93 protein-coding genes and 3 pseudogenes (2 of these 96 cut by a window edge) are annotated in these 114,080 nt (G+C 73.2%); 45 read left to right on the forward strand and 51 right to left on the reverse strand.

The genetic code is table 11. The features are described 5' to 3' along the window. From QSK45_RS15835 to QSK45_RS15850, 4 genes are all read right to left on the reverse strand, one after another. Positions 1-1,653: the 5' portion of a non-ribosomal peptide synthetase gene (locus QSK45_RS15835; protein WP_285557281.1), read on the reverse strand. 4,602 nt of this gene lie to the left of the window's left edge; only the first 1,653 of its 6,255 coding nucleotides appear in the window; the start codon lies at positions 1,651-1,653; its stop codon lies off the left edge, out of view. A 359-nt stretch (positions 1,654-2,012) separates the two neighbouring features. Further along, positions 2,013-2,759, reverse strand: a complete 747-nt coding sequence (locus QSK45_RS15840; RefSeq protein ID WP_285557283.1) for a hypothetical protein — start codon at positions 2,757-2,759, stop codon at positions 2,013-2,015. A gap of 392 nt (positions 2,760-3,151) precedes the next feature. Then, positions 3,152-3,286: a hypothetical protein gene (locus QSK45_RS15845; RefSeq protein ID WP_285557285.1), complete on the reverse strand. Its 135-nt coding sequence runs from the start codon at positions 3,284-3,286 to the stop codon at positions 3,152-3,154. Between the two features lie 145 nt (positions 3,287-3,431). Next, positions 3,432-3,818, reverse strand: coding sequence for a nuclear transport factor 2 family protein (locus QSK45_RS15850; protein WP_285557287.1), 387 nt, complete (start codon positions 3,816-3,818; stop codon positions 3,432-3,434). A gap of 153 nt (positions 3,819-3,971) precedes the next feature. Between QSK45_RS15850 and QSK45_RS15855 the strand changes: the two genes are divergently transcribed. Further along, positions 3,972-4,463, forward strand: a complete 492-nt coding sequence (locus tag QSK45_RS15855; protein ID WP_285557289.1) for an NUDIX hydrolase — start codon at positions 3,972-3,974, stop codon at positions 4,461-4,463. A gap of 615 nt (positions 4,464-5,078) precedes the next feature. On the opposite strand, the gene QSK45_RS15860 is transcribed toward QSK45_RS15855, so the two are convergent. Continuing rightward, positions 5,079-5,594 (reverse strand): hypothetical protein, encoded by a 516-nt coding sequence (locus QSK45_RS15860; RefSeq protein ID WP_285557316.1) that lies wholly within the window; start codon positions 5,592-5,594, stop codon positions 5,079-5,081. Positions 5,595-5,694: 100 nt separating this feature from the next. Beyond that, positions 5,695-6,648 carry a TetR/AcrR family transcriptional regulator C-terminal domain-containing protein gene (locus QSK45_RS15865; protein WP_285557318.1) on the reverse strand — a complete coding sequence of 318 codons (954 nt, stop codon included), beginning with the start codon at positions 6,646-6,648 and terminating at the stop codon, positions 5,695-5,697. Positions 6,649-6,827: 179 nt separating this feature from the next. Between QSK45_RS15865 and QSK45_RS15870 the strand changes: the two genes are divergently transcribed. After that, on the forward strand, positions 6,828-8,063 hold the full coding sequence (locus tag QSK45_RS15870) for an FAD-dependent monooxygenase (RefSeq protein WP_285557320.1): 1,236 nt from the start codon (positions 6,828-6,830) through the stop codon (positions 8,061-8,063). Here QSK45_RS15870 and QSK45_RS15875 read toward each other — a convergent pair. Further along, on the reverse strand, positions 8,043-8,888 hold the full coding sequence (locus QSK45_RS15875) for an SDR family oxidoreductase (protein WP_285557322.1): 846 nt from the start codon (positions 8,886-8,888) through the stop codon (positions 8,043-8,045). The genes QSK45_RS15870 and QSK45_RS15875 overlap by 21 nt on opposite strands. Before the next feature lie 310 nt (positions 8,889-9,198). Here QSK45_RS15875 and QSK45_RS15880 point away from each other — a divergent pair, with 310 nt between their 5' ends. Continuing rightward, positions 9,199-9,654: a DUF6027 family protein gene (locus QSK45_RS15880; RefSeq protein ID WP_285557693.1), complete on the forward strand. Its 456-nt coding sequence runs from the start codon at positions 9,199-9,201 to the stop codon at positions 9,652-9,654. A 149-nt stretch (positions 9,655-9,803) separates the two neighbouring features. Further along, positions 9,804-10,256, forward strand: a pseudogene (locus tag QSK45_RS15885) (nucleotide triphosphate diphosphatase NUDT15); the annotation flags it as partial. Between the two features lie 57 nt (positions 10,257-10,313). On the opposite strand, the gene htpG reads toward QSK45_RS15885, so the two are convergent. From htpG to QSK45_RS15905, 4 genes are all read right to left on the reverse strand, one after another. Next, positions 10,314-12,215, reverse strand: a complete 1,902-nt coding sequence (gene htpG, locus QSK45_RS15890) for a molecular chaperone HtpG (RefSeq protein WP_285557324.1) — start codon at positions 12,213-12,215, stop codon at positions 10,314-10,316. An 80-nt stretch (positions 12,216-12,295) separates the two neighbouring features. Then, positions 12,296-12,670: a fluoride efflux transporter CrcB gene (crcB, locus tag QSK45_RS15895; RefSeq protein ID WP_285557326.1), complete on the reverse strand. Its 375-nt coding sequence runs from the start codon at positions 12,668-12,670 to the stop codon at positions 12,296-12,298. After that, the gene (locus QSK45_RS15900; RefSeq protein ID WP_285557328.1) at positions 12,667-12,894 is read right to left on the reverse strand and encodes a hypothetical protein; all 228 of its coding nucleotides are present in this window, start codon (positions 12,892-12,894) and stop codon (positions 12,667-12,669) included. Before QSK45_RS15900 ends, crcB begins: the two co-directional genes overlap by 4 nt. Then, positions 12,891-13,316: a FluC/FEX family fluoride channel gene (locus tag QSK45_RS15905; RefSeq protein WP_285557695.1), complete on the reverse strand. Its 426-nt coding sequence runs from the start codon at positions 13,314-13,316 to the stop codon at positions 12,891-12,893. The genes QSK45_RS15900 and QSK45_RS15905 overlap by 4 nt, the downstream gene beginning before the upstream one ends. 694 nt (positions 13,317-14,010) lie before the next feature. On the opposite strand from QSK45_RS15905, the gene QSK45_RS15910 reads away from it, so the two are divergent. The 7 genes from QSK45_RS15910 to QSK45_RS15940 all read left to right on the forward strand — a co-directional run bounded on the left by QSK45_RS15910 (position 14,011) and on the right by QSK45_RS15940 (position 18,866). Beyond that, a complete protein-coding gene (locus QSK45_RS15910) occupies positions 14,011-14,874 on the forward strand; it encodes an LLM class flavin-dependent oxidoreductase (protein ID WP_285557330.1) in 864 nt (287 codons plus the stop codon). 133 nt (positions 14,875-15,007) lie between these two features. After that, positions 15,008-15,349: an ArsR/SmtB family transcription factor gene (locus tag QSK45_RS15915; protein ID WP_285557331.1), complete on the forward strand. Its 342-nt coding sequence runs from the start codon at positions 15,008-15,010 to the stop codon at positions 15,347-15,349. Further along, positions 15,346-17,088, forward strand: coding sequence for a SulP family inorganic anion transporter (locus tag QSK45_RS15920; protein WP_285557332.1), 1,743 nt, complete (start codon positions 15,346-15,348; stop codon positions 17,086-17,088). Before QSK45_RS15915 ends, QSK45_RS15920 begins: the two co-directional genes overlap by 4 nt. Positions 17,089-17,134: 46 nt before the next feature. Then, entirely contained in the window at positions 17,135-17,554 is a 420-nt protein-coding gene (locus QSK45_RS15925) for an ATP-binding protein (protein WP_285557333.1), read from the forward strand. Between the two features lie 75 nt (positions 17,555-17,629). Further along, complete coding sequence (locus QSK45_RS15930; RefSeq protein WP_285557334.1) at positions 17,630-18,034, forward strand: STAS domain-containing protein; 405 nt, start codon at positions 17,630-17,632, stop codon at positions 18,032-18,034. A gap of 66 nt (positions 18,035-18,100) precedes the next feature. Continuing rightward, complete coding sequence (locus tag QSK45_RS15935; protein ID WP_285557335.1) at positions 18,101-18,448, forward strand: zinc ribbon domain-containing protein YjdM; 348 nt, start codon at positions 18,101-18,103, stop codon at positions 18,446-18,448. 67 nt (positions 18,449-18,515) lie between these two features. After that, the gene (locus tag QSK45_RS15940) at positions 18,516-18,866 is read left to right on the forward strand and encodes an ArsR/SmtB family transcription factor (RefSeq protein ID WP_285557336.1); all 351 of its coding nucleotides are present in this window, start codon (positions 18,516-18,518) and stop codon (positions 18,864-18,866) included. Positions 18,867-19,449: 583 nt separating this feature from the next. On the opposite strand, the gene QSK45_RS15945 is transcribed toward QSK45_RS15940, so the two are convergent. Further along, a complete protein-coding gene (locus QSK45_RS15945; RefSeq protein WP_285557337.1) occupies positions 19,450-19,992 on the reverse strand; it encodes a hypothetical protein in 543 nt (180 codons plus the stop codon). Positions 19,993-20,298: 306 nt separating this feature from the next. On the opposite strand from QSK45_RS15945, the gene QSK45_RS15950 reads away from it, so the two are divergent. Then, positions 20,299-21,423 carry an XdhC family protein gene (locus QSK45_RS15950; protein ID WP_285557338.1) on the forward strand — a complete coding sequence of 375 codons (1,125 nt, stop codon included), beginning with the start codon at positions 20,299-20,301 and terminating at the stop codon, positions 21,421-21,423. 58 nt (positions 21,424-21,481) lie between these two features. Here the strand turns inward: QSK45_RS15950 and dxs are convergent, their stop codons facing one another. Next, complete coding sequence (dxs, locus tag QSK45_RS15955) at positions 21,482-23,389, reverse strand: 1-deoxy-D-xylulose-5-phosphate synthase (protein ID WP_285557339.1); 1,908 nt, start codon at positions 23,387-23,389, stop codon at positions 21,482-21,484. A 225-nt stretch (positions 23,390-23,614) separates the two neighbouring features. Between dxs and QSK45_RS15960 the strand changes: the two genes are divergently transcribed. Together QSK45_RS15960 and QSK45_RS15965 are read left to right on the forward strand one after the other, a co-directional pair. Then, the gene (locus QSK45_RS15960; RefSeq protein ID WP_285557340.1) at positions 23,615-23,962 is read left to right on the forward strand and encodes a tetratricopeptide repeat protein; all 348 of its coding nucleotides are present in this window, start codon (positions 23,615-23,617) and stop codon (positions 23,960-23,962) included. A 45-nt stretch (positions 23,963-24,007) separates the two neighbouring features. Beyond that, complete coding sequence (locus tag QSK45_RS15965) at positions 24,008-24,652, forward strand: peptide deformylase (protein ID WP_285557341.1); 645 nt, start codon at positions 24,008-24,010, stop codon at positions 24,650-24,652. 31 nt (positions 24,653-24,683) lie between these two features. Here the strand turns inward: QSK45_RS15965 and QSK45_RS15970 are convergent, their stop codons facing one another. Together QSK45_RS15970 and QSK45_RS15975 are read right to left on the reverse strand one after the other, a co-directional pair. Further along, on the reverse strand, positions 24,684-25,043 hold the full coding sequence (locus QSK45_RS15970; RefSeq protein WP_285557342.1) for a hypothetical protein: 360 nt from the start codon (positions 25,041-25,043) through the stop codon (positions 24,684-24,686). Between the two features lie 129 nt (positions 25,044-25,172). Further along, positions 25,173-26,612, reverse strand: coding sequence for a dihydrolipoyl dehydrogenase family protein (locus tag QSK45_RS15975; RefSeq protein ID WP_285557343.1), 1,440 nt, complete (start codon positions 26,610-26,612; stop codon positions 25,173-25,175). A gap of 173 nt (positions 26,613-26,785) precedes the next feature. On the opposite strand from QSK45_RS15975, the gene trxA reads away from it, so the two are divergent. Beyond that, positions 26,786-27,160: a thioredoxin gene (gene trxA, locus QSK45_RS15980; protein WP_285557344.1), complete on the forward strand. Its 375-nt coding sequence runs from the start codon at positions 26,786-26,788 to the stop codon at positions 27,158-27,160. A 24-nt stretch (positions 27,161-27,184) separates the two neighbouring features. Here trxA and QSK45_RS15985 read toward each other — a convergent pair whose 3' ends face one another. Both QSK45_RS15985 and QSK45_RS15990 read right to left on the reverse strand, forming a co-directional pair. After that, positions 27,185-28,180, reverse strand: a complete 996-nt coding sequence (locus QSK45_RS15985; RefSeq protein ID WP_285557345.1) for a LacI family DNA-binding transcriptional regulator — start codon at positions 28,178-28,180, stop codon at positions 27,185-27,187. Between the two features lie 125 nt (positions 28,181-28,305). Beyond that, positions 28,306-28,986, reverse strand: a complete 681-nt coding sequence (locus QSK45_RS15990; RefSeq protein ID WP_285557346.1) for a TetR/AcrR family transcriptional regulator — start codon at positions 28,984-28,986, stop codon at positions 28,306-28,308. A gap of 100 nt (positions 28,987-29,086) precedes the next feature. Here QSK45_RS15990 and QSK45_RS15995 point away from each other — a divergent pair, with 100 nt between their 5' ends. From QSK45_RS15995 to QSK45_RS16005, 3 genes and pseudogenes are all read left to right on the forward strand, one after another. Further along, entirely contained in the window at positions 29,087-29,650 is a 564-nt protein-coding gene (locus QSK45_RS15995) for an NAD(P)H-dependent oxidoreductase (RefSeq protein WP_285557347.1), read from the forward strand. Between the two features lie 110 nt (positions 29,651-29,760). Continuing rightward, positions 29,761-30,765 carry an alpha/beta hydrolase gene (locus QSK45_RS16000; RefSeq protein ID WP_490993576.1) on the forward strand — a complete coding sequence of 335 codons (1,005 nt, stop codon included), beginning with the start codon at positions 29,761-29,763 and terminating at the stop codon, positions 30,763-30,765. A gap of 200 nt (positions 30,766-30,965) precedes the next feature. Further along, positions 30,966-31,424, forward strand: a pseudogene (locus QSK45_RS16005) (amidase family protein); the annotation flags it as partial. Here QSK45_RS16005 and QSK45_RS16010 read toward each other — a convergent pair. Together QSK45_RS16010 and QSK45_RS16015 are read right to left on the reverse strand one after the other, a co-directional pair. Further along, on the reverse strand, positions 31,414-31,842 hold the full coding sequence (locus QSK45_RS16010) for a hypothetical protein (RefSeq protein WP_285557349.1): 429 nt from the start codon (positions 31,840-31,842) through the stop codon (positions 31,414-31,416). The pseudogene QSK45_RS16005 and the gene QSK45_RS16010 overlap by 11 nt on opposite strands. Continuing rightward, positions 31,839-32,576: a helix-turn-helix transcriptional regulator gene (locus QSK45_RS16015; protein ID WP_285557350.1), complete on the reverse strand. Its 738-nt coding sequence runs from the start codon at positions 32,574-32,576 to the stop codon at positions 31,839-31,841. The genes QSK45_RS16010 and QSK45_RS16015 overlap by 4 nt, the downstream gene beginning before the upstream one ends. Before the next feature lie 94 nt (positions 32,577-32,670). Between QSK45_RS16015 and QSK45_RS16020 the strand changes: the two genes are divergently transcribed. From QSK45_RS16020 to QSK45_RS16035, 4 genes are all read left to right on the forward strand, one after another. Continuing rightward, on the forward strand, positions 32,671-33,099 hold the full coding sequence (locus QSK45_RS16020) for a cupin domain-containing protein (RefSeq protein WP_285557351.1): 429 nt from the start codon (positions 32,671-32,673) through the stop codon (positions 33,097-33,099). Between the two features lie 137 nt (positions 33,100-33,236). Beyond that, complete coding sequence (locus QSK45_RS16025; protein ID WP_285557352.1) at positions 33,237-33,689, forward strand: type II toxin-antitoxin system PemK/MazF family toxin; 453 nt, start codon at positions 33,237-33,239, stop codon at positions 33,687-33,689. A 254-nt stretch (positions 33,690-33,943) separates the two neighbouring features. After that, positions 33,944-35,194, forward strand: a complete 1,251-nt coding sequence (locus QSK45_RS16030) for a PP2C family protein-serine/threonine phosphatase (RefSeq protein WP_285557353.1) — start codon at positions 33,944-33,946, stop codon at positions 35,192-35,194. A gap of 115 nt (positions 35,195-35,309) precedes the next feature. Beyond that, positions 35,310-36,632, forward strand: coding sequence for a PP2C family protein-serine/threonine phosphatase (locus QSK45_RS16035; RefSeq protein ID WP_285557354.1), 1,323 nt, complete (start codon positions 35,310-35,312; stop codon positions 36,630-36,632). A gap of 101 nt (positions 36,633-36,733) precedes the next feature. On the opposite strand, the gene QSK45_RS16040 is transcribed toward QSK45_RS16035, so the two are convergent. Continuing rightward, positions 36,734-37,555 (reverse strand): TIGR02452 family protein, encoded by an 822-nt coding sequence (locus QSK45_RS16040; protein WP_285557355.1) that lies wholly within the window; start codon positions 37,553-37,555, stop codon positions 36,734-36,736. Between the two features lie 276 nt (positions 37,556-37,831). Between QSK45_RS16040 and egtA the strand changes: the two genes are divergently transcribed. From egtA to egtD, 4 genes are read left to right on the forward strand one after another with little or no spacing between them, the layout of a single operon-like run. Further along, complete coding sequence (gene egtA, locus QSK45_RS16045) at positions 37,832-39,166, forward strand: ergothioneine biosynthesis glutamate--cysteine ligase EgtA (protein ID WP_285557356.1); 1,335 nt, start codon at positions 37,832-37,834, stop codon at positions 39,164-39,166. Beyond that, positions 39,163-40,500 carry an ergothioneine biosynthesis protein EgtB gene (gene egtB / locus QSK45_RS16050; RefSeq protein WP_285557357.1) on the forward strand — a complete coding sequence of 446 codons (1,338 nt, stop codon included), beginning with the start codon at positions 39,163-39,165 and terminating at the stop codon, positions 40,498-40,500. The genes egtA and egtB overlap by 4 nt, the downstream gene beginning before the upstream one ends. After that, positions 40,500-41,279, forward strand: coding sequence for an ergothioneine biosynthesis protein EgtC (gene egtC / locus QSK45_RS16055; protein WP_285557358.1), 780 nt, complete (start codon positions 40,500-40,502; stop codon positions 41,277-41,279). Before egtB ends, egtC begins: the two co-directional genes overlap by 1 nt. After that, the gene (gene egtD, locus QSK45_RS16060; protein WP_285557359.1) at positions 41,276-42,238 is read left to right on the forward strand and encodes an L-histidine N(alpha)-methyltransferase; all 963 of its coding nucleotides are present in this window, start codon (positions 41,276-41,278) and stop codon (positions 42,236-42,238) included. Before egtC ends, egtD begins: the two co-directional genes overlap by 4 nt. A gap of 29 nt (positions 42,239-42,267) precedes the next feature. Here the strand turns inward: egtD and QSK45_RS16065 are convergent, their stop codons facing one another. Next, the gene (locus QSK45_RS16065; RefSeq protein ID WP_285557360.1) at positions 42,268-43,524 is read right to left on the reverse strand and encodes an extracellular solute-binding protein; all 1,257 of its coding nucleotides are present in this window, start codon (positions 43,522-43,524) and stop codon (positions 42,268-42,270) included. 217 nt (positions 43,525-43,741) lie between these two features. On the opposite strand from QSK45_RS16065, the gene QSK45_RS16070 reads away from it, so the two are divergent. Then, positions 43,742-43,957 (forward strand): dodecin, encoded by a 216-nt coding sequence (locus QSK45_RS16070; protein ID WP_285557361.1) that lies wholly within the window; start codon positions 43,742-43,744, stop codon positions 43,955-43,957. 82 nt (positions 43,958-44,039) lie between these two features. Here QSK45_RS16070 and QSK45_RS16075 read toward each other — a convergent pair whose 3' ends face one another. Then, positions 44,040-44,531 (reverse strand): phosphatase domain-containing protein, encoded by a 492-nt coding sequence (locus QSK45_RS16075; RefSeq protein WP_285557362.1) that lies wholly within the window; start codon positions 44,529-44,531, stop codon positions 44,040-44,042. Between the two features lie 56 nt (positions 44,532-44,587). Between QSK45_RS16075 and QSK45_RS16080 the strand changes: the two genes are divergently transcribed. The 3 genes from QSK45_RS16080 to QSK45_RS16090 all read left to right on the forward strand — a co-directional run bounded on the left by QSK45_RS16080 (position 44,588) and on the right by QSK45_RS16090 (position 48,238). Next, a complete protein-coding gene (locus QSK45_RS16080) occupies positions 44,588-45,595 on the forward strand; it encodes an LLM class flavin-dependent oxidoreductase (RefSeq protein ID WP_285557363.1) in 1,008 nt (335 codons plus the stop codon). 85 nt (positions 45,596-45,680) lie between these two features. Further along, a complete protein-coding gene (locus tag QSK45_RS16085) occupies positions 45,681-45,875 on the forward strand; it encodes an antitoxin (protein WP_285557364.1) in 195 nt (64 codons plus the stop codon). A gap of 29 nt (positions 45,876-45,904) precedes the next feature. Next, positions 45,905-48,238 (forward strand): ATP-binding cassette domain-containing protein, encoded by a 2,334-nt coding sequence (locus QSK45_RS16090; RefSeq protein ID WP_285557365.1) that lies wholly within the window; start codon positions 45,905-45,907, stop codon positions 48,236-48,238. Here the strand turns inward: QSK45_RS16090 and QSK45_RS16095 are convergent. The 6 genes from QSK45_RS16095 to QSK45_RS16120 form a co-directional block, all read right to left on the reverse strand. Beyond that, positions 48,235-49,179, reverse strand: coding sequence for a lysophospholipid acyltransferase family protein (locus tag QSK45_RS16095; protein WP_285557366.1), 945 nt, complete (start codon positions 49,177-49,179; stop codon positions 48,235-48,237). The genes QSK45_RS16090 and QSK45_RS16095 overlap by 4 nt on opposite strands. Then, the gene (locus tag QSK45_RS16100; protein ID WP_285557368.1) at positions 49,179-49,949 is read right to left on the reverse strand and encodes a GNAT family N-acetyltransferase; all 771 of its coding nucleotides are present in this window, start codon (positions 49,947-49,949) and stop codon (positions 49,179-49,181) included. The genes QSK45_RS16095 and QSK45_RS16100 overlap by 1 nt, the downstream gene beginning before the upstream one ends. 155 nt (positions 49,950-50,104) lie before the next feature. Further along, a complete protein-coding gene (locus QSK45_RS16105; protein WP_285557369.1) occupies positions 50,105-51,139 on the reverse strand; it encodes a hypothetical protein in 1,035 nt (344 codons plus the stop codon). A 108-nt stretch (positions 51,140-51,247) separates the two neighbouring features. Continuing rightward, positions 51,248-51,997 (reverse strand): succinate dehydrogenase/fumarate reductase iron-sulfur subunit, encoded by a 750-nt coding sequence (locus QSK45_RS16110; protein WP_285557370.1) that lies wholly within the window; start codon positions 51,995-51,997, stop codon positions 51,248-51,250. Further along, positions 51,994-53,943, reverse strand: a complete 1,950-nt coding sequence (locus QSK45_RS16115) for a fumarate reductase/succinate dehydrogenase flavoprotein subunit (protein WP_285557372.1) — start codon at positions 53,941-53,943, stop codon at positions 51,994-51,996. The genes QSK45_RS16110 and QSK45_RS16115 overlap by 4 nt, the downstream gene beginning before the upstream one ends. A gap of 1 nt (position 53,944) precedes the next feature. Next, positions 53,945-54,616, reverse strand: a complete 672-nt coding sequence (locus QSK45_RS16120; RefSeq protein ID WP_285557697.1) for a succinate dehydrogenase — start codon at positions 54,614-54,616, stop codon at positions 53,945-53,947. A gap of 120 nt (positions 54,617-54,736) precedes the next feature. On the opposite strand from QSK45_RS16120, the gene QSK45_RS16125 reads away from it, so the two are divergent. Further along, positions 54,737-55,621, forward strand: a complete 885-nt coding sequence (locus QSK45_RS16125) for a LysR family transcriptional regulator (RefSeq protein WP_285557374.1) — start codon at positions 54,737-54,739, stop codon at positions 55,619-55,621. Between the two features lie 423 nt (positions 55,622-56,044). Here the strand turns inward: QSK45_RS16125 and QSK45_RS16130 are convergent, their stop codons facing one another. Further along, positions 56,045-58,186, reverse strand: a complete 2,142-nt coding sequence (locus tag QSK45_RS16130) for a putative bifunctional diguanylate cyclase/phosphodiesterase (RefSeq protein WP_285557376.1) — start codon at positions 58,184-58,186, stop codon at positions 56,045-56,047. Continuing rightward, the gene (locus tag QSK45_RS16135) at positions 58,183-58,995 is read right to left on the reverse strand and encodes an SAM-dependent methyltransferase (RefSeq protein WP_285557378.1); all 813 of its coding nucleotides are present in this window, start codon (positions 58,993-58,995) and stop codon (positions 58,183-58,185) included. The genes QSK45_RS16130 and QSK45_RS16135 overlap by 4 nt, the downstream gene beginning before the upstream one ends. 412 nt (positions 58,996-59,407) lie before the next feature. Between QSK45_RS16135 and QSK45_RS16140 the strand changes: the two genes are divergently transcribed. Together QSK45_RS16140 and QSK45_RS16145 are read left to right on the forward strand one after the other, a co-directional pair. Beyond that, positions 59,408-60,169 (forward strand): hypothetical protein, encoded by a 762-nt coding sequence (locus QSK45_RS16140; protein WP_285557380.1) that lies wholly within the window; start codon positions 59,408-59,410, stop codon positions 60,167-60,169. Positions 60,170-60,200: 31 nt separating this feature from the next. Further along, positions 60,201-60,965, forward strand: a complete 765-nt coding sequence (locus QSK45_RS16145) for a bestrophin-like domain (RefSeq protein WP_285557381.1) — start codon at positions 60,201-60,203, stop codon at positions 60,963-60,965. A gap of 128 nt (positions 60,966-61,093) precedes the next feature. Here QSK45_RS16145 and QSK45_RS16150 read toward each other — a convergent pair whose 3' ends face one another. Beyond that, entirely contained in the window at positions 61,094-62,101 is a 1,008-nt protein-coding gene (locus tag QSK45_RS16150) for a hypothetical protein (protein ID WP_285557382.1), read from the reverse strand. Between the two features lie 427 nt (positions 62,102-62,528). Here QSK45_RS16150 and QSK45_RS16155 point away from each other — a divergent pair, with 427 nt between their 5' ends. Then, entirely contained in the window at positions 62,529-63,128 is a 600-nt protein-coding gene (locus tag QSK45_RS16155; protein ID WP_285557698.1) for a class F sortase, read from the forward strand. Between the two features lie 64 nt (positions 63,129-63,192). Here QSK45_RS16155 and QSK45_RS16160 read toward each other — a convergent pair whose 3' ends face one another. Continuing rightward, the gene (locus QSK45_RS16160) at positions 63,193-64,035 is read right to left on the reverse strand and encodes a polysaccharide deacetylase family protein (protein ID WP_285557384.1); all 843 of its coding nucleotides are present in this window, start codon (positions 64,033-64,035) and stop codon (positions 63,193-63,195) included. 199 nt (positions 64,036-64,234) lie between these two features. On the opposite strand from QSK45_RS16160, the gene QSK45_RS16165 reads away from it, so the two are divergent. After that, complete coding sequence (locus QSK45_RS16165) at positions 64,235-65,680, forward strand: MFS transporter (protein WP_285557387.1); 1,446 nt, start codon at positions 64,235-64,237, stop codon at positions 65,678-65,680. Here QSK45_RS16165 and lysX read toward each other — a convergent pair. Then, the gene (lysX, locus tag QSK45_RS16170; protein WP_285557389.1) at positions 65,634-68,891 is read right to left on the reverse strand and encodes a bifunctional lysylphosphatidylglycerol synthetase/lysine--tRNA ligase LysX; all 3,258 of its coding nucleotides are present in this window, start codon (positions 68,889-68,891) and stop codon (positions 65,634-65,636) included. The two genes, QSK45_RS16165 and lysX, sit on opposite strands and share 47 nt — an antisense overlap. A gap of 103 nt (positions 68,892-68,994) precedes the next feature. Between lysX and QSK45_RS16175 the strand changes: the two genes are divergently transcribed. Continuing rightward, the gene (locus QSK45_RS16175) at positions 68,995-69,465 is read left to right on the forward strand and encodes a universal stress protein (protein ID WP_285557391.1); all 471 of its coding nucleotides are present in this window, start codon (positions 68,995-68,997) and stop codon (positions 69,463-69,465) included. On the opposite strand, the gene QSK45_RS16180 is transcribed toward QSK45_RS16175, so the two are convergent. Beyond that, the gene (locus QSK45_RS16180; protein ID WP_285557393.1) at positions 69,401-70,660 is read right to left on the reverse strand and encodes an MFS transporter; all 1,260 of its coding nucleotides are present in this window, start codon (positions 70,658-70,660) and stop codon (positions 69,401-69,403) included. The genes QSK45_RS16175 and QSK45_RS16180 overlap by 65 nt on opposite strands. A 121-nt stretch (positions 70,661-70,781) precedes the next feature. Between QSK45_RS16180 and QSK45_RS16185 the strand changes: the two genes are divergently transcribed. Then, the gene (locus QSK45_RS16185) at positions 70,782-71,729 is read left to right on the forward strand and encodes a LysR family transcriptional regulator (RefSeq protein ID WP_285557396.1); all 948 of its coding nucleotides are present in this window, start codon (positions 70,782-70,784) and stop codon (positions 71,727-71,729) included. Between the two features lie 51 nt (positions 71,730-71,780). Further along, positions 71,781-73,202, forward strand: coding sequence for an amino acid permease (locus tag QSK45_RS16190; protein WP_285557398.1), 1,422 nt, complete (start codon positions 71,781-71,783; stop codon positions 73,200-73,202). Here the strand turns inward: QSK45_RS16190 and QSK45_RS16195 are convergent, their stop codons facing one another. Further along, the gene (locus QSK45_RS16195) at positions 73,203-74,330 is read right to left on the reverse strand and encodes a CapA family protein (RefSeq protein ID WP_285557400.1); all 1,128 of its coding nucleotides are present in this window, start codon (positions 74,328-74,330) and stop codon (positions 73,203-73,205) included. It lies immediately after the preceding gene. A gap of 242 nt (positions 74,331-74,572) precedes the next feature. Between QSK45_RS16195 and QSK45_RS16200 the strand changes: the two genes are divergently transcribed. After that, a complete protein-coding gene (locus QSK45_RS16200) occupies positions 74,573-75,148 on the forward strand; it encodes a sigma-70 family RNA polymerase sigma factor (protein WP_285557402.1) in 576 nt (191 codons plus the stop codon). Between the two features lie 144 nt (positions 75,149-75,292). After that, a complete protein-coding gene (locus QSK45_RS16205) occupies positions 75,293-75,811 on the forward strand; it encodes a hypothetical protein (protein ID WP_285557404.1) in 519 nt (172 codons plus the stop codon). 525 nt (positions 75,812-76,336) lie between these two features. Here QSK45_RS16205 and QSK45_RS16210 read toward each other — a convergent pair. From QSK45_RS16210 to QSK45_RS16220, 3 genes are all read right to left on the reverse strand, one after another. Further along, complete coding sequence (locus QSK45_RS16210) at positions 76,337-77,200, reverse strand: Fpg/Nei family DNA glycosylase (RefSeq protein ID WP_285557406.1); 864 nt, start codon at positions 77,198-77,200, stop codon at positions 76,337-76,339. 60 nt (positions 77,201-77,260) lie between these two features. Continuing rightward, a complete protein-coding gene (locus QSK45_RS16215; protein ID WP_285557407.1) occupies positions 77,261-79,330 on the reverse strand; it encodes a SpoIIE family protein phosphatase in 2,070 nt (689 codons plus the stop codon). A gap of 65 nt (positions 79,331-79,395) precedes the next feature. Then, a complete protein-coding gene (locus tag QSK45_RS16220) occupies positions 79,396-81,303 on the reverse strand; it encodes a DUF6777 domain-containing protein (RefSeq protein ID WP_285557408.1) in 1,908 nt (635 codons plus the stop codon). Positions 81,304-81,404: 101 nt separating this feature from the next. Here QSK45_RS16220 and QSK45_RS16225 point away from each other — a divergent pair, with 101 nt between their 5' ends. Then, complete coding sequence (locus QSK45_RS16225) at positions 81,405-82,826, forward strand: lipase maturation factor family protein (protein WP_285557410.1); 1,422 nt, start codon at positions 81,405-81,407, stop codon at positions 82,824-82,826. On the opposite strand, the gene QSK45_RS16230 is transcribed toward QSK45_RS16225, so the two are convergent. Then, positions 82,718-83,452, reverse strand: coding sequence for a hypothetical protein (locus QSK45_RS16230; RefSeq protein WP_285557412.1), 735 nt, complete (start codon positions 83,450-83,452; stop codon positions 82,718-82,720). The genes QSK45_RS16225 and QSK45_RS16230 overlap by 109 nt on opposite strands. A gap of 445 nt (positions 83,453-83,897) precedes the next feature. Between QSK45_RS16230 and QSK45_RS16235 the strand changes: the two genes are divergently transcribed. Then, positions 83,898-85,244 carry an amidase gene (locus QSK45_RS16235; protein ID WP_285557415.1) on the forward strand — a complete coding sequence of 449 codons (1,347 nt, stop codon included), beginning with the start codon at positions 83,898-83,900 and terminating at the stop codon, positions 85,242-85,244. A 124-nt stretch (positions 85,245-85,368) separates the two neighbouring features. Here the strand turns inward: QSK45_RS16235 and QSK45_RS16240 are convergent, their stop codons facing one another. The 3 genes and pseudogenes from QSK45_RS16240 to QSK45_RS16250 all read right to left on the reverse strand — a co-directional run bounded on the left by QSK45_RS16240 (position 85,369) and on the right by QSK45_RS16250 (position 86,815). Next, entirely contained in the window at positions 85,369-86,025 is a 657-nt protein-coding gene (locus tag QSK45_RS16240) for a tetratricopeptide repeat protein (RefSeq protein ID WP_285557417.1), read from the reverse strand. Positions 86,026-86,103: 78 nt separating this feature from the next. Continuing rightward, positions 86,104-86,589 (reverse strand): annotated as a pseudogene (locus QSK45_RS16245) (GNAT family N-acetyltransferase). A 52-nt stretch (positions 86,590-86,641) separates the two neighbouring features. After that, positions 86,642-86,815 carry a hypothetical protein gene (locus QSK45_RS16250; RefSeq protein WP_285557420.1) on the reverse strand — a complete coding sequence of 58 codons (174 nt, stop codon included), beginning with the start codon at positions 86,813-86,815 and terminating at the stop codon, positions 86,642-86,644. Between the two features lie 450 nt (positions 86,816-87,265). On the opposite strand from QSK45_RS16250, the gene QSK45_RS16255 reads away from it, so the two are divergent. Continuing rightward, a complete protein-coding gene (locus QSK45_RS16255) occupies positions 87,266-87,661 on the forward strand; it encodes a hypothetical protein (protein ID WP_285557422.1) in 396 nt (131 codons plus the stop codon). A 39-nt stretch (positions 87,662-87,700) separates the two neighbouring features. Here QSK45_RS16255 and QSK45_RS16260 read toward each other — a convergent pair whose 3' ends face one another. The 4 genes from QSK45_RS16260 to QSK45_RS16275 all read right to left on the reverse strand — a co-directional run bounded on the left by QSK45_RS16260 (position 87,701) and on the right by QSK45_RS16275 (position 94,119). Beyond that, positions 87,701-89,230: an SDR family NAD(P)-dependent oxidoreductase gene (locus tag QSK45_RS16260; protein ID WP_285557424.1), complete on the reverse strand. Its 1,530-nt coding sequence runs from the start codon at positions 89,228-89,230 to the stop codon at positions 87,701-87,703. A 181-nt stretch (positions 89,231-89,411) separates the two neighbouring features. Further along, positions 89,412-90,743 (reverse strand): wax ester/triacylglycerol synthase family O-acyltransferase, encoded by a 1,332-nt coding sequence (locus QSK45_RS16265; RefSeq protein WP_285557426.1) that lies wholly within the window; start codon positions 90,741-90,743, stop codon positions 89,412-89,414. A 143-nt stretch (positions 90,744-90,886) separates the two neighbouring features. Further along, complete coding sequence (locus QSK45_RS16270; RefSeq protein ID WP_285557427.1) at positions 90,887-93,208, reverse strand: GH92 family glycosyl hydrolase; 2,322 nt, start codon at positions 93,206-93,208, stop codon at positions 90,887-90,889. 155 nt (positions 93,209-93,363) lie between these two features. Then, entirely contained in the window at positions 93,364-94,119 is a 756-nt protein-coding gene (locus QSK45_RS16275; RefSeq protein WP_285557429.1) for an IucA/IucC family C-terminal-domain containing protein, read from the reverse strand. Between the two features lie 257 nt (positions 94,120-94,376). On the opposite strand from QSK45_RS16275, the gene QSK45_RS16280 reads away from it, so the two are divergent. After that, entirely contained in the window at positions 94,377-95,489 is a 1,113-nt protein-coding gene (locus tag QSK45_RS16280; RefSeq protein ID WP_285557430.1) for a DMT family transporter, read from the forward strand. Here QSK45_RS16280 and QSK45_RS16285 read toward each other — a convergent pair. Next, positions 95,479-96,501, reverse strand: coding sequence for a M23 family metallopeptidase (locus QSK45_RS16285; RefSeq protein ID WP_285557432.1), 1,023 nt, complete (start codon positions 96,499-96,501; stop codon positions 95,479-95,481). The genes QSK45_RS16280 and QSK45_RS16285 overlap by 11 nt on opposite strands. 267 nt (positions 96,502-96,768) lie before the next feature. Between QSK45_RS16285 and gnd the strand changes: the two genes are divergently transcribed. Next, positions 96,769-98,208: an NADP-dependent phosphogluconate dehydrogenase gene (gene gnd, locus QSK45_RS16290; protein ID WP_285557434.1), complete on the forward strand. Its 1,440-nt coding sequence runs from the start codon at positions 96,769-96,771 to the stop codon at positions 98,206-98,208. Between the two features lie 515 nt (positions 98,209-98,723). On the opposite strand, the gene panD is transcribed toward gnd, so the two are convergent. The 4 genes from panD to QSK45_RS16310 all read right to left on the reverse strand — a co-directional run. After that, positions 98,724-99,143, reverse strand: coding sequence for an aspartate 1-decarboxylase (panD, locus tag QSK45_RS16295; protein WP_285557436.1), 420 nt, complete (start codon positions 99,141-99,143; stop codon positions 98,724-98,726). Positions 99,144-99,798: 655 nt separating this feature from the next. Then, positions 99,799-105,786, reverse strand: coding sequence for a coiled-coil domain-containing protein (locus tag QSK45_RS16300; protein WP_285557438.1), 5,988 nt, complete (start codon positions 105,784-105,786; stop codon positions 99,799-99,801). An 89-nt stretch (positions 105,787-105,875) separates the two neighbouring features. Continuing rightward, positions 105,876-108,206, reverse strand: a complete 2,331-nt coding sequence (locus QSK45_RS16305) for a hypothetical protein (protein WP_285557699.1) — start codon at positions 108,204-108,206, stop codon at positions 105,876-105,878. 5 nt (positions 108,207-108,211) lie between these two features. Further along, on the reverse strand, positions 108,212-114,080 hold the 3' portion of the coding sequence (locus QSK45_RS16310; protein WP_285557440.1) for a DEAD/DEAH box helicase. Its footprint extends 113 nt past the window's final position; the window shows 5,869 of its 5,982 coding nt (coding positions 114-5,982); its start codon lies off the right edge, out of view; it ends in the stop codon at positions 108,212-108,214.

Below are 114,080 nucleotides of genomic sequence, written 5' to 3' on the forward strand. Positions count from 1 at the left end.
CGCCGGTTCGGCCACGACGCAGGCGAGCCCGGCCTCCCGGGCCATGAACGCGAGCCGCTGCTCGGGAAGTTCGGGGTCGAGCGGCACGTACACCCCGCCGGCCCGCCAGATCCCCTCGATGGCGGCGACCGACCACAGACCGCGGCGCAGTACGACACCCACCGGGCTGCCCTCGGTCACTCCGGCGGCGCGCAGCGCGGCCGCGAGCCCGCCGGACATGGCGTCGAGTTCCGCGTACGTGGCGCTGTCGTCGCCGCAGCGCAGCGCGGTCGCCCCGGGTCGTCCGGAGAACGCGACCGGGTCCGCGGGTGCCGCGGGCCGGTCCGGGGCGTGGTGCCACTCGGGCCGGGGCCGGGCGGGGGCCCCCGGCCGGGTGGCCAGGGCACCGGCCAACTCGTGCACGGGGGTGCCGGGTTCGGCGATGACAGCGCGCAGCAGCGCGACGTACGCCTGTGCGAACGCGCGCATCGTCGCGGCGTCGAACAGCGCCGTGGCGTACTGCAGTACGGCGGCGATGCTGCCGTCGGTGCGCAGGGTCAGGTCGAGGAAGACGTCCAACGGCGTCTCGGTCAGCGGCGGGTCCACCAGCGCCACCTCCAGGCCCGCCATCCGCACCGGCCGGATCGGGGAGTTGAGCAGAGTGAACGACGCCTGCGCGAGCGGATGCCGGGACAGGTCGCGGGAGCCGCCGAGCGCGCCGACCACCAGGTCGAAGGGTGCCTCGGCGTGCGAGAGGTCGGCCGGCACGCGGTCGCGCACCCGGGCGAGCAGCGCGTCGAAGCCGGGCCGCCCGGACAGGTCCGTGCGCAGCACGACGGTGTTCACCAGCGGACCGATCAGCGCGGCGGCACCGCGCTGGGCGCGGTCCGCGAGGGTGCTGCACACGGCGACGTCGGTGCGTCCCGCCCAGTGCCCGAGCAGCGCCTGGTAGGCGGCGAGCAGCACCATGTACCGGGTGGCGCGCCGGGACCTGGCCAGCGCGTCCACGGCGGTGACCAGTTCGGCGGGCACGTCGAAGCGGACGGCGTCCCCGGAACCGTCCCAGACCCGGGGCCGCGGCCGGTCGGTGGGCAGGTCCAGCGGGGTCAGCCCGGTCAGCCGGTTGCGCCAGTGCCCGAGCAGCCGATCGAGGCGCTCGCCGGAGAGTCGTGCGGCCTGCGCGCGGGCGAGTTCGGCGTACTGCACGGCGAGCGGTTCGACGTCCTCGCCCCGGTACCCCGCGGCCAGTTCCTCCAGCAGCACGCCCCACGACCACCCGTCGACGGCGATGTGGTGGACCTCGACCAGCAGCAGGTGCTCGTCCTCGGCGACCCGGGCGAGCGTGGCGCGGACCGGGTGCTCGGCGGCGAGATCCACGGGACGGCCCAGGCAGCGGTCGTACAGGTCGGCCGGCCCGTCCGCCGTGATCCGCCGGAGCGTGAACCCGGTCGGGGCGTCCACGACCGGCACCGGCTCCCCGTCGACGGCGGTGAACCTCGTCCGCAGCACCTCGTGCCGCGCCACGATCCCGCCCAGCGACCGCTCCAGCCGGTCGGCGTCCAGGCGCCCCCGCAGCCGCAGCACCAACGGCAGCATCGAACCGCTGGACGTCCCCGCCAACTGGTCCATGAACCACAGCCGACGCTGCGCGAAGGATGCCGTGCGGGTGTCCACGTCGTTCGGCGCCCCCTCAGGGGCCGGACCTGTTGTCACTGTCGCCTCCCAGCCGTCTTTTCCCAGCAGCCTGCCGCCGCGCGCCCCCGCTCCCCAGGGAAGAAGAAGCAGCGCTGCGAGCAGACTCGGCTGCGGTTCCGGTGGCTGGGGCGGGCCTCCGGTTCCCGCTCCGGGGCGTCGCGGCATCGCCGTGCGCCCGCTCGGCGGAGCCGGCCGCCCGGGGGCTCCGGCTGTGGCCTGCCGGTCCAGCGGGAACGGACCGCCGCATGCCCGGGTCCCGGCCGCCCTCGCACCGGCGTCGACCGCCGTCCTCGGCGACGCGGGGACCGGGCTCACCGCCCGCGGTCCCCCGGCGGTTCTCAGCAGGCCCTGGCGATGACCTGCCCGACGACGGAGAAGCGCTGCCCGCACTCCGGGCAGGTCGCCTCACCGAAGACATGGGTGAGGGCACGCGCCACGTCCAGCTGCCCGTCGGCCAGGGCAAGCTCGTGAAGGCGCCGGCCGAGACCTTCCAGGTCGCGGGGATCGGCCGGATGGAGGGGGAAGGTCTCGACGTCGTCGGAGAGGGCGTAGTCCTCCGCCGCGCTGAAGAAGCCCCGCGCTCCGAGCACCACCCACAGCGACGCGCACCCGTCGGGATCGGGGCACTCGAGCTCGTACTCCTCGGCGGCGAGGCCCCCCGTCAAGTCCTCCGCCCAGTGGATGTCGCCTTCCAGGTCGAGGACCGCCTCCAGCAGGCAGCAGTAGTCGCTCCGCTCGGCGGTGACCTGCCTCCACCGGTTCGCGGCGTCCAGGAGGCATGCGACCTCCGGCGCGTACCGGTGGCGCAGATCGCGCGTCTCGTGCCGCTGGTCGGCCTGGACGAGCAGGGCGCCGGCCAGGTGGAGGGCCGGAGCCGCCACGTCGGCCTCGTCGGACCGCGCCATGCCGGCCAGCGTGCGCAGCACCAGCGGATGGGCGACGTCCAGAGTGCCGTTGTGGTAGAGCTCCGTCCACAGCTCGCTCCAGGCCCGGCCGTCCGCGCCCGTGGCGGCACGTTCCAGCAGGGCCCTCAGGCGTTCGGATGCGGCGTCGTGCGCTCGGGGAGCAGGAGAACCGGTCGTCATCCCCGGTATCCAAGCAGACCGCCGCAACCGCGCCTTCGCCGGTCAGCCGGCACCGTCCGCGACCACTACGTGCCGAGCATAAGAACCGGAAGAACGGTCTTCGTCGATCCCTGCCGGGCACGGGAACTCCTCGGCCCATCAGCCGCGCAGGGGTGGGCACGCTCGATCCCAGTGGTAGCGACCGGAGGTCGTCGACAGTCGCCTCGCCGGCGCCGAACCAGTCCTGGACACGTGACCGTCCGACCGGCGTCGCGAGTCCGGATCCGGTGACGGTGCGGCCGGGGCGGAAAGGGGGACCGACCCGGTCAGGAAGATAGCGATGGCTTCGATACGACGACGCTGAAGCGCAAAGGGGGGGATGCGCCAGCGGCGTTTCTCGGGGCGCACGGGTGTCACCCCTCGAAGTGGTGGCCGAACAGCTTCTCGATCAATGCCCACAGAGCACGAGCCCCGAGCGCGATCGTCAGCCGGCCGGCAACCTCGCGGATCTTCCCCTTGGTCTCCTGGGAAGGACGCGTTGTTTCCATCACTCCACCTCATCTCCGGGGCCGCGTCCCGTCGCCGTGCGCAACGGGGCGCCCCCCTCTCGGAGATGAGGCGATGCAAGGCTAGACCCTGATCATGAGTGATCACCACTTCGAGCAGGCCGCCGCCTGACCCGGCAGCGCGGACTCACCCGGCGGCGGGCGGGACGGGCGTGGCCTGGTGGTAGTACATCTTCCACGTCGAGGCCGGACCTTGCTTGCGCCAGAGCGAACTTCGCCGTGCCCGGTTGCCGGCCGACGTGGTCTCGTAGGTGAGGTGCACCAGCCCGGGAGACAGCAGGACGCCGGTGAAGTTCGAGGGCTCGTAGCGCGGGCCGCTCTCGGTGGCACCGTCCATCTCGGGCAGCGCGGCGATCATCTCCTCGTAGGTCCACCGCCGCCCCGAAGCACCGACCTCCACGAAGTCCGGGTCCAGGAGCTGCCGGACGAGCGAACGTGTCGCACGCACGCCGGGGTCCATCAGACGCAGTTCGCCCGCGATCGCTTCACGTACCTCGTCCGTCTCTCGGCTCATGCGGACATCTTCGTCCAGGCGGCCGAGCACCGCGCGACCGAGTCGCCATCCGCCGGACGCGACCCCCGGGCCGGCCGAGGCCGTCTGCCGTGACGGCCCCTGAAGCGGCTGGCGCCCACGCTTCGCGCGAGCCGGGGCGGGGCAGGCTTCCGTATGCCCGGTCCCCCGTCCCGGCCCCTCGCCGCCGACCAACGCGGCAACGTGCTGGCCTCGTTCACGTTCGGCACCGAGGACGTCCTTCCCGGCGGCGCGCCCACGCCGATGGCTCTGACCGCGCTGTGGCACCGCGGCGCCGTCGTGATGGTCCACGACCGGTTCCGAAGCCAGTGGGAACTGCCCGGCGGCCTGCTGGAGCCGGGGGAGAGTCCTCGCCAGGCGGCGGTCCGTGAACTCGCGGAGGAGAGCGGGCAGATCCCTGACGATCCCCTGCTGTTCGTCGGCTACGCCGAGTTCCTCCTCGGTCCGGCGCGGCGAGCCGAGTACGGCGCCCTGTTCACCGGCCGCGCCCTGCGTCGCCGGCGTGTCGAGACCGATGACGAGATCGGAGCCGTGCGGTGGTGGGAACCGGCCACGCCCCTGCCGGGCCGGGTTTCCGCCATCGACGCCTACCTCGCCCGGCTCACCCTGCCCGACGGTCCGCACTGACCTCGGAGCACTCCGTTCGGGGAGCCGTCGGCTCAGGCGGTCGCCGTCGTGGCCCTCTTCGGCGTGACGCGTCGGCGCGTCGCGGCCGGGCTCGGAGCACGGTCCCGCCCCGGGTCGCCGGACCGGACCGCCGGGTCACCGGCCCGCCGGGTGCCGGGTCACCGGGTCACCGGACCGCCGGGTCGCCGGACCGCCGGACCGCCGGGTCGCCGACCATCCGCCGGCACCGGACGGCGAGCCGGTCGGCGTTGCGGCCGTCCGTGCCGCGGTACCGGGTCCGCGTGGCGGCGTCCGCGTTCCCTCGTACGGTTGGGGCGCCTTCGCCTCGTCCGTCGTCCGTGGCTGGAGGAAACCGTGACGTCCCGTCGCCACCGTCGCCGCTCCGCCGGACGCGGCGTCGGCGGACGCTCCTCGGGTGCTTCACCGGCCCGGCCACAGGATCCTCGTGCAGCCGTTCCCGTCTCGGGGCCCGCCCGCGCGGCGGGGGGCGGGGCGGCGCGTGGTACACGATCTCCGAGGACGGGGCCTCCGTGCACCTGTGGGAGCCGGCCGACGGGAACTGACGGGCCGGGCAGCCGGCCGACGGAACTGACGGGCCGGGCGAGGCCCCGCCCGTCAAGCGTCCAGGGAGTCTTCGGGGCTGTCCTTGCTCTCGGCCATCACCTTGCCACCGATGAAAGCCACGCCCAGGACGAGGGCGCCCACACCACCGGCCGCGAGCGTCTTGAGTGCCACGCTCAAGAACCTCTTGTTCTCGCTGTCCTTCAGGGACTCCAGCCTTCCGGTCTCCATGATCAGATCAAGGATGTACTTCCTCTCCTCCCAACTCTGGTACTCCTCCCTTTCGAGTTGCCCTTGGAGGATCTCCCTGATGTGCTGAAGGGCCTGATGGAAGTGCTCCTGGCTCTGCTTGTTGGCCGAGACCGCGGAGTCGAACGACTTCTCCAGCGCGTTCACCACATCCGTGGCGAATTCCTTGAACGAGGGGAACTGCTCGATGATCTTCAGGGCCGCCTCGGTGCCCATGTCGGGCATCATGGCCGCGAACCTGATCATCTTGTCCTTGGAGAGGTTCCTCCAGGAATCGATCCCGAGCGCCTGCTTGATCTCGGCTTCGCTCTTGTAGCCCATGTCGCCGCTCCGTCCCCCGCCCTGTTTCGACCGTACAAACCCCCGGGGCGCGCCCCGCTCCACGGTGCCGTGGAGGATACAGTGCGCGCCCCGGCGGTGTTCAGCCGTGGTCGAGGAAGACGGCGAGTCCGTCCAGGAGGCGCCGGAGGCCGAACTCGAAGAGCGCGTCGAGATCGAGGTCGTACCCGGCCGTGGCGAGCCGGGAGAGCGCGGGGAAGCGACCGGTGGCCAGGATCTCCAGGAACTCGGGCTCCTGGGCGTCCATCCACTGCTCGCTGTCGAGGCCGCTGTACGCCTCGGCCTCCCGTTCCGACTCCAGGTTCACGGCGATGCCGCGGGCGTAGTTGAGCAGCATCAGGTGCGCGGTGAAGGCGGTGTGCAGGTCGACTCCGCGGGAGTGCAGGACGGAGAGCATCCACTCGCTGTACGGCAGTGCCGAGATCACCATCTGGGGACGGGTCACGGACAGGGCCGGCGCGAGCCACGGGTGGCGGCGGAACTGGTCCCACAGCCGCCGGCACGCCAGCTCGATCGCTGCGCGCCAGTCCTCCGGCGGCTCGGCGGGCAGCGGGTCCTCGGCGACGACCGTGTCCATCATCCGCGTCAGCAGGTCGTCCTTGTCGGTCACGTGCCGGTACAACGACATGGTCGCCACGCCGAGTTCGGCGGCCACCCGGCGCATCGAGACCGCGGCCAGCCCCTCCGCGTCGGCGACCGCGACCGCGGCGGTGACGATCCGGCCGAGCGTGAGGGCCGACGGGGCGGACGGAGCGTCGGCCCGTCCGCCCTGGCGTCCGGCGACGGCGGGACGCGGGGCCCGTGCCGGGCCGACCGGGGCCGCCACGACCGTTCCGACGCCGGGTACGGCGCGGACCATGCCCTCGCGGCGCAGTTCGGTGAGCACCTTGGTCGCCGTCGCCATCGCGACGCCCCACTGCCGGGTGATCTCGCGGGTGGAGGGCACCCGGTCGCCCGGCGCCAGTTCACCCGTCTCGATCCGTCGCCGCAGTTCGCCGACGATCCGGCTGTAGCGCGGCACCGCCTCTCCGCCCACCGACACCCTCCGCACTAGTGCACCTGAACGGGCGCCATCGTAGCCCCGATGCCGGGGAATCCGCGCGCACGGGGCACCCACTTCCATCACATGCACTAGTGCGCTAGGCAGCAACTTCCCTATGAGCACGGGGATCTCACGCTTGCGTGTCAGTACGCGTACGCCGTACATTCGCGTGCATGCCCAACAACGAGATACTCATCTGCGGCGCCGGGATCGCCGGGCCCGCGCTGGCGTACTGGCTACGCGAGGGAGGCTTCGCCGTCACGATCGTGGAGCGTGCGCCGGCGCCCCGGCCGGGCGGGCAGACGGTGGATCTGCGCGGCGCCGGCCGGACCGTGATCGAACGGATGGGCCTGATGGACCGGGCCAGGACGGAGAGCGTGGAGCAGCGCGGCCTCGCGCTCGTCGACGGCTCCGGCCGGATCACCGCCCGGCTGCCCGCCGACAGCTTCGGCGGCGAGGGGATCGTCTCCGAGATCGAGATCCTCCGCGGCGACCTCGCCCGACTGCTGTACGAGGCGAGCCTGCCGGACACGGAGTACCTGTTCGACGACACCATCACCGCCATCGAGCAGGGCGCGGACGGGGTCACCGTCACCTTCGAGAAGGCCGCGCCGCGCCGGTTCGGGCTGGTCGTCGGCGCGGACGGACCGCACTCCGTGGTGCGCGCGCTGGCGTTCGGCCCGGAGCGGGAGTTCGTCCGTCCGCTCGGCCTCTACACGGCCTGGTTCACCGCCACCGACGACCTGGACCTCGACGGCTGGTACCTGATGCACAACGCGCCCGGCGGCCTGGTCGCCTCCGCCCGGCCCGGCCGCCTGCCCGGCGAGATCAAGGCGGGCCTCAGCTTCCGGTCGCCTCCCCTCGCCTACGACCGCCGTGACGTCACCGCACAACAGGAGCTGCTGGCCCGGCGTTTCGCCCACGTCGGCTGGGAGACCCCGCGTCTGCTGCGGGCGATGCGCACCGCCCCGGACTTCTTCCTCGACTCCATGGGCCAGGTCCGCCTCGACCGCTGGTCGCGCGGCCGGGTCGCGCTGCTGGGCGACGCCGGATACTGCGCGACCCCGCTGACCGGCCTGGGGACCAGTCTCGCCCTGGTCGGCGCCTACGTACTGGCCGGCGAACTCGGCACCGCCGAGGGCGACCACCGCGTCGCCCTCCGCCGCTACGACGAGGTCATGCGCCCGTACGTGGAACAGGCCCAGCAACTCCCGCCGGGCGGCGCCTCGGGCTACGCCCCCTCGGGCCGCCTGGGCATCCGTCTGCGGGACCTCTCCATGCGGCAGATGACCCGCTGGCCGATGCGCAACCTGCTCGCGGCCCAGTTCGCCAAGGCCGGGGACATCGCTCTGCCCGAGTACGGAACGGTCACCCGTCCCCCCGGCCGGCTACAGGAGTTCGGTTCCTGAGCCCGCCGACGCGAGGAACTCGCGGGCCCCGCGCAACGTGGTGCGAAGGCGCCGCCGGGTACGGCCACTGTCCAGCCGGACGTCCAGCGCCCCGGGGACACCCAGGTCCGCCCGCCTCGCCGCGGGCAGCGCGGCGGGGTCCAGCCCGTCCCGGCGGGCGACGAGGACGCCGAGTTCGTACCGGCTGACGGCGTCGGCCCCTGCCACGTGACAGACCCCGGCGCGGTCCGAGAAGGCGAGCTCCAGAAGGGCGGACGCGAGATCCGCGACATGGACGGGGCAGCGGATGTCGTCGGTGAACAGCGCCCCGTCACGGCGGCCTGCGGCCAACTCGTGCACGAGCGCCTCGTGCGCCGACCCGCCGTCGCCGATGACCAGCGACGTACGCGCGACGACGGCCCGGGGCACCAGCACGCCGATCGCGGTCTCGGCGGCGGCCTTCGCGGCGCCGTAGGGGGTGACCGGGTCCGGGCGCGCGGACTCGTCGTAGTGGACCCGGGCGCCGGAGAACACCGCATCGCTCGACACATGGACCAGCCGCGCCCCTCTGCGTTCGGCGGCCACGGCCACCCGGACGGCCCCCTCGGCCGTCGTCGCCCAGTCCGACGCCCGCGAGGCCGTGTTGATCACCACGGTCGGACGCAACCGGTCGACGGTCGAGGCGACTTCCTCGGGACGCCGGACGTCCATCGGCAGCCACTCGGCGTCCGTGGATACTCCGGGGCGGGTCCCGAAGGTCGCCACGACGGCATGCCGGGCCGCTGTCGCCCGTCGGACCAGCTCCCCGCCGAGGAAGCCGCTGCCGCCGATGATGAGAAGGGTCATGGGGTGACACGATAGGCGTGGACGTGCCCTGGCAGACCGTGGATCGACCGGCCCGGACCCCTTGTCTGCCGCCTGCCACGGCGGGGAGGGGTCGACGGGGGTGGGCCCGTGACAGGCCGGCGCCGGCTGCCACGGCGCGCCGGGCGCCGCGGAGTTGCTCGGACCAGGCCGGGCCACAGCGGTCGCGGCGCTCCCGCCGGTCCCCTCCGGCGGCCCGTCAGGTCCGGCCGCCGCGCCGAGGCCGCCCGTGGGCGCAGGGCATGATGGCAGGCACGTGTCCGGAGGCCGAGGGGAGAGACCGGTGACCGCCATGCCGCACGAGGAGTCCCGAGCGGGACAGGACGAGCCGACCATAAGGCTCGACCGCCTGGACGCCACCTGGCCGGACGACGATCCGCACGCCAACTTCAAGTCGGACGTCGCCCTTTACGGCAAGCTCGACCCGCTCGTCACCCTGCGGGGCATGTCGGAGAACCTGGACATCCCCGTGGGCGCCCTCGCCCGCTATGTGCTGGCCCGGTGGGCGACCGGTGGCAGTGGCGGGCTCCTGGAGGTGGGCCCCGTGATGGTGCACCGGCTCTGGGAACCGATCGCCGAGGCCGAGCGGCTGGACAGCGACAGCGAGCGGCTGCGGGCGTACCACCAGCTGCGGGAGATGATCGCCTGGCTCAAGCTGCCGCTCGACGATCCGTCGGTCTATCCGGCGCAGTACGACGGCCCCGAGCACGACGACGCCCCGGACGACCCGGAGGGCACACCGGGGTGAGCCCGGCCCCGACCAGCCCGCCGGGACGGGCGACGACCGGCCGTCGAACCGAAGAAGCCCCCGCGCGGCCCCGCCGCCCAGCGAACGGAGCCACGCCCTCCCCACTCACAGGAGCCACCATGTCCGCGCCGAACGCCCCCACCCTCACCAGCCGCGACCGCTCCCCCGAGCCCCCCGTCCCGCACGCCGCCCTCGGCGTCGGCGCGATCGTCCTCGGCGAGCAGGGTGTCCTCCTCGGCCGCCACCGGCGCGGCACCCTCGAACTGCCGGGCGGGACCGTGGAGCCCGGGGAGTGCCTGGAGGAGACCGTCGTACGGGAACTCGCCGAGGAGACCGGGCTGATCGTACGGACCGAGGACGTCAGGCTGCTGGGCACGCTGGTCGACCACGTCGAGGACGTCGTACGGGTCACCGTCGGCGCCCTCGTCACCAGCTGGCGGGGCAGCCCCGCCACCCAGCCGGACGAGCGCGTCGGCGACTGGTCCTGGTACCCCCTGGACCGGCTGCCGGACGGTCTGTTCGTGTGCAGCGCGCAGATCCTCACCGCGTGGCGGCCCGGACTGCCCATCGCCCACGCACCGGCGCACTTCACCCCGTACGCCTAGGGTCCGGGAGGGGGCGACGCCGGCGGTCGCGCGGCGTCGCCCTCGTGCGTCCCGTTACAGCGCCCGCTCCAACCGCTCCGCCATCAGCTTCACGAAGCGCGCCGGCTCCTTCGGCTGGCCGCCCTCCGCGAGGACCGCGAGGCCGTACAACAGCTCGGCGGTCTCGGCGAGTCCGGTGCCTTCGCCGTGCTCGGTGTAGGCCGCGTTGAGGCCCTTGACCAGGGCGTGGCCGGGGTTGAGTTCGAGGATGCGCTTGGCCCGGGGGACCTCCTGGCCCATGGCGCGGTACATGTTCTCCAACGCCGGGGTGAGGTCGTGCGCGTCGGAGACGACGCAGGCCGGCGAGACGGTGAGCCGGGAGGACAGCCGTACCTCCTTGACGTCCTCCCCCAGGTGCTTGCCCATCCACTCCAGCAGGCCGGCGTACGCCTCGTTCCGCTTCTCCCGCTCCTCGTCGGCGGCTCCGTCCTCGCCCTTCGCGTCGAGGTCGAACTCGCCCTTGGCGACGGACTTCAGCTTCTTGCCGTCGAACTCGCCCACCGCGTCGACCCACACCTCGTCCACGGCGTCGGTGAGCAGCAGCACCTCGATGCCCCGCTCGCGGAACGCCTCCATGTGCGGGGAGTTCTCGATGGCCTGGCGGGAGTCGCCGGTCAGGTAGTAGATGTCCTCCTGGCCGTCCTTCATCCGCTCCACGTAACCCTGGAGCGTGGTCGGCTCGGTGTCGTCGTGCGTGCTCGCGAACGAGGCGACGGCGAGGAGGGTTTCGCGGTTCTCCGCGTCGGTGACCAGGCCCTCCTTGAGCACGGTGCCGAACTCCCGCCAGAACGTGGCGTACCGGTCCGACTCCTCTGCCCTCAGGTCCTTGACCGTGGAGAGGACCTTCTTCGTCAGCCGGCGGCGCATCATCTCGATGTGGCGGTCCTGCTGGAGGATCTCGCGGGACACGTTGAGCGAGAGGTCCGCCGCGTCGACGACGCCCTTGACGAAGCGCAGGTACGGCGGCAGCAGCGCCTCGCAGTCGTCCATGATGAACACCCGCTTGACGTACAGCTGTACGCCCCGCCGGAAGTCACGGGTGAACAGGTCGTGCGGGGCGTGCGCGGGCAGGAAGAGCAGCGCCTGGTACTCGAAGGTGCCCTCCGCCTGGAGCCGGATGGTCTCCAGCGGGTCGCGCCAGTCGTGGCCGATGTGCTTGTACAGCTCGTGGTACTCGTCCTCGGACACCTGGTCGCGCGGCCGGGCCCACAGCGCCTTCATGGAGTTGAGGGTCTCCGGCGCCGCGTCGCCCTCGTCGCCGGCGCCCCCGGACGTCATCCGGATCGGCCAGGTGATGAAGTCCGAGTACCGCTTGATGATCTCCCTGATCTTCCAGGGGGAGGTGTAGTCGTGGAGCTGGTTCTCCGGGTCGGCGGGCTTGAGGTGGAGGGTGACCGAGGTGCCCTGCGGCGCGTCCTCGACCGCCGCCAGGGTGTACGTCCCCTCGCCGCGCGAGGTCCAGCGGGTGCCCTGGCCCTCCCCGGCCCGCCGGGTCACCAGGGTGACCTCGTCGGCCACCATGAAGCCGGAGTAGAAGCCGACACCGAACTGGCCGATGAGCCCCTCCTCGCCGGCCGCGTCCTTGGACTCCCGCAGCTCGCGCAGGAATTCGGCGGTGCCGGAGTTGGCGATGGTGCCGATGAGCTGCCCGACCTCGTCGTACGACATACCGATGCCGTTGTCCCGCACGGTGAGGGTGCGGGCGTCCTTGTCGATGTCCAGCTCGATGTGCAGGTCGGACACATCGGCGTCGAGCGCGTCGTCCCGCAGCTTCTCCAGGCGCAGCTTGTCCAGCGCGTCGGACGCGTTGGAGACGAGCTCGCGCAGAAAGACATCCTTGTTCGAGTACACGGAGTGGATCATCAGCTGGAGCAGCTGACGGGCCTCCACCTGAAACTCAAACGTCTGCGTCGACATGTTCGCGGATACCTCACAGGTCCTGTCGTGGGAACTGGCGGCAGCCACTGTAAAACACCATGTCAGGACGGAGGGCCACATCAGGCCCAGAAGGACTGGGCGAGGGCCGTGCCCAGGAACGCGGCGCCGAGGCCCGCGACGACGCTCGCGACGACGTTGGCGGCGGCGAGGAGGCGCGCGCCGTCCTCGGCGAGGCGCAGGGTCTCGTAGGAGAACGTGGAGTAGGTGCTCAGCGCCCCGCACAGCCCGGTGCCGATCAGCAGCTGGAGGTCCGAGGACATCCCGCCGGCGAGGACCGCCCCGGTGACCAGGCCGAGGACGAGGCTGCCGACGACGTTGACGGTGAAGGTGCCCCAGGGGAAGACGGTGTCGTGCCGCGACTGCACGGTGCGGTCGGTCAGATAGCGCAGCGGTGCGCCGACGACGGCTCCGGCGATGACCAGCAGCCAGTTCACGGACTCTCCTTCACGTCATGGCCGTGGCGGCGCACGATCTCGCGGGGGTCGACGGTCCCCAGGGCCTCGCCGCGGGACAGGCCGGTGCCGGCCGGCCCGGCCCGGTGGGCCCGGTGCGCGATCCCGGCGAGGAGGGGCTCGTGGTGCCGCATGCCGTTCTCGCCGGCCGGGACCGCGAGGCGCGGGGCGGCGAGTTGTGCGGCGGGGACGGCCGGTGTCGTCACGACGCCCTCCACCCGATGACGCGCCGGGTGAGGTGCGCGGTGGTCCACACGGCCGCGAGGGCGCCGAGCGCGGTCGCGGCGAGGTCCAGCAGGCCGGTGGCTGCCCGGCCGTTGTCGGTCAGGCGCTCGATGTCCACGGTGTAGGCGGAGAAGGTGGTGAACCCGCCGAGGAACCCGGTGCCGAGGAAGGGTCTGACCAGGCGGTGGCCGGCCCGGACGTCGGTGGTGACGACCATGAGGACGCCGATGACGGCGCAGCCGGTGACGTTCACCCAGAACGTGGTCCACGGGAAGGCACCGGACGCGGTCGGCCACAGCAGCGCGGCGCCGTAGCGGGCGCAGGACCCGAGGGCGCCGCCCGCGGCCACGGCCGTGAAGACCGGCCACCGCGCGGGGCCTGCACCGGGCAGGGGCCGTTCCATGCCGGTTCCGGTGGATTCGTTCAGCGTGGTCCGCTCCGCCACATGGCCTCCTCGGGCAGGGCGCCCAGGGCATGCCGGGGCGCGCTTCGTCGCAAGGAGGGACCATTGGCGGCGACATTGCCGCGGTTGGGTACGGCGGGACCCACCGCCGTGCGGGGACCGGGGTCACGCCGCGTGCCCAGGATAGCGGGAAACCGGTACGGCCCGACGAGGCGCCCGCACTCCGAGACGAGCCCGGTGGCGCGGGCCCCGGCCCTTCCGCCGCGCAGTACTCCCCCATCACGGCATCCGCGGGAAAGAGGCCCCCGCGCGTCCGGGCCGCGGTCACCGGCACCCGGGAGGGCCGTCCGCCGTACGGGAGGTGGAGCCCGAGGGGCCGCGCCCGCGGGAGGTGCTGGTGCGGAGCGCCGCCGGTGTCCGCCACACCGGCCTCGGCAGCCAGGCGGACGGCCCGCGGAGCCGGCCCCGATGGTGTTCGGCACGAGGGCGCGGGTGTGGTCAAGGCGGTGGGCGCGGAGGTGACCGGAGTCGCGCCGGACAACCGCGTCCGGTGAACCCCGTCATGGACGCCGACGAGGCGGCGGGCGGTGTGCGCGACGGCGGCGCGGGCAAGCCGGTGCCCGCCTGCGGCTGGGCAACTCCCAGGCACGCGAAGGGGTTTGCCCGTCGATGGCGGGCTGACCATCATGTCGGGATGCGCTTCTCCGTGAACGTACCCAACTTCGGCGACTTCGCGGACCCCCGCGCCGTCGCGACCGTGGCGGTCGCCGCCGAGCAGGCGGGCTGGGACGGCCTGTTCGTCTGGGATCACGTGCTGCACCGGCGCCACCAGGGGCGTCCCTTCGCCGATCCCTGGATGCTGCTGACGGCGGCCGCGCTGGCGACCTCCCGCATCCGCCTGGGCACCCTGCTGACACCGGTGCCGCGGTACCGTCCGCAGCAACTGGCCCGCCAGGTGGCCACGCTGGACCGGCTCAGCGGCGGCCGGGCGGTCTTCGCGGCGGGCCTGGGCGGCCCGGTCGAGGACGAGTACCGCAGCTTCGGCGACACCGCCGGGCCGCGGGAGCTGGCCGAGCGGCTGGACGAGGGGCTGGAGCTGCTGGCCCGCTTCTGGTCCGGCGAGCCGGTGGACCACCACGGCCCCCACTACACGGCCCGGGACGTCACCCTGCTGCCCGCCACCGCGCAGCGGCCCCGCCCGCCGGTGTGGATCGGCGGGTTCTGGCCGCGCCGCGCGCCCATGCGCCGCGCGGCGCGCTGGGACGGCGCCGTGCCGCTCTTCGAGACCGCCCGTCACGGGCAGGTGCCGGAGGTGGCGCAGGTGCGCGAACTGATCGCCCATGTCCGGGCGCACCGTACGACCGACGTTGGACGCCCCTTCGAGTTCGTCCTCGGCGGCGCCACCCCGGCGGACCCCGCGAGGGCCGGGGACGTGATCGGCCCGCTGCGCGACGCCGGTGCCACCTGGTGGGACGAGCGGCAGCTCCAGGGCGGCCCCGACCTGGACCGGCTGGGGCCGGTGCTGCGGCGCGTGGAAGCGGGCCCGCCGGTGCTCTGACGGGGTCGGCCACCTCTCGACACACCAGACATGAGCGGGCAAAGTGTGACAAATCAGATATAGGAATTGCTAAAGTTTGCAATTGGTTAGATGCTTTGTTCGTCGTATTCGCAGAGAGAGAAGTCGAGGGATCGTGTCGGTTCCGCTGTACCAGGCGAAGGCCGAGTTCTTCCGGATGCTCGGTCACCCCGTACGGATACGGGTGCTCGAGCTGTTGCAGGACGGGCCCACGCCGGTCCGGGACCTGCTCGCCGCCATCGAGGTGGAGCCGTCCAGCCTCTCCCAGCAGCTGGCGGTGCTGCGCCGCTCGGGGATCGTCACCTCCACCCGCGAGGGCTCGACGGTGGTCTACCAGCTGGCCGGCGGTGACGTGGCCGACCTGATGCGGGCCGCGCGCCGGATCCTCACGGAGATGCTCACCGGGCAGCACGAACTGCTCACCGAACTGCGGGAAGCCGAGGTCTCCGCCCGATGAGCACCGCTCTCGCCCGGGGCGTACGGACCGTACGCACCCGGATCACCTCCCTGCTGCCCGGCCGCTCCGACCTCGTCGCGGTACGGCGCGACCCGCGCCGGGACCTGCTCGCGGGCCTCACCGTCGCCATCGTCGCGCTCCCCCTCGCCCTCGGCTTCGGCGTCTCCTCGGGGCTCGGCGCCGAGGCGGGCCTGGCCACCGCGGTGATCGCCGGTGCGGTCGCGGCGGTGTTCGGCGGCTCGAACCTCCAGGTGTCGGGGCCGACCGGCGCGATGACCGTCGTCCTCGTGCCGATCGTCGGCCGGTACGGGCCCACCGGTGTGCTCACCGTCGGCCTGATGGCCGGTGTCCTGCTGATCGTGCTGGCCGCGCTGCGCGCCGGGAAGTACATGCAGTACGTGCCCGCGCCGGTGGTGGAGGGCTTCACTCTCGGCATCGCCTGTGTGATCGGGCTCCAGCAGGTGCCGAACGCGCTCGGTGTGCCCGCGCCCAAGGGCGACAAGGTGCTGGTGGTGACCTGGCGGGCGTTCGAGGAGTTCGCGAAGGCGCCGAACTGGACCGCCGTCGGGCTCGCGCTCGCCGTGGCCGCGGTGATGCTGCTCGGCGCGCGGTGGCGGCCCACGGTCCCCTTCTCCATCCTCGCCGTGATCGCGGCGACCGTCGTCGCCCAGCTCGCCCGTCTCACCGCGGCCAAGCCGATCGGTGAGCTGCCGTCCGGTCTGCCCGCGCCCTCCCTCTCCTTCCTCCACGCCGGCTCGCTCGGCTCCCTGGTGGCGCCCGCCGTGGCCGTCGCCGCGCTGGCCGCCCTGGAATCCCTGCTGTCGGCGTCGGTCGCCGACGGCATGACCGTCGGACAGCGGCACGACCCGGACCGCGAGCTGTTCGGCCAGGGCCTGGCCAACATCGCCGCCCCGTTGTTCGGCGGCGTCCCGGCCACCGGCGCGATCGCGCGCACGGCGGTCAACGTACGCACCGGAGCCGGTTCCCGGACCGCCGCGTTCACCCACGCCGTGGTCCTCGCGGTGATCGTCTTCGCCGCCGCCCCCCTGGTCGCGAAGATCCCGCTGGCCGCGCTCGCGGGCGTCCTGCTGGCCACCGCGGTCCGCATGGTCGAGGTCGGCTCGCTGAAGGCCATGGCCCGAGCCACCCGGTCGGACGCCGCGATACTCGTCCTCACCGCGGTGTGCACCCTCGCCCTGGACCTCGTCTACGCCGTGATCATCGGCCTGGCCGTGGCCGGCGCCCTCGCGCTGCGTGCCGTGGCCCGGCAGGCGCGCCTGGACCGGGTGCCGCTGGACCGGGGCGACCACAGCGCGGAGGAGCACGCGCTGCTCGCCGAGCACATCGTGGCCTACCGGCTGGACGGTCCGCTGTTCTTCGCCGGTGCCCACCGCTTCCTGCTGGAGCTGACCGAGGTCGCCGACGTCCGCGTGGTGATCCTGCGCATGTCGCGGGTGTCGACCATCGACGCCACCGGCGCCCTGGTGCTCAAGGACGCGGTGGAGAAGCTGCGCCGGCGCGGCATCGTCGTCCTCGCCTCCGGTATTCGGCCCGGACAGCGGCGCGTCCTCGACTCGGTCGGCGCGCTGGAACTGCTGCGGCCGGACGGCCAGGACTACGCCACCACCCCCGAGGCGATCCAGGCGGCCCGCGGCCATCTCGAGGGCGTCGTGCCGGCGCACCCGGCCCAGCGGACCACCTCGACGCCCTCGACACCCACCGAGGAAGTCGTCCGATGAGCGAGACGACCACGACGGGGCACCGCCCCGGCCCGACGGAGCGATGATGTCCCAGGCCCTGCAGACCCTCCCCCACCGCCATGTGCTCACCCTGCCCACCGTCCCGAAGGCGGTGCGCGTCGCCCGGGAGACCGCCGAACAGACCTTCGTGGAATGGGGCATCGGGCTGCGCCACCACGTCGTGGACCCGGCGCTGCTGATCCTCAGCGAGCTGGTCACCAACAGCGTCCGGCACGCGGCCGAGGTCTCCCCCGAGGTCACCGTGATCTACGCGGCCGCCCACGACTGCTTCGCCTTCGCCGTGCACGACCGCCACCCCTACCAGCCCCACCTGCGCACCGCGCCCACCGGACCGGGGGGCCTCGCCACCGTGATGGAGCTGGTCCTCGGCCTCGGCGGCACCGCGGTGGTCCGCGCGGACGCCGACGGCGAGGGCAAGAGCATCTGGATCACGCTGCCCCTGTAGGAACCGCGCGGAACCGCCGGTCCATCGCGCCTCCCCCTCCTCCCCCGCACCCCCGCACAAGGAAGTTGCCGCCGCATGACCATCGACTGGCGCTACACCATCGAGCAGGATCTCGGCATCCTCTCCGTCGCCGGCTACCTGGGCCCGGACGCCGTACGCCGCTTCAACGGCGCCATCGGCTGGGTCGTCGCGCGCGGCACCGGACCGGTCGTCCTCGACCTGACCGAGCTGCGCAACTGGTCCGCGGAGGGCCAGGTGGCCATCACCGAGGCCGCCCGCCTGCTCGCCGCCTCCGGGCGATGCCTGGAGCTGGCCGCCATACCCGCCGACGGCTCCCTGGTCCCGGCCGGCGACTGCCCGGACATCCCGGTCCACTGCGACCTGGCCGCCGCGCTCGCCGCCCACGGCCGGGGCCCGTCCACGCCGGACGACGAACGCCAGGAGTGGCGCACCGACGGCTGGCCCGACCCCGCCTCCTGACCCGCGTACCCGCGCCCGTCCCGGCCTGCGTACGATCCCTTTCGACCCACCTCCGGAAAGAGTTCCATGAGCGACAACCTCCCCGCCTGCCCCGCCTGCTCGGGCACGTTCACCTACGAGATGGGCGCGCTGCTCGTCTGCCCCGAGTGCGGCCACGAGTGGTCGGCGTCCTCGGACGCGGCCGCCGAGGAGGGCCGGGTCGTCCGGGACGCGGTCGGCAACGTGCTCGCCGACGGCGACACCGTGACCGTGGTCAAGGCGCTCAAGGTGAAGGGCAGCCCGTCCGGCATCAAGGCGGGCACCAAGGTCCGCAACATCCGCCTCGTGGACGGCGTGGACGGCCATGACATCGACTGCAGGATCGACGGCTTCGGCGCCATGCAGCTGAAGTCCGCTGTGGTCAAGAAGGCCTGAACCGGCCGCTTCGCGTGGGTGCGAGGACGGGGCGCGTGTTCCTGACCGGTACAAAGGGGTGTGTGCGGTGAGTACGCCGCTGTATCGGCTGAAGGCCGAGTTCTTCAAGACGCTCGGGCATCCGGCGCGCATCCGCGTGCTGGAGCTGCTCGGCGAACGTGAGTACGCGGTCGCGGAGATGCTGCCCGAGGTGGGTATCGAGCCCGCCCACCTCTCCCAGCAGTTGGCCGTGCTGCGCCGCGCCAACCTGGTCAGGACCCGCAAGGAGGGCTCGACCGTCCATTACTCCCTGACCAGCCCCCACGTGGCCGAACTGCTGCGGGTGGCGCGGACGATCCTGTCCGGTGTCCTCGCGGGCCAGGCGGAGCTGCTCGCCGATCTGCGCGCGGGCCGGCCGGAGGCCGGGCCGGAGGCGTAGGTCGGCCTGTTCCCGGTCTGCTTCTGTCGACGGAACCCCGTCCGGCGGCAGGAGCCGCCGAGGCCGGACGACACGCCCGGAAAGCCGCGTGACTCCGGCCACTCCCCCGCCTGTTGGTCCGGCGAAGACCCTCACCAGCAACTGGGAGAGGTTCATGGGCCCCCTGGGCAAGATCCGGACCGCCGGGCGGATCGCCGGGACGGACCCACCCCGCCCCACACAACCACGCGAGAGGACGGGGTGGTTGGGCGGTTCCTCGACCACGGCGCGGCGAGCGGCGGCGATGTGCCGGCCCGCTGCCTGGTGCGGGCGGCGGGGACCGGCCCCTCCTCGCGGCGATCGGGCGGTGCGCGGACGTCCTCGCCGGGCTGGTCACCGTGCTGGGCACGCCGCCGGTTCCGGCGACGGGGCCCGGCAGCGGAGGGACCGGCGGAGGGCCGACGGCACCGTCGCGACCCGGGTCGAACTCGCCTGCGACGGCGGCTGAGCCGGGTCAAGCCGGTCTACCCGTCCTTCTCCACCGCGCTGCCGGACGCGTCGGCCGACACGATCGTGCCGGACCTCCCGCCGGCCGACCGGAGCCTCAATCCGTCGTACGCGGGGAACGGCCTGTGAGACCGCAGGTGCCCAGCGCCCCGACGGGCGGGTCGGTCCGGTGCTCGGCGCCGTGCGGCCACAGCACTTCGACGTCCACGCCGTGGCTGCGGGCGTAGGCCACCAAATGGGCGGTCGCGTCACGGCCGTTGGACGGTGAGCCGTCCCAGACGGCCAGCAGCCGGCCGCAGGAGCGGACCAGGGCCTCGTCGGCGGTGATGCAGGAGGCGCGGTCGCCGGGGTCGTACTCGACCAGGCGCACCATCTGCGACAGCAACAGCAGTTCGCCGGCCGCCTTGCGGTCGGGCTCGGCGACGTACGCGGGCACGCCCCTGAGGGACGGCAGCACCGTCACCAGGGCCAGCCCCGCCTTGCGCGCGGCGCGTCCGAACGCCACGGGCAGGCCCTTGCCGGCCCGGACCAGCCCCGCGCGCCCGGTGCGGGCACGGTCGGCCAGCCGGGTGCGCAGCTCCTCCTCCAGGAGGGCCAGCGTCGGCACGGTGAGATCCGGATGTCCGACGACGGCGATCACTCCTGGATTTCCCTTCTCCCCATGCGCCGATCATCGTCATCCGCGGTCGGCGGGCACAGGGGCCTGTCGGGAAAAAAACCGGGGCCGTCAGGCCCCTGGACAGGGGTGCCCGCGGTGTGCGTTCCCGTGCCTGCGACGCGGCCGGCTTCCCGGCCCCGGAACGACGCGGTTACCCGAGTGAGGACTTAAGCTGCCGTTGACCGGGGCCGGTCGCCGGGGTCCGGGCCGCCGCACGGCCTGCGCGGGCACCCGGGTGGGTATCCGGTGGGGTGTGCGGTGGTGGACGCTGCCGAAGGAGGCACACGGATGCGGGACATCGCGGAGGGCCTCTCCTCCTGGAGTGCGTCGGGCAAGCGGTTCGCGGTGGCGACGGTCGTACGGACCTGGAAGTCGGCGCCCCGGCAGGCGGGCTCCTCGCTCGCGGTCGCCGAGGACGGCGAGGTGATCGGGAGTGTCTCGGGCGGCTGTGTCGAGGGCGCGGTGTACGAGCTGGCGAGCGAGGTCCTGGAGACCGGCGAGCCCGCGCTCGTGACGTACGGGGTGAGCGACGACGACGCGCTCGCGGTCGGCCTGACCTGCGGCGGGATCATCGAGATCCTGGTGCGGCCGGCGGGCGCGGGACGCTTTCCCGGGCTGCCGGGGGTGCTGGAGGCGATCGGGGCGGGGCGGCCGGTGGCGGTGGTGTCGCCGCTGCCCGGCGAGGGCGGTGGCGCGGAGCCGGATCCCACGGCCGCGCCCACCGGTCAGATGATCGTCACGCCGTCGGGCGCGGAGGGCACCCTCGGTGACGCCCGCCTCGACTCCGCCGTCGCCGAGCGGGCGCAAGGACTGCTGGCGCAGGGCAGCACCGCCGTGGTGCGCATGGGACGGGCGGGTGAGGAGCGGCGCGACGACGTCGCCGTGTTCGTGGAGTCCTTCGCGCCGCCGCCGCGGATGCTGGTGTTCGGCGCCATCGACTTCGCGTCCGCGGTGGCCCGGATCGGCAAGTTCCTCGGCTACCACGTCACGGTCTGCGACGCCCGCCCGGTCTTCGCCACGCGCCGCCGCTTCCCGGACGCGGACGAACTGGTGGTCGACTGGCCGCACCGGTACCTGGAGTCGACCGACGTGGACGAGAACACGGTGATCTGTGTCCTCACCCATGACCCGAAGTTCGACGTACCGCTGCTCCGGCGGGCGCTGCGCACACCGGCCCGCTACATCGGCGCGATGGGCAGCCGCCGTACCCACGAGGACCGGTTGCGACGGCTGCGCGAGGAGGGGATGAGCGAGGCGGAACTCGCCCGGCTGTCCTCGCCCATCGGGCTCGATCTCGGGGCGCGCACGCCGGAGGAGACGGCGGTGGCCATCATGGCGGAGATCATCGCGTTGCGGTGGGGCGGGACGGGGCGGCGGTTGGTGGAGACGACGCCGGCGCCGATCCACCGGTGAGGCGCCGTCGCGTACGGTGCCGGCGTCCGCGGGGACGCCGGCACCGCGGGTCCCCGGCTCAGCCGGGGAAGACCATCTCGTCGTGTTCGTCGCGGCCCAGGCCGGCGAAGACCCCGAAGACGCGGCGGGCGACGTCCGCGGCCGTGAGCCCGACGCGGGCGAGCACGCGACCGCGTTCGGCATGGTCGAGGAACTCGGCGGGGATGCCGAAGTCCCTCACGGGGACGTCCACTTCGGCATCGCGCAGCGCCTGTGCGACGGCGGCGCCGACACCGCCGGCCCGCACTCCGTCCTCGACGGTGACGACGAGCCGGTGGCGGGCGGCGATGCCGGGCAGGGCCGCGTTCACCGGCTTGATCCAGCGCGGGTCGAGGACGGTGGCGCCGATGCCCTGCTCGGCGAGGCGGTCGGCGACCTCAAGGCACATGGGGGCGAGCGCGCCGACGGAGACGACGAGGACGTCGGTGCCGTCCTCGGCGGAGCCGCGGAGCACGTCCATGCCGGCGACGCTGCCGACGGCGGCGACCCCGGGGCCGACGGTGCCCTTGGAGTAGCGCACCACCGTGGGTCCGTCCGCCACCTCGACGGCCTCGCGCATCTGGGCGCGCAGCTGGTCGGCGTCGCGGGGCGCGGCGATGCGCAGGCCGGGGACGACCTGGAGCACGGCCATGTCCCACATGCCGTTGTGGGAGGCTCCGTCGTCGCCGGTGATGCCCGCGCGGTCGAGCATGAAGGTCACCGGGCAGCGGTGCAGGGCCACGTCCATCAGGAGCTGGTCGAAGCAGCGGTTCAGGAAGGTGGCGTAGACGGCGACGACCGGGTGGAGTCCTGCGGTGGCGAGGCCGGCGGCGGAGGCGGCGGCGTGCTGCTCGGCGATGCCGACGTCGAAGAAGCGGTCCGGGAAGCGCTCGGCGAAGGGGGCGAGGCCGGTGGAGCTCCGCATCGCCGCGGTGATCGCCACGATGTCGTCGCGCTCGCCGCCGAGGCGTACCAGTTCCTCGCCGAAGACGGTGGTCCAGTCCTTGCCGGCGACGGAGACCGGCCTGCCGGTGTCGGGGTCGATGACCTTGACCTGGTGGAAGCGCTCGTCCGACTCCTCGGCGAAGCTGTAGCCGCGGCCCTTCTCGGTGATGCAGTGCACGATGACCGGGCCGCCGAAGCGCTTGGCGCGGGACAGCGCGGACTCCAGGGCCTCGGTGTCGTGGCCGTCGATCGGGCCGACGTACTTCAGGCCGAGGTCCTCGAACATGCCCTGGGGGGCGATGAAGTCCTTCAGGCCCTTCTTGGCGCCGTGCAGCGCGTCGTAGACCGAGCGGCCGACGATCGGGGTGCGGTCGAGGACGGCCTTGGTGCGCTCCAGGAACTGCTCGTAGCCGTCGGTCGTGCGCAGGGCGGCCAGGTGGGAGGCGAGGCCGCCGATGGTGGGGTTGTACGAGTGGCCGTTGTCGTTGACCACGATGACCAGCGGGAGGGTCTTGTCGGCGGCGATGTTGTTCAGCGCCTCCCAGGTCATGCCGCCGGTGAGCGCGCCGTCGCCGACCACCACGACGACCGAGCGGTCGCGCCGGCCGAGGAGGCGGTCGGCCTTGGCGATGCCGTCGGCCCAGCTCAGGGCGGCGGAGGCGTGCTGGTTCTCCACGATGTCGTGGGCCGACTCGGCTCGGCTGGGGTATCCGGAGAGGCCGCCCTCCTTGCGGAGTCCGGAGAAGTCCTGGCGGCCGGTCAGCAGTTTGTGCACATAGGTCTGGTGGCCGACGTCGAAGACGATCCGGTCCTTCGGGGACTCGAAGACCCGGTGCAGCGCGATGGTCAACTCGACGACGCCCAGGTTGGGTCCCAGGTGTCCGCCCGTGCGGGAGACGGCGTCGACGAGGAATTCCCGGATCTCCCCGGCCAGCGTTCCCAACTCGGCGGCATCGAGCTTCTTCAGGTCCTGCGGGCCGTGGATCGTCTCCAGAATGCCCATGCGTCATTCTCCTTCGGCGCTGCGGATAGGGAACGCGAAGGTGAAAGGTTATCAATTCCACCGGTTTCGGGGGCCGGGGACGCGAGGGCGACCGGTACCCGTGTCCGGTTCGCGCAGCGTCCGCCACTGCCGCCCCGGGCAGCCGTCCGAGCCTGCCGGACACCGGCACGGGTAGTGGAATATTGAACAAACTCGGGCGGTTGTGCCCCACGAAGGAGGTCACCAGTGGAAGCCACGTACTACGACCACGGCACCCCCGCCGAGCGCTGGGAGCGGGCCCAGGCGTTCTTCGGCGCCAAGGACTACGCGGGGGCGGCGCGGGTGCTCGCCGGGCTGGTGGAGGAGGTGCCGGAGCAGACCGGGCCCCGGCTGCTGCTGGCGCGGGCGTACTACCACTCCGCGCAGTTGCGGCGCGCCGAGGACCAGTTGCGGGTGATCGTGGAGCGCGACCCGGTGGACCACTACGCGCGCCTGATGCTGGGCCGCACGCTGGAGCGGCAGTCGCGGCACGAGGAGGCGGGGCAGCACCTGCGGATCGCCTCGGCGCTCGCGGGCGACCTCCCGCGTCCCTGAGCCGCGCGTCTCGTGCCGGGTGTGCCCCCGTGGCATCCTGGCGCGATGGCACCCGACCGTGATCACGCGCCCCTCGCCGAGCGGGTCGAGGAACTCCTCGCCGCCGGCGGCCCCCTGCCCATCGTCGCCGCGGGGCGGCCGGTGCTGCGCCGCCCCACCGAGCCCTACGACGGCCAGCTCGGCCCCGCGCTGCTGGCCCGCTTCGTCGAGGCCCTGCGCCTGACCATGCGCGCGGCCCCCGGCGTGGGCCTGGCCGCGCCGCAGGTCGGCGTGGAGCTGCGGATCGCGGTCCTGGAGGACCCCGCACCCGTGCCGGAGGAGATCGCCGTGGTCAGGGGCCGCCGCCCGCAGCCCTTCCGGGTGCTGGTCAACCCCTCCTGCGAACCGGTCGGCACCGCACGCGCCGCGTTCTTCGAGGGCTGCCTCAGCGTGCCCGGCTGGCAGGCCGTGGTGGCCCGGCACGCGGAGGTGCGGCTGCGCGCGGAGGACGAGCACGGGCACCCGGTGGACGACGTGTTCACCGGCTGGCCCGCCCGCATCGTGCAGCACGAGACGGACCACCTCGACGGCATGCTCTACCTCGACCGCGCCGACCTGCGCTCCCTGTCCACCAACGAGGCGGTCGCGGCCCTGTGGTCCCAGCCGACCCCGGCCGCGGCGGCCGACGCCCTCGGCTTCGAACTGCCCTGATCCCGCCGCGAGCCGGCCGCCGCCGTGTGCGTCAAAAGCCCGGGGCCGGCAGGAACCCCGGCCACCAGGGCGGTACGCCGCCGGGGCAGTCGTACGTCCCGCCGGCCCAGAACAGCGACAGCGCGCACCAGAGAACGGCGGGGAACACCACCGCGCGGGCGAGGGAACGGGGAAGAGACCGGTTCCCCGGGAACGCGCCCACGGCCGCCCAGCACAGCAGCAGCACCGCCCAGAGTCCCGGTATGAACAGGTACAGCAGGAACCCGCTGTCGGCCGCGTTGTTCACCCCCGCGTCGCAGGCGTCCCACGCCCTGCCCAGCACCATGGCCGCGAGCACGGCCGAGGCCAGACCCACCACCGCGCCCAGCCACCCGTGCAGCCGTCCCCACATACGCCCCCCGTTCTCCGCGCGTCCGGGAAATTCTCCCGCACGGCGGATCGGCCCGACCGCCACCACCCCGGGTGCCGCGCCCGCGCGGGCGCGGCACCCCGGCAGCGGCCGGAAGGACCGCCGTCTCCGTCAGTTGTCCCGGTACGCCTCCAGCAGCCGCAGCCACACCTCGCTGAGCGTCGGATACGACGGGACCACGTGCCACAGCCGGCTGACCGGGACATGGCCAGCGACGGCGATCGTCGCCGAGTGGAGGAGTTCACCGACGCCGGGGCCGACGAAGGTGACGCCGCGCAGGATCTCGTCCTCCAGGTCCACGACCATGCGGGCGCGGCCCTTGTAGCCGTCGCCGTACAGGGCCGCCCCGGCGACGGAGGAGAACTCGACGTCGACCGCGCGCACGCGATGGCCGGCCTGTTCCGCCTCGGCGAGGGAGAGGCCGACCGCGGCGGCCTCGGGATCGGTGAACACGACCTGGGGGACGGCCTCGTGGTCGGCGGTGGCCGCGTGGGCGCCCCACGGGCCGTCGAGCAGCGGGGCGCCGGTCGCGCGGGCGCCGATGGCGGCTCCGGCGACGCGGGCCTGGTACTTGCCCTGGTGGGTGAGGAGCGCGCGGTGGTTGACGTCGCCGGCGGCGTACAGCCAGTCGGTGCCCTTGACCAGCAGCGTGTCGTCGACCTCAAGCCAGCCGCCCGGTTCCAGGCCGACGGTGTCCAGGCCGATGTCGTCGGTCTGCGGCACGCGTCCGGTGGCGAAGAGGATCTCGTCGGCCTCGAACCGCTCGCCCGTGCGCGTGAGGACCAGGACGGCGCCGTTCTCCCGGGTGACCGACGCGACGGAGGCACCCGTGCGCACGTCCACGCCGGCCTCGGCGAGGGCCTCGGCGACCAGTTCCCCGGCGAACGGCTCCATGCGGCTGAGCAGGCCCTTGCCGCGCACCAGCATCGTGACCCGGGAGCCGAGCGCCGCCCAGGCGGTGGCCATCTCGGTGGCGACGACACCGCCGCCGACGACGATCAGCCGGCCCGGGGCCGCCTCCGCGCTGGTGGCCTCACGACTGGTCCACGGCCTTACCTCGGCGAGACCGGGCAGGTCGGGCAGCTGGGCGCGGGTGCCGGTGCAGACGGCGACGGCGTGCCGGGCGGTCAGGGTGGTGACGCTGCCGTCGGAGACGGTGACGGTGACCGTGCGGGGGCCCGCGAGGCGGCCGTGGCCGCGGTGGAGGTCGGCGCCGATGCCCTCCACCCAGTCGGCCTGGCCGTCGTCCTGCCAGTGGGAGGTGAAGGTGTCGCGGCGCTCCAGCACGGCCGGGGTGTCGAGGGGGCCCTGGACCGCCGCGGCGAGGCCGGGCAGCCGGCGGGCGTCGGCCTGGGCGATGACCGGCCTGAGCAGCGCCTTGCTGGGCATGCACGCCCAGTAGGAGCACTCGCCGCCGACCAGTTCGCTCTCCACGATCGCGGTGGTGAGGCCGGCCGCGCGGGTGCGGTCGGCGACATTCTCCCCCACGGGCCCGGCCCCGAGCACCACGACGTCGTACGTGATGGTTTCCGATTCCGTCGTTTCCGTCATGGGATCAGTCTGGTGGGTGGTGTGCGCCGTGGCCACATGGGTACGGGCGCCCCACGGGCGCGCGGGTGCGCGAGAGGGATCCGGTGCGCGTGCGCCGTGCCCGGAATAGGCGGCCCGCCGACCGCGTTCTCGCCGTCGGTGACACCCCCACACCAGGAAGAGGGACCCACGCCATGAGCAGCACCGTGGAGCTGACCAAGGACAACTTCGACCAGACGGTCACGGACAACGAGTTCGTGCTCATCGACTTCTGGGCGTCCTGGTGCGGGCCGTGCCGGCAGTTCGCACCGGTGTACGAGAAGGCCGCCGCGGACAACCCGGACCTGGTGTTCGGCAAGGTGGACACCGAGGCCCAGCCGGAACTGGCGCAGGCCTTCGGCATCCAGTCGATCCCGACACTCATGATCGTGCGGGACCGGGTGGCCGTGTTCGCCCAGCCGGGTGCGCTGCCCGAGGCGGCCCTCGCGGACGTCATCGGCCAGGCCCGCGAGCTGGACATGGACGAGGTCCGCAAGAGCATCGCCGCCCAGCAGGGCCAGGCGCGGTAGCCGATCCGGGTGCCGGGGCCGGGTTCAGGTGGACTCGCGTCGTACGACCGAGACGCCGAGGACCCGGTGCGCCTCCGGCTCGCCGCCCGGGGCGCGCACCGCGCGGTCGACCAGGGCGGCGAGGTCGCGACCCGAGGGCAGTTCGATGCGGACGCTGCTCAGCCGGGGCCGCAGCAGCCGCCCGAGCATCAGGTCGTCGGCGCCGATCACGGCCACGTCCTCGGGGATGCGCAACCCCTCGTCCTGGAGGGCGCGCATCAGCAGCATGGCGTACTCGTCGTTGTAGGCGAACACCGCGTCCAACCCGGGCCAGTCGGCGGCGAGCCGGGCGGCGGAACGTTCGGTGTAGGCGAGCGGCACCGCGGTGACGGTCGCCCCGGTGTCGCGCAGCGCCTGCCGGGCGCCGGTGAGCCGGGGCCCCGAATAGACCTCCAGCCCCGGCTCTTCGGGTACGACGACCCCGATGCGACGCCCGCCGCGTTCGTAGAGATGGGCGGCCGCGCACCGGCCCACGGCCTCGTGGTCCATCAGCACGGCGTGCGCTCCCTCGACGCGTTCGGGGCCGAGGGTGACGACCGCGCGGGCGCCGGAGCGCTTGAGGATCCCCACGCCCCGCGGTCCGATCCCGGCGCCGGGCACCAGGACGGCCACGGGCCGCAACTCGGCCCAGGCGCGGGCGGCTTCGTCGCCCTCCAGGCCGACCGATCCGTACTGGACGACGGTGTAGTCGAGCCGGCCCAGGGCGCCCTGGACCTCGTTGAGGAACGTGCCGTAGAGGACTCCGACGGGAACCGCCGGTGCGGGCATGAGGACCGTACGGCTGTGTCCGGCGCGCAGGCTGCGGGCGGCCGCGTGGGGGACGTACCCCAGTTCCCGCGCGGCCTCGTGGACGCGCCGCCGCGTGGGTTCGCTGATCCGCACGGCGCTGGTGTTGTTCAGGACGTAGGACACGGTCGCGCGCGAGACGCCGGCCAGGCGGGCCACATCGGCACTCGTGGGAGTGTTCGGTATCTGCACCATGACAGAGCGCATCTTGGCAGAGCGCCCCACGGGTGGAACGGGCGGGGGACCATGGTTCGCTTTTCGACGAACTCCCGTACACCATAGGGCCGTTCGGAGACCGTCGACGGCCGTTCGGCCCCTTCTCAGGCGGGCGGGTCCGTGCGCGTCACCCGCGCCACCAGGTCCACCCAGCCCGCCTCGACGCGGGACATGGGCATCCCGCGCTGCCGGGTCAGGTGGTGGATCAGCGCGGGGTCGAGCGAGGCGAGCAGGGTCTGGGCCAGCAGGTCGCAGTCGGCGTCCGGCACGATCTGGCGCAGCAGCATGGTGACGTGGGTGCGCAGGGCCTGCGTCGCGGGGTGGGAGAAGCGGCGGCATGCCTCGGGCTGGGCGGCCAGCTGGAGCTCCAGCTGTTCGGCCGAGCGGTAGAGCACCGCGATACCGAACGCCCGCAGCCGCTCCAGGGGCGGCGCCCCCGGGCCGAGCGGCGGGGGCCCGCCGAGGAAGTCGGCCTGGAGCTGCCGGCCGGAGTGGTCGAGCAGGGCCATGAGCAGACCGGTGCGGTCGCCGAAGCGGCGGAAGACCGTGCCCTTGCCCACCCGGGCCGCCGCGGCGACGGCCTCCATGGTGACGCCGGCGACGCCGTGCTCCGCGATCAACCGCGCGGCGGCCTCCAGCAGCCGGGCCCGGTTGCGGGCCGCGTCGGCGCGCAGGCAGGGCTCCTCGGGCGCCGTGCCGAGCTCCAGCAGGGCGGGCGCGTCGGAGGGCTCCTGCGGCTTCGGGAAGGGCGGCGGCGCGCTGGACATGAAGACAGGGTAAAGCACCGGGAACAGAACTGGACCCCGGTCCGGTTAGGGTGGTAGAAATTTAAACGGACCTCGGTCCGGATCGTAACGGCGATGTTTCAGCCCCTGGAGTTCTCCCATGTCTGTTCGTATCCTCGCGCTCGTCGGCAGCCTCCGCGCCGGTTCGCACAACCGTCAGCTGGCCGAGGCGGCCGCCAAGCTCGCCCCCGAGGGCGCCGAGGTCGTGCTCTTCGAGGGCCTGGCCGACGTGCCCTTCTACAACGAGGACATCGACGTCGAGGGCAGTGTCCCGGCCCCGGCCGCGGCCCTGCGTGAGGCCGCCCAGGCCGCCGACGCCTTCCTGCTGTTCTCGCCCGAGTACAACGGCACCATGCCGGCCGTGCTGAAGAACGCCATCGACTGGCTGTCCCGCCCGTACGGCGCCGGCGCCTTCGGCGGCAAGCCCGTCGCCGTGATCGGCACCGCGTTCGGCCAGTACGGCGGCGTGTGGGCCCAGGACGACACCCGCAAGTCGGTCGGCATCGCCGGCGGCAAGGTGATCGAGGACATCAAGCTGTCGATCCCCGGCTCCCTGACCCGCTTCGCGGAGACCCACCCGGTCGACGACGCCGAGGTCGCCGCCCAGCTGACGGAGGTCGTGGCGCGTCTGCACGGCACCGCGACGGAGGCCGCGGCCGCCTGAGCCACGGCTACACCGAAGGGCCGGAGCCCCCGGGCTCCGGCCCTCTCGCGTGTACGGCGGCCGGGGGTACGGTTCCGCGCCGCGCTCGACTTCCGGGGCCGGTCAGGGGTATGCGGACGGTGGCCGTGCCGTGCCAGCCGCCCGAGGAGGAAGCCGTGCCCCTGGTCCCGCCCCCGTTCGACCCCGAGCTGGCCGCGTGCCTGGAGTCGCTCGGGGAGGCGGCCGCGCCCGGGTTCCGTCTGGAGGACCTCGCCGCGGCCCGGCGGGGCACGTGCGCCGGGTCGCCGGACCTCACCCTGGGCGGCGCCTTCGCGGTGGCGGAGCACGCGGTACCGGGACCGCCGGGCGCCCCCGGGGTCCCGCTGCTGGTCTGCCGCCCGGTGGACACGGCGGCCCCGCTGCCGGTGCTCTACCACGTGCACGGCGGCGGCATGATGGCCGGCACCGACCGGGCCGGGGTGGACGTACCGCTCGACTGGGCACGCGAACTGGGCGCGGTGGTGGTCTCGGTGGACTACCGGCTCGCGCCCGAACACCCGCATCCGGCGCCGGTGGAGGACGTGTACGCGGGCCTGCTCTGGGCCGCCGGGCGCGCGGCGGGGATCGGCGGGGACCCGGCGCGGATCGTCGTCACGGGTGCCAGTGCGGGCGGCGGCCTCGCGGCGGCCGCCGCCCTGCTCGCCCGGGACCGCCAAGGGCCTCCCCTGCTGGGCCAGTTGCTGATGAGCCCGATGCTGGACGACCGCAACGACACGGTCTCCAGCCATCAGATGACCGGCACCGGCCTGTGGGACCGCACCGCCAACGAGACCGCCTGGACCGCCCTGTTGGGAGCGGGCCGCGGCGGCCCGGACGTCTCCGCGTACGCCGCCCCGGCCCGCGCCGCCGAACTGTCCGGGCTGCCGCCCGCCTACCTCGACGTCGGCTCGGCCGAGACCTTCCGGGACGAGACGGTCGCCTACGCGTCCCGCCTCTGGCAGGCCGGCGGGGCGGCCGAACTCCACGTCTGGCCGGGCGCGTTCCACGGCTTCGACACCCTCGCCCCCGAGGCGGCGCTGTCCCGGGCGGCGCGGTCGGCCCGACTCGGCTGGCTGCGGCGCCTGTGGACACGGTGAGGCACGGTGAGGCACGGCCCGCGCCGAAATCCCTCCGCCGGCCTTGTCGACGTCACCGTTCGGCAGACCCGTGCCCGGAGCCTCCCGCAGGTACTCGCCGTGACGCCCGACCGTAACCCCGGGCCTCGCCGGGTCCGCCCGTGCGCTCGCCGCGGGGGAGGTGACCTCCCGGGAACTGGTCGAGCGGTGCCTGGCCCGGAGCGAGGCGAGCCGGCCGGCGGCTCGGCGGGGCTCCGCTGCGGGCGGCGCGGCGCGCGGAGGTGGTGTCGCAGCGACGGATCGGCGCCTTCCTCCCGGTACGACGTGCTCCTCACGCCGACCACGGCCGCGCCACCGCCGCGGATCGGCGCTTTGTACGGGCTCGGCGGGACGGCCACGGACCGGGCGATGACCGCCGCGTGTGCGACGAGCAGAACCGCCGGCACATGGAGTTCCTCCACGTCCACGGCGAGTCTGCGCGTGGCCGTGGAACCGCTGGGTCGGCCGGGGTGAACGTGCCCGCGGGCTTCGTCGGCGACGGGCTGCCGGCGGGGGCGCGGTCGCTCGGCCCGGCGGGGAGCGAGCCGCTCCTGGTGTCTCCGGCCGCCCAGTGGGAGGCGGAACCGCGCCGGCACGAGCGGTGGCCGCCGGCACCGGCCGTGGCCGGGGTCAGACCGTGAGCAGACCGACGCCCAGGGCGAGCAGGGCGGCGACCTTGAGGAGTTCCAGGGCCACGTACCAGAGGTGGCTGCGGGAGCGGGGCAGGTCCTCGCCCGCGAGCACCCGGTCGGACCGGCGGTTCAAGTAGGGGCGGACGGCGGCCAGTTGAGCCAGGAGCAGCACCGCCGCGGCCGCCGTGAGGCCGGTGATCGCGGTGGGCGCGCCGTGCGGCGCGACCGCGATGACCACCACGACCGCGAACACCGCCTCGACGGTGTTCAGCGCCCGGAACACCAGTCGGCCGATGCCGAGCCCGACGGGGATGGTCACGCCGGGTGCGCGGAACTTCAGCGGCGCCTCCAGGAAGGAGATGGCCAGCACCATCCCGAGCCAGACGAAGGTGATCGCGGTGGCGACCGCGGCGGACGTGGCGTTCATCGGTGCGTTGCCTTTCCAGTGTCCCGGGGGGCGCCTCGCGCGTCCCGTGGTGCGGAACCCGCCTCGCCGAGGTGGGCGTAGCAGGAGTCGGGTTCGGCGAACGGCTCCAGACCGGTCGCCGTCAGCGGCGCGTCGAGCCGGGCCAGGGCGCCCTGGATCAGGCCGAGGTGCAGGGGGCAGACCAACTGACCGTGTTCCTCGGCGAGTTCGAGGAACGGGCAGTGCCGCAGGCGGATCCGCTCGGGGGCGTTCCGCTCGCCTGCGCCCAAGGCGGGCTCCGGTGTCCGCGGGGCGGGCTCCGGCTCGAAGCCCAGGTCGGCCAGCAGCGTGAGGAGCCGGGTCGCCGATGCCTCGGCCGTCGGCTGTTCGAACGGCGGCAGCGGGTCCACCAGGAAGCGGCCCCACTCCCGGCCCGTCTCCACGGCCTCCTCGCGCGCCCGGTCCGGATCGGCCAGGGCCCAGCGGCTGAGCAGCATCCGCGCCAGCAGCAGGTAGCCGCGCGCGCCGCCGCGGTCCATGCCGGGGCGCACGGCGTACACGGTACGCGGCCGGCCGGGGCCGGTGGGCGCCTCCGCCCGGCGCTCGACCAGGCCGTCGGCCACCAGGGCGTCCAGGTGGAAGCGGACGGTGTTGGGGTGGACGCCCAGGCGCTCGGCCGTCTCGGTCACCCCGAGCGGCGCGGGTGCGGCACGCAGCGCGTCCAGCACGGCACGCCGACGCGGACTCTCCGCCACGTCCCACCTCTCTCACCTGCGCGTATTTTTCACGAATCCTACGTGTGGAAATTGTACGCTTGCTCCTGGAGACCAAGAGCGGCAAGGGGTGCACATGACGTCGGAGTCCGCGGCGGGCGGCGGGTCGAAAGAGGTCGGACAGGTGGAGCCGGTTCCGCGGATGCTGTGCGACGCGCGCGCGCTGGCCGAGGAGCCACCGGTGCCGTCCGGGGTGCTGTGGAAACTCGCCGAGAGCGGCCGCCAGTTGGATGCCAACGTGGTGCGGATCGCGCCGGGCGGGCGGATCGCGGCGCACGCGGAGGCACGGCTGGACGTGCTGCTGCTCGTCGTCGCCGGGGACGGCGTGCTCGGCGCGGGCCGCTCGCAGGAACCGCGGCCGGTCCGCGAGGGTGCCCTGGTGTGGCTGCCGCGCGGCTCCACCCGCAGCATCGCCGCCGGGGAGCAGGGGCTGACCTATCTCACCGTGCACACCCGCCGCCCCGGCATGGCCATCACCGCCCGGCCCGCCGACGGGCCGGCCTGATCCCAGGACCCGTACCGAGGGACGGTCCAGGTACCGACGGGCCGGTCCCGCTCATATGGGGACCGATCCGGACATGGCCCAACCGGCTCACGGCAGGCGCCCGTTGTCCCCCCGCCGGGGACCACTAGGGTGCCCCCGTGAGCACGTTTACCGACACCGCCGAGAACGTCCCCGGCCGCCACGGCCCGCACGCCACCACCGAGGCCGACCCGCGCGAGGTCGGCCGGGTGCGCACCGAGTACTCCCCCGCCCACGACGGCGACCCGGACCCCGGGGAGATCGTGTGGACCTGGGTGCCGTTCGAGGAGAACGACGGCCGGGGCAAGGACCGTCCGGTGCTGGTCGTCGCCCGCGAGGCGGCGGGCTCCTTCCTGGCCGTGCAGTTGTCCAGCAAGCGGCACGACGGCGACCGGGAGTGGGTGGCCATCGGCAGCGGCCCCTGGGACCGCTCGGGCCGGGACTCCTGGGTGGACGTGGACCGGGTGCTGCGCCTGTACGAGGACGGCATGCGCCGCGAGGCGTGCGCCCTGGACCGGATGCGCTTCAACCTGGTCCGGCAGCGGCTGCACGAGCGGTACGGCTGGACCTGACGGCCGGTGCCGGCGGGCCCGCGCCGAGGACCCCGCGGCCCGGTGGGACAGCGCCGCCCGGCGAGGGCCCGCGGCCGCCTCGTGATCGCCCCCGACGCCGGGGGGAACGCCCGCCGCGGCGGGCCCGGGGAGCGGCGCGGCGCCCGCCCGGCCCGCGCCGGGAGCGGCCGAGCGGGGGACGCAGACCAGGCGTGCGCGGCGGGCGGAGCCTAGGTTGGGGGCATATGACCGGCAGCGGCGGGAGGAGGGGCGACATGGCGGCGCAGGTCGATCACGCGGCCCTGTTCGCCGACACGCCGAGTCCGTATCTGGTGCTGGGCCCCGACCTGGTGATCGTGGACGTCAACCGCGCCTATCTGAGGGCGACCGGACGGACGCGGGAGGACCTGGTGGGGCAGCACGTCTTCCAGGCGTTCCCCGACAACCCCGCTGATCCGAACGCCGACGGGGTGCGGAACCTGAGCGTCTCGCTGCACCGGGTCCTGGCCACGCGCAGGCCGGACACCATGGCACTGCAGAAGTACGACATCCCCGTCGCCGACCGGCCCGGCGTGTTCGAGGAACGCTGGTGGTCACCGGTGAACACCCCCGTCCTCGGGCCGGACGGGCAGGTGGCGTGGATCATCCACCGCGTGGAGGACCTGACCGGGTTCGTCAAGGCCCGCCGGGCCGCCCGCCCCGCGGAGGTCCGTGTGGACACGGGCGCGGACGTGACCGAGTCGCTGGAGGCCGAGCTGTACGCGCGGGCGCGCGAGCTCCAGCTCCTGAACGAGGAACTGCGCCAGGCCCACACCCGTGAACGCGAGGTCGCCGTCACCTTGCAGGAGGCCATGCTCCATACCCCCGACCTGGCTCACCACCGGGACATCGCGGTGCGTTACCTGCCGGCGGTCGGTTCGCTGAACGTGTGCGGCGACTGGTACGACATCGTGGACATCCCCCCGGACCGGCTGGCGCTGGCGGTGGGGGACGTCATCGGCCACGGTCTCAAGGCCGCCGCGGTCATGGGCATGCTCCGCAGCGCCCTGTCGGCCGCCATCCGCGCCCTGGAACGCCCCGCGCAGGCCCTGGAGGTACTGGGCCTGTACGCACGCTCGATCGACGGCGCCCTGGGCACCACGGCGGCCAAGGTGATCGTCGACCAGCGCAGCCTCCTGATCACCTACAGCAATGCCGGGCACCCGCCCCCGGTCCTGGTGCACGCCGACGGGCGGACCGAGCTGCTGGACCAGGCGACCGACCCGCCGCTGGGCACGCGGCCGCAGCACGTGCCCCGCCCCCAGGCGAGCGCGCAGTACAAGCCGGGCGACACCTTGGTGCTGTACACGGACGGCCTGATCGAGCGCCGCGACGAGGACATCGACACCGGCCTGGACCGCCTGACCGGCGTTCTCGCCGAACACCGCCACCTGGGGGCCGAGCAGCTCGCCGACACGGTACTGGCCCGTCTCGGGGTGGCCAGCGGCGGCAGGGACGACGTGGCCCTCATCGTCGTCCGGCTCTGAGTACCGGACGGACCGAGCGGGGCGCCGCCGCCTCGGCACGTTCCGCCCGCGCCCGGCAAGTGGGCGGACTCGCGCCCATGGGTACCCGGCCCAGCAGAGGCGAGGAGGTGTCGACGTGAACGGGCATTCCGGCGGCCGCGAGGAGGGCCGGCCCGCGCTGCCGCCGCTCGTGGGCGACGAACAGCTCGACCGGCTCCAGCAGAGCCTGCGGCAGGTCGCCCATACGCACGGCCGGATGCGCTCCCTCCTGGACGCGGTGCTGACCATCAGCGCCGCGCTGGACCTCCAGGTGGTGCTGCGCACCATCACCGAGTCGGCGCGCGAGCTGGTCGACGCCCGATACGCGGCCATCGGCGTCCTGAACGACGCCGGGGAGTTCACCGATCTGATCACCTCCGGGTTCGGAGCCGACCATGTCCGCGGAGAGGACGGCGTCGAGCTCCCGCACGGCACCGGGCTGCTCGGCGAACTGGTCCGCCACCCCGAGCCGCTCCGGGTGGACGACCTCGCCACCCACCCCAAGGCCGCGGGCTTCCCCGAAGACCATCCGGTCATGACCACCCTGCTCGGGGTGCCGATCCAGGTACGCGACGCCATCTACGGCAACCTCTACCTCGCCGACAAACAGGACGGCTCCTTCACCCAGGAGGACGAGGAGATGGTCACCGCCCTGGCCGGCGCGGCCGGTGTGGCGATCGAGAACGCCCGCCTCTACCAGCGCCTGCGGCAGGCCACCGAGGAGTTCCAGCGCCGCCTGCTGCCGACGCTCCCCGACCTGCCGGGACTCCGGTTGCAGGCCCGCTACCAGCCCTCGACCGAGGCCCCCCGCATCGGAGGCGACTGGTACGACCTGATCCACCTGCCGGATCAGGTGCCCTGCCTGATGGTCGGCGACGTCATGGGCCACGGCATCGAGGCGGCCACCATCATGAGCCAGATCAGCAACATGCTCCGCGTCATCGCCTTCGACGAGCAGGAGCCGCCCAGTCGCATCCTGCACCGCCTCGACGACGTCCTGCACCACCTGCACGGCGGCCCCATGGCCACCGTCGTCATCGCCCGCCTCGAACCCGTCCCCTCCGGAGGCAGGCTCGTGCGCTGGTCGAGCGCCGGCCATCTGCCGCCGCTGATCGTCACGCCCGACCACCGGGCCCGCCACCTCTTTGAGGACATCGGCCTGCCCCTCGGCGTCGACCCCGATCTGCCCCGCCCCGACCACGAGTGCACCCTGCCGGCGGGCGCCGGCATCCTGCTGCACACCGACGGCCTGGTCGAAGAGCGCGGCCACTCCATCGACGCCGGCATGCGCCAGGCCGCGGCAACGGCCGCCGAGCACGCCGACGACCCGCTGCCCGAGCTGTGCGACGCCCTGCTCGCCCACCGTCGGGGCACCTACCACGACGACGTCGCGCTCCTCGCCGCCCGGCTGACCTCGTGAACCCCGCCGCGGCCGGACCGGCGGTCCAGCCGGCCGAGCGGCCCCCTGCCCGGTCGCCGCGGGCCGCGCCGGCCGCCGTCCGGTCGTCGCCGAGTCCCGTCTCAGGCCCCGAGCCCCGCGAACGCCCGGACGAACGCCTCCCGCACCGTCGCGCCGGGTGTCCGGTCCAGCACGCCGAACACGACGTGCTCGAAAGTCCGCTCGAACCGGCCCCCGGGGCCGAGCGGTCCCCGGAACGCCTCCGCGACCTGCGCCGGGTCGTTCTGGAAGACACCGCAGCCCCAGGCGCCCAGCACCAGCCGCCGGTAGCCCTGGGCCGCGGCCGTCTCCAGTACCCGCTCGGCCCGTGCGGCGAGGGCGCCCGGGATCTCGGCGGCGCGTCCGGGCGCGGTGCGCCGCAGGACGCCCGCGTTGGGCGCGGCGGCGGTCAGGAAGCCCGCGCGGTAGGGCTCGGCCAGCAGCCGCCCGCGGTCGTCGCGGAAGACGGGGACGCCCGGACTGTGGATCACCCGGTCGGAGTAGAGCGGGTCCCGGTGGGCACGGTGGTGATCGTAGAACTCCCTGGCCTCCAGCAGGCATGTGTACAGCGCGGAGGCGCGGCACAGGGCCTCTTCCTGGGCCTGGGCGCCGTTCAGATAGCCGCCGCCCGGGTTTCTGGCCGAGGAGAAGTTCAGGACGGCGACCGGGGCGTCGGCCAGCCGGCGGGCCGCCTCCAGGCTGCTCTCGCCGGTCACCTCGACGGCCGTGTCCAGACCGGGCGACGGCGGCACCTCGACCGGCCCGGGGCCGTACATCCGGGTGCCGGCGCGGGCGGCCGCCGTCGCGTCCGCGAGGGGCACCTCCCGGCCGTCGGGCCCCCGGTAGGACCCCGCGGCCACGATCTGCTCCGTCTCCGTGGCGATCCCGCGCAGGCGTGCGCTCACGGCGCCACCCCCGTGGACGCCCTGACCGCGGCCCGCGCGGTCTCCCCCGTTGTGCTCACACAGGCATCCTGAGTGATGCTGGTGAGGCGGTGCAACGGAGTTTCCCGGCCCGGGAGCCCCGCCGGACGCACGGACGGTCGCGAAGGCGATCGGTCCAAAACGCCCGGAAGGGCGGTCTTGTGCGATCCGGCACGAGGGTCTTGGGTGGGACGAGTGCCGGCCCGGCCGACCGACCGCCGGGCCGGAGACATGGTGGAATCTCAGGAGGATCCCGACATGTCCGATGCGATGACGGAGGGTGGCGACGGTACGGGGCACCGTACGACCGTCACCGAGGCCGAGGTGGACGCCCTGGTCCAGGGCATCTGCTTCAAGACCGGCCCGCCCCGCGCCCTCGGTGTGGAGCTGGAGTGGCTCGTCCACGAGCGGGACCGGCCACAGCACCCCGTGACACCCGGACGACTTCGCGCGGCCTACACGGCCGTGCGTGCCCTACCCCTCGGTTCGGCGCTCACCGTCGAACCCGGCGGCCAGCTGGAGCTGAGCTCGCCGCCCGCCGCCTCCCTGATGGAGTGCGTGGGCACCGTCTCCGCCGACCTCGCGGCCGTACGCGCCGTCCTCGCCGAGGACGGCCTCGTCCTCGTCGGTCTCGGCCACGACCCCTTCCGTCTCCCGGAGCGGTTCCTGCACGAGCCCCGGTACGACGCGATGGAGCTCTGCCTGGACCGCACGGGTCCGGCCGGCCGGCACATGATGCGCGCCTCCGCCTCCGTGCAGGTCTGCGTGGACGCGGGCCACGAGGAACCGGGCCCGCTGGGGCTCGGCCGGCGCTGGTGGCTGGCGCACCAGTTGGGCGCGGTCCTGGTGGCCGCGTTCGCCAACTCCCCGCTGATGGGGCGGCTGCCCACGGGCTGGCTGTCCACCCGGCAGCTGATGTGGACGGAGATCGGCGCGGACCGGGCGGGCGCGCCCCCGCCGTACGGGGAGCCGCGTTCCGCGTGGGCCCGGCACGTACTGGACTCCCCGGTGATGTGCGTCCGTGCGGACGACGGGCCGTGGGAGGTGCCCGAGCGGCTGACCTTCCGCGAGTGGACACGCGCGCACCGTCCCCGGCCACCCACCCGGGCGGACCTCGACTACCACCTGACCACCCTCTTCCCGCCGGTGAGGCCGCGCGGCCATCTGGAACTGCGGATGATCGACGCGCAGCCGGGCGAGGACGGCTGGATCGTGCCGCTCGCGGTGACGGCGGCGCTCTTCGACGATCCGCAGGCCGCCGAGACCGCCTACCGGTGCGTGAAACCCCTCGCCGAGCGGGCCCTCAACCTGCCCGCCCCGCACAACCCGCTGTGGACCGACGCGGCCCGGCGGGGGCTCGCCGACCCGGAGCTGCGCGAGGCGGCCGTCGTCTGCTTCGCGGCGGCGCTGGACGCCCTGCCCCGGCTCGGCGCCACCGCCGAGGTGACGGACGCCGTCGCGGGGTACCTGGAGCGCTATGTCGCCCGGGGCCGCTGCCCGGCCGACGACCTGCTGGACGCGTCGCCCGGCGTCCGCCTCGCCCCGGCCGGGAGCGGCCCCGCCGCCCACGGCAGGAAGGACACCCCCTCATGACCGCCCCGAAGGCCGACACCACGACCGCGGAACCGGACACCGAGGCCCTGCGCGAGCGCGCGCTGGCCTCGCTCACCACCGCCCGGGACCGCACCACCTTGCTGACCACCTGTGTGGAGGAGGCGGAACTCGTCGCGCAGCACTCGCCGTTGATGTCCCCGCTGGTGTGGGACCTCGCGCACATCGGCAACCAGGAGGAGCTGTGGCTGCTGCGGACGGTAGGCGGCCGGGAGGCGATGCGCCCCGAGATCGACGGCCTGTACGACGCCTTCGAGCATCCGCGGTCGGAGCGGCCCTCGCTGCCGCTGCTGCCGCCCGCCGAGGCCCGGCGCTACGCGGCCGAGGTGCGCGGGCGGGTCATGGACCTGCTGGCGGCCGCCGACTTCCGGGGCACCCGGCTGACCGAGGCCGGCTTCGCCTTCGGCATGATCGCGCAGCACGAACAGCAGCATGACGAGACGATGCTGATCACCCATCAGCTCCGCACGGGCCCGCCGGCCCTGACCGCGCCGGACCCGGAGCCGGGCCCGCCGTTCACGGGCCCGGCCGAGGTCCTCGTCCCCGGCGGGCCGTTCACCATGGGCACCTCCGGTGAGCCGTGGGCGCTGGACAACGAACGCCCCGCGCACCCGCGGGAGGTGGCGCCGTTCTGGATCGACACCACGCCGGTGACGAACGCGGCGTACCAGGAGTTCGTCGAGGACGGCGGCTACGACACCGAGCGCTGGTGGGCGCCGGAGGGCTGGGCGCACATCCGGCGGCACGGCATCACCGCGCCGCTGTTCTGGCACCGGGACGGGGAGCACTGGCTGCGCCGCCGCTTCGGCGCCACGGAGGTGGTCGCGCCCGACGAGCCGGTGCTGCACGTGTGCTGGTACGAGGCCGACGCCTACGCCCGCTGGGCCGGGCGCCGGCTGCCCACCGAGGCGGAGTGGGAGAAGGCCGCCCGCCACGACCCGGCCACCGGCCGCTCCCGGCGCTACCCCTGGGGTGACGCCGACCCGGCGCCGGAGCACGCCAACCTCGGCCAGCGCCACCTGGGACCCGCCCCGGCCGGTAGCTATCCGGCCGGGGAATCCCCGCTCGGGATACGGCAGTTGATCGGCGACGTGTGGGAGTGGACGGCGAGCGACTTCCTGCCCTACCCGGGCTTCCGGGCGTTCCCGTACAAGGAGTACTCGGAGGTGTTCTTCGGCTCCGAGTACAAGGTGCTGCGCGGCGGTTCGTTCGCCGTGGACCCGGTGGCCTGCCGGGGCACCTTCCGCAACTGGGACTATCCGATCCGGCGGCAGATCTTCTCCGGGTTCCGCACCGCCCGCTCGGAGTCGCTCTGATGTGCCGCCACCTCGCCTATCTGGGACCGCGGTCCCCGCTGGAGCGGCTGCTGACGAAGCCCCCGCACAGTCTGCTCCGGCAGTCGTGGGCGCCGCGGCGGCAGCGGTACGGCACGGTCAACGCCGACGGGTTCGGGGTGGGCTGGTACGCCCCCGGGGACCCGGTGCCCGCCCGCTACCGCCGGGCCGGGCCGATCTGGGCGGACCTGTCCTTCGCCGACCTGGCCCGGGTCGTGCGCTCCGGCGCGGTGCTCGCCGCCGTCCGGGACGCGACCCTCGCGGGCGCGGACGCGGAGGCCGCGGCGGCCCCGTTCGCCTCGGGGAGCTGGCTGTTCAGCCACAACGGGGTGGTCGCGGGCTGGCCGGACGCGGCGGCGCCCCTGGTGGCCACGCTGCCCCCGGTCGACCTGCTCTCGCTGCCCGCGCGCAATGACTCGGCGTTCGTCTGGGCCCTGGTCCTGCACCGGCTGCGCGCGGGCCAGGACCCGGACCGGGCCCTGGCCGAGACGGTGCGCGAGGTCGCGCGGGCCGCACCCGCCTCCCGGCTGAACCTGCTGCTGACGGACGGCACCGCCATCGCCGCCACCGCCTGGGGCGACAGCCTCTGGTACCGCACGGAGCCCGGCCGGGGCACGGTCGTCGCCTCCGAGCCGTACGACGACGACCCGCTGTGGCGGGAGGTCCCCGACCGCACCGTGCTCACCGCGGACAGCACCGGTGTGCTGCTCGCCCCGGCGGCGGAGCCTGCCGCCGTACCCCCTAAGGAGCCCTGCACGTGAGCCCTCTGCACGTCACCCGCACCCTCCCCGAGGACGCGACGGAGGCCGCGCTGCGCGCCGATGTCCGCCGTGGTCTGACCGACGAGCCCAAGTGGCTGCCGCCGAAGTGGTTCTACGACGCCCGGGGCAGCGAACTCTTCGACCGGATCACCGAGCTGCCCGAGTACTACCCCACACGCGCCGAGCGGGAGATCCTGGCCGCCCGCTCCGGTGAGATCGCCGCCGCGAGCCGCGCCCGGACGCTGGTCGAGCTGGGCTCCGGCTCCTCGGAGAAGACCCGCCATCTGCTCGACGCGCTCACCTCGCTCATCGCGTACGTCCCGGTCGACGTCAGCGAGAGCGCCCTCACCCGGGCGGGACAGGCGCTCATCGCGGAGCGCCCGGACCTCGAAGTGCACGCGCTGATCGCCGACTTCACCGCGCCGCTCGTCCTGCCCGCGACGCCGGGCCCCCGGCTGCTGGCCTTCCTCGGCGGTACCATCGGCAATCTGCTGCCCGCCGAACGCGCCGCGTTCCTCGCGTCCGTGCGCGCCCTGCTCGACCCCGGCGACGGACTCCTGCTCGGCACCGACCTGGTCAAGGACGAGCGGGTGCTGGTGCGGGCGTACGACGACGCGGCCGGGGTGACGGCCGCGTTCGACAAGAACGTGCTGAACGTCGTCAACCGCGAACTGGGCGCCGACTTCGACCCGGACGCCTTCGAGCACGTGGCGCTGTGGGACGCCCGCCACGAGTGGATCGAGATGCGGCTGCGCGCGCGCACCGCGCAGACGGTGAAGGTGCCGGCGCTGGATCTCGCGGTGGAGTTCGCGGCGGGCGAGGAGCTGCGCACCGAGGTGTCGGCCAAGTTCCGCAAGGACGGGGTGGGCCGGGAACTGGCCGCCGCGGAACTGGAGCTGACACACTGGTGGACGGACGCGCAGGACCGGTTCGCACTGTCGCTGAGCGTGGCGCGGTGAGCCGGGGCCCGGCGCGGTGAGCCAGGGCGTCAGAGGTCCGGCGCGAGTTCCCCGGTGATCCTGCGCGAGGCCCAGCGCGCCTCCGTCGCCGCGTCGGCCCCGTTCAGGACCCTGGTCATGTACTGCTTGATCGGGTTGTCGGCCTCGACGTCCGCCCACTGAGGGGTGTTGGGGGTCGCCCGTCCGTGCGCCGCGCCCACGGCCATGGCGGCGACCCCCTCCGCACCGGAGACGGCGGTGGCCAGCGAGGTCTTGTTGGGCACGTAGTTCATGGTGCGGGCGAGTTCGGTGTCCCACTTGGCGCCGGTGAGCGCCCCGACCACGGCCGTCGCGGCGAACTGGTCCTCCGTGTTCCGCGGCACCACCAGGTCGGAGTCGCCGGTGAACACGGCACCGGGTCGCGCGGCGGTCGGTCCGGGCACCGGGAAGTAGCCGATCGACCCCTTGAGCCGGGGGTTCTGCCGCACGATCGCCTGGGCGAGCCCCGGTACGGCGACGATCTGCGCGACCTTGCCGCCGGCGAACACCCCGGCCTGGGGCGGGTGTTCCTCGTCCGCGCCCTTGGGGCCGGCGCCCAGCGACTGGAGCCGCAGGTAGAAGTCCATGCCGCGCAGCGCGGCCGGGGTGTCCAGGGCGCCCTTCCACTGGAAGTCGTCGACCTTCCGGGCGAGGTCGCCGCCCTCGTCCCAGACGAAGCCGGAGAGCGTGTACCAGCCCTGTCCGGCCAGGTAGATCCCCTGGTCGCCGCCGGAGTCGAGCTTCTCCGTGTCGGTGAGCCATTCGGCGCGGGTGCGCGGCGGGCGGGTGATGCCGGCCTCGGCGAACAGGTCCTCGCGGCAGATGACGACGCGGTTGGCGGCGTACCACGGGATGCCGTACTGCTGGTTGCCGTCCTTGCCGGGTTCGGCGAGGCCCGGCAGCCAGTCGTCCTTGCCCCAGTCGCGCATCGACTCCAGCGTCGGATCGGCGAGCCGGCCGCCGTCGGCGTACAGCGGCACCTGGGTGTTGCCGGCCTCGATCACGTCGGGCGCGTCGCCCGAGGTGTCCGCGAGCGCCTTGCGGACCTTCGTCACGATGCCGGTCCGGTCCTGGACTCGGATGTCCAGCCGCAGGTTCGGGTGCGTGCGCTCGAAGTCCGCGGTGAAGCGGTCGAGGAAGTCGGCCGAGGCGCTGTCCTGCATCAGCCACACGGTGACGGTCTCGCGCTGTTGGGTGCCGGGGAGCGCGCCACAGCCGCCGACGAGGCAGCCGGTGGCACAACCGAGGGCGAGCAGACGACGTCTCACGAGGGGTCCTGTTCTGTCCGGCATGGCGGATGCGCACAGGGGGTGGGGGCCCGACGTGGGGGGCGAGCACGCGTGCTCGTACGGGTGTGGCTGGATTTTGATATGGACCAATGCGGAGGTCAAGGGCTACCAACGGTCACGACTGCTCGCCGTGCGGAGCGGGCCGGGATGCGGCACGGTGGAGTACGGCGTGTCCCTCCGGCCCAAGGAGCCCCCGATGACGAACCACACGTACCGGGTCACCGAGATCGTCGGCACCTCGCACGAGGGCGTCGACCAGGCCATCCGCAACGGCATCGCGCGCGCCGGCCGGACCCTGCGCAACCTGGACTGGTTCGAGGTGACACAGATCCGCGGGCAGCTCGAGAACGGGCAGATCGAGCACTATCAGGTGGGTCTGAAGGTGGGCTTCCGCATCGAGGACGGCGACTGACCGCCCCCGCCCGAACGGGGCCCCCGAAACCCACCGGGTCCCGGTCGCCCTTCCCCCCGGTCTCGCTAAGACCGTACGACCGTCACGTGCGCCCCTCCTTCTCCTGCGCCTCCCTCAGCGCGTCGGACCCCTCGGCCCAGCGGGCCCGCACCACGGTGAATCCGGCGCGCTCGGCGTCGTCGCAGACCAGTGCGTCGTCGTCCACGAGGAAGCGCACCTCACGGCCCCGAGCCAGCCGGCGCAGGGTCGCGAGCTTGGTGAACCGGGCCGGCCTGCGGTCCGCGTCGCCCCGCATGTGCAGGTCCCCCGCGGGCAGCCGGTGCGCGGCGAGCCAGTCCCGGGTGTCGCGGCGGTACCGCTCCGGACGGCCGGTCAGGTAGACGATCTCGCAGTCCCGGGCGCTCTCGCGGGCCAGCGCGACGCCCTCGGCGAGCGGCGGGTCCGCGGGCGCGGCGGCGAAGAAACCGTCCCAGTCCTTGGGCCGCGCCCGCAGGAAGTGCTGCCGGTGGGCGGTGTCAGCCAGCGTGTTGTCGAGGTCGAACACGGCGATCGGCCGTACGTTGCTGTCGCTCACACCAAAACCCTAGCCACACGCGGGAATCCGCGGGCCCGCACGGCGTTGAACCGAGGGTGAGCAGCTCAGTGATCGCCCGGACCCGGTTCTCCGTCCTCGACCGCTCCCGCGTCCGCCAGGGACACCCGCCCGCCGAGGCGCTGCGGGACACCGTGGCGCTGGCGCGGGCGGCGGAGGCGCTCGGCTACCACCGGTTCTGGGTCTCGGAGCACCACGGCGTGCCGGGCGTCGCCGGTTCCGCCCCGACCGTGCTGGCCGCCGCGGTGGCCTCCGCCACCCGCACGATCCGGGTGGGCACCGGCGGGGTGATGCTGCCCAACCACCGGCCGTTCGTCGTCGCCGAGCAGTTCGGGGTGCTGGAGTCGCTGTTCCCGGGGAGGATCGACATGGGCCTCGGGCGTTCGGTGGGCTTCACCGACGGGGTGCGCCGGGCGCTCGGCCGGGACAAGGAGGACGCCGAGGACTTCGGGGCCCAGCTCGGCGAGCTGCTCGACTGGTTCACCGGGGCCTCGCCGACGGGGGTGCGCGCCCGGCCCGCGGACGGCCTGCGGGTGCCGCCGTTCGTACTGGCCCTGCGCGAGGGCGCGGCGATCGCGGCGCGGGCCGGGCTGCCGCTGGTCATCGGGGACCTGCGTGACCGGGAGCGGCTGCTGCGCGGCGTCGAACGCTACCGCGCGGGGTTCCGCCCCTCCCCCTGGGCGGCCGAGCCGTACGTGGTGGTCTCGGGGGCGGTCGCGGTCGCCGGCACCGAGGAGGCGGCGCGGCGGCTGCTGGTCCCGGAGGCCTGGTCGATGGCGTACGCCCGCACCCACGGCACCTTCCCGCCGCTGGCCCCGGCCGGGGAGACCGAGGCCCGCGCGATGACGGCGCGGGAGCGTGAGGCGTACGGCGCCCAGCTCGCCGGGCAGCTCGCGGGCACCCCGGAGCAGGTCGCCCACGAGCTGGAGACGGTCCTGAAGGAGACCGGTGCGGACGAGGTGCTGGTCACGACCAGCAGCTACGACCGTACGGCGCTGCTGGACTCCTACCGTCTGCTGGCCGCGCTCTTCGCCCCGGTCCCCTGACGCCGAGGCGGCGTCCCGAGATGCGGGCGGGGCCCGCGCCGGTGAACCTGGGAGGGCAGAACCGCAAGCGACGAGGAGGACCGCCATGTCCTTCATGGACAAGATCAAGGGCATGCTCAAGGGCCATGAGGGCATGGCCGACAAGGGCATCGACAAGGGCGGCGACTACGTCGACCAGCGCACCGGGAACAAGTACCAGAAGCCGGTCGACACCGCCCAGGACAAGGCGCGGGACGAGTTCGGCACCCGGCAGGACCCGGGCAACCCTCCGCGGCCCTAGGGAGCGGGGGCCGATAAGGTGTGTCCTCCATGCACCACAGCCCCCATGACCCCTTCGTCCGCGTCCGCGGCGCCCGTGAGCACAACCTCAAGGGCGTCGACGTGGACGTCCCGCGCGACGTACTCGCCGTCTTCACCGGTGTGTCCGGCTCGGGGAAGTCGTCCCTGGCGTTCGGCACCGTCTACGCCGAGGCCCAGCGCCGCTACTTCGAGTCGGTCGCGCCGTACGCGCGCCGCCTGATCCACCAGGTCGGCGCGCCCAAGGTCGGCGAGATCACCGGCCTGCCGCCCGCGGTCTCGCTCCAGCAGCGCCGCGCGGCCCCCACGTCGCGCTCCTCGGTGGGCACGGTCACCAACCTCTCCAACTCGCTGCGCATGCTGTTCTCGCGCGCCGGTGACTACCCGCCGGGGGCAGAGCGGCTGGACTCCGACGCGTTCTCGCCGAACACGGCGGCGGGCGCCTGCCCCCGGTGCCATGGCCTCGGGCAGGTCCACGACACCAGCGAGGAGCTGCTGGTGCCCGATCCCTCGCTGTCCGTGCGCGAGGGCGCGATCGCCGCGTGGCCGGGCGCCTGGCAGGGCAAGAACCTGCGGGACATCCTGGACGCGCTCGGCTACGACGTGGACCGGCCGTGGCGTGAACTGCCCGCCGATCAGCGGCGATGGATCCTGTTCACGGACGAGCAGCCGGTCGTCACGGTGCACCCGGTGCGGGACGCGGACCGTATCCAGCGCCCGTACCAGGGCACGTACACGAGCGCCCGCCGCTACGTGCTCAAGACGTTCTCCGACACCAAGTCGCCGACCCTGCGCACCAAGGCGGAGCGCTTCTTGACCAGCGCGCCCTGCGCGGGGTGCGGGGGCAGCCGGCTGCGGCCCGAGGCCCTGGCGGTGACGTTCGGCGGCCGTACCATCGCCGAGCTGGCCGCGCTGCCGCTGACCGGCCTCGCGGAACTGCTCGACGCCCGCACGGAGACGGCCCGCGTCCTCACCGAGGACCTGAAGTCCCGGATCGCGCCGGTGGTCGAACTGGGCCTGGGCTACCTGAGCCTGGACCGCTCCACCCCGACCCTCTCGGCGGGCGAGCTGCAACGGCTGCGGCTCGCCACGCAGTTGAGGTCCGGGCTGTTCGGTGTGGTGTACGTGCTGGACGAGCCGTCCGCGGGACTGCACCCGGCGGACACCGAGGCGCTGATCACCGTGCTGGCGCGGCTGAAGGCGGCGGGCAACTCGGTGTTCGTGGTGGAGCACCATCTGGAGGTGGTGCGCGGTGCCGACTGGCTGGTGGACGTGGGCCCCGGCGCGGGTGAGCACGGCGGACGCGTGCTGTACAGCGGTCCGCCGGCCGAGCTGGCGTCGGTCGAGGAGTCGGCGACGGCCGCGTTCCTCTTCGACGAGGCGCCGGGCCCCGCGCGTGAAGTCCGCGAGCCGCGTGGCTGGTTGAGGGTCGGCCCGGTGACCCGGCACAACCTGCGCGAGGTGACGGCCGCGTTCCCGCTGGGCGCGTTCACCGCCGTCACCGGGGTCTCCGGTTCCGGGAAGTCCACGCTCATCGGAGAGCTGACGGAGGACCTCGATGGCGTGGAACGCCTGGTGCGGGTGGACCAGAAGCCGATCGGCCGCACCCCGCGCTCCAACCTGGCGACGTACACGGGTCTGTTCGACGTCGTTCGGAAGGTGTTCGCTGCTACGGACGAGGCGCGCGGGCGCGGGTACGGCGTCGGGCGGTTCTCCTTCAATGTCGCCGGGGGGCGCTGCGAGACGTGCCAGGGCGAGGGGTTCGTCAGCGTCGAGCTGCTGTTCCTGCCGAGCACGTACGCGCCCTGCCCGGACTGCGCCGGCGCCCGCTACGCCCCGGAGACGCTCCAGGTGGCGTACCGGGGGCGGAACATCGCGGAGGTGCTGGACCTGACGGTGGAGGCGGCGGCGGAGTTCTTCGCCGATGTCCCGGCCGCCGCCCGCAGCCTCGGCACGCTCCTCGACGTCGGCCTCGGCTATCTGCGCCTCGGCCAGCCCGCGACCGAGTTGTCCGGCGGGGAGGCCCAGCGGATCAAGCTGGCGAGCGAACTCCAGCGCGGCCGCCGCGGCCGCACCCTGTACCTGCTGGACGAGCCGACCACCGGACTGCACCCGGCCGACGTCGAGGTGCTGATGGACCGGCTGCACGGACTGGTCGACGCCGGGCACACGGTCGTGGTGGTCGAGCACGACATGACGGTGGTCGCGGGCGCCGACTGGGTGATCGACCTCGGACCGGGCGGCGGCGACCGGGGCGGCCGTGTCGTCGCCGCGGGGCCACCGCGCCGGGTGGCGCGGGCGGAGGGCAGCGCGACGGCGCCGTATCTGGCGCGGGTGATGCCCTAGGAACGCTCCCCCACAACACCCTGGGGACCCCGCCGCGCCCGGTGTCCCGCCCGGCTCGTCCCCTGCGGGCCGGTCGCGGGGGCCTGCGCGAGGGGTCGTACGACGGTGGGGTGGCCGTTGACCAGGGCCGCGTGGGTCCAGGCCGGGCCGGGGAGGATCGGCTGGGCCGCCGCGGCGAGGGCGCGGCGGTCGGGGTGGGTGCCCGGCGCGATCACCGGACGCACCTCCACCTCGGCGACCAGACCCCGGGTCCGGGCCACCCGCCACAGAGAGGCGAGCAGGGTGTCCTCGCCGACGAAGGCGGCGGCCGTACCGGTGCCGCCGTCCTCCAGCCAGTACCGCAGTCCGACCGGCTGCACGGGGACGCCCGCGTCCAGCGCGGCCTGGAAGACGGCCCGGTGGAAGCGGCCGTGGGCGCGCCCGCACCACGTGCTGCCCTCCGGGAACGCGGCCACCGCGGAGCCCCCGCGCAGGGCTTCGGTGATCGTCGCCACCGTGCCGGGCAGGGCGCGCAGCCGGTCCCGGTCGATGAAGAGGGTGCCGCCCCGCGCGGCCAGCGCGCCCGCCACCGGCCACCGGCGTATCTCGGTCTTGCCGAGCATCCTGGCCGGTCGTACGGCGGCGAGCAGCGGGATGTCCAGCCAGGAGACATGGTTGGCCACCAGCAGCAGCCCGCCGTCCGGCGCGGCCGCGCCGGTGACGCGCACCCGCACCCCGGTGGCCCGCACGACCGCCCGGCACCAGCGCCCGACCCACTCGGCGGGAATCCTCCGCCGCAAGCGGGGGCACCCCCGGCCGAGGAGGGACAGGGCGATCCCGGCCAGCACCAGGGCGGCGACGGCGGTCAGCCGCAGGAGGGCGCGGGGTACGGCCGCGGCGGCGGGCGCCGGCTCCACGCAGGCGTCCGGGGTGCAGGGCGCGGTGGGCAGCCAGACGCTCATCAGGCCGGCACGAGGGAGAGGAAGTGCCGCAGATAGCGCGGGTTGACCCGGCGCATCGACAGCAGCACGTACAGGTCGGCGACCCCGAAGTCCGGGTCGTGCGCGGGCTCGCCGCACACCCAGGCGCCGAGGCGGAGGTAGCCGCGCAGCAGAGCGGGCAGTTCGGTGCGTCCGGCGGGGACCTCGGCGTTCGGGGTCCAGGGCGCGAGCGGCCGTACCCGGAACTCCTCGGGCGCCAGGTGCTTGTCACGCACCCGGTCCCAGGTGCCGGTGGCGAGGGCGCCGCCGTCGGCGAGCGGTATCGAGCAGCAGCCGGCCAGCCACTCGTGGCCGCGGTCGGTCATGTAGCGGGCTATGCCGGCCCAGATCAGGCCGATGACCGCGCCGTCGCGGTGGTCCGGATGCACGCAGGAGCGGCCGACCTCGACCAGGCCGGGCCGGATGGCGTCCAGCGCGTCCAGCGCGAACTCGCCCTCGGAGTACAGCCGTCCGGCGACCGCGGCCCGCTCGGGCGGCAGCAGCCGGTAGGTACCGACGACCTGCCCGGTCACGGTGTCGCGGACCAGCAGGTGATCGCAGTGGGCGTCGAAGGCGTCGATGTCGAGGCCCGGCCGCGGGGTGGCGAGGACGGCGCCCATCTCCCCGGCGAAGACGTCGTGCCGCAGCCGCTGCGCGGCGCGCACGTCGTCCTCGTCGCGGGCGAGCGTGACGGTGTAGCGGGCGGGTGCCGCGGGCTGCGGGGGACGGTCGAGGGTGGAAACGCCGGTCATGGCTCTCTCCTGGTCGCGGGGCCGGTTCGGCGGCAGCGGCGGCGGACCGGTGATACGGCCCGCCGCTCCTGTTCTTCCGACGCCGGTTGACCGGCGCGTGACGTGTGCCGGGAGAGCGGATGTGGGGATGCTGAACGGCCGGGTACGCCGTTCGCCTAGCCGGCGGCGGTCTCCTTCGTCACGCAGCCGGCGAGCAGCCGCGCCGCCTCCTCGGGCGCGAGGGCGCGCTCCAGGACGAGGTCGCCGGTCATGTGCGGGAAGAACCGGCCCGCGGGCCAGCTCCGCTGGTACGGCGGCGGGTCCAGGACGAGCAGTCGGGCACCGTCCACGACCGGGATGTCGCAGGGGGTGCCCTCGTTCCACACCCACTCCCCGGTGGGACTGACGAGGTTGAAGGAGCCGGTGGTGTGCACCTGGCCCGGCCGGTCGCGGCAGACGGCTGCCTCCGCCGGGGAGGGGGCCCGGCCCGGGAGGTGGCCGCCGCCGATGAGCACGTCGGCGAGCAGGGTGTGCAGCTGGAAGTTGTCGCCGAGGCCGCTCATCCGCAGCGCGTAGCCGGTGCCGGTGGGGCGGTGCAGGACGATCAGCGGTTCGTCGTCGAGGACGAGCAGGGCGTGGTGGAGGCACTTGAACTCGCGCCCGGTGGCCTCCTGCACGGCGCGCAGGGCCGTGAGCAGCCCGGTGCGCCGCTCGGCGCCGAGCCCGGTGCGGACGGTGGCGTGGTTGAGCATGGCGACGCAGGCCATCTCCCACTGGGGCAGTGTCAGCCAGGCCAGCGCGGCCCCGGGGCCGACCCGGTCGAACAGGGCCGGGTCCTGCTCGCCCTCCGGGTCCGGCGGTTCGCCGCCGCCGGTGGCCGCCCAGCGCTCGCAGAACTCCTGGACCCCGGCGAGCGTGTCGGCCAGTGCGTCCAGGACGTGCGGGGCGCAGTCGGCCGGATCGGCGCCGCGCTCCACACAGGCGCCGATGATCACGGCGACGGTGCCGCGCGGTCCGGGCGGCACCTCGTCGAGCAGTGCGGCGAGGCGCCGCGCGGCCTGCGCGGTCTCCTGCGCTCCCGCCTCCTGGAAGCGCTGGTACAGCTCCTGGAACTCGTGCTCGGCGCGCTCGGCGTCACGCTCCCGCACGGCGGACTCGAACCCGGCGACGGCTTCGAGGAACCGCATCCTCCCCTTGTTACCCAAGATCATGGACGGAGGGTACAGCGGCGGCGGTAACCAGACGGGGCCGGGTGAGCACCACGCCCCCGGCCCCGCCCGCCCGCCGTCGTCGACGAACGACCTTGTTCACCAGCGTCGTTACCGCTTCCCCGCCTTACGGGTGGCCCGCAGCCACTCCCGGTTCATGCCGGTGATGGACATCAGCGGGATTCCCTTGGGGCAGGCCGTCGCGCACTCGCCGGTCAGCGTGCAGCCGCCGAAGCCCTCCGCGTCCATCTGGGCCACCATGTCGAGCACGCGGGTCTCCCGCTCGGGAGCGCCCTGCGGCAGCACGTTCAGATGGTTGATCTTGGCCGAGGTGAACAGCATCGCCGCCCCGTTGGGGCACGCCGCCACACACGCCCCGCACCCGATGCACTCGGCGTGCTCGAAGGCGAAGTCGGCGTCGGCCTTGGGCACCGGCGTGGCGTGCGCCTCCGGCGCGGAGCCGGTCGGCGCGGTGACGTACCCGCCGGCCTGGATGATCCGGTCGAACGCGGACCGGTCGACCACGAGGTCCTTGATCACCGGGAACGCGGCGGCCCGCCACGGCTCGATGTCGATCGTGTCGCCGTCCTTGAAGGACCGCATGTGCAGCTGGCAGGTGGTGGTCCGCTCGGGCCCGTGCGCGTCACCGTTGATCACGAGGGAACACGCGCCGCAGATGCCCTCACGGCAGTCGTGGTCGAAGGCGACCGGGTCCTCGCCGGCGAGGATGAGCTGTTCGTTGAGGACGTCCAGCATCTCCAGGAAGGACATGTCGGACGAGATGCCGTCCACCTCGTAGGTGGACATCGTGCCGTCGGCGTCGGCGTTCTTCTGCCGCCAGACGCGCAGGGTGAGCTTCATGCGTAGCTCCGCTGAGTGGGGTGGACGTACTCGAAGACCAGGTCTTCCTTGTGCAGGACGGGAGCGGAGCCCGTACCGGCGAACTCCCAGGCGGCCGCGTAGGCGAACTCCTCGTCCCTGCGGGCGGCTTCGCCGTCCGGGGTCTGGGACTCCTCGCGGAAGTGGCCGCCGCAGGACTCGGCGCGGTGCAGCGCGTCCAGGCACATGAGTTCGGCGAGTTCGAGGTAGTCGACGATGCGGTTGGCCTTCTCCAGCGACTGGTTGAACTCCTCGCCGGTACCCGGCACCTTGATGCGCCGCCAGAACTCCTCGCGGATCCGCGGGATACGCTCCAGGGCCTTGCGCAGCCCCTCGTCGGTGCGGGCCATGCCGCAGAACTCCCACATGATCTCGCCGAGTTCGCGGTGGAAGGAGTCCGGGGTGCGGTCGCCGTCGACCGTGAGCAGCTGGTTCAGCCGGTCCTCGGTCTCCGCCAGCACCTGCTGAACGGCCGGGTGTTCGGGGGTGACCGGGTCCTGGTGGGGGTTGCGGGCCAGGTAGTCGTTGATGGTGGCCGGCAGCACGAAGTAGCCGTCGGCGAGGCCCTGCATCAGGGCGGAGGCGCCGAGGCGGTTCGCGCCGTGGTCGGAGAAGTTGGCCTCACCGATCGCGAACAGGCCGGGGATGGTGGTCTGAAGGTCGTAGTCGACCCACAGCCCGCCCATCGTGTAGTGCACCGCCGGGTAGATGCGCATCGGCACCTCGTACGGATCCTCGTCGGTGATCCGCTGGTACATGTCGAAGAGGTTGCCGTACTTGGCCTCCACGGCCGCCCGGCCCATGCGCTGGATCGCGTCGGCGAAGTCCAGGTAGACGCCCTGGCCGCCGGGCCCCACTCCCCTGCCCTCGTCGCAGACGTTCTTCGCGGCGCGGGAGGCGATGTCGCGCGGGACCAGGTTGCCGAAGGAGGGGTAGATGCGCTCCAGGTAGTAGTCGCGCTCGTCCTCGGGGATCTGGTTCGGCGGACGGTCGTCGCCCTTGGCCTTGGGCACCCAGATCCGGCCGTCGTTGCGCAGCGACTCGCTCATCAGGGTGAGCTTGGACTGGTGGTCGCCGGTGCGCGGGATGCACGTCGGGTGGATCTGGGTGAAGCAGGGGTTGGCGAAGTAGGCGCCGCGCCGGTGCGCCCGCCAGATCGCGGTCGCGTTGGAGTTCATGGCGTTGGTCGACAGGTAGAAGACGTTGCCGTAGCCGCCGGAGGCGAGAACGACCGCGTCCGCGAAGTACGTGTCGATACGGCCCGTGATCAGGTCCCGGGCCACGATGCCGCGCGCCCGCCCGTCCACGACGATCAGGTCGAGCATCTCGGTGCGCGGGTGCATCTCCACGTTCCCGGCGGCGATCTGCCGGGACAGCGCCTGGTAGGCGCCGAGCAGCAGCTGCTGGCCCGTCTGACCGCGGGCGTAGAAGGTGCGGGAGACCTGGACGCCGCCGAAGGAGCGGGTGTCGAGCAGGCCGCCGTACTCGCGGGCGAAGGGCACGCCCTGCGCCACGCACTGGTCGATGATCTCGACGGAGATCTGCGCCAGGCGGGCGACGTTGGACTCGCGGGCGCGGAAGTCGCCGCCCTTGACGGTGTCGTAGAACAGCCGGTGGATCGAGTCGCCGTCGTTGCGGTAGTTCTTGGCCGCGTTGATGCCGCCCTGCGCGGCGATGGAGTGGGCGCGGCGCGGGGAGTCCTGATAGCAGAACTGGACGACGTGATAGCCCTGTTCGGCGAGGGTGGCACCCGCGGAGCCGCCCGCGAGACCGGTGCCGACCACGATGACCGTGTGCTTGCGCCGGTTGGCGGGGTTGACCAGCTTGGCCTCGAAGCGGCGGGTGTCCCAGCGGTCGTGGATCGGGCCGGAGGGGGCCTTGGTGTCGGCGACGGGTTCGCCGGTCGTGTAGTTCACGTAGTCGGTCATGTCAGCTCACCACTCCGGTCATGACGCCCACGGGTACGGCGATGAAGCCGGCCGTGAGCAGCAGCGCGAGGACGTCGGCGACGGTCTTCAGGGCGCGGTCGCGGGCGCGGCTGCCGACGCCGAGGGTCTGCGCGGCGCTCCAGAAGCCGTGCCGGATGTGCAGGCCGAGCGCGAGCATCGCGACGATGTAGATCACGTTGCCGTACCAGGTGGAGAAGGTGTCCACGACGTTCTGGTACGGGTGGCCCGGCTGGAAGCCGCCGGAGTGCACGGTGCCGGTCGTCAGGTCCAGGATGTGCCAGACGACGAAGAGCCCGAGGATGATCCCGCCCCAGCGCATGGTGCGCGTGGCGTAGCTCGCCCGGGGCCGCGAGTGGACGTACTTGTCGGGCCGCGCCTTGATGTCCCGGCGGCTGAGCTGGTAAGCGGACGTGGCGTGGGCGACCACGGCGACGACGAGGACGACCCGGATGATCCAGAGCGTCCACTCGTAGTGCATGAAGGGTTCGCCGATGGTGCGCAGCCAGTGGGCGTAGTGGTTGAACTCGCCCGCCCCGAAGTAGATCTTCAGGTTTCCGATCATGTGCACCACCAGGTAGAGCAGCATGATCAGACCGCTGACGGCCATCACCGTCTTCTTGCCGACGGAGGAGTCCCACATCGTGCGCGCCATGGACGGCCGTCGGTCCGTCCGCGTTGCCAGAGCCATGGAACAGCACGCTAGGGCCGAAGGTCCCGATCGGTCCAAGACATGGTACGGCTCGTTTCCATAGACCAGGACTATCATCGCAGCATGCAGTTCCAGCAGCTCCAGTACTTCGTGGCCGTCGCCGAGACCCGGCACTTCACCCGGGCCGCCGAGCTGGTGCATGTGGCCCAGCCGTCGTTGTCCCAGCAGATCAAGGCGCTGGAGCGGGAGCTGGGCGCGGATCTTTTCCAGCGCGCCCGGGGCAACATCACGCTCACCGACGCGGGCGAGGCGCTGCTGCCGCTGGCCCGGCGGATCCTCGCGGACACCGACACCGCCCGGCACGAGGTGCAGGAACTGGTGCAGCTGCGGCGCGGCCGGGTACGCCTCGGCGCGACGCCGAGCCTGTGCACGGGCCTGCTCCCGGACGTGCTGCGCGCCTTCCACGACCGCTACCCGGGCATCCGGCTCATGATCGAGGAGGGCGGCTCCCACGACCTGGTGCGGGAGCTGGCCCGCGGGGCCCTCGACCTCGCCCTGGTCGTGCTCCCCCTGCCGACGCCGTCACCCGCGCTGACCACCGAGGAAGTGCTGCGCGAGGACCTCGTCGTCGTCTCCTCCCCGGAGGCACCGGCACCCGGCCGGGGCGGGCGGGCGGTCCACATCACGGATCTGGAGCGCGAGCGCCTGGTGATGTTCCGCCACGGGTACGACCTGCGAGAGCTGACCGTCGCGGCGTGTCGCTCCGCCGGGTTCGAGCCGGAGTTCGCGGTCGAGGGCGGTGAGATGGACGCGGTGCTGGGATTCGTGCGCGCGGGGCTGGGGGTGGCGGTCGTACCGCGGATGGTCGCGACCCGGGCGGGACTCGGGCTGCGGGTCACCCCGCTGGCCCGGCCCGGACTGCACCGGACCATCGCGCTGGCGCACCGCAGCGATGTGGCCCCGCCGCGGGCCGCGAGGGAGCTTCAGCGAATGCTGCTGGAGCGGTGAGGACCGACGCCGGGCGACGCACCGCGGCAGGTCGTGCACGGACCGGGGGCGTGGCGGCGGTGCGTCGTCCCCGCCGGGACGACGCCGGCGGCCGGGGGCGTTCCAGCCGAGCGGGCAGTGGGCGGCCGCCTCGGGAGGCCGCCGCACACGACGGGTCCGGTCAAGGCTCACAACGAACGGACGGGGCGGGGGCGGGGAGGCACCTGGCCGCGCACGGATGCCCGGCCGGGGCCCGTCGCCGCCTCGCCGATCCGGCTTGCCCCCCGCCGCTTCCGCGCCGCCGCGGGACACGATGGCGCGGAAGGACGCGCCACCGCACACCGTTTCGGCCGGGCGCCCCACGTGCGACCGCGTGAGACGCGCCGCTTCCGGGGGCCGCGGCCGCGCCTCATGTGCCCCTTGCCCGCTGCCGGGGCGGCCGCGTCATCCCGTCGCGTCCGCCAGCGCCAGATCGTGCAGCCGCTCCGGTGGACCCGGGCGGGCGTAGTACCAGCCCTGGGCCGTATCGCAGCCCAGGACACGGAGTTGTTCGGCCTGGGCGCCGGTCTCGACGCCCTCGACGGTGACGGCGAGGTCGAGGCTGTGCGCGAGGGTGACGATGCCCTCGACGATCTTCAGGTCGACGGGGTCCGCGGGGAACTGCTGCATGCCCTGGGTGAAGGAGCGGTCGAGTTTGAGGACGCTCACCGGGAGGCGGCGCAGGTTGGCCAGGTTCGAGTAGCCGGTGCCGAAGTCGTCCAGGGCGATGTCCACGCCCATCTCGGCGAGTCTGCGCAGGGGTTTGAGCAGATCGTCGTCGGCACCGATGAGCGCGGACTCGGTGACCTCCAGGCACAGGGCGTCGGGGGTGACGCCCGCGCTTTCGAGGATCTCCACCGTGTCCTGGACCAGGCGGGGGTGGCTGAGCTGGCACGGCGACAGGTTGACGTTGATCCGCAGCGGCCCGGCGTCCTGGCCGCCGTGCCGCTCCCGCCAGGCGCGGGCCTGCCGGATCGACTCCTCCAGGACCCAGCGGCCGAGCGGGACGATGAGGCCGGTGTGCTCGGCGAGCGGGATGAAGCGGTCGGGGCCGAGCACACCGTGCTGCGGGTGCAGCCAGCGCACCAGCGCCTCGGCGCCGCGCACGCTGCCGTCGCCGAGGTGCACCAGCGGCTGGTACTCGATGAAGAACTCGCCGCGTTCCAGGGCGGTCGGCAGGGCCGTGGTCAGGCCGTGCCGGGTGATGGCGCGGGCGTCCGCCTCCGGGTCGGCCAGCTCGGCGCGGTTGCCGCCGGCCGACTTGGCCCGGTACATGGTGATGTCGGCGCTGCGCAGCACCTCGGCGGCGGTGCGTTCACCCGCCGGGCCCTCCACGATGCCGAGGCTGCCGCGCACCAGCAGGTCCCGGCCGTCGATGCTGATCGGCGTGACCAGCGCGTTCATGATGCGCTCGGCCAGCTCGTCCACGGCACGCTCCGTGCCGGGTCCGGTGGTCAGCGCCACGAACTCGTCGCCGCCGAGCCGGGCGACCATCTCGCCGGGCGCGGTGGCGCAGGACTGGAGGCGGTCGGCGACCTCCACCAGGAGCCGGTCGCCGGCCGCGTGGCCCAGGCTGTCGTTGATGGTCTTGAAGCCGTCCAGGTCGAGGTAGCACAGCCCGAAGCGCTGGCCGTCCCCGGCCGCGAGGACCTTCTCCAACCGCTCGAAGAACAGGGTGCGGTTGGGCAGGCCGGTGAGCGCGTCGTGCGTCGCCTCGTACCGCAGCCGCAGGTTCAGCAGCCGGCGTTCGGTGGTGTCCTCCATCAGCGCCAGCTGGTACTGCGGTCTGCCGTCGGCGTCGCGCAGCAGGGAGACCGTGAGGTTGGTCCACAGCACCGTGCCGTCGGGCCTGTTGAAGGCCTTCTCCAGGTGGTAGTGCTCGCGTTCGCCGCGGACCAGTTCGTCGTAGAGCCGCCAGGTCTGCGGGGCGTCCTCGGGGTGCGTCCAGTCCTGCACCCGGCGGCCGCGCAGCGCGTTCTGGGTGAGCCCGAACATGCGCAGCAGGGCCTCGTTGACCTGGAGGATGTGGCCGTCGAGATCGGCGATACCGATGCCTATGGCGGCGCCCTCGAAGACCGCGCGGAACCGGGCCTCGCTCGCGTGCAGCGCCTGCGCCACCACGCCCTGGGCGCGCAACGCCGCCTGGGCGATGGACTCCTGCTCGGCGAGGGTGCGTCCGCGCAGCGCGTGCGCGTAGCCCGCGGCCATGGCGTGCTGCAACCGCGAGGAACGCATGCGCAGTTCGTCCTGGGGGCCGTCCCCGCCGCAGTAGAGCACCAGGTAGGCGTCCACGCAGTCCAGGGTGCGCGAGAGCGCCTCGGGGTCGGTGCAGTGCGCCTCGACCAGGGCGGCCCCGACCGCCTTCGCCGCGTCCGCGTCGAAGCTGCGGGCCGACAACAGCTCGCTCAACCGGCGTGCGAGCGGAAGGAGTTGTTCCTCGAACTCGGCGCGGGTGCGCGACGTCGAGGCCACCGGGTACAGCGCCCGGCTCCAGATCGTCGTCAGCCGGCGCAGTCTGTCCTCCGGCCCGTCCGGCTCCGCGCTCACGCCGTACGCCCCACGCCGGCATATCCGGCGAAGGCGAACGGGTCCTCGTCCTCGGGCGCCGATTCCGGGCGCCAGAGCGGCAACGGCACCAGTCCGGGTTCCACCATGTCGTACCCCTCGAAGAACCGCGCGACCTCGTCGCGCGAGCGCATGATCAGCGGGTTGCGAATGTCCCTGTATACGTCCACCGCGCCCTCGGCCCGCTCCGCGGACACGGGGATTCCCTCGTACGAGGCATGGGTGAGGATCAGCATGCTGCCGGGCGCGAGCGCGTCGCGCAGCTCCGCCACCGCCCCGTAGGGGTCGTCCGCGTCTTCCACGAAGTGCAGTATGGCAACGAGGAGGAGGGCGACTGGCCGGTTCAGGTCGATCAGCCGCCGCACTTCGGGGCTTTCGAGGATCTCCTGCGGCCTGCGCAGGTCCGCGGCGGCCACGTCCGCGGTGTCGTTGCCCGCGAGTACCGCCTGGCTGTGCGCGACGGCGACGGGGTCGTGGTCGACGTAGACGACGTGGGCGCCGGGGGCGGCGGACTGGGCGATCTCGTGGACGTTGCCGTACGTCGGGATGCCCGAGCCGATGTCGAGGAACTGGGTGATGCCCTCCCGCGCGGCGAAGCGCACGGCCCGGCGCAGGAAAGCCCGGTTGGCCTGCATCGTCTTGGGCAGCCCCGGCATGAAGTCCATGGCCTTGCGGGCGGCCTCCCGGTCGACCTCGAAGTTGTGCGAACCGCCCAGGTAGTAGTCGTAGATGCGCGAGACGCTCGGCACCGAGATGTCGATGCTGCGTGGGGCCCAGGCGGGACGCTCCATTATCTCTCCAAGGCGGGGACGTGGATGTAGGCGATCCGGTGTTCGAGCAGAGGCTACTGATCGCCCGCCAAAGGAGCGACCCGAACCGGAAATTGACCATCCGTTCCCGGTCACTGCCTGCGGCAAGTGCCCGGCCGACCCCGCTCGGTGACGCCCTGCGCCGGGAATCCCGTCGACCGCCGTCCACCCCACGCCATCGGGACGGGTGACACCTCGCGCGGCTCTCCATTTGACGGCCGGGCGGCGCCTTCGCACGGACCGAGGAACGCAGGAGGATGTCTTTTCGGCCATGTCGGACTCATCCGATCGTCAAACCACCGATCGGCTTTATCCCCCCTTCGGACCAATACCGGCGCACTCCCGGTTACGGCCGTGCCGTGCGCCTCATGATCTCCGCGTGCATGGACTCCACGTGACCCGACGCGCCTCCGTCCCCAGGGTGTTGGCCCTGCTGGTGCTGGGCTGCGCCCTGGCGGGATGCCCGGCCGGCCCGGCGTCGGCCGACGCCTGCGCGTACGCCTCCGCGGGCCCGGACGGCACGGCGGCGGTGGCCTCGGCGGGCGACGCCTCAGTGACGGTCGCCACGGGCGCCGGCTCCCCGGCCGTCACGGGTGACGCCTGGACCGCCGCCGGCGGTGCCCCGGTCTCCGCCGGCGGTGCCCCGGTCTCCGCGAGCGGTACTTCAGTCGCGGCGGGCGGTGGCTCGCTCGTGGCGGGTGATGCCACGGTGGTCCTCTCCGGCGGCCACCGCCACCGGCCGGCACCCCCGCACCACCACCCGTTCCCGCCGCCCCGGCACTGCCCACCGCCGCCCCCGCCGCCGTGCCCGCCCGAGCCGACGCCCACACCGACGCCGACGCCGACACCCACGCCCACCCTGACGCCGCCTCCGACGCCGACGCCCGAACCGCGGCCCACGCCGGAACCCGCGCCGCCCGCCCGGGTGCCCCGGCCCGTGCCCGCGCCCACTCCCCCGCCCGCGCCGACGCCCGTACCGGCCCCGAAGCCGAGGCCCGCGCCCGCGCCGAGGCCCGCGGTGACCCCGGTGAGCTACCCGGCGTACCACCCGCGTCCGGCCGCCGGGCCCGCGCCGGGCCGCACCGCGCCCGTCACCTACGTCCTGCTCATCGCCGTACCCGCGATCGTCGCCGTCGTGGCCCTGCGCCCGCGCTGACCATCGGGCCGCTCACCTCTGGAGGTATCCGTTGTCGGATTGGCTTGTTCTCGTCCTCGGGATGCTGGGGGCCTGTGCCGTGGTGGTCCTCGTGACCTTCGTACGGCACCGGCGGGCACCCGAGGACGAGGACCCCAACGAGACCCCCGACGTCATCGAGTACATGACGATGTGGATCGGCGTCGTGTACGCGATCGTCCTGGGTCTGGCCATCGCGGGCGTGTGGGAGGCGCGCAGCTCCGCCCATGACCACGTGCAGTCCGAGGCGCAGGCGCTGCACGAGATCTCGGAGCGGGTGCGCGTCTATCCGCCGGGGACCCGGGACCTCGTCCGGGCCGATGTCAACTCCTATGTCAGCTACGTCGTGCACACCGAGTGGTCCACGATGGCCCGCGAGGAGCGCGTCACCGACCGCGGGACCGCGCTGTTGCAGAAGGTCCGCCAGGACGTCACCGACTACCAGCCGAAGAACGACTTCGAGGCACAGGCCTACCAGCCACTGCTGGACCAGATGGCCGCCGCGGACCAGGCGCGCAACGCGCGGGCCGACTCCACGGGCGCCACCATGCCGTCGGTGGTGTGGTGGGGGCTGCTCACCGGGGCGGTGGTCACCGTCGGCATGGTGTTCGCGCTCCAGATCCGGCGCACCGCGAGGGAGCTGGTGCTGGCCGGGCTGTTCTCCGCGACCATCGCCTTCATGCTGTTCCTGATCTGGGACCTCGACTCCCCGTACAGCCGGGGCATCGCGGTGACCGCCGAACCGTTCCTCAATCTGTTCCCGGGCGTCACAGGCTGAACGATCCCGGACCGGCGGGCCGCGCACGGCGGCCGCCGGTCCGGGCGTCCTCGGGGTTCTCCCGGCCGGAGGGTCCCTCTCAGGGCTCTTCCCTCAGAGGTCTGCCTCCGTGGGTCCTCCCTACGGGATCAGGCCCGCCGCTCGCCCCTGCGGCGCAGCCAGTAGGCCCCGCCGCCGATCAGGGCCATGCCGACCAGGCCGCCGCCGATGGCCATGTCGGCCGTCGTCGCGCCACTGGTCCTGCTGCCGCCGAGCCCGCCGTTGACGCCGCCGATCACCGTGAAGGCCCGGGGCCGGGTGATGGTGCGGCCGTCGCAGCGGACGGAGATGTCGTACCGGCCCGCGCGCGCGTTGCGGTTGATGTAGACGACGCCTCGTGAGACGTCGTCGCGGAACGGTGTCAGAGGAGCGGTGCGGAAGGCGCGGGAGGCCATCTCCCCGCCGCGCCGGCACCCCTGCACGGTGACGGTCAGCCGACCGCCGGCCGCGACCACGCTCGGCGTGACGGCGATGATGCGCAGCCCGCCGAAGTGGTCGCCGCCGACATCACCGCCGAGGCCGTTGTCACCGGGGCCGAAGTCGTCGCCGCGTCCGTTGCCGAAGTCGTCGCCGCGCCCATTGCCGAAGTCGTCGCCGCGCCCGTTGCCGAACTCGTCGCCCCGGCCGTTCCCGCCTCTGCCGTTGTCGTCGCCCCGGCCGTTGCTGCTGATCCGGCCGTTGCCGCTGATCACGCCGTTGAAACGGCCTTCGAAACGGCCGTTCCCGTTGAAGCCCCCGTTCCCGTTGAAATTCCCGTTCCCGTTCCCGTTCCCGAAGTTGCCGTTCCCGAAGTTGCCGTTTCCGTTCCCGTTTCCGTTGCCGAAGTTCCCGCCCCCGTTCCCGCCCCCGCCGCCCACGCCCCCACCGTTTCCGCCTCCGCCGTTCCCGCCCCCGCCACCCACGCCACCGATTCCGAAGTTCCCGTTCCCGTTCCCGAAGTTGCCGACGCCGGTACCCGGACCGACGATGGTCCCCGTGCCCGTGCCTCCCGTGGTGCCGCCCCCGTTGCCCATGCCGTCCGCGACGGCCACGGGGGCGGCGAGCCCGAGCACGGCCACCGCGGTGCACGCGGCCGCCAGGGCGCGTTGGTTTCGCATGTGATCCTCCGCGGAAGGCACCCCGGGGCCCGTCCCCGGTCGATCGGCGAGAAAGCACCTCCCAGCAAAGACCCTCGGGCGCGCGGAACACGCCCGCATGTCGAGAATGGTCCGTCCGGATGATCCGACACCCCGCACGACAACCTGACAATCCGATATAGCCGCAGGTCACGGACCGTCAGAAAATTCCTGGGAACGGCAACTCGGATGGCGCACCACGAGGGTGCGGGGCCACCCGTTCGCCACTCGGCCCGTCGCCGGGCCGGTGCGCGGGACTTAGTTTTTTCCCATGCGCAACGCAGGGGACGACCGACGCTTCGAGACGGGATGGCGCGTGTCCGCGCCACGGCTGTACCCGCCGGCCCGGCTCGTCGATGAGGACGAGGACGACGCCGAACGGCGCCGGCGGCGCGCCCCGTGGGGCGTGATGGCGCTGCTGCTGCTCTCCGGATTGGCGCTCATCCGCAACGGCTCGGGCGAGTTCGACGTCGGCCCGCCGCAGCCCGCCTCGGCCGCCGCCCCCGACACCCGGGCCCCGCGGACGCCCCTGTCCACCGCACCCGTCGCGCTGCCGTTCTCCGCCGCGGACCGGGTGCGGATCCCGGCGATCCACGTGGACGCGCCGGTCACGCCCGTCGGCCTGGACGCGACCGGCGCGGTGAGCGCGCCGCCGCCCGAGGACCCCGGTCTGGCGGGCTGGTTCACCGGCGCGGTCTCCCCCGGCGAGAAGGGCACCTCGGTCATCGTCGGCCACGTCGACAACCAGCAGGGCCCCGCCGTGTTCTACGGCCTCGGGGCCCTGAGGAAGGGCAACCGCGTCGAGGTCCTGCGCAAGGACGGCAGGACGGTGGTGTTCGAGATCTACGGTGTCGAGGTCTTCTCCAAGGCCGGCTTCCCCGGCGACCGGGTGTACGGCTCGAAGGGCGCGCCGGAGCTGCGCGTCATCACCTGCGGCGGCGGTTTCTCGAAGCAGAACGGCTACGACGGCAACGTCGTCGTCTTCGCCCGCCTGGTCGCGGTCACCTGAACCACCGCGGCCCGGCGGGCTGAGAGGTCTCCCGAAAGGCGGCCCGGACGGTCCCGGGAAGGCGTCAGACGCGCCGGCTCGGCACCGTGAGGCGATAGCCGCTGTCGAGCAGGTACGGCAGCCACTCCTGAATGGCCTCCACGGTCTGCGAACGGTCGCCCCCGGCGTCGTGCGAGAGGACGACCACGCCCGGCGCGGCGCCGCTCTCCACCCGCTCGATGATGACGTCGGTGCCGGGCGTGTCCCAGTCGGTGGTGTCGACGGTCCAGGCCATCGGCTCCATCCCCATCTCGGCGCCCAGTTGGAACGCGGCCCGGTTCCAGGCTCCGTAGGGGGCACGGAACCACTGCGGGCGCTCGCCGTAGCTGGCCTCGATGATGTCGCTGGTGCGCTCCATCTCGGACTTGATCTCCCCGCGGTCGAGGGTGGTCAGCAGGGGGTGCGTCCAGGTGTGGTTGCCGACGACGTGCCCCTCCTCGGCCATCCGGGCCACCAGGTGCCGGTTGGCCTCGACGCACTCGCCGCACAGGAAGAACATCGCCCGTACGTCGTGCTTGGCGAGGGTGTCCAGGATGTGCGGGGTGTAGTCGGGGTTGGGACCGTCGTCGAAGGTCAGCATCATCTGCCGGCCGCGTTCGGAGATCCGGAAAATCGGTTCCGTGCGCACCCTCGGCCTGCGCGGCACGGAGCGCGGCGGGCCGCCGCCGGTCAGCGGCTGGAGGCGGAAGGCGGAGGATTTCAGGGGCGCCTGACGGGCCTGGGGGCCGGGGACGGGCGCGGGGCCGGGGGGCCGCGCGGCCTCCTCGCCGTCACCCGCCACGACGAGTCCCGCCGTGCCCGCGGCTCCCAGAGCGGCTGCCCCGGCGAGGAGCATGCGACGGCGTGTGAACAACTGATCTTTCTGCATGACTCATCAGTCGCCCCACAAGGGGTCGCCGCACCGTAACGGCACGGGTGTGCGGGCGGTTTTCCACCCGGTCGGACCACAGTGGAAGTCCGGTGGAACCCCGAAGGGGTCTCTGGTAGTCCTTCATTCGGCACGGACATCGTCACGACAACAAGCGGGGGAGCGAGCCGAGTTGGCGTCGTCAGGGGGAGCGGGCCGGATGCGGCGCAGCGGGCCGGCGGTGGTGCTGCTGGCCGTGGCCCAGGTGTTGGTGGTCTTCGACACCACCATGTTCACCATGGGCCTGCCGTGGCTCATGGCGCGGGCGGGTCTGAGCGTCTCGGGCCTGACCTGGCTGGTGACCGTGTACAGCGTGTGCTTCGCCGCGCTGCCCGCGCTCGCGGCGGCGCTCGGTGAGGCGTTCGGTCAGCGGCGTGTGCTGACGGCGGGACTCGTCCTGTCGACGCTGGCCGCCGCGGTGCCCGGGGTGACCTCCGACGCCTCGCTGCTGCTGGGTGCGCGGGCGGTGCAGGGCGTCGCGGCGGCGATGATCACGGCGGGCGCGCTGGCGCTGATCGACGCCGCGCACCCGGCGGGGCCGGTCCGGGACCGGGCGCTGAACGTGCATTTCGCGGTCGTCGCCGCCGCGCTGCCCGCGGTGCTGCTGCCGGCCGTTCTGCTGCTGGACCTGACGGGCGACACCGAGACGGCCTTCTGGGTGCAGGCCGCGGCCTCGGCGGTGCTTCTGGTGCTGACCCCGCTGGTGCTCACCGAGACCACGCCGGTGCCCGACGGCGCGCGCCGGGTGGGCAGGGCCGCCCAGTGGGTGGTGCCCCTGGGGTTCCTGGCGTGGTTCGCCGACTGGCTCGGCAACCACAGCGTGTCCTTGGAGACGGTCGTCCTGATCGCGGTGGCCGGCGCGCTGCTGCCCTCGGTGCTGGCCTGGGTGGGCCGGGGCGAGCGCATGCCGGAGCTGTTCGCGCGGCTGTACCGGGAGCGGGCCGCGGTCGGCGCGTACACGGTGGTGGCGCTGGTGGCGACGTGCCTGGCCGGGCTGTTGTACATCCTCTCGCTCGCACTCCAGCTGCTCGGTGACATGTCCCCGGTGCAGGTCGGCTGGGCCATGCTGCCGGCCGTCGCCGGGATCGCCCTCGGGTGGCTGGTGCTGCCCGTGCTCGCGGCGCGGATCGGGGTCGGGATCACGGTGGCCGGTGCCTGCGCCGTGGCGGCCGTCGGGTTCCTGGTGCTGAGCCTGCGCGGCGCCGCCGGTTTCGGCGCTGTGGTGCCGCCGCTGCTGCTGGTCGCGTTCGGCTGCGGGGTGCTCGCGCTGCCGGTGGGCTTCGCCCGCTCGGGCAGCGGTGCCCTGCCGCAGGGCCTGAACTCCTCCCGGCAGTTGGGCGCGGGGCTGGGGGTGTCGCTGTTCCCCGGCATCGTCGTGGCCGTGCAGCAGGAGTCGTCCTCCCGGATGACCGACATCAAGGCGTACCGGTCGTACCTGGCGCACGGCGCGCACGACTGTTTCCAGCTGGGTGTGGCGTTGTCCCTGGCCGCGATGGTGGTCGCGCTGCTGACCCTGACCCGGATCACGCCGGCCCCGGAGCCGGAGCCCGAGCCGGGGCTCAGCGGCGGCGCACCAGCGGGAACGGCAGGGTCTCCCGGATCGTGAGGCCGGTGAGGAACATGACGAGCCGGTCGACGCCTACGCCGAGGCCGCCGGTCGGGGGCATCGCGTAGTCGAGGGCCTGGAGGAAGTCCTCGTCGAGTTCCATGGCCTCCGGGTCCCCGCCGGCCGCCCGCAGCGACTGCTCGGTGAGCCTGCGGCGTTGCTCGACGGGATCGGTCAACTCGGAGTACGCGGTGCCGAGTTCCATGCCGAAGGCGACGAGGTCCCACCGCTCGGCGAGCCGCGGGTCCGCGCGGTGCTGCCGCGTCAGCGGGGAGACGGCGGTCGGGAAGTCCTTGTAGAAGGTGGGCAGTCGGGTGCGCTCCTCGACCAGCCGCTCGTACATCTCCAGGGCGATGTCGGCGGGGCCGTCGTCGGCGGTGTACGGCACGGACGCGCGGTCGCACAGCCGGTGCAGGCGCAGCAGTTCGGTGCCGGGGCCGATCTCCTCGCCCAGGGCCTCGGACAGGGCGCCGTACACGGTCTTCACCGGCCAGTGCCCGGAGATGTCGTACTCCTCGCCGTGCCGGTGGGCCACCGGGGCACCGTGGACGGCGGTGGCGGCGCCCTGGACCAGTTCGCGGGCGAGGTCGAGCATGACGTCGTAGTCGGCGTACGCCTGATAGGCCTCCAGCATGGTGAACTCGGGGTTGTGCTTGGGCGATACGCCCTCGTTGCGGAAGGTGCGGCCGAGCTCGAAGACCTTCTCCAGGCCGCCGACGCACAGGCGTTTGAGGTACAGCTCGGGGGCGATGCGCAGGTACAGGTCGAGGTCGTAGGCGTTGCCGTGGGTGGTGAAGGGCCGGGCGTTGGCCCCGCCGTGGATCTGCTGGAGCACCGGGGTCTCGACCTCGACGAAGCCGCGGTCCAGCAGGCCCTGGCGCAGCGCTCCCACGGCGGCGGAGCGGGCGCGCAGCACCGCACGGGCGGCGGGCCGGGTGACCAGGTCGAGGTGGCGCAGGCGGACCCTGGCCTCGGGGTCGGTCAGGCCACGGCGCTTGTCGGGCAGCGGGCGCAGGCACTTGCCGGTGAGCTGCCAGGAGGTGGCGAAGACGGTGGGCTCGCCCCGGTCGCTGAGGCCGCTCGCTCCGCTGACGGTGATGTGGTCGCCGATGTCGGCGTCGGTGGTGAAGCGGTCGAGGGCGGCGCCGCAGCGGTCGCGGGTGAGGGCGATCTGGTGGTCGCCGGACCAGTCGCGCAGCACGGCGAAGGCGATGCCGCCGAGGTCGCGGACGAGCATGATCCGTCCGGCGACGGTGACGTCGGCGCCGGGCGGGACGTCGGCGAGGGCATGGGTGGGGGGCCGGACGCCGACGGGGTAGGGGTCGGTGCCGGTGGCGCGCAGGCGGTCGAGTTTGCGCCGGCGGACGCGGATCTGGTCGGGCAGGCCCGCGTCCGGGGCGGCGGGGCCGGGGGCGGGCGCGGTCGCGCGCGGCGGGAGCGGGGGCGCGGGCCGCGGGCCGGTCGCCCGTCGGCCCTTTCCCCACAGGGTGCGCAGCGACGGTACGGGGACGAAGCCCTCGGCGATGCCGGAGGCCAGGCCGATGCGGGCGAGGGAGGCTGTCTCGCCGTAGCAGATGAAGCGCGGGTACCACTCGGGGTGGTACTTGGCGTTGGAGCGGTAGAGGGCCTCCAGTTGCCACCAGCGGGAGAAGAACAGCAGCAGTCGGCGCCAGAGCCGCAGGACGGGTCCGGCGCCGATCCGGGCGCCCTCCTCGAAGACCGAGCGGAAGACCGCGAAGTTCAGCGAGATCCTGCGGATGCCCAACCGGGGAGCGGCGGCACACAGTTCGGTGACCATGAACTCCATCACGCCGTTGGGCGCGGCGCGGTCGCGGCGCATCAGGTCCAGGGAGACGCCGTCGGTGCCCCAGGGCACGAAGGAGAGCAGCGCGAGGAGCCGGCGGTCCTCGCCGCAGGCCTCCACGAGCAGGCAGTCGCCGTCGGCGGGGTCGCCGAGCCGGTCCAGGGCCATGGAGAAGCCGCGCTCGGTCTCCGTGTCGCGCCAGGCGTCGGCCTTGTCGACGATCTCCTCCATCTCCCGTTCGCCGAGGGTGGCGTGGCGGCGGATGCGGCAGGTGGCGCCGGTGCGGCGGACGCGGTGCACGGCCTGCCGGGTGACGCGCATGTCCCGGCCGCCCAGATCGAACCCGGCGACGTGCACGATCGCCTCGTCGCCGAGCTGGAGGGCGCCGAGTCCCGCGCGGGCGTAGGCGCGCGCGCCGTCCTCGGACGCGCCCATCACGGCGGGTGCCCAGGCGTAGCGGCGGGCCAGGTCCAGCCAGGCGGCGATGGCGTGCGGCCAGGCCTCCGGGTCGCCGACGGGGTCACCGCTGGCGAGGCACACCCCGGCCTCGACGCGGTAGGTGACGGCGGCCTTGCCGCTGGGCGAGAAGACGACGGCCTTGTCGCGGCGGGTGGCGAAGTAGCCGAGGGAGTCGCGCTCGCCGTACGCCTTGAGCAGGGCGCGGATGCGGGCCTCCTCGTCGCCGTGCAGCGCGGCCTCCAGGCGCTGGGACCGAAACAGCGTGGCGGCGGCGTTGAGGAGGGCGAGCGCGCCGAGCAGGCCGAGCACGAAGGTGACCTCGCGGGGCGGGTGCCCGGCGAAGGAACTGCTGGAGACGAGGCCACCGCACACCCGGTCGGCCGCCCAGGCCAGGTGCTGGCCGGCCGGGAGGGTGCCGGGGAAGAGCAGGACCAGGCCCCAGCCGAGCAGGATCGCGACGGCGAGCCCGGCGAGCAGGACGGCGAGGGCCCGCCACACCGCGCCGCGGCGGGAGGCGGCGTAGAACTCGCGGCGGGCCACGAGCAGCACGATCAGCAGCAGACCGCACAGGACGAGGGAGGGCAGCGACTGGGCGTACAGGCCGAGGGCGAGGCCGAGCGCGTCGGTGAGGACGACCAGGCCCAGATAGACGACGACCAGCCACCAGGCGACCTTCTTGCGGGCGGCGGTGGCGCCGGCCAGCAGGAACAGGAAGACGGCGTAGGCGAGGTTGGCGCTGATGGGGACCAGCAGCAGGTCGACGCCCCGGACGAGCGGACGCAGCACCCGCCGCAGCGGCTCCACGAGCGCGATCGCCGCGCACAGCAGCCCGAGCCCGGCGAACAGCGCACCGAAGGCCTCGGGCACCCGTCCAAGCCGCCCACCGCCGTCCGAGGGCCCCGCCCCCGTGCCGTCCCTACGCGCGGCGGGCTCCGCGGTGGCGGTCATGGTTCCGACTGTAGGTACGGGGGCGGGGGACGCGCGCGTCGAGGCGTGAGGCCCACGCGCCCCGTCGGTTCATGGGAAGCGACCGTTCCGATAGCCTCGGGACGTGACGGAGCAGCACGAAGAGCATGCGCACCTGTTCGAGCGGGGCACGGACGGGCCGAAGGTGATCCTCGTCGGGGTGGACGGCTCCGACTCCTCGATGCGGGCCGCCGCGTACGCGAGCGGCCTGGCGCGACGGCAGCGCGCGCTGCTGGCGGTGGTGTACGTGCAGCCCGTGCTGGCGGCCGGTGCGGCCCTGGGGGCCCCGGTGATGGAGACGACCGACGAGATCGCCGAGGACCTGGTGGGGCAGATCCGGGAGGCGGCCGAGCGGCTCCGCGGGATATTCGAGGTGCGCTGGGAGTTCCACACCTTCCGCGGCGACCCCTACGCCGGACTGGTGACGGCCGCCGAGGAGCTGAAGGCGGACGCCGTGGTGGTGGGCGCCTCGGAGCAGGCCGGGCACCGGATCATCGGGTCGGTGGCGGTGCGACTGGTGAAGGCGGGACGCTGGCCGGTGACGGTCGTTCCGTAGCCTCCCGGGGCTCGCGCAGGAGCAGCAGCGGGGTGAAGAGCAGCAGGATTCCGGCGACGGCGATGGCGGTGCGCGGACCCGTGAGGCTCGCGAGCAGACCCCACAGGGCGGTCAGCGCGGCCGTGGTGGCCTTGCCGGAGATCGACCAGGCGGACAGGGTGCGGGCGACCCGGTCGTTCGGGGTGCGCTCCAGGCGGCGGGTGGCGTACACCGGGCTGTAGACGGCCGAGCAGGTGATCACCCCGAACTCCAGGATCATCACGAGCAGCAGGCCGGGCGGTCCGGGCCGGACGAAGGCCAGCCCGAGGGGCCAGACGACGCGCAGGGTGCTCACGGCGCGCAGCACCGGCTGCTGCCCGTACCGGGCGACCAACGGGCGTGCCAGCCGTGCGCCGAGGAGGCCGCCGAGGCAGGGCACGGCGAAGGCGAGGCCGTACTGCCAGGGCGTGAAGCCGAGCGGGCCGAGCATCAGGACGGCCAGTTGGGGTGCGGCGACCATGATCAGGGCGTTGGCCGCGAGGTTGTTGAAGAACAGGGGCCGCAGGGTCGCGCTGGTGAGGATGTGCCGCCAGCCCTCGACCAGGTCGGCGGCCCGCAGGCGTGCGGCGCCGGTGCGTGCGGGGTGCGGCTCGCCGTCGCCGACGGCCCGCAGGCCCAGGGCCGACAGCAGGAAGCTGACGGCGTTCGCCATGACGGTCGTCAGGGGGCCGAAGAGGCCGATCGCGGCGCCGCCCAGGGGCGGCCCGAGGACGAGGGCTGTCCAGTTCGTGGACTCGAACCGGGCGTTCGCGGTGAGGAGCCGGTCGGCCGGAAGGAGCGTCTTCAGGAAGGCGCCCGAGGCCGCGTTGAAGGTGATGTCGGCCGCCGCGACGATCACGGAGACGGCGAGCACCTGGCCGAGGCCGAGCCCGCCGAGGGCGTAGGCGACGGGGAGGGTCAGCAGCGCGGCGAAGCGGGCCAGGTCCATGGCGATCATCACCGGCCGCTTGCGCCGGAACTCCACCCAGGGTCCGAGCGGCACCGCCAGTACGGCGCCCACGGCGGGCCCGGTCGCGGCGAGCAGGGCGACCTCGGCGGGCCCGGCGTGCAGCGCGATGACCGCGATCACCGAGAACGCGTCGAAGGCGAGATAGGTGCCGAGCGCACTCACCGCGTACGCGGCCCACAGCCACCCGAACCGCCGTCCCAGCCTCATCCACAACCTCCCGTTGACCGGGGACATGAAAACCGGCAGGTGGGGTGCGGATCAAACAACCAGGACGACGAGCGCCACAACCATCGGTTGTACGACGTGGGTCGGCGGCTACGATGACCGGGTGGATCTCAAGGCCGTGCGCACCTTCGTCACCGTCGCGGACACCGGGCAGTTCCAGGAGGCGTCGGCCGTGCTCGGCATCACCCAGCAGGCCGTCTCCAAGCGGATCGCGGCACTGGAGAAGGAGCTGGGGGTACGCCTGTTCGTCCGGTCCGCGCGCGGGGCGGCACCGACCGTCGACGGGCGCGCGTTCCTGCCGCACGCCCGCGAGCTGCTGCTGGCCGAGGAGCGCGCCGCGGCCTCGGTGCGGCCGGGGCGGCGGGCGCTGCGCGTCGACGTGGTCGGGGCCCGGCTCGGACCCGCGGGCCTGCTGCGCGACTTCCATCGGGCGCGCCCGGAGACGGCCCTGGACGTGGTGACCCTGTTCGACGCGGACACGGCCGTCGCCGCCGTGCGCTCGGGCACCGTCGACGCCACCTTCCGCGCGGTCCGCACCCGGCTGCCCGGCGGTCTGCGCGCGGCCCGGGTCTTCGACGAGCCGGTGCAACTGCTGACCGGCCCGCGGCATCAGCTCGCCGGAGCCCGTTCGGTGACCCCGGCGCAGCTGGCCGGGCACCGGATCTGGATGCCGGGCCTCGTGGCCGGCACCGAGTGGGCCGCCTATTACACGGCGCTCGCCGCCGAGTTCGGGCTCACCATCGACTCGGTGGGCCCCGACTTCGGCTCGGAGGCGCTGCTCGACACGCTCGCCGGCTCCGCCTCGCTCGCCACCCTGGTCGCCGAGGGCATCCGGCTGGTCTGGCCGCGGGGGCACGACCTGCGGCGGATCCCGCTCACCGACCCGACACCGGTCTACCCGCACTCCCTGGTGTGGGACGCGACGAACGCGCATCCGGCGCTCGCCGCGCTGCGTGCCCATCTCTCCGAGCGGCCGGCCGCCCGTCCGTCCTCGCGCGCGTGGACCCCCGCCTGGGCCGTGCGTGGCGCCTTCCCAGCGGGGCACCCCTGAGCCATCATGATCCGGCGTCAGCCGTTTGCCGTCGGTGAAGAGGTGAGGCGCATGGCAAGACTCCGGGCGGGTGAGGGCATTCTCCGCCGCAAACCCATCGAGCACATCGAGGAGACGGAGGTCGGCGAGGGTCCCCGCCTGGAGCGGTCGCTCGGGCTGTGGCAGCTCACCGCGATCGGCGTCGGCGGCATCATCGGCGCCGGCATCTTCACGCTCGCCGGTACGGTGGCCAACGGCACGGCGGGGCCCGCGGTGCTGGTGTCCTTCCTGATCGCCGGTGCCGCGAGCGCGTGCGCCGCGCTGTCGTACGCCGAGTTCGCGGGGCTCATCCCGAAGGCGGGATCGGCGTACACCTACGGCTACGCGGTGCTCGGCGAGTTCGCGGGCTGGTTCATCGGCTGGGACCTGCTGCTGGAGTACACGGCGATCGTGGCGGTGGTCGCGATCGGCATCTCCGGCTACTTCGGATTCCTCGTCGAACAGATGGGGGCGAAGCTGCCCCCCTGGATGCTGGGCGCGCCCGGCACCGGCCCCGGGCACCGGGTGGACCTGTTCGCGGTGGTGCTCTGCCTGCTGATCGCCTGGCTGCTCACCCTCGGCATCCGCAGCGCGGCCCGCTTCGAGACGATCGTGGTCGCGGTGAAGGTGCTGGTGGTCCTGCTGGTGATCGGGGTGGGCGTGTTCCACATCGACACCGCGAACTACCACCCGTTCTTCCCCTACGGGATCAGCGGCGCCTTCACGGGCGCGGCCACGGTGTTCTTCGCGGTGTTCGGCTACGACGCGATGTCCACGGCGGCCGAGGAGTCCAGGGACGCGCAGCGGCACATGCCGAGGGCGATCATCTACTCGCTGATGATCGCCATGGTGCTGTACGTCGCGGCCTGTCTGGTGCTGACCGGCATGCAGAACTACCGGTTCATCGACAAGGAAAGCGGGTTCAGCACGGCGTTCAAGTCGGTGGGCCTGAACGCGCTCGCGGACGTGATCGCGGTGGGCGCCATCATCGGCATCCTCACCGTCATGTTCACGTTCATGCTGGGCGTGACCCGGGTGTGGTTCTCCATGTCCCGGGACGGGCTGCTGCCCAGCTGGTTCGCCAAGACGCACCCGACGCGGCACGTGCCGACCCGGGTGACCTGGATCGTCGGGGCGGCCTCCGCGCTCATCGCCGGGTTCCTGCCGATCGGGGAGGCGGCCGAGCTGACCAACATCGGCATCCTGCTGGCGTTCGTGGTGGTGTGCGTGGCGGTGATCGTGCTGCGCCGGCGGCGCCCGGACCTGCCGCGCGCCTTCCGTACGCCGTGGGTGCCGTTCGTGCCCGCGCTGGGTGTCGTCTTCTCGGTCTGGCTGATCACGTTCCTGCAGTGGCAGACTTGGGTGCGGTTCGCGGTGTGGTTCCTGATCGGCTGCCTGGTCTACTTCACCTACTCCTACAAGCGCTCGGCGCTGGCCGAGCGGCGCACCGGCTGACTACTCCCCCATGACCAGGCCGTCCTTGGCGGCGCCCCGGCTGAGCACCACGTCCCGGATCCGGTCGCGGACCCCGACGAGGTCGGCCCCGCCCGCGACGGCCCGGCCCACGTCGACCACGCGCCCGGCGTCGAGGTCGTACATCTGCGGCACGAACTCGGCCCGCGTCACCTGCCAGCGGCCGCCCGCCCGCGCGGGCGGGGCGAAGGTGAAGCGGGCCAGGGTGGACTCGTTGCCGCGCGGGTCGCGGGAGCCGTCGCCGTCGTCCAGTTCACCGGAGATCTGGTCGCCGAGGCCGTAGACCACCCAGGTGCCGTTGACCTTCTCGTACGGCTGCGGCACATGGGTGTGGGCGCCGAGGATCAGGTCGATGTCCGGGCGCCGTCCGTCGGCGGAGGCGGTCAGCCGGCGGGCGAGGGCGATCTGGTCGCCGGTCGGGGCGTCGTCGCCGCCGGTGCCCCAGTGCAGGGAGAGGACGACCACGTCGGCGCCGGCCTTCCGGGCGGCGCGGGCGTCGGCCTCGATCCGGTCGGCGTCGATCGGACCGAGTGCCCAGGGCTGCCCGGACGGCAGCGGCTGTTCGCTGTCGAAGGTGTACGACAGCTGCGCGACCACGGCGGAGCCGGCCCGGTACAGGGCCGGACGGCGGGACTCCTGCGCGCTGCGGGCGGTGCCGGCGTGCCCGAGACCCGCCGCGTCCAGGGTGTCGAGGGTTCGCCGGATGCCGTCGGCGCCGTCGTCCAGGGCGTGTTCGGAGGCGGTGGCGCAGCCGTCGTAGCCCGTCAGGGCGAGGTCCTGGGCGAGCTGCGGCGGGGCCAGCGGGGCCGCGCCGCCGGCGCCGTCCTCCAGGTGACACAGCGCCAGGTCGGCACCGTGCACGAGGGGTTCGACGCCGGAGAGCATGGGCCGGAAGTCGTAGCCGCCGCCGGCGGTGTCGGAGGAGGCGCGGTCGAGGACGGCGGGGTGGGTCAGGACGTCACCGGTGGCGACGAGGGTGAAGCCGCGGCCGGCGGGCGGTCCGGCGGCGCCGCCCCGGCCGGAGTCCTGGCGGACCTGCTGGGTGCAGGCGGCCGCCGCCGCGAGGACGGCGGTCAGGGCCAGGGCCACCTGGTGTCTGCGTCCGATCATCGGCTCACCCCTCGGGATCTGCGTCAGTACGTCAGTACGGCTGTCGTATTTACTGACCTTGCCGTGACGGGCATATGGGTATGAAGCCGACTCTCCGTCCAAACGGTCCGGGTCCTCTCATTGACCCATCCGGTACTCCCCCCGATGGGCCCGCCGACCGTTCGCCGACGCGATCCGACCGTCCGCCGCACGGCCGCGCGCATCCTCTGTGCGCCGGGCGCGCGCCGCGCTGCGATACCGCCATGACGGCCGGAACCCCACTCATCCCCGTGCCCGGAACGACCTCGCGGACCCGGGGGACGACGACCGCCGAGCACGAGCTGGCGGCCCTCCAGCGGGAGCACGGCGGCCCGCTCCTCGCCCTGCTGCTGCGGCTGTGCGACGGGGACCGGCAGCGCGCCGAGGACCTGCTCCAGGAGACCCTGCTGCGCGCCTGGCAGCACCCCGAGGCGCTGCACGCCGACGGTTTCGCCTCGGTGCGGCCCTGGCTGTCGACCGTCGCCCGGCGGCTCGCGATCGACGCCGTCCGGGCCCGCCGGGCGCGCCCCGCCGAGGTGGCCGACGGGGTGCCGGAGGACGCGCGGATCACCGCCGACCCGGCCGAACGGGCCGCCGCGGCGCTGGACGTACGGGCCGCTGTGAAGACTCTCACGCCGCAGCACCGTGACGTCCTTGTCCTCGTGTACTTCCGCGGGGCCAGTGTGGCGGAAGCCGCGCGCGCCCTCGGCGTTCCGCCCGGTACCGTGAAGTCCCGGGCGCACTACGCGCTCCGCGCCCTGCGCCGGGAGCTTCCGGGTTACGCGGCCGACCTGCGCTGAAACCGGAAGCCGGGTCAAACCTCGGTAAAGCGCCTTGCTGCGGGCCCCGTTGGGGCAATGGGCTGTCCTCATCCGCGTTCCGGGCGAGGACGCGTCCCCGGGGATCGGGCGACGCGCGCGCACCGGAGGAAGGGCAGGAAGGAAATGCCGAACACAGGCCACGAGGGCATCGACGGCGCGGACGGCGCCGGCGGCGGTGAACTGGTCGTACCCATGGCGTGGTTGTACGCCGAGTACATCGCCGACGAGCTGCTGCGCACCGGCGATCTGATGCCGCCGACGTCCTTCGAGTTCCGGGCGGGCCGGGACGCGCTCGCGCTGACCGTCTTCCTGTCCGACACCGAGGGGGAGCTGTCCGGCATCCGGGTCGTCTCCCAGCTGGAGAACTGGCTGTCGCTGACCGCCTGCGACCATCCGTGGCAGGACTGGGTGCGCACCCGCATGGCCGACCTGACCGCGCGCGCCGCCGGCTCCCCCGGTCCCGATCTGGCGCTCGCCGAGAACGCCTGGCGCTGGCTGGAGGAGACCGAGCTGCTGGCCACCGACCTGGACGCGGTCCCGGGCGGCGGCGCGCTGTCCGACGAGGAGGACGGGCCGAAGGTCTGGACACCGGCGTGGCAACTCGGGTTGCCCCTCGGGCACCTGGCGATCCACCTCTTCTGATCCGCTGACGCGCCCGCCGTCACCGTCGGCGAGCGGTCCGGGGGGAGGTCCGCGCCGGGCGCGGCGGCCGCGCGGCCGGGAGGACTCGGTGACACCGCGCGCGGGGAAGCGGACGCCGGGAGCGGGACCGAGGCACCAAAGGGGCCGCGGGCAGTCGACCACGGGGGCCCGGACGGCACCGGCCTGGACACCCGTCGCCCCGCGACGCCCAGGTGCGCCGGCCCTCTCGCGCCCCTCGCCCCGCACCTGTCCCCTCGTGACAGCCAGACGTGACGGCGCACCGCAGCCCGTCGGGCCCGGCGAGCCGTGACGGCGCGCGGCAGCCCGGGGGCCCGGGGCCCGGGGGCCCGGGAGGCCCGGGGGACACCGCGCTCGGCACCGCCGGAGCACGGGCGTCAACGCCCCGACGGGCGGCGGGGGCCGCGTCACGCGCGGGGTTCGCAGCGCCGCTGCGGGGCCCTGCCGGGGGCGGCGGGGGCCGGCCCGGTGGGCCCTCCCCGCCCGGCCGGGCCGCGCGGCCGCCCGTCACTTCAGCAGGCGGGAGAGTCTTCGGTCGGCCAGGGGTTTACCGCCCGTCTGGCAGGTGGGGCAGTACTGGAGGGAGGAGTCGCTGAAGGAGACCTCGCGGATGGTGTCGCCGCACACGGGGCAGGGCTCGCCGGTGCGGCCGTGGACGCGCAGGCCGCTCTTCTTCTCCGACTTCAGGCGTCCCGCGGCCACGCCCCTGGAGCGTTCGACCGCGTCGGTGAGGGTGCCGCGCAGGGCCTCGTACAGGTGGTGGGTCTCCTCGGGCGTGAGGGAAGCTGCCAGCTTGAAGGGGGACATCCTCGCCGCGTGCAGGATCTCGTCGCTGTAGGCGTTGCCGACGCCCGCGATCAGGGACTGGTCCCGCAGGGCGCCCTTGAGCCGGCGCCGTTCGTCCTTGAGGAGGGCGGCGAGACGGGCCTCGTCGAAGTCGGCGGCGAGCGGGTCGGGGCCGAGGCGGGCGATGCCCGGCACCTGCGCCGGATCGCGGACGACGTACACCGCGAGACGCTTCTGCGTGCCGGCCTCGGTGAGGTCGAAGCCCTCGCCGGTCTCCAGCGCCACGCGCAGCGCGAGCGGGCCCTTGCCCGGCTTGGGCCGCCCGTCCGGCAGCCGGTCCCTCCACTGGAGCCAGCCCGCGCGGGCCAGATGGATCACGAGGTGCAGTCCGCTGTCCGCCGCGAGGTCCAGGAACTTGCCGTGCCGGCGCACCCCCGTGACCCGGACGCCCTCGAAGGCCGTGACGGGAGGGTCGTACGTCTTCAGCACGCTGACGGCGGCCGGCAGCACCCGGGCCACCCGCAGGCCGACCAGGTGCTCGGTGAGGAGGTCCGTCAGCGCTTCCACCTCGGGCAGTTCCGGCATACGTCCAGAGTGCCACCCGCCACCGACAACGCCCTGCGGCTCACCCGGTGGGCGCGCGGATCAGCCCTCGCCCAGCCGGAACTCGCACCACACCACCTTGCCGCTGCCGCGCGCCTCCACGCCCCAGGCGTCGGCGAGCATCTCCACCAGCAGCAGCCCCCGCCCGGAGACCCCGTCCCACCGCGCGTCCCGGCGCCGGGGCAGGGCGCTGGAGGAGTCCTCCACCTCGATCCGCAGCCGGCGCCCGGTGCCGACGAGGGAGCGCAGGGTGACGATCGCCGCGCCCTCGGTGTGCACCAGGACATTGGTCATCAGCTCGTCCGCGGCCAGCTCGACCTCGTCGGCGCGCTCGACCGCTCCCCAGGCGCGGACCGCGGCCCGGATCATGTGCCGGGCCTGGGTGAGGGCTTCCGGATCGCCGGGCGCCACATGCTGCTGGAGCCGGCCGCAGGACCGTCCGGCCTCCGGCGTCCGGCGGCGCAGCACGAGCAGGGCCACGTCGTCGTCGCCGCCCCGTTCCTCGGCCGACTGGATGAGCCGGTCGGCGAGTTCGTCCACGTCGTCGGGCCCCGCGCGGACCTGGTCCGCGAGGTCGTGCATCCCGTCTCCCAGATCGGCGCCCGGCTGCTCGACCAGCCCGTCGGTACACAGCAACAAGGTGTCTCCGGGGTCGAGTTCCAGGGTGGTGACGGGATACTGCAGTACCCCGAACTCGGCCGAGAGCCCGAGCGGCAGCCCGCCCGCGACCGGCACCCGCCGGCAGCCTCCGGGGCCGCGCACCAGCGGGTCGATGTGCCCGGCGCGCACCATCTGGACCACCCCGGTGGACAGGTCGGCCTCGGCGTACAGACAGGTGGCGAAGCGGTCGGTGTCGAGTTCGTGCAGGGAGACCGAGGCGCGGGCCATCACCGCGGCCGGGGTGTGCCCCTCGGCCGCGTAGGCCCGCAGCACGATCCGCAGCTGGCCCATCACGGCCGCCGCGTGCGTGTCATGGCCCTGGACGTCGCCGATGACCGCGCCGATCCGGCCGCCTGGCAGCGGGATCACGTCGTACCAGTCGCCGCCGATGTCCCGGCCGAAGGCGGCCGAACGGTAGCGCACCGCGATGTCGGCGCCCGGCACGCTGGGGATGGTGCGCGGCAGCATGGCCTGCTGGAGCCCCTGGGCGAGGTCCTTCTGCTGCTCGTAGAACATGGCCCGCTGAAGGCTCTGCGCGATGCTGCCGCCGAGCGCGACGAGGACACCGCGCTCCTCCTCGGAGAAGCCGCGCCGGTCGCTGTAGAGCAGGCCCATCACCCCGATCGGCCGGGCCTGGGCGATCAGCGGCAGATAGGCGGCCGAGGCGACATGCAGATGGGTGATCTGCGGCCACAGGAGCGGGTACTCCCGGGCGAACTCCTCCGGGGACTCGACGAACCGCGGGGTCAGCGTGCGCACGACCTCGCTCATGGGGTACGGCTCGTCGATCCGGTTCACCTGGCTGGCGGGCACGAAGCTGCCGGCCGGCGCTTCCGCGACGAGCCGGATCCGGCCGGCCTCCACCAGGCCCATCACGAAGCTCGCGGCGCCCAGCCGCCGGATGCCGTGGGTGTCCTTGAGGACGTCGGTGACGTCCTGCACCGTGCGTGCGTGGGCGAGGGCCGCGGAGACGATCTGCACGATGTTGGTCTGCTGGCGGAACGCCTCCTCCTGGGCGGCGCGCACACTGCGCGCCGCGCTCTCGGCGAGCTCCTGGGTGGCGTCGCGGACGATGCCGACGACCCGGCGGGGGCGGCCGTTCCCGTCCCGTCGGATGTAGCCCTGGGTGTGGGTCCAGCGCGGGGTGCCGTCGCGGCAGCGGATGCGGAAGTAGGCGCCGTAGTTCTCGCGGCCCTCCTTGATGCTCTGGGCCACGAGGGCGTCGAGACGGGCCGCCTCGGGCACGGGCACCCGCAGGACCAGCGATTCGGCGCGTCCGTCGTATTCCTCGGGCAGCAGGTCGAACACCTCGTGCGCCTGGGCGTCCATGTGGAACAGGCCCTTGTCCAGGTCCCAGTCGAAGGTGCCCATGTGGTTGAGCGCCAGGATCGGGTCCGGGTGGGCGGGCCAGTCCTCCGGGAGGGACAGGGCACTCGCGCCCCGATCAGCCATGGAGCCACCTTGCCAGGATTCGCCGGATTCTTCGACCGGTCCCGGGACCACGAGCCGGCCCGCGGTCAGCCGCCGAGCACGTCGGCGGGGGTGGGACCGGCCCCGCCGGGGGCACCGCCCGGTGCGGGCGCGTCGGCGCCGCCGGGGTCGGGCAGGGCGGGCGTCTCGGTGACGTTGGGCGGACCGATCTCGTCGGGGGCCTGGGGGCTGGGGGGCGCGCCGAAGGGGGCCGGGTTGTAGAGGGAGGTGTCGGGGGGATAGGCGAGGGGGTCGCGGAGAGTGGGGGCGCCGGAAGGGGCGGACGACGCCGACGGAGTGGAGGGCGTCGACCGGGCGGGCGAGTCGGAGGGGGACGAGGAGGCCGCTGCGACGGGCGAGGCCGAGGCCGACCCGAGAGCCCGGGTGGGGAGCGCGGCGCGCGGTTCGGAGGACGTGGTCGGGGTGGGCGAGGGGGTGCCGGGAGCCGTGGGGGCGGGGGTGCCCTGGTCGTCCGCCGCGGGAGTGCTGTGAGCGTCGGCGGGCGGGATGCCGTCATCCGTCGTGGCCGAAGCCCCGTCGTTCGTCGTGGCCGAAGTCCCGTCGTTCGTCGTGGCCGAAGTCCCGTCGTTCGTCGTGGCCGAAGTCCCGCGGTCTGTCGGGGCCGATGTACCCCGGTCCGTCGTGGCCGATGTGCCCCGGTCCGTCGTGGCCGAAGTCCCTTGGTTGACCGAAGTCCCGCGATGCGTCGTGGCCGAAGTCCCGTCGTTCGTCGTGGCCGGAGTCCCGCGGTCCGTCGGGACCGGGGCACTGCCGGTGTCGGGCGGCGCGCTCCCCTGCTCGCCCGCCGCGTGCGTGCCGTGTCCGCCGGCGCGGGAGGCGTCGTGGACCCCGCCGTCCGGCCCGCCCCCGTCCCGGCCGGTGCCGGCCGCCCCCCGTCTCACCGCCCGTGCGCCCCGCCCCCCGGAGCGCGCGCCGACCCCGTCCGCCCGTGTACGACGATCACCCGCCTCCTCGCCGCGCGCCGCCCCGCGCCCCCGCCCCGACGTCACCCGTCCGGCGTCGATCACCGCTCCCCGCACCTCCCCCGTCGCCGTGTTCGACCGGGTGTCCCGGGGGCTGGGCCGCGCGGTCGGCGGCCGGGACGGGTGGGGGAAGCCGGTGAGCCCGGGATCGGGGGGCGCGGTGTCGGAGACGGCCGGCGGGGCCACGAGGCGGTCCTTGCGGACGTCGGGGCCGACCCGGCGTTCTATCCAGGTGTTCGTGCCGGCGTCGAGCAGCGTCAGGCTGCCCACCGCCTGGGGCGCCGGGGTCACCACGATCACCTGGTTCGGCCGGTAGCCCGACCAGGCGGTGCCGCGCGCCCCGACGCCGCCGCGGGCCTCCTCGGGCGGACGGAGCGGGTTGCCGCAGGCGCAGCGCACCCGGGGCACGCCCCGGTTGTCGACGAGGACGGCGGTGCCTGCCTGGAGCACGGCCTGGTACCCGGCCACCTGCCCGTCGCGGTAGCCGTGGTTGGTGACGCGGGTGTCCGCGCGCAGCAGGACCGGGGTCAGGCCGCGCAGGTAGCCGGGCAGGTCCGCACGGGGGACACCGGCCGTTCGGGCGAAGGCGTCGCCCCGGGCGGGGTCCGACGTCAGGCCGCCGATCTGCCGTTCGACGTCGCAGCCGGCGACGCGGGCGCTGCCGCTGTAGAGCCCGGGGGTGCCGCCGGACAGGGCGCGCGCCGCCGCCAGGGGGGCGACGGCGAGGCCCGCCGGCGGGGCGCTGGCGTCGGCGGTGCGGCCGGTGCCGGTCGGCCGGGGCGTGCCGGGTCCGGCGGGACCGGTCGCCGTGGAGGCGGTGAAGGGGTTGGGCCCCTGCTCGGCGGCGGGCTGGAGGAAGACCTCCTCGCCCAGTTGGGCCTCCTTGACGGCGGCGCCCGCACACCCGGTGAGGAGCAGCGCCACCGACAGCAGCACGCAGGCCATGACCATGGATCCGGTGGGTATGCGCACCGTGCACTCCGCATCACTGTGGGTGAATTATCCCTATTATTTGCTTTGCACCCGTTTCACTGGCAACTCGGGGAGATCGGCACGAGGGAGGCGAGGCGGTCGTGGACTGGTTCACCGCACCCGACTACTGGCTGAGCCGGCTGGTCCTCCAGCGGGCGCTGGCCGCCCTCTATCTCGTCGCGTTCCTGGCGGCCGCCCTCCAGTTCCGGGCGCTGCTCGGCGAGCGCGGCATGCTGCCGATCCCCCGCTACGTGGCGCGGATCCCCTTCCGGCGGGCACCGAGCCTGTTCCACCTGCGCTACTCCGACCGGTTCTTCGCGGCCACGGCGTGGGCGGGCTGCGCGGTGTCGGCGGCGCTGCTCGCCGGGGCGGACGCGCTGCTGCCGCTGTGGGCGGGGATCGTGCTGTGGCTGGTGCCGTGGGCGCTGTACCTGTCGATCGTGAACGTGGGCCAGACCTGGTACGCCTTCGGCTGGGAGTCGCTGCTGCTGGAGACCGGCTTCCTGGCCGCGTTCCTCGGCAACGACGAGGTGGCGCCGCCGGTGCTGGTGCTGTTCCTGCTGCGCTGGATCCTGTTCCGGGTGGAGTTCGGCGCGGGGCTGATCAAGCTGCGCGGCGACGCGTGCTGGCGCCGGCTGACCTGCCTCTACTACCACCACGAGACCCAGCCGATGCCGGGCCCGCTGAGCTGGTTCTTCCACCATCTGCCCAAGCCGCTGCACAAGGTGGAGGTGGCCGCCAACCACTTCACCCAACTCGTGGTGCCCTTCCTGCTGTTCGCGCCCCAGCCGATCGCCTCGGCCGCCGCCGCGCTGATGATCGTCACCCAGCTGTGGCTGGTGCTCTCCGGCAACTTCTCCTGGCTGAACTGGATCACCATCGTGCTGGCGGTGTCCGCGCTGCGGCTCCCGGCGACGGCGCCGTCCCTGCCGTCCGCGCCCCTCGGGTACGAGGTCGTGGTGCTCGCGCTGACCGCGCTGCTGCTGTTCCTCAGCTACCGCCCCGTGGTGAACATGGTCTCCCGCCGCCAGGTCATGAACCGCTCCTTCGACCCGCTCCACCTGGTCAACACCTACGGCGCCTTCGGCAGCGTCAGCCGGGTGCGCTACGAGGTGGTCGTGGAGGGCACGCTGGACGAGGCCGCCCGGGAGGACTCGGACTGGCGGGAGTACGAGTTCAAGGGCAAGCCGGGCCGGCTCCGGCACTGGCCGCGCCAGTTCGCGCCGTACCACCTGCGGCTGGACTGGCTGATGTGGTTCGCCGCGCTGTCGCCCGCGTACGCCGGGGAGTGGTTCGGCGGACTGGTGGAACGCCTCCTGGAGAACGACCGCGCCACGCTGCGGCTGCTGCGCCGCTCCCCCTTCCCGCCGGACACCCCGCCGCGCTACGTCCGCGCCCGTCTCTTCCGCTACCGCTACACCACCTGGCGGGAGTTGCGCGAGACGGGGGCGTGCTGGGACCGGACGTATGTGCGCGAGTACCTGCCGCCGACCCGGCTCGCCCGAGCGGCCGAGAGGTCGTAGCGCTCACGCCCGCGGGCGGGACCCGGTTCCCCGGCGGGCGGCGGCGGTCGCCGTACGGCGGCAGGCCAGGGCCACCCCGGCGACGGTGAGCGGTCCGCACGACAGCTCGGCGGGGTGCGGGCGTTCGCCCAGCCACAGGTAGGCGACGGCGAGCGGGGCGGCCGGTGCCAGGGAGAGGGCGGCGGTCGCGCCGGTGACCGTGCGGCGGGCGACCGCAGCCCCACACGAGGAATCCGGCGGCCGACGGCAGCGCGCCGAGGCGGGCCGCGGCGAGCAGGGCGCCGGGCGGGGCGGTGCAGGACGGCACCGAGCGCGCCCGGGGCGAGCGGCAGCAGCAGGACGGTGCCCGCCCACATCGCGTGGGAGGCCGCCTCCAGGCCGGTGCAGGTGCGCAGCAGCGGTTCGACGCCCAGATGGTAGGCGGTCTGGACCGCGGCGGCGGTCAGGTAGCCGGTGTCGCCGCCGGCCACGGCGATCACGGCCGCCCCGGACAGGGCGCCGGCGGACCCGGCCACCCCGGCGGGGGAGAGCCGTTCGCGGAAGAGGAGGGCGGCGGACAGGGCGCTGAGCGCCGGGGCGACGGCCACGATCATGCTCGCGGTGCCGACCGGGGACCTGCAACTCACCCCAGTTCATTGTCAGTTGGTAGGCGCTCGTGCCCGGGGCGCCCACGAGGACGATGCGCGGCAGGTCCCGGCGGGCGGGCCCACCCCCGCGAGGGGGCACCATGGCCGCCGGGACGAGGGAGGCGACGGCGAGGTCGGCCGGGGCGCGGCGGCGAGGCCCTCGGCGACCGGCCCGGGTTCGCCGGGCGCGTGCCACACCGCCGGGCACACCGCGGGGGATGCGTTCGGCGAGGACGCGGCGCAGGCGCTCTTCCACCAGAATGCGATCGTCACGCATGCGGGATGCTCCCCGCGGGGGTCCGGGCGTTCACGCATCGGACGCGCTGAGGAACGCATTCCCCTCCGGGGGCCACCGGACCCTCGACGTACCGCGCTCGACGGGGCACAGTTCTCCGTGCGTCCTGATTCGTACCGGCGAGTAGCCGACGACTGAACGAGGAGTGCCGTGGGGAGCTGGGCCGGGCGGAGCGCCGCCGAGATCGCCGCCGCCGTACGGGAGAAGCGGGTGACGCCGCGGGAGGTGGTGGCGGAGCACCTGGCGCGGATCGAGCGGCACGACGGGCGGATCGAGGCGTTCCGCACGGTGCGCGGGCAGGCGGCCCTCGCCGAGGCGGACGAGGTGGCCTCGCGCGCCGATCTGGCCGGACTGCCGCTCGCGGGGGTGCCGGTTGCGGTGAAGGACAACCTCGCGGTGCGCGGCGAGTCCCACCGCGTCGGTTCCGCCGCGACCCCGGACACCCCGGCGGCGGAGGACCATGTCACGGTGGCCCGGCTGCGGGCGGCGGGCGCGGTGGTCGTGGGCCTGACGAACGTGCCCGAGCTGTGCGTCTTCGGTACGACCGAGGGCGTGTACGGCACCACGCGCAACCCCTGGGACACCACGCGCACGGCGGGCGGCTCCTCCGGGGGCAGCGCGGCCGCGGTGGCCGCGGGGTTCGTGCCGATCGCGCTGGGCAACGACGGCATGGGGTCGCTGCGCATCCCGGCGGCGAACTGCGGTCTGGTCACGCTGAAGCCGGGGCCCGGGGTGGTGCCGGCGGGGATCGGCAACGGGGACTGGTTCGGCATGTCGGAGAACGGCCCGCTGGCCACGACGGTCGAGGACCTACGGCTGATGCTGGGCGTCCTCGCGGACGCCGACTTCCCCGCCGCCGAGGAGCCCGCGCGGCGGACGATCGCGGTGGCCCTGCGCAATCCGCTGCCCGGGGCGGGCGTGAGCCGGCCGTACGCGAGCGCGGTCCGGCGGGCGGCCGGGGTGCTGGCGCGGGCGGGACACCGGGTGCGCCGGGCGGAACCGCCGTACCCCGTGACGATGGGCGTGACCGCGCTGCGGTACTGGACGGCGGGGACGGCGGTGGACGCCGAGGGCCTGGACCCCGCGCGGCTGGCCCGGCGCACCCGGGTGCACGCGGCGCTGGGCCGGCGCTTCGTCGCCTCGGTCCGCACCGGCGCCGGACGCGATCGTCTGCGCGCCCGGCTGGCCCCCTTCCTCACCGAGCACGACGTCCTGCTGACCCCGGCCCTGGCCCGCCGGTCCCCCGCCGCGGGCCCCTGGCACGAACGCGGCTGGCTGCGCAACGTCCTCGTCAACTCCGCCTACTCCCCCTTCACCCCGCCCTGGAACCTGACCGGCTGGCCGGCCATGTCCCTCCCCGTGGGGACCCTCCCCTCCGGCGCCCCCTGCGCCGTCCAACTGGTGGGCCGCCCCGGCACGGAGCCCGTCCTGCTGGACCTGGCGGCGGAGCTGGAGCGGTCGCTGCCGTGGGAACGGACGGCGCCGTTGGCCGACTGAGGAGGCACGGCGGCGGACGGCACCGGTGGCGGGCCGGCACACGCGGGCCGGCACACGGACGACACCGCGGCCGGGGTACCACCGCGGCGGACGGCGCCCGTGGCCGGCCGCCGCCGTGCGCCGCTCAGCCCTGCCCGCCCCCGATGAACCCCCGGGCCTTGTCGACCCACCCCGACACGGCGTGGGCACCACAGCTCTCGGCGACCGCCTCGGCCTCGTCGAGGTGCCGGTACGCCGCCTCCCGCTCCCCCGTCTCCGCGGCGAGGTAGGCCAGCGCCACCAGCCCGGCCGCCTCCCCCGCCCGGAACCCGATCTCCCTGCGCAGCGCCACCGACTCGGTCAGCCGCTCACGCGCCCGCTCGAACAGCCCCGCCTCCCGGTCGGCGAACCCGAGATGCCGCACGGCGTAGGACATCGTCCGCCGGTCGCCGACGGTCCGCGCCAGCTCGTACGACCGCTCGAAGTACGGCCTGCCGGCGGCGCCGTCGCCCTTCACCACCTGGTACCAGCAGCCGACCCAGAACAGCGCGTCCGCCTCCCCGGACCCGTCCCCGAGCCTCCGGTACAGCTCGGTGGCGCGCTCGAACAGCGCCAGTTCCCCGGCGTCCTCCTCGCGGTCGTCCAGGAAGCGGACGTGCAGCACCTTGCCCCGGGCGAGGGCGAGCGGCGCCTCGACCGCGTCCAGCACGTCGTCGGACCGGTCCAGCGCGGTGGCGTCCCCCCGGAACATCGCCGCCTCGAACAGCTCCCCCGTCTGACCGATCCAGTCCTGCTCCCGCATGTCCCGCCCCTCCCCGTCGCTGTGAACAGCGCCGAGGCTATCCCTCCCCGCCGCGCGGGAGCCGGGCGTTTTCGGGGGTCAGAGGAGCGACCTGTGCATCACGTGCAGACCGACCGGACCGTGGCGGGGATGGTCGAAGGCTTCCGGGATCGTGGCCAGGACGGTGAATCCAGGGAGGTCCACAGACGGACCGCGGGGTTGGTCTCGACCACGGCGTTGAAGACCATGGCGCGGTAGCCGTGGCGGACGGCCTCCGCGAGGACGTGCTCGGCCAGGGCGCGGCCGGTGCCCCGGCCGGTGCGGGCGGGGTCGACCATGAAGCCGGCGTTGGCCACGTGGGCGGCGGGGCCGCCGTAGTCGGGCCGTGAGGTAGGCGGAGCCGACCACGGTGCCCGCCGGGTCCTCGGCTACGTACACCCGCTTGGCCGGGCTCATCCACAGGGCGCGGGCGGCCTGCTCGTCGGTGTCGGGGTCCCAGGCGTACGTCTCGGCGGCGGCGACGATCCGGTGCCGGAAGGGCCAGATCCTCGGCCAGTCGTCGGTAACGGCGTCCCTGATCAGCATGGGCGTGATTCTCGCGGGTCACGCCCATGGGTCGCGACGATCGCGAACGGGTTCAGTCCACGCTGGGCAGGATGTGGGGTTCGGCCAGGTCCTCCTCGTACCCCGCGAGGCGGATGGGGGCGGACCGGGCCCACACGTCGAGGCTGCCGAGTTCTCCGGGCCGGCGGCCAGGACGCTCAAGGTGCTCTTCGGGGCGTTGTTCGCGCTTCGTCTTTTCCGGTGTCACCGCGCACTCCTTATGTGTCGGATCACCCTCGGGGCGTACCGGACCGTGTGTGCTCCGGCGCTCGCCGCCCGCTCGGGTCTGGATGGAAGGCCAGTTCGGGCGCGGTGGCGCCGGTACTTCGGGCGGGACGGACCGATGATCTCCGGTACGCCCCGGACGGACGACATGGGTACCGGTTGGGACCCCATTTCGCTGTCCGTCCACCTTAGGTTAACCAAATGAGCGGACCTCCGCTCGATAGATAGTGCAAACAAGGGGTAACTATCGCGCTTCGATCAGCAACCCAATACCGTCCAATATGCAGCTATCTATGACAAATCGCATCGCCGGTGCGACGTTCCGTATCACCCGTTCGGCCCATGTGACGCAATTCAGGTGCCGTTGGCCGGGCCGCAAGCTCACCATGGTCTGCTGGCGCCCGACACGGCCCTCTCGCGGAAGGACTGACGCATGGAGCTGCGCAGCGTCGAGGAGCTGATGGACATGCTGTGCGCCGGCCGGCCCCAGCACGCGCTGCGGACCGCCGCGCTGCTGCGCCGCAGCCGCCCCGCCGACAAGGAGCTCCAGGTCGCGGGCCTGGTCCAGGGGATCGGGCCGCTGCTCGCCCCCGGCGACGAGGCGGACACGGCGCGCCGCGCCGCCGCGGCGGTACGGCCGCTGCTCGGGGAGCGGGTGTACCGGCTGGTGCGCGGGGACGCGGGCCCCGCCGACGAGGACGTCCTGCGGCTGCGCCTGGCCGGCGAGGAGGGCCGCGGCGCGGGCTTCGACGCCGGGGTGCTGGAGGACTGGCGCACGGTCCTGGAGCTGGTCGCCGCGCGCCACTCCCGCCTCGACGCGGTCGACTGACCCCCGGGGCGGACCCCGGAGATCAGTGCGCGGCGCCCGTCACCACTTGCCGGGCGCGTAGTCCTTGAGGAAGACGCCGTACACGTCCTCGCCGTCCTCGCCGCGCACGATCGGGTCGTAGACCCGGGCCGCGCCGTCGACCAGGTCGAGGGGCGCGTGGAAACCCGCCTCGGCGAGGCGCAGCTTGTCGTAGTGCGGGCGCTCGTCCGTGATCCAGCCGGTGTCGACGGAGGTCATGAGGATGCCGTCGGTGTCGAACATCTCCTGGGCGCTGGTCCGCGTCACCATGTTCATGGCCGCCTTCGCGGCGTTGGTGTTCGGGTGCCCGGCACCCTTGTAGCCCCGGCTGAACACCCCTTCCATCGCCGAGACGTTGACGACGTACGACCGTCCGCGCGCCGCCTTGCGGGCCGCGTCGGCCATCGCCGGGCGGAGCTTGCTGATCAGGATGAACGGGGCCGTGTAGTTGCACAGCTGGGTCTCCAGCAGCTCCACCGGGGAGATCTGCTCGATGCTCTGCACCCAGGTGTTGGTCTCCACGACGTCCGGCACCAGGCCGCCCGCGTCGATCGCGGTCCCGTCCAGGTGCCGGGCGACGCTGGCGTTGCCCGCGACCAGCGCGAGGTCGGCGACCTTCTGCGCGTCCAGGCCGCCGCCCCGCGTCTCCAGGGCACCGGCACCGATCGGCAGCGCGGTGATGCCGTCCACCGCTCCGGAGTTGAAGGCGCCGATCACCTCGTGGGCGGGCAGTTCACCGGCGGGCAGCGGGGCGCTCTCGCCCTCGACCAGGGCCGCGTACGCGGAGGGCAGCCGTCGTACGGTCTGCGTCGCGTTGTTGATCAGGATGTCGAGCGGACCCGCCTCCGCGACCCGCTCGGCCAGGGCCACGGCCTGCGCCGGGTCGCGCAGGTCGATGCCGACGACCTCCAGGCGGTGCAGCCAGTCCGCCGAGTCCTCCATCGCCTTGAAGCGGCGGATGGCGTCCTTGGGGAACCGGGTGGTGATCGTCGTGTGGGCGCCGTCGCGCAGCAGCCGCAGCGCGATGTACATGCCGATCTTGGCGCGGCCGCCGGTGAGCAGGGCGCGCTTGCCGGTGAGGTCGGCGCGGGCGTCCCGCCTGGCGCGGTTCAGGCCGGCGCACCGGGGGCAGAGCTGGTGGTAGAAGTAGTCGACCTCGACGTAGCGGGTCTTGCAGGTGTAGCAGGAGCGCGGGCGCTGGAGTATGCCCGCGATCCGGCCGGGCTCGACCTTGGACGAGGGCAGGATGCCCTCGGTCTCGTCGTCGATGCGCTCGGCGGAGCCGGTGGCCGTGGCCTCGGTGACGGCGCGGTCGTGGGCGGTCTTGGCGGCCCGGCGCTCCTGACGGCGGCGCTGCTTGACCGTCCGGTAGATGTGCGAGGTGGCCCGGCGCACCAGGATCGCGTCGGGGTGGTCCACGTCGATCGTGTCGAGCTCCTCCAGCACGCTGAGGCAGACGGCCAGGCGCTCGGGGTCGATGCCCGGACCGTGGACGACCTCTTCCGCGGCCATGGGGTCCGTGGCCATGGAGCCGTCTTCTGTCACCGTCATCGCGCTGCCGTTTCCCTGATCCGCGCAGCGCTCCGACTCGCGCCCGCTTTCGAACGCGGAATTTTACGGAGCGGCGGGCCCCTGAGCCAAACCCGGGTGGATCACGTACCTCCTCCACGTGGTCCCGGGCGCCCCACCGGCACCGCCGGCCCCTCGCAACACACCCTTCGGGCACCGTGTGTCAGCACACACAGGCCGCGAGCAGCGCCTCCACCTCGGCCGACACCGCGTGCGCGAACCGGTCCAGGTCCGGCACCGCCGCCGCGTCCGCGACCAGCCCGTAGTGCACCCGCCCGCGGTACGTGGAGATCGCGACCGCCAGCGACTGGCCGGGCGCGAGCGGGGCGAGCGGATAGACCTCGGCCAGCTCGTGTCCGCCGAGCCGCAACCCCACCCCGGGCAGCGGCACGCTCGTGACCAGGATGTCGAACCACAGCCGGGCGGCCTGCCCGACGAGCGGCCCGCCGAGCCGGTGGCCGAGGGCGGGCACGTGGTCGGCGAGCAGCGCTACCGCGCCGGCGCCCCGGTCGGGGCCCGCGTCCTTGTTGCGGACCATCGCGGTGCGCACGGCGGCGAGGCGGCCGAGCGGGTCGGGTTCGTCCACCGGGAGCCGTATCAGATAACCGGAGAGCCGGTTGCCGGGCGGCTGGGCGGTGCGCGGGCGGCGCCGGGAGACGGGGATCAGGGCGCGCGGCGCGACCCCGGTACTGCCGTCGCCGCGTTCGTCGAGCCAGCGGCGCAGCGCGCCGGCGACGACCGCGATGAGGACGTCGTTGACGGTGCCGCCGGCCGTCTTGCGGACCCGGTGCACATCGTCGATGTCGAGGACGACGCCGGCGGTGCGGCGGGTGCCGCTGGGCGGGGAGGCGAGCGCGGTGCTCGGGCGCATGCGCAGGGTGGACAGGGCGAGCGAGGCGCCGATGTCCAGGGCCCGGCCCATGTCCGACAGGGCGCCCCTGACCAGGCCGGGAAGCATGCCGGGCAGCTCGCGCACGTCCGGCAGCGTCCGGCGCGGCGGCTCGACGGCGCGCGGCGGCCGCTCGGGCATGTCCATCGGGTCGAGGACGCCCGCGGCGAGTTTGAGCGCGCGCAGCCCGTCGGCGAGGGCGTGGTGGAACTTGAAGAGCACGGCGAAGGAGACCCCGTCCTCGCCGGGCAGGACGTGCGCCTCCCAGGGCGGCCGGCCGCGCTCCAGCGGTCGTTCCATCAGCCGTCCGGCGGCCGCGTGGAAGTCGCCGGTCGGCGCGTGCAGCCGTACGTGGTTCAGCGGGTCGAAGTCCGGGTCGGCCTCGCGGGTGGCGCCGCCGAAGGCGAGCGGCCCCCAGACGTCGCGGATGCGCAGGCGGAGCCCGGGGACGGCGGCGGCGCGGGCGGCGAGCAGGTCGGCGGCGTGGGCGCCGGCCGTGGGCGAGTGCGCGCCGAAGACGCCGAGCGCTCCCAGGTGCATCGGGTGCCGGTCGGACTCGATGTTCCAGAAGGCCAGGTCGAGGGGAGCGAGCAGATCGGTGGTCACGGGCTTGCCTCGCGCGTGGAAGAAGGGAACCTCAGTCAATCCCCGACCGCTGATTACGGTCAAGTGCGATCGAGATACGCTCAGTTAACAACGGTTAAAGTCCCGCCCCGCCGAACGGGGCGGGACTCGGGAGACGCCCGAGGTCACTTCAGTACCGGAGGCGCCGCCTGGGCCGACGTACCCCACTCCGACGGGCGCGGGCCGACCGTGAACGCAAGCGAGCGCAGGGAGCGCAGCGCACGTGTCGTCAGATACGTCCGCCCGTGCGCCGAGCCGTCCACGCGCACGCCCTGCACATAGCGGTCGGCGGCCGAGGTGCCGGGCGCGCTGACGGTGAGCCCGCCGCTCGGCCAGTAGCGGCGGTCCAGGGTGAGGTCGACGCGGTCGAAGACCGGGGTGGACAGGCCCCAGGTGTCGTAGCCGGGCTGGATCGGGAAGAGCCCGATGGACGACAGGACGTTCCAGGCGGACATCGTGCCGAGGTCGTCGTTGCCGGTCATCCCGGTCGGCCCGTCGGTGAAGAGGGTCAGGGCCGCGTGGACGACGTCGGTGGTCTTCCAGGGCTGCCCGGTGGCCAGGTAGGTGTAGGGCGCGACGAGGTCGGGTTCGTTCATGGGGTTGTAGACGGCCGCGTTGTAGTAGGCGTAGGCGTTGCCGTGCACCCACACCTCGCGGGCCGTCCGCGCCGGGTCGGCGAGCAGCCGGTCGTAGGCGAAGAAGCGGTCGAGGCGGTCGTTGGCCGCGCGCTTGCCGCCGATCAGCCCGACCATGCCGGCCAGGTCCTGCGGGACCAGCCACTGGTACTGCCAGGCCGTGCCCTCGTGGAAGCCGGTGCCGAGCGCCGGGTCGGGGGAGCCGGTGAAGGCGCCGGAGGCGTCGCGGGCGCGGAAGAAGCCGGTCGAGGGGTCGAAGATGGTGCGGTAGTTGCGCGAGCGGGCCGCGTACCTGGCGGCGTCGGCGTCGTGCCCGAGACCCCGGGCCATCTGGGCGAGCATGGCGTCGGCGAGGGCGTACTCCAGGGTGACGGACGCGCCGTGGTGGTAGTCGGAGTCGCCCATCTTGGCCAGCGGCCGGTCCTTGTCGAACGGGGCGAAGCCGTCCTTGATGTACTCCGCGTTGGCCTCCCGTCCGATGCCCGGGTTCGCGGCGGGCGGCACCCCGTCCGCGTTCTTGCGCAGCGCCCGGTAGGCGCGCTCCTCGAATCCCTTGAGCAGGCCCATCTGGTAGGCGGTGGTCAGGAACGGGGTGACCGGGTCGCCGCTCATCACGTTCGTCTCGACGGGGCCGTAGCCCCACTTGGGCAGCCAGCCGCCGTCCTCGTCGACCGCCACCACCGAGCGGGCCATGTCCCGCGCCTCGCGCGGCGCGAGCAGGGCGAGCAGCTGGGCCTGGGTGCGGTAGGTGTCCCAGAGCGACCAGTTCTGGTAGTACGTGAACCCGTTCGCGTGGTGGATGCGCCGGTCCCAGCCGAAGTAGCGGCCGTCGGCGTCGCCGCCGATGTTGGGCGCGAGGTACGAGCGGTAGAGCGAGGAGTAGAACGTGCGGCGCAGGGTTCCGGTGCCGCCCTTGACCCGCACCGCCGCCAGCCGCGCCTCCCACTGCGCGCGGGCCGCCCGGCGCACGGCGTCGAACGACCGGCCGCCCTCGGCGCGCAGATTGCCCGCCGCGCCGGACGGGCCGACGTACGACAGCGCGGTGGTCGCCTCGACCGTACGGTCCCGGGTGGTGTCGAAGCGGACGTAGGCGCCGCCGCGTCCGCCGCGGGAACCCGCGGTGACGGTGGCGCCGTCCCAGGTGCCGTACGCGGTGAAGGGCCGGCTGAACCGGGTGACCGTGTAGACCGTGTACGGGCCGGTGTCCCGGCAGAAGCCGTGGCCGGTGATCCGGGTGCGCACGGTGCGGTCGTCCAGGATCTCCACCTTGCTGCCGCTCGTCTTGTGCAGCGACTGGGCCGCGTTCAGCAGGACGTTGGCCTTGGCGGTGGCGGGGAAGGTGTAGCGCTGCACCCCCGTGCGGGCGGAGGCGGTCAACTCGGCGCGGATGCCGGAGGCGAGGCCCACGCGGTAGTAGCCGGGGCTCGCCTCCTCGTCGCCGTGCGAGAACGCGGCCGCGTACTTGGCGTCGTCCGTCTGCCCGATGTCGCCGGTGGTGGGCAGCACGGGCAGGTCGCCGCCGATGCGGCAGCCCACGCCCGACAGATGGACCAGCGAGAAGCCGCGGATCCGGCTCTGGGTGTAGTCGTAGCCGGTGTTGTGTCCGGTGTCGGGCGAGAGCTGCACCATGCCGAAGGGCACGGCGGCGCCGGGGAAGGTGTTGCCCTCGTCCTGGCTCCCGATGAAGGGGTTCACCAGGTCGGTGAGGTGGCCGTCGGTCCGCGCGGCGGCTCCCGCGGCGGGGGTGGCGATCAGCGCGGACGCCGCCATCACCCAGGCCAGGCACAGCCGTGTGCGCCGGGTCCCTCTCATGTCGGATGACCTCCGGAGGTTCGACATCGTTGCCTGCATCGTGGCGGGCGAACGGCGCGAAACCGGGCATTGCGCGGCGGGAGGGGGTAAACGCGTCGCGGGCGGGGGTGACTTGACGAACCGTGGGCGGATCGGTCGCGCTGGGTCGGCCGGTCTCAGCGGATCGGCCCATCTCCCTTGTCTTGCAAGGGCGTTGGGGCGCGGGGTGTCGCCGGGGGCCGGGGGAAGCAGCAGTCGCCGCAGACTCCGCCGCCGGGGACCCGGTAGTACAGGCAGCAACTGCGGCGGCGGAAGGCCGTGCCGGTGCGGGCGCCGGTGGCCCGCAGCAGCGGGTGGCCGAGGAGGTCGTCCGTGAGCGCGCGGGTGCGGGCCGCGAGGTCGGTACGCCCCCGGGCACGGGCCCAGCGCTCCAGCTCCCGTGCGGCCCCGGCGAGCGCGGAGCCCGCGTTGCCCCACAGCAGCCCGGCCGCGATCCCGTAACGGGCTCTCAGGGCTTCCCCCAGGGGCTCCAGATGGCCGTGGAGCACGGCGTCGGCGAGGGTGGCCGCGTCGCCGGGTCGTGGCTGGACCTCGGTGAGCCACAGGTCGTCGGGGGCGGAGGCGGTGATGTCCCAGCGCAGCAGACGCGGGTGGAGATCGGGCAGGCGGCCGTACCGGACGGCGCAGCCGAGCGCGGCCGACCACAGTCGGGCGGCCAGTCCCTGCTGGGTGATGGAGGCGGCGACGCGGGGTTCGGGGGTGCGCAGGCGGTGGGCGACGGCGCGGACCCGTGCGGTCAGGGGGTCGTCGGGGTCCTCCGGCGCATAGGCCGCCGCGAGGGCCGGCAGGGCGGGTGCCCCGCCCGGGGTCGTGCGCAGGGTGAAGAAGGGGCCCAGCGGGCGGAGTGCGGCGAGTTCGGGGTCGAGATCCACGGGACACTCGTACCAGGCCCGTGCGCGACCCTGACGACGGGGGCTCCCGGCCCGGGGGCTCCCCCCGGGTAACCCACCTGAGGGATGATCACACCACCCGTGTACTCCATCGGGAGTAGGACGCATTGCGTGCTCAGGGACGACGACGGGAAGAGCGCGGGCGGGCAGAGTGTCGACCATGGAAGCCGACCGTAGGCCGCGCCGGGCTCGGGCCCCTCGCCGCACGCACAGGAGACGCCGATGAGCGGGAGGGGCCGATGAGCGCCCTCGCGCTGTCCGTGCTGCTGTCGCTCGTCTCCGCCCTCGGTTACGCGGGCGGCGCGATCGTGCAGGAGCGGGTCGCCGTGTCCTGCCCCGGCAGCGCCTATCTGCCGCTGCGCCGCCCCGGCTGGTGGGGCGCGCTGGCGCTCAACGGTCTCGGCGGGGTGCTGCACGTCGTGGCGCTGGCCTACGGTCCGCTGAGCATCGTCCAGCCGCTCGGCGCGCTGACCATCGTCTTCGCCCTGCCACTTGCCACGCTGTGCGTGGGCCGGCGGGCCGGGGCGGCCGCCTGGCGCGGCGCCGTGACGGCCACCGTCGGGCTCGCGGGACTCCTCTCCCTGGTCGGTTCGTCCGACGACCACGCGCTCGACGCCGCCCAGCGGCTCGTCGCCGCGGTGGTCACCGGCGGCGCGGTGGTGGCGCTGATGTGCGCGGGCCGGGCCGCCCACCGGCACCCGGCGGTGCGCAGCGTGCTGCTCGCGACGGCGGCCGGCATAGCGTTCGGCATGTCCTCGGTGTTCACCAAGTCCGTCGCCGTCGGCTGGGACGGCCACCCCGGTTCCTCCGGCACCCTGTTCTCACTGGCGCTGATCGCCGCGTTCTCGGTCGCGGGCGTCCTGCTGTCCCAGGCTTCCTACGGGGGCGGCGGCCTGGCCGCGCCGCTCGCCACCCTGACCGTCGTCAACCCGGTGCTGGCCGCCGCGGTCGGCATCCTCATGTTCGGGGAGACCTTCCGCCACGGCACGACGGGCACCTTGCTCGCCCTGGGCTGCGGGGTGCTGGCGGCGGGCGGCCTGATCATGCTGACGACGGAGCGGATGGAGGAGACGGCGGAGCCGGAACCGGCGGCCGTGGACGGGGAGGGAGTCACCGGCGTGTCGATGCCCGTCGAGGTGATTCCCTCGGTGCCGCACCGGCGGATCGGCGGGGAGGACGCGCGGGAGCAGGGCGGGGGCCCGCTCACCGAGTCGGGCCTGCGCAGGCTGCTGGCGGCCGACCCCGCCGCGGGGGACGGGGGCGAGGCCGCGCCGCCCGGGGAGCCCCCGCTTCCGGCGCCGTACGCCCGGCGGACGGTGCCGCACGCGCGGCGGACGAGGGTCAGATCCTGACGCCGTGGGCCCTGAGGTAGGCGAGCGGGTCGATGTCCGCGCCGAAGCCGGGGCCCGTACGCACCTCGAAGTGCAGGTGCGGGCCGGTGACGTTGCCGGTCGCCCCGGAGCGGGCGATGCGCGCCCCGGCGGCGACCTGCCGGCCGGTCCGCACGGAGATGGCCGAGAGGTGGCCGTACTGGGTGTAACGACCGTCCGCGTGCCGGATGACCACCTGGTAACCGTAGGAGCCGCCCCAGCCCGCGGCCACCACCCGCCCGGCCGCGGCCGCGTGCACGGCGGTGCCGGTCGGCACGAGGAAGTCGACGCCGGTGTGGTAGCCCTTCGACCAGTACGGTCCGGGCACGTGGTACCCGGTGCCGATGGGCGCGTGGACCGGGGCGACGAGCGCCTGAGCGCCCACCCCGGTCCCGGCCTCGGTGCCGGTCTGTGCCCCGGGCTCACGGCTCCTGGCCGGGTGGCTCTTGGTCCGGTGGTGGACCTTCGGTCCGGCCGGCTGTGAAGTCGCCTTCCCCTTCGGGGACCTGGCGGATCCCGCGGGCTCCTTCGAGGGGTGCAGGCTGAGCCGCTCACCCGGCAGGATCAGGTCGGGGTCCGCGCCGACGGTGGCGCGGTTGCCGGCGTAGAGCTTTCGCCAGCCGCCCCGGACGTGGTGCTCGTCGGCGATGCCGGAGAGGGTGTCGCCGCGCACCACCGTGTACATCGCGGTGCGACCGGCACGGGACTGGGGGGTGGTCTGCGGGCGGACGTCGTGGGCGGAGGCGTCGAGTGCCTTGCCCGGTACGGCGGTCCGCGCGTCGCCGGACGCCGGGTGGGCGCGGGGCGCGTCCGCGGGGCCGGCGTGGGTGCCGGTTCCGGTGGCCGCCGCTGCCGCCGCTCCGGTGGCCGCCCCGGCGGCCGTGCCCGCGGCGATCAGCGGGAGGGCGAGGCCCGCGCCGCCCGCCGTGACCGTGAGCGAGGCGCGGTTGATCCTGTTCGGCTGGTACCGGCGGTGCCGGCCGCGTAGGGCCATGTCGATGTCCCCTCATGCGTCAGGAGGGGCAAAGCTATGCGCCGCGAACATGCCATGACAAGACGGTGATTCGGCCGTCTGCGGCCTCCAACTGGCCAGTATCGGGCGCTCGTTGACCGAAATCACCCCGGGCCCGCCCGAACCGGGCACGCGTCGCGGTCGCGGGGGTGGCGAGTCTGATGTGCGCTCACCCTGGGGGCACGTCAGGATGGGCGGGGACCCGTACCGACGGAGCCGCAGTCACCAGGCGAACAGGGAGCAGGCGGTATGAGCACTTCAGCGCAGATCGGCGTCACCGGCCTCGCGGTCATGGGCCGCAATCTCGCCCGGAACTTCGCGCGCAACGGCTACACGGTCGCGGTGCACAACCGCACCGTGTCGCGGACGCGGGATCTGGTGAAGGAGTTCGGGCAGGAGGGGGACTTCGTCGCGACCGAGACCGCGGAGGAGTTCGTGGCCGCCCTGGAACGCCCGCGCCGCCTGATGATCATGGTCAAGGCCGGTGACCCCACGGACGCGGTGATCAAGGAGTTCGCGCCGCTCCTGGAACCCGGCGACATGATCATCGACGGGGGCAACGCGCACTTCGCGGACACCCGGCGCCGGGAGCGGGAGCTGCGCGAGCGGGGCATCCACTTCGTCGGCACCGGCATCTCCGGCGGCGAGGAGGGCGCGCTGCACGGGCCGAGCATCATGCCGGGCGGGTCGAAGGAGTCGTACGCCTCCCTGGGCCCGATGCTGGAGAAGATCTCCGCGAAGGCGAAGGACGGCTCGCCGTGTGTGACCCATGTGGGTCCGGACGGCGCCGGGCACTTCGTGAAGATGGTGCACAACGGCATCGAGTACGCCGACATGCAGCTCATCGGCGAGGCGTACCAGCTGCTGCGGGACGTGGCGGGCTACTCGCCGGCACGGATCGCGGACGTCTTCCGCACCTGGAACACCGGCCGCCTCGACTCCTACCTGATCGAGATCACCGCCGAGGTGCTGTCCCATGTGGACGCGACGACCGGCAGGCCGTTCGTGGACGTGGTGGTGGACCAGGCCGAGCAGAAGGGCACCGGCCGCTGGACCGTCCAGATCGCGCTCGACCTCGGCGTCCCGGTCTCGGGCATCGCGGAGGCGGTCTTCGCCCGCTCCCTGTCCGGCCACGCCGGTCTGCGCGCGGCCTCCCGCCATCTCACCGGGCCGCGGCCGGCGCCGCTGAGCGGGGCGGAGGCGGCGGCCTTCGCCGACCGGGTGGAGCAGGCGCTGTACGCCTCCAAGATCGTCTCGTACACCCAGGGCTTCCACGAGATCTCGGCGGGCAGCGAGGAGTACGGCTGGGGCATCGACCACGGCGCCGTCTCCGCCATCTGGCGCGCCGGGTGCATCATCCGGGCCGCGTTCCTCGACCGGATCCGCGCCGCGTACGACGCGCGGCCGGATCTGCCGAGCCTGCTGTCCGACGAGACGTTCGCGCGGGAGATCGCGGCGGCGCAGGACGACTGGCGCGAGGTACTGGCCACGGCGGTGCGGCAGGGGGTGCCGACGCCGGGGTTCGCGGCGGCGCTGTCGTACTACGACGGCTTGCGTGCCCCGCGGTTGCCCGCCGCGCTGACGCAGGGGCAGCGGGACTTCTTCGGGGCGCACACGTACCGGAGGGTGGATCGGGACGGGGCGTTCCACACGTTGTGGGGCGGGGACCGGGACGAGGTTTCGGCATAGGGGGTGTGGTGCGCCCGGCCTAAGGGTGTGGTGCGCCCCCGGGGGTGCGGGGAGCCGTCGGCGGGCGGCCGGCGGGTCCGTCGTGGCTGGTCGCGCGGTTTCCCGCGCCCCCTGGTGCGCGTTTTCACCGGTCCCGGTCTCGGGTCAGCGGGTCAGGGGCGGGCCCGGTTCGGGGTTCGGTACGGGTTCGGGACCCGGGGGAATCGGGGAGGGCGGTGGCTCCGGGGGGCCCGGTGAGGGCGGGGGTGGAACGGGGCCAGGGCCGGGTGGGGGCGGGGTCGGCCGGGGGCCGGGGCCGGGCTCCGGGGGCGGTACCGGGCTGGGGTAGGGGTCCGGGGCCGGGGTGGGCTCGGGGGGAGCAGGGGTCGGTGGGGCGGGGTCGGGAGTCGGGTTGGTCATCGTGTCCTCCGCGCAGTCGCCGATGTCGCTGGACGTCGCCTCTGGACTACTCCCCCGCCTACCCGACCACCGCCCGGCCACTCACCCAAGGGCGGCAGCGGAGGGGGCCGGCCGGCTCAGGCCGACACGGACCGCGGGCTGCGCAGCTGGTCGGAACCGGGCACCGGCTCGGACGCGTCGGCGCCGAGGGCCACGATCCGGTTGTCGGCGTCGACATGCACGACCCGCGGCTTCAGCTCACGCGCCTCGGTGTCGTCGACCTGCGCATAGCTGATGAGGATCACCAGGTCGCCGGGGTGCACGAGATGGGCGGCCGCTCCGTTGATCCCGATGACCCCCGAACCCCGCTCCCCCTCGATGACGTACGTCTCAAGCCGGGCGCCGTTCGTGATGTCCACGATGTGCACGAGCTCCCCCGGCAGCAGATCCGCCGCGTCGAGCAGGTCGGCGTCGATCGTCACCGATCCCACGTAGTGCAGGTCGGCCTGGGTGACGGTGGCACGGTGGATCTTGGACTTGAACATCGTACGAAGCACTTTGGACTCCTGAAAGACGGCTCCCTGCCCGCTTTGTGCAGGTCAAGGGCGGTCTTCACTCTACACGGGCACGCGTCGAAGTCGACGATTGTGCGGAACATCGCTTCTCATTGGGGATAGGGCTCCCTGCCTGGGCTTCCGCGCCAACCAGGCTGTTGTGACGCCACCGACCAGGTGCCTGTTCGGACAGTCTTTTCAGGATGTTCGGGAACCGATGCTGACCAGATGCTGACTTACCTGACGCCTCATCAGGTGCATGCGGGTCACAGGATGACTCGCTGCCCGGAAGCACGCACTGCAGCCCGAAGGATTCGCGAGCAGCTCACACAGCCGGCGTCAGGCGCACGGCCTTCGCGTCGTACCAGTAGATTTCCGGAATCTTCAGTTCTACGACCGAGAAGCCCCCGACGCTCTCGCGACCAGTGAGCCATCTCGTTCCGTTGCCACGACGGGGCCGACCGAATGCTTAACCCTCTCCCCGGTCATCACTATCAGCGCCAAGGGTCTCCCATGGCAAAGCAAGCTCGGCAGCGAGCTGGAAAGGGGTCAACAGTAGATCGCCCCGTCGGTACTCCGAATGTGGCCGCCGACAGGACACGGGTGTGCTGGTCGAGTCTCGGTGGGGCCAGGCGCAACCCCGGCCCCACCCGGTTGGTCAGACCTTGGCCTCAAGTACGCCCAGCGCCGTATGGAGGACCGGCTCCACGCGCAGGCGCGTCCCGTCCCGGTCGAACACCTGGAGGGCCTCCAGGCAGACGACGGCCCCGCGTGCCTCCTCGGAGGAGAGACCGGCCATCTCGGCCGCAGTGACGAGGTAGGCGTCGTCATGCCAGTCGGTACCGAGCTGCTCGACGACCCCGTCGTAGGCGGCCTTTAGGGTGTCGTTCTCCAGCAGCCCCACGGCGTCGACGAACTGTTCGGCGCCGCTGCTCTGCTCCAGCCACGACGTCAGGTCCGCCAGCACCCGGTCCTGGTCCGGTCGGCGATCACGCAGCTGCAGCGCCTTGTCCAGTAGGTACGGCCAGCCACCGGTCGCCTCCGCCAGGCGCGTCAGTCGTTCCTCCGTCTCGCACAGGCTGTGGCGCTGCGTCCAGTCCTTCAGGCTGCGCAGGTCATGCCGGCGCAGCACCACGATGGTGTCGTGGTCGGCGTCGGGACCGGTGAGGAGGCCGGACCAGAAGCCGAGCTGTTCCACACCCGACACGAGGGCGACGGAGCGGGTCGCCTCGGCGGCCTCGGGCAGCACTGCCCTGGCCAGGTCGAAGGACTCCCGGCAGGACTTCTCGCTGCCCAGCGAGAGATCGCTGATAAGCAGTCGCCGCTCGCCCGCGCGGCCGGCTGCGAGCTCCTTGCGGAACGTCTTGGCGCTTCCGATCACGGGCACGGACCAGCCCGCCACCCTGCCCGTCACCTCACGCAGGGTCCGTTCCACATCGGCGACGCCGGTCGCCTGTGTACCGAGAACGACGCGGACTTGGTTGACGTATTCGCCCAGCAGATAGTCGATCTGGGTGACGGTGAGGGGGGCGGACCTGCCGTCGTAGAGGTCCGGACGGCTCTCCAGTACAACGGTCTCCTCCAGCCGGGACTCCGTCTCCGCCCGCAGCAACCGCGCCTCGATCTCCTGGGCGGTACCGATCATGCGCAGCGCGTTGGGCCCCCGCAGATGCCAGCCCTGCCCGTCGTTGTTCGGCGCCAGGACACCGAGGCCGACCATCTCCTGCAGATAGGCACGGAAACCCTCGCTGTCCAGGTGCTCGAAGCCGCGGGGCCACCAGCCGGCACATTCCTCCCGCAACTCCCTGTCACTGAGCCGGGTTTCCAGACCGTTGTCCCGGGCGTGCTGGGCGAGGACATTGGCGATGACGTGGTAGCGGTCGTCGAGGGCGAGGGTGTCTTTGAAGGCCGCGGTGATGTCCGAGCGCAGCGATGTGTCCTGTTCCACCGCGTCGACGTCGGACTCCTCGATCGTGTACGGAGGCGGCGCGAGTGGTGCGTGCGCCCGCTTGTCCTGCATGACCTGCACCATCCTGCTGCCGAAGATCTGCAGCAGGAAGGGCTGGTACGAGCAGAAGCCGAGCACCCGGTTGACGAGATCGACGTCGGCGAACTCGAAGCCGAGCGCACGCATCGGGTGCACGATCAGGTCAGCGGCGAACTGTGGGGCGAGCGGACCGACGACCGTCGGGGTCTGCGCCAGGTGGCTGAACGGGCCGTTTCTGGCGAGCCGGGTGAAGCGCTGCACCGAGTGCAGACCGGCGAACACGACCTTGGCCCGGCCGCGCGAGTCCTCACCCAGACCGCGCAGTCGGCGGGTCTCCGTGCACTCGGGGACGTCTGCCTCGAAGAAGCGGTCGCACTCGTCGAGGAGGATGAGCAGCCGCCGGTCGGGATCCTGAGCGAGCCACCGGGCGATCCCGTCGGTGACCCGCTGCCATGATTCCTGTTGTAGGCCCCGGCGTCGGGGCTCCTCCAGGACTCCCTGCCTGATCAGCTCCTGGTCGAGCGTGGGCCAGATGGCCTCGGCACCGAGTGCGGTGCCCCGGCCGATGCCAATCTTGTCCAGGTTGAGGTAGAGCTTGCGGTAGGCCCCCGGCCGCTGTTCCTCGAAGCGATCCCCCGCGTCGGCGAGCAGGGCCGACTTGCCGAGACCCCGGCCGCCGTAGAGGATCTGGGTCCCCGCGGGGTCGTGGATGCTCTTGCGCTCGCGGTCCCGTCCGTAGAACATCTCCCGGCCGATCTGGCCCCGCTTCTCCTTGATGTACGGGTTCACCGCAGAGAACGGCAGCAGCGTCTCGGTCGTGGCATCCACCCGCCGGTTGCCGTGCGCGATGAGGTAGGCCAGCGCGGCGTCGTCCACCACCATGATCGGCTTGGTGTCCTGGGAGGCGGCGGCCAGCTCATTACGGGTTCTGCTGTCCAGCGTCCCGAAGTGGACGACGAGCAGACTGCTCTCGTCGGGGTCCTGCAGAGCGCGGGTGATGAGCAGTTTGGCCGCGGGCCGGCCCCAGATCAGCAGGGCGCGGAGCTTGCCGCCGCGGTCCTTGATCTGCGATCCGAAGGCGGGCGCCCAGGCACGGCCGGTGACGTGCACGGGCGCGAGTTCGAAGAACCGGTAGTCCTTGCCGCGCGGCAGATCGTCCAGAGGCCGTGCGCGCCGGGCTTCGTATCCGAGGAGGGCCAGAGCCGGATTCAGGCTCTCGCGCGGATTGATGTTGATACGGTCCTTCGTCGCGGCGAGCGTGCTCCACAACTCCAGGGCCGCGGCGGCCCGTTCGGCCTCCTCCTCCGAGAGTCCTGCATAGTCCAGCACGGCGTGGTCGCCGTACCGGCCACGGGCGCGGACGGCCGCGATCAGCTCAGCGTCGATGCCGCCCGGCAGCGAGTCCGGCACGGCGGGGAAGAACGCCTCCAGGTGCGAGTCCTCGGACCTGATCTCCGGTACCGGTTCGCCCAGTTCGAGGAAGTAGACGAGTTCGGCCGCGGTGGCCAGGCTGTCGGTGTCCAGATTGCGCAGGACTCGTTCGCGGTCCTCCGCGCTCACGTCCGTCAGCGCGGCCAGCCGGGCGCGCAGCCGGTCGGCTGCTTCCTCGCGGTAGCGGGGCAGCAGCTCCTCGACTCGGTCGAGGTTTCGGCGGACCGCGGCCAGCTCGCCCGGCCGGTCGTGCTCCAGGTGTGCCCGGGCGTCCGCGAGCAGCTCCTGGAGGCTGACGTCCTGTTCGACGGTGAGTGCCTCGTCGGCTTGGGACCGGCGGAGCCGGGCGGCCAGCTGCCGCTGTTTTTCGGCGAGCGCCGCCCGGCGCTCCTTCTCGATCGCGCTGAGGTGTGCGCGACGCTCCTCCGAGAGCGACAAGGTGTGGGCTGCAGGAAGGACGTCGAGGTCCGCGAGGTCCGTGATGGTGCGAATCACGCCGAATTCGTCACGGGCGAGCTGCTGCTCGATTGCGTCGTCCCAGGTACGGTCCACTGCCTTCAGCAAGCCGTCCAAGGTCGGCTTCTCGCCCGGCACGGCCGGCTCGGCCTTGTGGAGCTCGGCGTCCAGAACCGTCTGAACGTCCGGCTCGGATCCCGTCTCGGCCGGTCGACTGTTCGCGTCCAGCCCGTCGAAGACCTCGGCGAACAGGTCCCGCGCCACGTAGGCGGTGGCTTTCGCCAGGACGGCGGAGCTGCGTTCGGCCGCGGTGAGGTCGTCGGCGACCCGTTCGCGTAGGCCGAGGAGGGAGAGGCGCAGGGCTGCGACGGACTGGAACGCCCACACGTTCTCCTCCGCGCGTCCTGCTTCCAGGTCGCGCTTGACCGCACGCCACTGCCGTACGGCGTCCCGGACGCGCTCGAGGCAGTGGCGAACGTTGTTGCGGCCCGACCCCTGGATGCCACGGCTGCCCGGCCCGCGCAGCGCAGCGTCCATCTCGTCGATCGCCGCCTCGACCTGAGCTCGGCGAGCGAGGTTCTCCAGCAGCTCGTCGGCCAGGTGCTCGGCGTCCGGGGCCCCTGCCACGATGGCGGTCAGCACGCTGCCGAGCAGACCGGTCGGCGCCAGCCAGCGCTGCACCATGGCGCTGGCCCGTTGGAAACGCAACCGAGGTACGGTGAGCAGAGCCTGGCAGGCGTCCACGGCCGCGCGCAGCTCGCCCTCGGTGTGGGAGACATCGGCGACGACGGCATGGGGCGGCGCGATGAGCAGTGCGCCCTGCAGTGCGCGTTCTGCCACCATGGTGGCCACCTCGTGCAGGGCGTCGGGCAGTTGCGGGCTGATCGCCCTCAGCTGCGCACCGACCACGGGCGCACCCGTCACGAGGGCTGCGCGGACCAGCGTGGGCAGTAGGAGCAGGGACAGCGCGTCGCTGTCGCTCTCCTTACGGGCCTCCCACTCGTGCAGCGCCTCCTCGATGACCTGACCCGCTCGGCCGGACCTGGACTGCAGCAGTGTCGCCGCGGCGGCCAGGCGCAGGACCGCGGACTCGGTGTCCGGGCGGTCGGCGACCTGCGACAGGTGGGCGGCAAGCCCGAAGCGCTTCTCGGCGATGAGCCGGGCGAGGACGGGTTCGATGCCCTTCGTTCCCGTGCCGTCGGCGGTACCCGTGGGGGTGTCGACGGCCGCGGTCACCGCGAGGTCGGCGGTGACCCGCCGTTCCGGCGCGGGCTGCTGCTCGGCGGTGTCGGCGGACCGGGGAGGTCGCTCGGCCGGGACGGAATCGGCGGTGCTGTGGTTCTGCGTCTCAGGCACGCTGGTGTCAGCCTGCGCGGCGGTGGCCGCCTCCGGGGATATGGCCCGTTCCGGCGCCTCGGGAACCTCGGCGGATTCCTCGCCCTGCGGGGCGGCGGCCGTGTCGTGGGTGGTGGCCCTGTGCTCGGTCAGCGTGATCTGCTGGTACATGACGGCGGCCACGGCGTACGGCGGATGTGCTACCGACAACTGCTGTTGGAGCTCGATGATCTCCTGCTGTGCGTCGGACCGGTCCTTCATGCCGGCGAGGCGCACCAGCAGCGTGAGAATGTGTGCGCAGGTGTCGTCCTGTTCGTCCCACTCCTGCTTCGCGAGCAGTGCCTCCGCGCGCTGCCTGGCGTCCGCGATCACCGCGGCCACCGCACTGCCTGGAGAGCAGCCGAGGGCCGTCACCGTCTCCACCACGTGACGGGCCTCGGCGTTCCTCTCCTTCCGTTCGACGCGTGCACGAACCTCGTCGATCGCCCTCAGGACATCGGTGAGGCGATCGGTGACGCCGGTGACGCCGAGTGCGGAGAGCACGCCCCGCGCACGGGAGAACGCCGGGGCGACGGCGGCGAGCGGCACCAGATCTGTGCCGATTGGCGGCCACCCGTCCAGCAGTGCGGCGCGCACGCGGTCGGCCGCGCCTCGTGCCTCCTCGACGACGTGCTTGAGCTCCTCCTCGGCCGAGGCCAGTTCGTCCAGGGAGCCCCTCTCACCAGGGGGCTGCTGCTCCTGCTGCGCGGAGGACTCGGGCAGTTCCGGAACCGGGATGTCATCGGGCCGCCGGCGAGCCGGGACGGTTGTGCTCCGCTGTGGTTGCTGAGCCGCCGCGTCGTCGTCCAGCGCGGCGCGGCGGACGAACCCGGGAGTCGCGTCGATCACCTGCTGAGCGGCCTTGAGTACCGTGGCCAGTGCCGCCTCGTCCGCCTCCATGCCGAACCAGTCGTGTGCCGCGGCCCATACGAGCAGTCGGGCGTGGTGCGCCGAAGCCCGGAGGTGGGAGAAGAGCGCCAGGCGGAGCAGGCACGCGCCCCAGCGGTCCACGAGACCGGGGCTGGTGCCGGCGGCCCCGTGCTCATAGACCGCCTGATCGATGTCGTTCATGATCCGGGCGGTGAGGTGGGACGCGGCATGCCTGTGGTGGGTCTGCTCAACCCGCTGCAACCGCTTGAGCACCTGCTCGCTGAGCACGCGCCCGAAGCGCCGCGGCTCGACCTTGCGGAAGCCGAGGCCCCTCATGATGGCCTGACGGTCCTTGGGCCCGAGGGAGTTCAGCGCGAGTTCCGTCTCGCCGACCGTGAGATCGTCGAGGGCAGCGTCCAGGACCCGGCCGAGCCCGTCGAGCGTTGCGGCGAGTTCCTTGAGCAGTCCAACCGGTGTGCCGTGCGGGGAGGACGGTGGTTTGGCAACCACGGGGTAGCTGGCGGTCATTCAGTCCCGATCTCTTGTTTCCTGTGAATGTGGATGCGGGGGGTGTGGCGTGCGGCGCGCGCATGCACGGCCGGTGCTGTCGGGGCGGGTCAGCGCCGGCGGGAGTGTGCCGTGACGAAGGTGTAGCCGGGTGGTAGTTCCCAGCCGTCCGCCTTTCCGACGTGGCGGCAGTGCTCCCGGTAGGCAGCGCGCTGGGCATCCGTCGGATTCGAGCCCGCAGGAAGCTTCCGCAGAAAGCCGTGGACGAAGTGCTCCAAGCCGTGGACCTGCGGCGGCGCGCCGGCGCCCGAGCCCGGCCGTGGCACCACCACGGGGTTCGGCGCGTAACCGATCAGGGCGATGGGCGGCTCATCGTCGCGGGCAGGGTGGTGGGGCTCGCCGTCCGCACCGCGGCTGCCCGTGGCCGGGTACAGGTGGTGTTCGGCGAGGAGCTCGTCCACGGCCTGCTCCAGTGCGGTGACTTGGTGGGGGGCGGGAGTTGTGTCGTAGACGCCTCGAGGGAGCGCGGCCCGGTCGAGGAGGGCATGTCCGTCGGGCGTGAGGCGGCCGAAGCGTCGTACGGTACGCAGGACGAGACGCCGGGTGTCGAGGCCGGCGGACGAGTCACCGTCCCGGTCACTGCCCGGTGCTCCTTCCCGGGTGAGCACTGCGGGGTCGTAGCGGTGCGCGACGAGCTGCCCGTCGATGTCGACGGGGTGTTCCAGTTCGACGGTGTGGACCCGGAAGACGGTGCCGCCGCGCGGCCACTGGATGTACAGGCACAGCCCGGGGAAGAAGTCGATGGGCCACTGGACGTTCCGGAGCATGCCGGTCTCTTCGGTGAGATCCAGAAGCACCTCCTGGACCTCCTCGGACGCGTCGAGCTCGCCGCCGGGATGGCTGAGTTCCAGGCGTACGCGTACGGAGACGGTATCCGTGCCGAGATATGCCAACCCGTCTTGGGCCCGGGGGCTCAACGGCAGTCGGTCCTCCATGAGGTGGGCGAGACGCAGCGGGGTCTGCCAGCAGACCTCGCTGTCGTTGATCCTCAGGTAGTTCAGCGGACCGATCCGGTCACCGTCCACGAGCGCGGTGTCCCCGGGTTCGGCATCGACGTACCGGCCGTCCTCCGGCTCTTCTTCTCGGGGGACGCTCTGTGCGTACGGCGCCGCGACAGGCCGGGGCGACGCGGGTGGATGCACCGTGTCATGCCAGCCGCGTCCCGCTGGGCGCAGCGGATCACTGTCGTCCGCCTCCTCCGAGCTCGGGTGGTGGGACCGCCAGATGCCACCGTTCTGGAAGTCGTCGTCGAGGGTGATCCGTATGTCGCTCCCAGCGCGCAGGCCGTTGTCCGTTTCTCCCCGGACGAAGTCCACGACCGCTAGGTTGGCGCGGCACACCGAGACCGCGTATTCCACTCCGCTCACCAGTGGTTCGGCACCATCGACGCCGCGCAGCCACGGCCCGATCGCCGTGTACACGGTGCGGGAACCGTTCAGGCCGTGCCGTCGGCGAGTGGCAGGGGCCGCACTCCGTTCCAGGGAGCTGGCGAGGGCTCTCAGGTCGTCTCCGCCCAACGGCCCGTCGTGGCTCAGGGCGGCCCCGATGCGGGTACGGGTCAATGCGTAGTAACCCCATCTGCGCAGGCTGTCGCTGGTTCGCAGGGCGTGATCGACGGTGTCCAGCAGCCCGCTGAGGGCCCTCTTCAGCCGTTCCTCCGCGCCACTCCCGGCCAGGTGGGCGACGGACACGGGAACGAGGGGGCTCAGCAGTGCTTCCCGCTGGTGGGTCAGCAGGTGCTGCACGAAGGCGGTGCAGTCGTCGAGCCCGGCCTGCGGCGCCGAGCCGTAGCGGGCGTCGACGACGACATGGCCGTCCTTGTTGAGCCACTTCTGGCGGGCCCGGAACCGCTGCAACTTCACCTCGTCGAGCTGCAGCGCGGGGCCGAAGGCCGCGAGGTCAGGGACCAGCAGCTCCCGGCGCACTGGGTGCGGTGCCTCCGATAGCTCGCTCGGTCCTCGGGCACCGGCCGGTGCCCCGGACACCCACGCGGGTACGTCGACACCCTCTTCGACGCCGGGGTGTCGGCCCTCCTTGTAGACGATCTCCGCGTACAGCGGGTCGGATCCGGTTTCGATGCGCACGAGTGCCCCGACGGGCAGGGCCGGTACTTCGTCGCCCAGCGTCAGGGAGGGGAACGTGTCCAGGTCGAAGGGGCCGTTGCCGTGGCCTTCACCACCGAGTTCGTAACCGAAATAGGCCGCGTTGAAGGCGACTGCGGTGTGCACCGGACACACGCGGTCGGCCACGACCGCCTCCAGGTAGCGACGCAGTCGTTCCAGTTCATCGGCGGGTGTGCTGCGGTGTCCGCCTGTCATGGCGGGAGTGAGCACAGGCTCGCCGTCGAACGGCCGCCAGATGTCCGGTCCAGTGCTGATCATCGTGGTCACGCCCAGCCGTCCTTCCGTTCGGATCCGCTTCCCGCCCGGCGGGATCCCGTGTGTCGGACCGGGCGGACGGCTCGCCAGAGGCTGTCCGGGCCCTCGACTGCGGCTCCGGCTGCGGCCAGCCGTGTGAGGCTCGCGCCTACTGCCGCATAGGGCAGATCGGCTCGACCGCCGAAGTGGCGGCTTTCCCGGATCGCCTTCGGCAGGGGGATCATCTTTCGATTCCTCGGGTTGTACGAGGATTCGTCGCCGCGCAGTGCGTGCCAGAGCCGCCGCGGGTGTGCGCCCTGCGGCTGGAGCTGCAGCAGCCGGTGGACCTGGAGGTCGACGCGCTGTTCGCGCAGTGAGGTGTCGGCACTGCCTCCCTCGCGGGGGCGCGGGCTGTCGAAGGCCTGGGCAACCGCAGGGCGCCGCTCCTCCACGGGCCAGCGGCCGGTGTCCCAGCAGGCCGAGCAGCGGCAGCGGGCCGTGGTGCAGCACCCCTCGGGCAGATCGCTGACACCGAAGTAGTCGGCGAAGACCCGTTGGGCGCAGACCGTGCTCGCGTGGAAGAAGCTCCGGAGCCTGGTCAGTTCCTCGGCGGCTCGGCGGCCGCGTCGGACGAGCAGCGGGAGGAACCCGTCGGGCAGGGTGCCGGTGCGGGTGGTCAGACCGGTGACCAGGCGGCGGCTGGGTGCCGCGGAGACGTCCAGGAGCCCACGGTCGTGGAGGTCGGCGAGCAGTTCCCAGGTCGCCGACGGTCCATCGGCGACCGAGCGGTAGTCGGGGCAACAGGCGGCGAGTTCCCGGTCGAGAGCTCGGACGTCGACCTGTCCTGGAGTGTCCCAGGACAGGGCGGTGTCGATGACGGTCTGCTCCAGCCGCACGGACCCGGCCGCTTCCTCGTCGCGCTCCGCTGCAGTGGTAGGCGTCTGTCCTGCGCCGTGGCCGGCCGGGCGGAGGTCGCCGGGCTTGACCGCGCAGAACGGCGGGTGGTCGCCGAGGTCCTCGACGGCGCCGAGGTCGGCGAGCGCGCTGAACGCCCGCATGATGCCGCCCTGGTAGCGCTCCTGGGTGTGCCGGTCGTCTAGCTCGGCCTCGCTCAGCGCACCGCTCGCGGCGTCCTCGGTCATGAGCAGGTCGGCCAGCCGTACCGGATCGAGCGTGCCGTCCCGCTGGGCGAGGACAAGGCTGCCCATGCGCCGGAGCAGCGACGGGGGCAGTTCCTGGCCCGTCATGAAACGAACCATGCGCAGACCCCGGCTCGTCGCGAGGGCCAGACCGCTGTTGACGGGGCCGTCGTCGGCCGTCCCCCGCCCCGCGCCGTCCCGCCCCGCCCGACCCAACTGCTGGTAGAGCGCGGCCAGGTCGGTAGGCGGGGACACGCACATCACGGTGCGTACGTCGGGCCGGTTGACACCGAGCCCGAAGGCGGAGGTGGCCACCACCACGACCGGGACGAAGCCGTCGTCGCCTTCCCGAGGCGCCTCCCGGAACTCCGTCATGACGGCCGCCTTCTCCGCCTCCGTCAGACGGCCGTGGAACCGCAGCACGCGGACGCCGGCGTCACCCGCGTATTCGCGCAGGTGGGTGTAGAGGGTGTTGACCTCTTTGACGGTGAGGCAGTAGAGGATGGCGTGACCGTCGAGCGCATCGACGACGAGCTCGACCAGCCCCGCCACACCTCCCTGTCCGAGCCGGTCGAGGGAGCGGCGGAAGACGGCGAGTTCGGGCCTGATCGGGTTCTCGCGCACCGTCAGGAGCCCGCCGACGACTCCGGGATGCTCTGCTTCGGCGGTCGCCTCGGCCGAAGCGGGCTCCGGGACCTCGGCGGGTAGACCGAACAGTCCTTCGCGCAGCGCCTCGTGGACGGCCTTGTTGGCGGTGGCGGTCACCGCGGTGACCGCCACCCCGTGGTCCCGGCGTAGCTCGTCCAGGAACCTGCTGACCCGGCGCATGCTGGGCCGGAAGTCCTCCCATTGCGGGAGGGTATGGGCCTCGTCCACGGCGATCCGGGTCACCCGGCCCGCCGCCGCGGCCGCGCGGACGGTCTCCCGGAAGCGCCGCTGGCACAGGCGCTCCGGGCTGACGTAGACCAGGCGGATACCGTGGTCGGCCCGCCCGAGGAGCTGGTCCGTCACTTCCGTCTTACCCGCCCTGCTGCTGGACTCGCGCAGCGGGGAGATGAGCGCGCGGACCGCGCCACCGATGGACCGGTTCAGTTCAAGGGCCTGGTCGTGCATGAGAGCGACGAGCGGGCTGACGACCACGGTGACGCCGGGCAGGACCAACGCGGGCAGCTGGAAGGTGAAACTCTTGCCGAAGCCTGTGGGAAGCAGTCCGAGTACGTTGCGTCCCTCGGCCACCGCGGCGATGACGGCCTGCTGGGCCGGCTTGAGGGCCACGGGTTCGTCGACGAGCCGCAGCAATCCTCCGATGCGGGCGCAGCGGTCCTTGATCTCCTCCCCGAGCATGCCCTGTTTGCGCAACTTCCGAGTCTCCTCGGTGGTCAGCGCCAGTTCGCGGATGCGCCTGGTGTGCGGCAGGAGGGTCTGTCGTTCGAGAGCTTCGTCGGTACACAGCTCCGCGGCCCGGACTGGATCCAGGAGGTTGTGGGCCGCCATAAACTGCCAGATGCGACGCCATCCTTCGGCCATGGTGGCGACGTTGCCGCCGCCGATGTCGCCGGTTTCCGGGTCAGGGCGCTGAAGTCCGTCATCAAGGCTGCCGAGGAAGACACGCCGGTAGGAGCGGCGCAGGCTGCTTGCTCCCGCGAGTTTGCGGTCGCTGATGACGACGACGCCGCAATGACGGTCGGAGCGGATGAGCCGGCCCACCGCCTGACGCAGCTGGAGCGCGGCGAGCGGCAGGTAGTAGTGCTCGGTGGCGGCACCTTCCGGATCGGGGTGGCCGGCCTGCTCGGCTCGTGCGGCGACCGCCGCGCGCCGGGCCTCCACGATCGGAGCGGCGAACGGTGCGAAGGGCAGTTTGTTGATCCACACCAGACGCACCCGCTCGGCGTCGGAGACGTCGACCCCCTGCCAGAGTCCCTTCGTGCCGACGAGAAACCCTCCGCCGTCCCGCCGGTCGGTGAAGGCCTGATAGGCCCGGCCGTTGCCGAGAGTGAGCGCCTCAACGACTGGGGTGTCGAGGGCGCGGGTGCGCAGCTCCCGTACGAGGTGGAAGCCGATGCCCGCGGCGGTCGATCGGGCGGTCGTGAGGATCATGCCGCCGTCGTCGAAGCCGTTGCCGTCGGCGCGTATACGCGTCATTTCGGTGGCGAACCCGGCGACCTGGTGGGCGACGGTCCGCAAGGCGCCCTCCTCCTGCTCCGCCCAGGAGGGAAAGTCGGAGAAGCACACGACCTCGGCCTGGCTGCGCAGGGCGAACGGGGAAGGCAGGGCCAGCGTCGGCAGATCGTCGGGCAACCCGAGTCGGGTCCGCATGAAATCCCATTCTCCGGCGACACGCAGGGTCGCGGAGACGTAGTGGACACGGTCGAAGGACTCCAGGTAGCGCCGCCACTCCGGGTCTGCAGGTAGATCGACGGGACTGGTGGCGACACGGAACCGGTAGGACCGCAGCTCCGCCCTGGGTTCGTCCACTTCCTCCAGATGTATGACGCGGGAAGGGGGAGCCTCGTCCAGGGTGAGGGCAGGGTCGAGAAGGGCGCGGATGTCGGCCGTGATCCGGTCGAGGGCCGTGGTGAGGGAGTCGGTGTGCTCCGCGAGCCCGGTCAGGCGCTCGCGTACCAGGGGATCGATTCCGGCGGCGTGCTGGACCACGTACCGCTCCAGCGTGATGCGACAGGACACGAGCGCCTTGGCGATGCTCTCCAGCACCAGCGACAGCCGCCGGGTGTGCCGGGTGCCGGAGGTGCCAGCGTAGGGGCTGGCGAGCGTGGTCGACCGGCTGCCGATGCGTACGCCCACGCCTTTGGCCTGGGCGTCGAAGGCCTGCGCCGCCAGCCGCGGAAGGCGTTCATCGTCAAGCAGCCGTTCGAGGTCGGCAATCGCTGCGGCGGCCTGCTCCTTAGCGGTGCTCGGGTGCGCGTCCGCGATCCATGCCTGGTACTCCGGCAGCAAAGCTTCCAGGTCCTGGTAGTCGGCGGTCACGGTCAGCGCGGATGTGGCGGCGTTCTCCAGCTCATGCGCCTCATCGATCACGAGGAGCACCTCGGGTCCGACGGCACGCAGGTCGTCCAGGTGGGAAAGGACGAGCGCGTGGTTGGCGAGGATGAGGCGGTGGCTGTCGATCGACTCCCGGACGGTGTCGGTATGCACCGTGAGGGGGTTGCCTGCGGCGGGGCCGTAGTCGCCGTCGCGCTGCGACAGCGACTCCAGCCAGAGCGGCAGGCCGCACCCGGTGTAGTCGGTGAAAAAGGCGGGCAGGTCCACCGGGTCGACCGATCTGGCCGTCCAAGACTGCGGGGGCTCCTTAGCCGCGAGCAGGCGCAGCGCGAGGAAGACGGCGAGTTCGCGGAACCGGCTCCGCTGGGAGAAGCGGGCGCGGGCGGTGCCCGCGGAGCGGCGCCGACGCGTGGCCTCGGCGAGGGTCTTCGTCAGGGCTGCGAGGGAGAGCCGGTTGGACTTGCCCTTGACCAGGTCGGCGACCCCGAGGATGCCCGGCAGGGCCCGCTCCAGGTCCTGGACGTCCTTCGCCATCTGGCTCTGCAACTGTTTGGTGTACGTGGCGATGACAGCGGTGCGGCTGTCGCCACCGGCGAGCCAGTCCAGCGCGGCGGCAAGTACCGCATAGCTCTTTCCGGTGCCAGTGGGCGCTTCCAGCAGGCCGCCGACGCCGCGGTCGGTCCAGTCGTGCAGCGTCGACGTCATCTCCTGCTGGGCGGCGCGAGGTTCAACGCGGGAGCCGTGCACGACCCGTGCGAGAGCGGTCGGCTCGACCCGCCCGCCGGCGCCCCGTAAGACGTCCGGCACGTCCACGGTGCCCTTGCCCGGTGCCCTTCCCCCAGGGGTTCGACGCGGCGTGTGCTGTCCAAACTCGGCACCCAACAGGCGGGCCACGTGCGCCTGCTCCCACACCTGCGGCTCTCGATCGTTGAATGCCTCACCCTCGGCCAGTTCCCGCAGCAGCCGCCAGGCGTCCGAGTCGGGGCAGACGTCGGCGATGAGATCGCGCAATTCGGCTGTCCTGCACGCGAACTCCGCGGCGGCCCGCTCCAGGAGGCGCACCAGCAGTAACGCGTCGCCGTCCGCAGTATGGGCACGGAGGTCCGAACGGGAGACATCGAGCTGAAGCGCGAGATCCTGAAGTCGGTGGGACGGGGCTGTCGGCCAAGCGGCGTGCGCGAGGTACAGGCCATCGACAGGGCGCACGGCGGAGAGCGGATCGCTGGTACCGGCCTCCTTCGCCGCTTCACTGACGACGGGGAAGTCCAGTGTCGTGCCGTTGTAGGCGACCACGACATCAGCATCCGACAGGAAGTCGCTCAGCTCCGTCCACGCCTGCTGCGGGGATAGCCCCTGGCCGAGTACAGCGTCCCGGACGCTGCCGTCACGCAACTCCTCAGTGTCCCCAGGGAACCTGAGGTAACGCCGCCAGCGGGGGGCCGCAGCGACCCATTCCCGATCGGCGCCGAACCTGACCGCTGCCACCTCGTAGACGTGCCGCTCCAAGTAGGGAGCGGTCGCCGTGGTACGTACGACGCTCTCGACGTCGAGCGCGACGGTCCGCAGCACGGATGTCTCGTCCAACCGTGCAGCGATAGCGGATTCAGCGCCTGGCTTGCGTCGTTCAGGCGCCACCTGTGCCGGGGGCGCCGACTCCTGCAGAGCAGCAGGCAGGAGAATGTCCCCCGAAGCGATCAGCAAACCTCCACGGACCGCCTCGGCGACCAGCTTGACTAACCGCTGCTCCGGCAGTGTGCCG

This window comes from Streptomyces hygroscopicus subsp. hygroscopicus, assembly GCF_030269125.1.
Lineage (GTDB): Bacteria > Actinomycetota > Actinomycetes > Streptomycetales > Streptomycetaceae > Streptomyces > Streptomyces hygroscopicus_C.

Excerpts from the sequence above, each read along its gene's own strand:
- QSK45_RS16115 (WP_285557372.1), bottom strand. The coding sequence starts at position 53,943 with ATGACCGACTACGTGAACTACACGACCGGCGAACCCGTCGCCGACACC.
- QSK45_RS16125 (WP_285557374.1), top strand. The coding sequence starts at position 54,737 with ATGCAGTTCCAGCAGCTCCAGTACTTCGTGGCCGTCGCCGAGACCCGG.
- htpG (WP_285557324.1), bottom strand. The coding sequence starts at position 12,215 with ATGTCGACGCAGACGTTTGAGTTTCAGGTGGAGGCCCGTCAGCTGCTC.
- QSK45_RS16160 (WP_285557384.1), bottom strand. The coding sequence starts at position 64,035 with ATGCAGAAAGATCAGTTGTTCACACGCCGTCGCATGCTCCTCGCCGGG.
- QSK45_RS16070 (WP_285557361.1), top strand. The coding sequence starts at position 43,742 with ATGACGAACCACACGTACCGGGTCACCGAGATCGTCGGCACCTCGCAC.
- QSK45_RS15855 (WP_285557289.1), top strand. The coding sequence starts at position 3,972 with ATGCCCGGTCCCCCGTCCCGGCCCCTCGCCGCCGACCAACGCGGCAAC.
- trxA (WP_285557344.1), top strand. The coding sequence starts at position 26,786 with ATGAGCAGCACCGTGGAGCTGACCAAGGACAACTTCGACCAGACGGTC.
- QSK45_RS16200 (WP_285557402.1), top strand. The coding sequence starts at position 74,573 with ATGACGGCCGGAACCCCACTCATCCCCGTGCCCGGAACGACCTCGCGG.
- QSK45_RS16300 (WP_285557438.1), bottom strand. The coding sequence starts at position 105,786 with ATGACCGCCAGCTACCCCGTGGTTGCCAAACCACCGTCCTCCCCGCAC.
- QSK45_RS15920 (WP_285557332.1), top strand. The coding sequence starts at position 15,346 with ATGAGCACCGCTCTCGCCCGGGGCGTACGGACCGTACGCACCCGGATC.
- QSK45_RS16090 (WP_285557365.1), top strand. The coding sequence starts at position 45,905 with ATGCACCACAGCCCCCATGACCCCTTCGTCCGCGTCCGCGGCGCCCGT.
- QSK45_RS15845 (WP_285557285.1), bottom strand. The coding sequence starts at position 3,286 with ATGGAAACAACGCGTCCTTCCCAGGAGACCAAGGGGAAGATCCGCGAG.
- QSK45_RS15975 (WP_285557343.1), bottom strand. The coding sequence starts at position 26,612 with ATGACGGAAACGACGGAATCGGAAACCATCACGTACGACGTCGTGGTG.
- QSK45_RS15930 (WP_285557334.1), top strand. The coding sequence starts at position 17,630 with ATGACCATCGACTGGCGCTACACCATCGAGCAGGATCTCGGCATCCTC.
- QSK45_RS16150 (WP_285557382.1), bottom strand. The coding sequence starts at position 62,101 with ATGCGAAACCAACGCGCCCTGGCGGCCGCGTGCACCGCGGTGGCCGTG.
- QSK45_RS15970 (WP_285557342.1), bottom strand. The coding sequence starts at position 25,043 with ATGTGGGGACGGCTGCACGGGTGGCTGGGCGCGGTGGTGGGTCTGGCC.
- QSK45_RS15850 (WP_285557287.1), bottom strand. The coding sequence starts at position 3,818 with ATGAGCCGAGAGACGGACGAGGTACGTGAAGCGATCGCGGGCGAACTG.
- QSK45_RS16260 (WP_285557424.1), bottom strand. The coding sequence starts at position 89,230 with ATGACGGTGACAGAAGACGGCTCCATGGCCACGGACCCCATGGCCGCG.
- QSK45_RS15840 (WP_285557283.1), bottom strand. The coding sequence starts at position 2,759 with ATGACGACCGGTTCTCCTGCTCCCCGAGCGCACGACGCCGCATCCGAA.
- QSK45_RS16240 (WP_285557417.1), bottom strand. The coding sequence starts at position 86,025 with ATGCGGGAGCAGGACTGGATCGGTCAGACGGGGGAGCTGTTCGAGGCG.
- QSK45_RS16165 (WP_285557387.1), top strand. The coding sequence starts at position 64,235 with ATGCGGCGCAGCGGGCCGGCGGTGGTGCTGCTGGCCGTGGCCCAGGTG.
- QSK45_RS15870 (WP_285557320.1), top strand. The coding sequence starts at position 6,828 with ATGCCCAACAACGAGATACTCATCTGCGGCGCCGGGATCGCCGGGCCC.
- QSK45_RS16305 (WP_285557699.1), bottom strand. The coding sequence starts at position 108,206 with ATGATCAGCACTGGACCGGACATCTGGCGGCCGTTCGACGGCGAGCCT.
- QSK45_RS15905 (WP_285557695.1), bottom strand. The coding sequence starts at position 13,316 with ATGGAACGGCCCCTGCCCGGTGCAGGCCCCGCGCGGTGGCCGGTCTTC.
- QSK45_RS16195 (WP_285557400.1), bottom strand. The coding sequence starts at position 74,330 with ATGATCGGACGCAGACACCAGGTGGCCCTGGCCCTGACCGCCGTCCTC.
- QSK45_RS16280 (WP_285557430.1), top strand. The coding sequence starts at position 94,377 with ATGAGCGCCCTCGCGCTGTCCGTGCTGCTGTCGCTCGTCTCCGCCCTC.
- QSK45_RS15985 (WP_285557345.1), bottom strand. The coding sequence starts at position 28,180 with ATGGTGCAGATACCGAACACTCCCACGAGTGCCGATGTGGCCCGCCTG.
- QSK45_RS16210 (WP_285557406.1), bottom strand. The coding sequence starts at position 77,200 with ATGCCGGAACTGCCCGAGGTGGAAGCGCTGACGGACCTCCTCACCGAG.
- egtA (WP_285557356.1), top strand. The coding sequence starts at position 37,832 with ATGTCCGATGCGATGACGGAGGGTGGCGACGGTACGGGGCACCGTACG.
- QSK45_RS16190 (WP_285557398.1), top strand. The coding sequence starts at position 71,781 with ATGGCAAGACTCCGGGCGGGTGAGGGCATTCTCCGCCGCAAACCCATC.
- egtB (WP_285557357.1), top strand. The coding sequence starts at position 39,163 with ATGACCGCCCCGAAGGCCGACACCACGACCGCGGAACCGGACACCGAG.
- QSK45_RS15875 (WP_285557322.1), bottom strand. The coding sequence starts at position 8,888 with ATGACCCTTCTCATCATCGGCGGCAGCGGCTTCCTCGGCGGGGAGCTG.
- QSK45_RS16215 (WP_285557407.1), bottom strand. The coding sequence starts at position 79,330 with ATGGCTGATCGGGGCGCGAGTGCCCTGTCCCTCCCGGAGGACTGGCCC.
- QSK45_RS16120 (WP_285557697.1), bottom strand. The coding sequence starts at position 54,616 with ATGGCGCGCACGATGTGGGACTCCTCCGTCGGCAAGAAGACGGTGATG.
- QSK45_RS16285 (WP_285557432.1), bottom strand. The coding sequence starts at position 96,501 with ATGGCCCTACGCGGCCGGCACCGCCGGTACCAGCCGAACAGGATCAAC.
- QSK45_RS15995 (WP_285557347.1), top strand. The coding sequence starts at position 29,087 with ATGTCTGTTCGTATCCTCGCGCTCGTCGGCAGCCTCCGCGCCGGTTCG.
- QSK45_RS16030 (WP_285557353.1), top strand. The coding sequence starts at position 33,944 with ATGGCGGCGCAGGTCGATCACGCGGCCCTGTTCGCCGACACGCCGAGT.
- QSK45_RS16095 (WP_285557366.1), bottom strand. The coding sequence starts at position 49,179 with ATGAGCGTCTGGCTGCCCACCGCGCCCTGCACCCCGGACGCCTGCGTG.
- QSK45_RS16205 (WP_285557404.1), top strand. The coding sequence starts at position 75,293 with ATGCCGAACACAGGCCACGAGGGCATCGACGGCGCGGACGGCGCCGGC.
- QSK45_RS15935 (WP_285557335.1), top strand. The coding sequence starts at position 18,101 with ATGAGCGACAACCTCCCCGCCTGCCCCGCCTGCTCGGGCACGTTCACC.
- QSK45_RS16110 (WP_285557370.1), bottom strand. The coding sequence starts at position 51,997 with ATGAAGCTCACCCTGCGCGTCTGGCGGCAGAAGAACGCCGACGCCGAC.
- QSK45_RS16000 (WP_490993576.1), top strand. The coding sequence starts at position 29,761 with ATGCGGACGGTGGCCGTGCCGTGCCAGCCGCCCGAGGAGGAAGCCGTG.
- QSK45_RS15910 (WP_285557330.1), top strand. The coding sequence starts at position 14,011 with ATGCGCTTCTCCGTGAACGTACCCAACTTCGGCGACTTCGCGGACCCC.
- QSK45_RS16155 (WP_285557698.1), top strand. The coding sequence starts at position 62,529 with ATGGCGCTGCTGCTGCTCTCCGGATTGGCGCTCATCCGCAACGGCTCG.
- QSK45_RS16010 (WP_285557349.1), bottom strand. The coding sequence starts at position 31,842 with ATGAACGCCACGTCCGCCGCGGTCGCCACCGCGATCACCTTCGTCTGG.
- QSK45_RS16085 (WP_285557364.1), top strand. The coding sequence starts at position 45,681 with ATGTCCTTCATGGACAAGATCAAGGGCATGCTCAAGGGCCATGAGGGC.
- QSK45_RS16020 (WP_285557351.1), top strand. The coding sequence starts at position 32,671 with ATGACGTCGGAGTCCGCGGCGGGCGGCGGGTCGAAAGAGGTCGGACAG.
- QSK45_RS15950 (WP_285557338.1), top strand. The coding sequence starts at position 20,299 with ATGCGGGACATCGCGGAGGGCCTCTCCTCCTGGAGTGCGTCGGGCAAG.
- dxs (WP_285557339.1), bottom strand. The coding sequence starts at position 23,389 with ATGGGCATTCTGGAGACGATCCACGGCCCGCAGGACCTGAAGAAGCTC.
- QSK45_RS16180 (WP_285557393.1), bottom strand. The coding sequence starts at position 70,660 with ATGAGGCTGGGACGGCGGTTCGGGTGGCTGTGGGCCGCGTACGCGGTG.
- QSK45_RS16100 (WP_285557368.1), bottom strand. The coding sequence starts at position 49,949 with ATGACCGGCGTTTCCACCCTCGACCGTCCCCCGCAGCCCGCGGCACCC.
- gnd (WP_285557434.1), top strand. The coding sequence starts at position 96,769 with ATGAGCACTTCAGCGCAGATCGGCGTCACCGGCCTCGCGGTCATGGGC.
- QSK45_RS15925 (WP_285557333.1), top strand. The coding sequence starts at position 17,135 with ATGTCCCAGGCCCTGCAGACCCTCCCCCACCGCCATGTGCTCACCCTG.
- QSK45_RS16135 (WP_285557378.1), bottom strand. The coding sequence starts at position 58,995 with ATGGAGCGTCCCGCCTGGGCCCCACGCAGCATCGACATCTCGGTGCCG.
- QSK45_RS16270 (WP_285557427.1), bottom strand. The coding sequence starts at position 93,208 with ATGAGAGGGACCCGGCGCACACGGCTGTGCCTGGCCTGGGTGATGGCG.
- QSK45_RS15965 (WP_285557341.1), top strand. The coding sequence starts at position 24,008 with ATGGCACCCGACCGTGATCACGCGCCCCTCGCCGAGCGGGTCGAGGAA.
- QSK45_RS16255 (WP_285557422.1), top strand. The coding sequence starts at position 87,266 with ATGGAGCTGCGCAGCGTCGAGGAGCTGATGGACATGCTGTGCGCCGGC.
- lysX (WP_285557389.1), bottom strand. The coding sequence starts at position 68,891 with ATGACCGCCACCGCGGAGCCCGCCGCGCGTAGGGACGGCACGGGGGCG.
- QSK45_RS15880 (WP_285557693.1), top strand. The coding sequence starts at position 9,199 with ATGCCGCACGAGGAGTCCCGAGCGGGACAGGACGAGCCGACCATAAGG.
- egtC (WP_285557358.1), top strand. The coding sequence starts at position 40,500 with ATGTGCCGCCACCTCGCCTATCTGGGACCGCGGTCCCCGCTGGAGCGG.
- QSK45_RS16105 (WP_285557369.1), bottom strand. The coding sequence starts at position 51,139 with ATGATCTTGGGTAACAAGGGGAGGATGCGGTTCCTCGAAGCCGTCGCC.
- QSK45_RS15860 (WP_285557316.1), bottom strand. The coding sequence starts at position 5,594 with ATGGGCTACAAGAGCGAAGCCGAGATCAAGCAGGCGCTCGGGATCGAT.